This window comes from Nocardioides sp. (assembly GCF_030019515.1).
In the GTDB taxonomy this organism is placed as follows: Bacteria; Actinomycetota; Actinomycetes; order Propionibacteriales; family Nocardioidaceae; genus Nocardioides.
In genome coordinates this window covers 1-86,308 of sequence record NZ_JASEEQ010000018.1, presented here as the reverse complement: position 1 = coordinate 86,308, position 86,308 = coordinate 1, and the positions used below count along the sequence as shown (strand labels likewise).

Below are 86,308 nucleotides of genomic sequence, written 5' to 3'. Positions count from 1 at the left end.
GGTGGGCCCACCAGCACGTCAACGAGGTCGCGCCGTCGCGTGCGGCGACCTCCACCGTGGCTGCGTGGGAGGCGACCCGGGCCTCGAGCTCGGCGACCCGGGCGCACGCGCGGGTGGCCTCGACCAGCGTGGTCGTGGTCTCGGCGGGGTCCATCGACCACAGCGAGGTGTCGGTGATCTCGTCGAGCAGGGCGTGGACCTGGGCCAGGGCGCGGGAGACCACGTGTCGTGGCTGGGCCATGGCGGTCATGGGCGGCTCCCGAGAGCTGTTGCGTGCCAGCATAGTATCAAACATATGCTCGGAAAGTCAACAGGCGTGGCGAAAGAAGTTCGACGAAGTTCAGTCAGCGTCGAGGCGTCGGTCAGAGCGCCGGGAGGCAGGCGGCAACCACCCGCCCACCTGTCCCGTAGCTGCCGAGAACCGCAACCACCAGCCAGCCGGAAGCCGAAGCACAGCCCTCAGCGGCCAGGTGGTTTCGAGGCTCCTCAACCACCGCAGTGCACCTCAACCCACCGGACAGCGAGTCCGGGACCAAGGACCCTGGGGGTCGGAGGTGCCCGGCGTGACCATGGGCCCGTGGAGAACGCGCGGGTCCGCGTCTACTGGCTGCCGCTCGGCGCCGGCGGACGCGTGGTCGCGCGCAACGGCCGGCTCTTCGAGGCGTGGGTCGCGCGCCGCGAGCACCGCAGCCCGTGCGACCTGTACCACGCGGCACTGGAGGTCGAGGTCGGGTCGGCGGCGTACGTGATCGAGATGGCCCCGGCATGGAGCCGGGTCGCCGAGGATCGAGGCGTGGTCGCGACGGGCCCGGTGGGCCTGCGCTGGCTGGGCCGCTCGGCCCTGTTCCGCTACGAGGTACGCCGCTGGCGCGACGGCGTGATCCCCGACGCGGGCTCGGCCGTCGGTGGCCCGGTGCTGGTCCGCACGGACTCGATGCGCGCGGTGCACCTGCTCGCCCTGGTGCCGCTGGTCCCGGAGCTGACCTGGGGCCGCGACGAGCTCGGCCTCGGCGAGATGTGGAACTCCAACGCGTTCGTCGCGTGGCTGCTGGCCGGCAGCGGCCACGACGTCGGTGGGCTCGGACCACCGGTCGGCGGCCGGGCGCCCGGCTGGGACGCCGGCCTGCGCCTGGTGCGCACCTGGGACCAGACGGCCGCCTGACGGAGCCGGCTCGGCGGGCTCAGGCCGGGTGCAGGATCCGGGCCAGCTCCTCCACGCCGTCGACCAGGCGGGTCCCCGGCCGGGCCCAGGCGGCGTTGGCGTCGACGGCGTGCACCGGCACCCCCTCCGGCAGCACCCCGGAACCGACGAGCTCCTCGGCCAGCGCGGTCGCCCCGGCCAGGTCGTAGCCGCAGGGCGCGACCACGACCACGTCGGGCGCGCTCGCTGCGACCTGCTCCCAGAGCACCCGCTCGGACCGCGCGCCGGGCTTCCCGAGCAGGGCCACGCCGCCCGCCGCCTCGATCATCTCCGGCACCCAGTGGCCGGGGGCGTACGGCGGGTCGGTCCACTCGAGCAGCATCACCCGTGGCCGCGGCCGGCCGGCGACGCGCTCGGCCACCGCGGCGAGCCGGGCCCGCTGGGCGGCGACCAGCGCCGTGGCCTCGTCGGTGCGCCCGGTGACGCGGCCGAGCAGGAGGATCGAGTCGAGCACCGCGTCGAGGGTGTGCGGGTCGACCGTGAGCACCTCGGCGGTGCAGCCCAGGTGGGCCAGCGCGTCGTCGACCACGGACACGTCGACGGCGCAGACCGCGCACAGGTCCTGGGTGACGACCAGGTCGGCGTCGAGGCCCGCGAGCGCGTCCGCGGCCAGGTGGTACAGGTCCTCTCCGCGAGACATCGCGCCCACGACGTACGCATCGATCTCCGCCGGCGTCAGCCCGGGCGGCATCGCCGAGGTCGACACCACGGTGCGGGACCGGGCCTCGGGAGGGAAGTCGCACTCGAAGGTGACCCCGACGACGTCGGACCCCGCGCCGATCGCGAACAGGATCTCGGTCGTGGAGGGCAGCAACGAGACGATCCGCACGCCTCGACCCTAGGGCCGGGGCGTGCGGATCGGTCCGCCGGCTCCGGGAGCAGGCTCCCGGAGCGGGCTCCCGGACAAGGCTCCGGGAACAGACGTGGAGCCGCCCCGATACGCTCGCTGCCGCTCGCTACCCGACCGATGGAAGGCCGTTGGAAGGCCGATGGACGACCCGACGCTCACCGTGCTCGTGCTGCTGGGCCTCGCCGGCCTCGCGGCCGGCTTCGTCGACGCGGTCGTGGGCGGTGGGGGCCTGATCCAGCTGCCGGCGCTCCTGCTCGGGCTCCCGGGCGCCGCTCCGGTGCAGGTGCTGGCCACCAACAAGCTGGCCTCGATCTGCGGCACGACGATGAGCAGCGCGACGTACTACCGCCGGATCCGGCCCGACCCGCGCACCTTCGGCCCGTTGATGCTCTTCGCCTTCGCCGGGTCGGCGGCCGGGGCGGTGGTCGCGAGCCACATCCCCGGCGCGGCGTTCCAGCCGATCGTGCTGGTGGCGCTGGTCGTCGTGGGCGGCTACGTCCTGCTCCGCCCGACGCTCGGCGAGGAGACGCTGCTGCGCTTCGCCGGCCGTCGCCACACGGCGGCGGCGATGCTGACCGGCCTGGCGATCGGGTGCTACGACGGCGCGCTCGGCCCGGGCACGGGCAGCTTCTTCGTGATCACGCTGGTCGGCCTGCTCGGCTACAGCTTCCTGGAGGCATCCGCGAAGGCGCGGCTCGCGAACTGGGCCACCAACCTCGCGGCGCTGTGCGTGTTCGTGCCGCAGGGTGCCGTCGTGTGGCGCGTCGGCCTGGTGATGGGCGCCTGCAACCTGGTCGGCGGGTACCTCGGGGCCAGGACCGCGGTCGCGCGCGGCGCCGGGTTCGTGCGGGCCTTCTTCGTGATCGTCGTCGCGGCGTTCGTGGTGCGGATCGGCGGCGAGGTGGTGGGCCTGTGGTGACGACCGACAGCTACCTGACGATCGCGCGCGCCGCCGAGGCGGAGGTCGAGGTCAAGCGCTCCCGGTTCCGGTGCACCCTCGAGCGGGTCGAGGACGAGACCGCCGCCCGCGCGGTCGTCGAGCGGCTGCGCCGCGAGCACTGGGACGCCCGGCACCACTGCTCCGCCTTCCGGATCCGGCAGAGCGGGCTCGGCCCGGGGGGCGAGATCGAGCGCTCCTCCGACGACGGCGAGCCCGCAGGCACCGCGGGCGCCCCGATGCTCGAGGTGCTCCGCGGCCACGTCGAGTCGGGGGTCAGCGACGTGGTCGCCGTCGTCACCCGCTGGTTCGGTGGCACCCTGCTGGGCGCCGGTGGGCTGGTCCGGGCGTACGGCGACGCCGTCCGGGCCGGCCTGGCCGAGGCCGGGACCCTGCGGCGCAGCCTGGTGCGCGAGCACGTCCTCGACCTCGGCCACGCCGACGCCGGCCGGGTGGAGAGCGAGCTCCGCTCGCGGGGCGTCGCGGTGCTGGACTCGGCGTACGGCGCCCACGTCACGTTGCGGCTGGGGGTGCCGCCGGGCGAGGAGGAGCGGCTCGCTGCCCTCGTCGCCGAGCTCACCGCCGGTGCGGGCCGGACCCGCCCGGCCGGCGAGCGCTGGGTCGATAGCCTCACCTCATGAGCATCCCGGTGGACCTCGCCGACCTCCCGACGACGCTCGCGGGCTTCGACCGCGGCTACCTGCTGACCACCACGGAGGGGCGGGTGAAGGCGGTGTCGGTGCGGGCCGTGCCCGCCGACGGCCTGCTGCGGATCGCCGCCCCCGGACGCGGCTCGCTCGCCAACGTCGCCGCCAACCCGGTGGTCACGCTGCTGTTCCCGCCGCGGGAGGCGGCCGGCCACGCCCTGCTCGTCGACGGGACCGGCCGGGGGGAGGGCGACGACGTGGTCGTCACCCCGGCCGCCGCCGTCCTGCACCGGGCCGCCTCGTGAGCACCTCGCCGTTCTGGGTCAGCGCCTTCCTCGACTTCGTCCCCGCCGGCTTCGAGCGCGGCGTGGAGTTCTGGCAGGACGTCACCGGCTACACGCTCTCCGAGCGGCGCGGCGTCGACGGTGCCTTCGCCACGCTGGTGCCGCCGGACGGCGACGACTACCTGCGCGTGCAGCGCCTGGGCGGCGGCGACGGGCGGGTGCACCTCGACCTGCACGTCGAGAGCCCGACCATCGCCGCCGAGGCCGCGATCGAGCTCGGCGCGCACGTGCTGATGCGGCACGAGCAGGGCTACGTCGTGCTCCGCTCGCCCGGGGGCTTCGTGTTCTGCTTCGTGCGCCACCACGCGTCGCGGCGCCCGGCGCCGACGACCTGGGGCGGCGGCCGCTCGGTCGTCGACCAGGTGTGCCTGGACCTCCCGCCGGAGCACCACGACGCGGAGGTCGCGTTCTGGCAGGCGCTCACCGGGTGGGACCTGGAGGGCCCGGACGGCTCCGGGTCGCCGGAGCTCTCCCGGCTCCGGTCGCCCGACGAGCAGCCGCTGCGCTGGCTGCTCCAGCGCCTCGACGGTCCCGGTGGCGCGGTCGCCGCGCACCTCGACCTGGCCGCCGACGACCGGGAGGCCGAGGCGGCTCGGCACGTCGCGCTGGGTGCGACCGTCACCCGCGTCCACGAGCACTGGTCCGTGCTGACCGACCCCGTCGGGACGACGTACTGCATCACCGGCCGGAGGCCGTGAGCCCTGGCTACGTTCGCGGCGGAGGCTCGGCGAACCCGGGCAGCGACTCGGTGAGGATCTGCCGGAACGGCGCCTCGCACTCCAGCTGGCTCAGCACGCCGACCCCGGCCAGCCAGGTGCGGTGGATGAGCAGGTACGACGGCGGCAGGTTGATCTTCATGCCGACCGTGTACGCCGGGTCGCGCGGGTCGTTGATCCGGGCGAACTGGCCGCGCATCCAGGGCCGCGAGAACCGGAACCGCTCGACCTTGGTCGGCTCGACGAACGGCCCCAGGTAGTCGAGCAGCTGCCGCGGGTCGACCCGCATCCGGTCCTTGATGAAGCCCTCGCGGCGCAGCCCGGCCAACAGCTCCTCGGGGTCCTCGACGGCGGCGACCCGCAGCAGCCGGCCCATGGCCTCGGGGAGACCGCGCTCCGGGAGCCGGGCGACCGCGCCGAAGTCGAGCACGCCGAGCCGGCCGGGCTCGCCGTCGGGACCGGGCAGGATGCGGTAGTTGCCGGGGTGCGGGTCGGCGTGCAGCATGCCGGTCCGCGCCGGACCGGAGAAGAGGAACCGGACGAGCAGCTCGCCGTAGTGGTCGCGCTCCTCCTGGGTCCCGGTGGAGATGATCGACGCCAGCGACGCCGGGCTCTCGAGCCACTCGGTCACCAGGACCGTCGCGCCGACCGCCACCACGTCGGGGACCACGATGTCCGGGTCGCCGCGGAAAGCGGCCGCGAACGTGGCCTGCGCCTGCGCCTCGAGCTGGTAGTCGAGCTCGTCCTCGGCGCGCGCCTGGAGCTCGGCGACCAGCGGCTTGAGATCGAGTCCGGGCACCAGCGGCGCGGCGGTCCTGGCCACCCGGGAGAGCTGACGCAGGTCGGAGCGCAGCGCGTCGCCCGCGCCCGGGTACTGCACCTTGACGGCGACCTCGCGGCCGTCGTGCCAGCGCCCCCGGTGCACCTGGCCGATCGACGCGGCCGCGGTCGGGCCGCCGTCGAGCCAGACCAGCTGGTCGCGCCAGTCCGGCCCGAGGTCGCGGGCGAGGATGTCGCGCACCGTCTGGGTGGGCATCGGCGGCGCGTCGTCCTGGAGCCGGGTGAGGTGCTCGCGGTAGGGCCCGGCGAGCTGCTCGGGCAGCGCCGACTCCATGATCGAGAGCATCTGGCCGACCTTCATCGCGCCGCCCTTGAGCTCCCCGAGGGTGCGGAACAGCTGCTCGGCCGTGCGCTGCTGGATCTCGGTCATCACGGTCTCGGCCGGCGCCCCACCGAGCCGCTTGCCGAGGCCGACCGCGCTGCGGCCGGCGTACCCCAGGGGCAGCGCGGCCAGCCTCGCCGTCCGTGCGACGGCCTTGCGGGGCAGCTCGGTCACGTGCCCATTCTCCCAGGCGACGGAAGGGGCGCCGCGCGGGCGCGCTGCATGGGGCGGACGTCGCCGGGTACCGTCGTGCGGTGAGCCGGGAGTACGACGCCGTGGTCGTCGGCGCCGGCCCCAACGGGCTGGTCGCCGCCAACCACCTGGTCGACCGCGGGTGGTCGGTGCTCGTGCTCGAGGCCCAGCCGGACGTCGGGGGCGCGGTCGCCAGCGACCGCGAGCTGCACCCGGACTTCGTCCACGACACGTTCAGCGCGTTCTACCCGCTCGCCGCGGTCTCGCGCGCGATCCAGGGGTTCGGGCTGGAGGAGCACGGGCTGCGCTGGACCCACGCCCCCGCCGTCCTCGGGCACCACCTGCCCTCGGGTGCCTGGGCGCTGCTGCACCGCGACCGCGAGGTCACGGCGGGCCTCCTGGACGCCCAGTACCCCGGCGACGGCGCGGCCTGGCTCGGCCTGTGCGCGGACTGGGACCGGATCGGCGACGCGATCGTGGCGGCCCTGCTGACCCCGTTCCCGCCGGTGCGACCGGGGCTCTCGGCGCTGGCACGGCTGCGCTCGGTCGGCGGGCTGCGCTTCGTCCGGGAGCTGCTCACCCCGGCCGCGGACCTGGGCCGGCACCGGTTCGGGGGCGTCGCGCCGCGGATCCTGCTGGCCGGCAACGCCGGCCACGCCGACATCCCGCTGACCTCGCCCGGCTCGGGCCTGATGGCGCTGCTGATGACCATGCTCGGCCAGACCGTGGGCTTCCCGGCACCGGTCGGGGGCGCCGGGCAGCTCGCCCGGGCGCTCGCCGACCGGCTGCGGGCGAGGGGCGCCGATGTCCACTGCGGCAGCGAGGTCACGGCGATCGAGGTGGCCGGCGGGCGCGCGGCCGCGGTGCGGACGGCGAGCGGGGAGCGGTACGCCGCACGCCATGCCGTCGTCGCCGACGTGTCGGCGCCGAGCCTGTACGGACGGCTGCTCCCCGCCGGTGCGGTCCCCGCCCGCACCCGGGCCGCGATGCGGTCCTTCGAGATGGACCCGGGGACGGTGAAGGTGGACTGGGCACTGTCCGGACCGGTCCCGTGGCGGGTGCCCCCGGCGTACGACCCCGGAACGGTGCACGTCGCCGACTCCGTCGAGGAGGTCGCCCAAGCCCTGCACCAGGTGGCATCGCGGACCATCCCGGCGGCGCCGTTCCTGCTCGCCGGCCAGATGACCACGACGGACCCGACCCGCTCCCCGGCGGGCACCGAGTCGATGTGGGCCTACACCCACGTCCCGCAGCAGACCGTCCGCGACGCCGGCGACGGGACCGTCCGCGGGGTCTGGGACGAGGCGGACTGCGAGCGCTTCGCCGACCGGATGCAGGCGCGGATCGAGCGCCTCGCGCCGGGCTTCGGCGACCGAGTGCTCGCCCGGCGGGTGCTCGGGCCGCGCGAGCTCGAGGCCCGCAACGCCAACCTGGTCGGCGGCGCGATCAACGGCGGTACGGCGCAGCTGCACCAGCAGCTCGTGTTCCGGCCGGTGCCCGGTCTGGGCCGGGCCGAGACCCCGGTGCGCGGGCTCTACCTGGGCTCGGCGGCCGCGCACCCCGGCGGCGGGGTGCACGGCGCGCCCGGCACGAATGCCGCGCGCGCCGCGATCGCCCACCGCCGGGCGCGCTTCCTGGTCCGGCGCTGAGCGGACCGCTCGGCGCCGTACTGGCGGAAGGTGCTCAGCCCGCCTGGGGTGCCGCGGTCGTCGGCGCGTCGCTCGACGGGACGTCGGTGGGCGTCTCGGTGGGCGTCTCGGTGGGCGTCTCGGTCGGCGCGTCCGACGACGGAGCCTCGGTGGGCGACGGCCCGGCGAGGCACTTGTCGAGCCGCTGCTGGGCCTTGGTCAGGCGCATCTGCTGCGCCTTCTTGACCTTGGCGACCTTGGCCTCGGCCGTCTCGGCCTTGTGGAGCGCCTTCTTCGCGGCGGCCCGCTCCCGCGGCGTGGCGGCCTCGGTGAGATCGGCCTCGGCCTCGTCGACCGCGGCCTGCTTGCGCTCGAAGACCGCGGTCACCCGCGCGAGCGCGTTCTCCGCCTTCTCGACCTGGGTGGTCTGCCTGGCGCAGGGAGCGCTCGGGTCCGGCGCGGTCTCGTCCGCCTGGGCGGCGGTCACGACCCCGGCCGCGCCTGCGGCGAGCACGAGCGTGGCGGCCGAGGCCGCGAGCGCGCGCGTGATGTGTCCCATGCTTCTTCCTCTCACAAATTTGTCCCCTGACGAGCGCAATATCGGTCGGGGGACCGGCCTGCTTGAGGGCGGGGGGCTGCCCGATCGGGCAGCCCCCGGGGCCTTGCGCTCAGCCGGCCGGTGTGGGAGGGGTCGGGGCCGCCGGAGGGGCGGCCGGTGCGGCCTGCTGCAGGAACGCGACGTTCTCCTCGGCGGGCATCAGGATCCAGAGGATCGGGTAGACCAGGATCTGGCTGCCGGGCAGCACCATGAGCGCCAGCACGAACAGCAGCCGCGCCGGCCACGGGTCGAGGCCGAGACGCCGGCCGAGGCCGGCGCAGACGCCGCCGAGCACCCGCCGGTCGCGCGGCCGGATCAGGCCGTTCCGGGCGAAGGTCTGGTGGATGTCGTTCATGGGCGCGGCACTTCCTCTGCGGTGGTGGTCGGGGTGTCTCCCCGGTACCTCCACTGTGCTCCGGCCGGCGGCTGCGGCACATCGGGAGTCGCCCTGCCGCGACCCTGAGATCCGGGTCGGGGTCCGGTCACCGGCCGCCGGGGGCCGGCTTGAACCGGCGTACCTCCTGGGGCCAGCCGCAGGCCTCGGCGATCCGGCCGGCCCACTTCCGGGCGGTCGCCTCGTCGGGCACGTCCACCGCGGTGAGGCCGCCCAGCCACTCCTTGGTCTCGGAGAACGGCCCGTCGGTGAAGATCACCGTGCCGCTGGTCGCGTCCGCGCTGAACGCGGTCGCGGTGTCCTCCTCCAGGCCGCCGGCGAAGAGGAGCTCGCCGGCCGCCCTGATCTCGTCCAGGACGCCCATCGCGAGCGGCCCGCGCGAGCGGAACCACTCCTCGGAGTGGTCGCCCACCCACTGCTGGTTGAAGTAGATGAGGTACTCGGTCACGGCTGCTCCTCGTCTCGGGCGAGCCCGACGCCCGCCTCGCCTACGCTACGAACTGCGCACGCCGGATGCGACACGGTCGAGCGACGAACCTCGCACGCGCGTGCGCGGCACGAGACCGGAGGAGGTGCCATGACTGCTGACCCGAGCCGGCACTGGGACGCCGTCTACACCAACAAGGCCGACATCGAGACGAGCTGGTACCGACCCGGTGCCGGGACCTCGGTGCGGCTGCTGGCGCAGGCCGTCGCCGCGACCGGCGCCGGGCCCGGGGCGGTTGTCGACGTCGGCGCCGGCACCTCGACCCTGGTCGAGGAGCTCCTCGCCGACGGCTGGTCGCCCGTCACGGCGCTCGACGTGTCCGGGGCGGCGCTCGAGCGCACCCGCGCCAGGGTGGCGGACCATGCGGGCGGTGCGGACGTCCGCTTCGTGGTGTCCGACGTCTTGGAATGGCGCCCGGCCGGTGGCTTCGACGCCTGGCACGACCGGGCCGTCTTCCACTTCCTCACCGAGCCCGACCAGCAGGCCCGGTACGTCGCCACGGCCGCGCGGGCCGTGCGCACGGGTGGGGTGCTGGTCATCGGAACGTTCGGCCCGGACGGGCCGGAGCAGTGTTCGGGCCTGCCCGTCGCGCGCCACGACGTCGAGGCGATCCAGGCGCTCTTCGCGTCCGACTTCGAGCTGCTGTCCGGCGAGACCGAGGTGCACCGCACGCCGTGGGGTGCCGAGCAGCAGTTCACCTGGGCGAGCCTGCGTCGAGGCTGACTCGCCGCTCCTGGGTGGTCACCCGTCGCCGAAGAGGCGTGCGATGAAGGCCATCGAGTCCTCGATGGCGGCGTAGGGAACGTCGAGGTGCCCGGTGTCGGCGTAGAAGTGGTACTCGACGGTGTTGCCGGCGTCCCGCAGGGCCTCGGCCAGGCGCTGCCCGGTGCCGGGGACGCAGAACTCGTCGGCCCCACCCTCGGCGAGGAAGAGCGGGCGGTCGTAGCGTCCCCGGGGGACCTCGAGGGCGCGGAAGTCCACGGCGGCGGCGAACCGGGCGGCGGCCTCGGCGTCGCTGGTCTCGCCGAGACCCAGCGCGAGCAGGGGCTTGCCGATGAGCTCTGCGAAGACGGGGAGGACGGTGCCGGGTTCGTGGAGGTAGCTGGTGCGCCAGGCGTCCAGGAGGACCTGCCCGTCGGCGTTGAGCCAACCCTCGATCTCCACGTCGGGGTCGTGGTAGCTGGCGGCGTGGAGGACGAGCGGGGTGAGGATGCGTCCGAAGTCGCTCGTGGCCGCGGAGAGCGTGTCCCACTCGGTAGGCGGGGCGGTGGCCACGGCGCCGCGGTAGTCCAGCTCGGGCGCGACGCGGGTTGCTTCGGCGGCGGTGAACAGGGTGGCGAGGCCGCCCTCCGACTGGCCGGCGGCCACCCAGGTCGCGGAGCACTCCGGGGCCGTCTCCCGGGCTGCGCGGACCGCGTCGATCTGGCTGGCCGCGAGGCTGGGGCCGTGCAGGTAGGGGTGGGGTCCGGCTGCCCCGAGGCCTTCGTAGTCGGTGCACACCACGGCGTAGCCCGCGTCGAGGAACCGCGGGGTGCTGCCGCACACCGGGTGACCCAGCACCTCGGCCATCGGTCGCAGCGACGGCGCCGCCTCGGGGATGATCCCCACGGTGCCGTGAGCGTAGGAGACCACGGGCCACCCCGTCGCGGGAGCCTCACCGGCGGGCAGGTACAGCACGCCGCTGACCGCCACGGGCCGGCCGTGGTGCCCGAGCGTGGCGTAGAGCAGGCGGACCGCGCGATCCGCACCGGGGACCCCGAGGGCGCCCTCCAGCGGCTCGAACCTCAGGACCGACCCACGAGGCGTCTCGCCCAGGTCGTCGTCCCAGGCGTAGAAGTCGCTGGCGGGGGGCAGGCGCTGGTCCTTCATGGATCTCCCTGTCTCGGTCGCGCGGGCGTCGCGTTGTACGAGCGTACAACGACCGGCCTATGGTGGGGTCGCGTCCTGGCGGTGAGAGGAGGATCGGTGACCGGAGTGGACGAGGCGAGCGTTCGGAGCAAGCGTCGAGACGCGCTGCTGGACGCCGCCGTCGATCATGTCGTCGATCACGGACTCGCGGGGCTGTCCATCCGCAGCCTCGCCGACGCGCTCGGGGTCGCTCACAACACGGTGACCTACCACTTCGGCAGCCGCGCGGAGCTGCTCCAGGCACTGTTCAGTCGGCTCGCCCAGCGAATCCGGCGCACGAGCGCGGTGGGCGGCAGCGACCCTGCCTGCCTCGACGCGTTCGCCCGCTCCGAGATCACCGCAACCTGGCAGTGGCTCAGCGCCGACGAGCGCCGCGGCATGTGGACCACGTTCTTCGAGGTCTTCGCCCTCGCCATCCGTGAACCCGACACCTACCGCGGCTTCCTCGACCACGTCGCCGAGGACTGGGTGAACCCCCTGGCGGACCAGATGGGCGCCGCCGGCTTCTCCGACGACGCCGCACGTGCCCGCGCCACCCTCGTCGTCGCGGCCGTACGGGGTCTCGTCCTCGAGCTCCAGTCCACGACACCGGACCAACGCGACCGCGTCGACGGGGCGATCGACGCCCTCCTCGACGTGGTCAGTCGGTGGGTCCGCGAGCTCGGCCCCTCCGACAGCGGGTGACCGGGCCGGCGCACCCGTGCGCGGCTGCGCGTGGCCCGCGCCGGCGGCGGGGACCCTCGGTGCAGGTCAGGCGGTCTCGGGGAACTTGATCCCGGTGTTCGCGTGGCAGCGGTAGCCGTTGGGGTTCTTCGCGAGGTACTGCTGGTGGACGTCCTCGGCGTAGTAGTACGTCGGGGCCTCGCGGATCTCGGTGGTGATGTCCCCGAGCCGGCGGCGGCGCAGCTCCGCGCCGTACGCCTCGGTGAGCTCGCGGGCGACCCGCTCCTGCTCCGGGGTCGTGTAGTAGATCGCGGAGCGGTACTGGGTGCCGACGTCGTTGCCCTGGCGGAAGCCCTGGGTCGGGTCGTGCACCTCGAAGAACGTCTTGACGAGGTCGGCGAAGGCGACCCGCGCCGGGTCGAAGACGACCCGCACGGCCTCGGTGTGGTTGGTCGCGCCCGTGCAGACCTCCTCGTACGACGGGTTCGGGGTCGTGCCGCCGGCGTACCCCACCGAGGTCGACCAGACGCCCGGCGCCTGCCAGAAGATCTCCTCGGCGCCCCAGAAGCAGCCCAGGCCGAACAGTGCGACCTCGAAGCCCGCGGGGATCTCGTCGGTGAAGACCGGCGCGTCCAGCACGCGGTGCCGCTCGGGGAGCGGGAAGTTGCGCTCGCTGCGGCCGGGGAGGGCCTGCTCGGGGGCGACCAGCTGGGCCTTGCGGGTGAGGAACACGGGCACTCCTTCGGGTCGGACGGGTCCTGCACAGTCTCCAACACCTGCGGTGACGGTTCCGTTCCCGGCGTGGTCTGGCGTCGCACCTGACGCATCCGCTCCCTTCCCCGCCGGATCCGAACAGATACGTCAGGTGCGACGGACCCACGCGGGCTCGCTAGCCTCGGGGCCATGAGCACCCAGCAGCACCGGACCAAGGCGGGCTTCGAGACGCGTGCGATCCACGCGGGGTACGAGCCCGACGCCGCGACCGGAGCGGTCATCCCGCCGATCTACGCGACCAGCACCTACAAGCAGGACGGGGTGGGCGGCCTGCGCGGCGGGTACGAGTACAGCCGCTCCGCCAACCCCACGCGCACCGCGCTCGAGGGCAACATCGCGGCGCTGGAGGAGGGGGAGCGCGGCTTCGCGTTCGCGTCCGGCCTGGCCGCCGAGGACACCCTGGTACGGGCCCTGTGCCGGCCCGGCGACCACGTGGTGCTCCCCGACGACGCGTACGGCGGCACGTTCCGCCTCTTCGACAAGGTCGAGCGCGTCTGGGGGCTGGCGCACAGCGCGGCGCCGGTCTCCGACGCCGAGGCGGTCGCCGCGGCCATCCGGCCCGGGGAGACCCGGCTCGTGTGGGTCGAGACCCCGACCAACCCGCTGCTGAACATCGGCGACATCGAGGCGCTCGCCGCGGTCGCCCACGACGCGGGGGCACTCCTGGTCGTCGACAACACCTTCGCCTCGCCGTACCTCCAGCAGCCGCTGACCCTGGGCGCGGACGTCGTCGTGCACTCGACGACCAAGTACTGCGGCGGGCACTCCGATGTCGTCGGCGGCGCCCTCGTGGTGAAGGACCTCGACCTCGCCGAGCAGGTCGGCTTCCACCAGAACTCGATGGGCGCGGTCGCGGGGCCGTTCGACGCGTGGCTCACGCTGCGCGGCCTGAAGACCCTCGCGCTGCGCATGGAGCGGCACTGCGACAACGCCGAGCGCGTCGTCGACTTCCTCACCAGCCACCCGGCGGTCGGTGACGTGATCTACCCCGGGCTGGAGACCCACCCCGGTCACGAGGTCGCGCAGCGGCAGATGCGCCGCTTCGGCGGGATGGTGTCCTTCCGCGTCCGCGGCGGCGAGGCGCAGGCGCTCGCGGTCTGCGAGCGCGCCGAGATCTTCACGCTGGGCGAGTCGCTCGGCGGCGTGGAGTCGCTGATCGAGCACCCCGGCCGGATGACCCACGCGAGCGTCGCCGGCACCGAGCTCGAGGTCCCCGCCGACCTGGTCCGGCTCAGCGTCGGCATCGAGACCGCCGACGACCTGGTCGCCGACCTCGAGCGCGCCCTTGGCTGAGCGCGACGAGGCCGTGGTCTGCGTGGACTTCGGGTCCACGTTCACCAAGGGCGGCCTCGTCGACCTCCGGCGCGGGCGGATCGTGGCCCGGGCCGAGCACGCCACCACGCTCCCGGCCGCCGACGGGACCGGCGACATCCTCGACGGGTACGACGCCTGCCTGGCCGCGCTCGCCGAGCAGGACCCCCGGGCGGCGACCGCCGAGGTGCTGGCCTGCTCCAGCGCCGGCGGCGGCCTGCGGATCGCCGTGGTCGGCAACGAGGAGCTGGTCACCGCCGAGGCCGGCCGCCGGGTCGCGCTGTCCAGCGGCGGCAAGGTGGTGGCGGTCGTCGCCGCCGCGGGTCGTGCGGCCGACAGCGCGGCGTACCGCACCCTGAGCCACACGACCCGGCCCGACGTCGTGCTGCTGACCGGCGGCACCGACGGCGGCAACAGCGAGGTGCTGCTCGAGGCGGCCCGCGGCCTGGTCGCCGGCGGCTGGACCGGCCCCGTGGTGGTCGCCGGCAACGTCGAGGCACAGCACGAGGTGCGCGCGATCCTCGGTGCGGTGCCGCACGTGCTGGCCGAGAACGTGGTGCCGCGGATCGGGGTGCTCGCGCCGGAGTCGGCGCGGACCGCGGTCCGCGAGATGTTCCTGGCCCACGTGATCGGCGGGAAGCACCTGAGCGCGCGGGCCGACTTCGCCGGCATGGTCCGCGGGGCTACTCCCGACGTCGTGCTCACCGGGGTGGAGGTGCTCGCGCGGGGCCTGGGCGACGTCGTCGTCGTCGACGTCGGCGGCGCCACCACCGACGTGCACTCGGTCGTCGAGCTCGACCCGGACTCGGTGGGCCGGGAGGTCGTGGCGACCACCCGGGTCACCCGGACGGTCGAGGGCGACCTCGGGATGCGCTGGTCCGCCCTGAGCACGGTCGCCGACCTGCCCGAGCTCGCGGCCGCGGCCCAGCGGCGGCACGACGACCCGGCGTTCCTGCCCGACACCGACGCGGAGTTGGACACCGACGAGGCGATCGCCCGGGCCGCGGTCGGGCTCGCGCTGCGCCGCCACGCGGGCCGCTCGAAGGTGGTGCTCAGTCCGGAGGGGCGGGTGGTGGAGCGCACCGGCAAGGACCTGCGCCGGGCCGGGCTGCTGGTCGGCTCCGGAGGCGTGCTGCGCCACGGCCGGCTGGGCGTCGCCGAGCGGGTGCTCGCCGGGAGCACCGGCGACGTGGGCGGTGGCTGGCAGCTGCCGCGTCGCCCGCGGGTGGTCGTCGACACCGACTACGTCCTGGCTGCGGCCGGGCTGCTCGCGGTCGAGCACCCGGAGGCGGCGTACCGGCTCGTGATGACGCTCGCCGGGCCCGACGCTGGATAGCCTGTCGCCGTGAGCAACGACGCTGACGACCCGGGCAGCGCGGACGACCCCGTCGGCGCTGCCGGCGCTGGCGTCCCCGCCGAGCCCCCCGAGCGCCCGCAGGGCCGGCGTCGACGGCCGTCGATCAACCTGCGCCCACGCCAGTCCGAGGACAGCGAGGACGGCATCGCGGCCCGCATCGCCCACCAGTGGGCGACGCTGCGGGACGAGCGGCGGGCCCAGCCCGAGCCGGTCATCGCGGGGACCTCGAACTTCAGCCGGGCGCAGGTGCCGTGGGGCATCGACCTCGCCGCGGCCTGGGCGTGGCGGTTCCTGGTGATCGCCGCGGCCGCCTACCTGCTGCTGTGGCTGGTCGCGTTCTTCGCGGTGGTGACGATCCCGCTGGTGGTCGCGCTGCTGATCGCGGCGCTCGTGGTGCCGGTGGTCGACGGCCTGCACCGGATCGGGCTGCCGCGCGGGCTGTCCGCGCTGCTGGTCGTGCTCGCCGGCGTCGCGTTCGTCGTCGCGCTCCTCACCTTCGCCGGCCAGCAGGTCGCGAACGGCGCGCAGGACCTCGCCGACCAGTCGGCCCAGGGCCTGGGCGAGATCAAGGACTGGCTGCGCAACGGCCCGCTGCACGCCAGCGACTCACAGATCAACGACTACATCCAGCGCGCGCAGAACGGACTCGAGAACACCGGCGAGGGGATCGACCTCGGCAGCGTCACCGAGGTCGGCACCGCGGTCGGGCACATCTTCGCCGGCTTCTTCATCGTGCTGTTCTCGACCTACTTCTTCCTCGCCGACGGCAAGCGGATCTGGGCCTGGATGGTGCGGCTGGCACCCCGGGCGGCGCGGCAGCACGTCGACAGCTCGGGCCGGGTGGCGTGGATCTCGCTCACCCAGTTCGTGCGCGCCACGGTGATCGTCGCGGCCGTCGACGCGATGGGCATCATGGTGGTGGCCGGCATCCTGCAGGTCCCGTTCGTGCTGGCGCTGGGGGTGCTGGTCTTCCTCGGTGCGTTCGTGCCGATGGTCGGTGCCACGGTGGCGGGCACGGTCGCGGTGCTCGTCGCCCTGGTGGACCAGGGGCCGATCACCGCGCTGTTCATGCTCGGCGGGGTGATCCTGGTCCAGCAGCTCGAGGGGCACGTCCTGCAGCCGTTCCTGATGGGCCGCTGGGTCTCGCTGCACCCGCTGGGCGTGATCGTGGCGATCGGCTGCGGAGTGCTGGTCGCCGGGATCGCCGGCGCGCTGGTCGCCGTACCGCTGGCGGCCGCGCTGAACGCGGTCGTGCAACACCTGGCCGTGAGTACGGACCCCGGGGACGACCCCGCCGAGGAGCTCGACGAGGACTACGAGGAGATGGGTGCGTCCGTGGACGTGCCCGAGGGAGACGGGCGCGATGAGTGAGGTGCCGACGGTCGGCTTGGCCGACATCGAGGAGGCCCGGCGGGTCCTGGCCGGGGTCGCGATCCAGACCCCGATGGAGGAGTCGCGCTGGCTCTCGGCGATCGCGGGCGGGCCGGTCTCGCTCAAGTGCGAGAACCTCCAGCGCACCGGGTCGTTCAAGCCCCGCGGCGCCTACGTGCGGATCTCCCGGCTCTCCCCGGAGGAGCGGGCCCGCGGCGTCGTGGCGGCCTCGGCGGGCAACCACGCACAGGGCGTGGCCCTGGCCGCGCAGCTGCTCGGGATCAAGGCGACCGTGTTCATGCCCGAGGGCGCCCCGATCCCGAAGGAGAAGGCCACTCGCGGGTACGGCGCGGAGGTGCTCTTCCACGGCCGCTACCTCGAGGACGCCCTGATCGAGGCGACCGCGTTCGCCGAGCGCACCGGCGCGGTGCTGATCCACCCCTTCGACCACGTCGACATCGTCGCCGGGCAGGGCACGGCCGGCCTGGAGATCCTCGAGCAGGCGCCCGACCTGGAGACGGTGCTGGTCCCCACCGGTGGCGGCGGGCTGCTGGCGGGAGTCGCGATCGCGGTCAAGGCGCTGCGCCCGGACGTCCGGGTGGTCGGCGTGCAGGCGGCCGGCGCCGCGGCGTACCCCGGCTCGCTGGCCGAGGGACACCCGGTCGCGCTCAGCTCGATGAAGACGATGGCCGACGGCATCGCCGTCGGCCTGCCGGGTCAGGTGACGTTCGCGGCGGTGCGCGACCACGTCGACGAGATCGTCACGGTCTCCGAGAACTCGCTCTCCCGCTCGGTGCTCGCCGTCCTGGAGCGCGCGAAGATGCTGGTCGAGCCGGCCGGGGCGGCCGCCGTCGCCGCCGTGCTCGACCGCCCCGAGGCGTTCGCGACCCCCGCGGTGGTCGTGCTGTCCGGCGGCAACATCGACCCGCTGCTGCTCGGCAAGGTGATCCGGCACGGCATGGCGGCCGCGGGCCGCTACCTGAACCTGCGGGTCTGCATCCCCGACCTGCCGGGCGGGCTCGCCCAGCTGCTCACCGACATCTCGGCGGTCGGCGCGAACGTGCTGGAGGTCGCGCACGAGCGGATCTCACCCACGCTCAGCCTCGACGAGGTCGAGGTGCACGTCCAGCTCGAGACCCGGGGCGAGCCGCACACCGCACAGGTGATGGCGCGGCTGCGCGAGCGCGGCTACCGCGTCGACGAGTAGCCACTTCTGGCGTGTCGGCTTCGCCGCCACGCCAGCCGCGGGGTGATGTCCCCCGACGCTGGATGGGTCTCGACACGCGGGTCGCGAGCTCGCAGGCTCACTCGCGCCGCTCGCTCGACCACCATCGACGGCACCCCTCCTCGTTCCTCGGAGGGTGCCGTCAGCCCTCGTAGGGGACCGCGTCGACGATGACGACCTGGAGCTCCTTGCCGTTGGGGGCCAGGTAGGCGACCGTGTCGCCCTTCGCCTTGCCGTTGATGGCCGAGCCGAGCGGCGACTGCGGGGAGTAGACGGTCAGGCCCTCGGGCTCGATCTCCCGGGCGCCGAGCAGGAAGGTCTCGACCTCGTCCTCGTCGTCGCCCACGAACCGGTAGGTCACGACCATCCCGGGCTCGACGACGCCGTCGTTGGGCGGCGTCTCGCCGACCTCGGCGCGGCGCAGGACGTCCTCGAGCTGGCGGATCCGCCCCTCCACCTTGCCCTGCTCCTCGCGGGCGGCGTGGTACGCGCCGTTCTCCTTCAGGTCGCCCTCGTCGCGAGCGGAGCTGATGCGCGCGATGATCTCCTGGCGGACCGGGCCCTTGAGGTTCTCCAGCTCGGCGCGCAGCTTGTCGTGGGCGTCCTGGGTCAGCCAGACGGTGCCCGGCTGTGCTGCCTGTGTCATCGGGTACTCCTGCTTGCTTCGAGGTACGACGGATCTGCTCATCCGCCGGGTCAGGGGAATGTCCCCCCGGATGTCCGGGTGTGGGCGTGTGCAAGTACGCGCGGGGCCTCTCCCTGGACGGCCCTGCGGGACATCAGACCGTCGAGTCTAACAACTGACCCGCTGACGCGCAGGTCGACGGCCCGGCCCGGGGGCCGGGGGCGTCAGGGCCGGGGTCGGTGCGGGGGTCGGTGCCGGGGTCGGTGCGGGTCGGCGCGAGCGGTCAGCGCGGCCGGGCCTGGCCCGGCGCGGTGCAGCCGAGCAGCTCGACCGACGTCGCGCGCCGCTCGGTGCGTACGGTCTGCTCGGTACGTCCGCTCGCGGTCGGCGTGAAGGACAGGTCGCCGACGACCGTGTGGTCCTCCGCGAAGGCGCGCAGCAGGCAGGTCGCCTCGACGTCGTCGTCGGCCAGGTCGATCCGCACCGTGGCCGCGACCTCGTGCTCGCCGACGACGTCGTAGCCGACCATCGCCGACTCGACCTCGGGGGTCGACTGCGCCCAGACGGTCCACCCCAGCCAGCCGAGTGCCGCCGCCGCCAGCACCGCGCCGGCGCCGAGCAGGACGCGGCGCCGCCAGGGGGCGGGCGCGCCGTACCGGTCGGCGAGGTCGGTCGGGGCGCTCACCCCCGCATCGTCCCACCCTAGGATTGACGGGTGACGCAGCACCCCACCCACCACCAGGCCCAGCGCCCGGCCCGCCAGCCCGGCAGCCCGCGGGCGGGCCTCCGCCTGATGCACGTCCACGCCCACCCCGACGACGAGTCGTCGAAGGGCGCGGCGAGCACGGCGAGGTACGTCGCCGAGGGCGTCGACGTCCACGTCGTGACCTGCACCGGCGGCGAGCGCGGGTCGATCCTCAACCCGAAGATGGACCGGCCCGACATCTTGGAGAACATCACCGAGATCCGCCGCCAGGAGATGGAGCGGGCCCGGGACATCCTCGGCATCCGGCAGGACTGGCTGGGCTTCGTCGACTCCGGCTGGCCCGAGGGCGACCCGAAACCGCCGCTGCCGGAGGGCTGCTTCGCCCTGGTGCCGCTGGAGGAGGCGATCGTGCCGCTGGTGCGCCTGGTGCGGGAGTTCCGCCCGCACGTGATGACGACGTACGACGAGCGCGGGGGCTATCCGCACCCCGACCACGTGATGTGCCACCAGGTGAGCGTCGCGGCGTTCGAGGCCGCCGCGGACCCGGAGCGGTTCCCCGAGCTGGGCGAGCCCTGGCAGGTCCTCAAGCTCTACTACCACCACTCGTTCAACCGGCCGCGGATGACGGCGATCGACGAGGCGATGCGCGAGCACGGCCTGGAGTCGCCGTACGCCGAGCGCCTCAAGGACTGGAAGCCCGAGCCGGAGTGGGACGCGCGGATCACCACCCGGGTGCCGTGCTCGGACTACTTCGGGGTGCGCGACCAGGCGTTGCTCGCGCACGCCACCCAGATCGACCCGGACGGGTTCTGGTTCGCGATCCCGCGCGAGCTCCAGGAGCGGGTCTGGCCGACCGAGGACTACGAGCTGGTGGTGAGCCACGTGGCGGCCCCGACGCCCGAGGACGACCTGTTCGCCGGCATCACCGATCCGCACTGAGCGGGAGAGTGCGACAATCGGGGTCATGCAGCTGCTCACCCTCGCCCCGGACCTCCTGACCTTCGTGGTCTCGCTCGCCGACGAGGTGCCCCAGGACGACGACGTCAAGGCGGGCTCGATGGCGTTCGTGATCTTCGTCGGCCTGATCGTGGCCGTGGTGCTGCTCGGCTTCAGCCTGACCAAGCAGCTGCGCAAGGCGCAGGCCGCCAAGGCCGCCGGGGCCTTCGGCCCCGTCGAGGAGGACGCGCCCGCGGAGGACGCCTCCACCGACAGGCCGGCCGACCAGCAGTCCTGAGCGGCGCCCGTTACCGCGACCGGACCAGCCGCACCAGGCAGTCCCAGGCGGTGCGCACCGGCTCCTCGCCGTTGCGGTCGCCGACCGTGCGGGCGACCCGCTCCGCGCGGACGACGTCGTACGCCGTGCCCTCGAGGTCGGCGAGCACGTCCTCGGCGGTCATCAGCATCGCCGGGTCCTGGGGGCCGCCGGCGCCCTCGGCGAGGTTCGTGCTGTCGTGGGCGACCAGCAAGAACGTGCCGCCCGGCACCAGCGCGTCGTACGCCGCCCGCACGGCCGCGCGGCGCTGGGCCGCCGGCAGCTGGAGATAGGCGAGGACGACCAGGTCGTACGCCGCCGGCTCGCTCCAGGTGGTGGCGTCCGCGCAGACCCAGCGCACCGCGGTGTCACCGGCGAGCGTGCGCCCCTTGTCCAGTGCGACCTGGGAGAAGTCCGCGGCAGTGACCTCCCAGCCGCGCCGGGCCAGCCAGATCGCGTTGCGGCCCTCGCCGGCGGCGAGGTCGAGCGCCCGCCCGGGTGGCAGGTCCGCCAGCTCCGTGGCCACGAACTGGTTGGGCTCGGTCGACCAGACCAGCTCGTTGGCGGCGTACCGCTCGTCCCAGTCGCGCGCGTCCATGTCGTGATTCAAGCACGCCGCGGGTCGGCTCAGCGCCGACGGAGGGCGAGCCACAGGCCGATGCCGGACAGTCCGACGACGACCAGGCCGGCGACCAGGAGCACCGTGCCGAGGGTGTCGAGCACCGGCACCTCGGCGCCGATGGCGACGTCGGCGGCGACCGGGGTGGTGCCCTCGCCGTTCATCACGACCAGCGTCCACTCACCGTCCTCGGGCTCCCAGGTGATCTGCTGCGGGCCGCGGCCGCTGGCCGAGGCCGCCCAGAACGTCGCGTCGGTCGGGGCGACGCCCGGGGAGCCGCCGTCGACGAAGGTGAGCGTCGGCTCGCCGTTGTCGCCGGACGGCTCGACGACCGTCGACCGCGCGACGTCCGCGAGGTAGCGCTCGACGTCCGCGGTCCGCGCGACGCCCAGGAAGACACCGTTCGGGGTCGCCGGGTCGGCCGTGGCGGTCATCGTGCCGAGCAGCCGCTCGGGCAGGTCCAGCGTGGTGGAGTCGGTGTGGATCTCCGCGCTCTCGGAGCGTACGGCGTACCCCGGCGACTGCCAGGCGTGCGCGCTTCCCATCACGTAGCCGTCGTCGTTGCGCAGCGTCCCGTCCGCCAGGCGGAGGGTGCCGCCACCGGCCAGCATGCCCACGCCGAGGACCAGGAACAGCGCGGCCGCCACCGTCGCGAGCACCCGCCCGGCGCTCCACGGGCGTCGCGGAGCCACCTGCACCTCGGGGACGGACTGCGGACTGGACACGCTCATCGGGACACGCTCCTTCGTCACGACCTTCGCGCGGATCTGCCCTACGCCTCCAGCGTGCTGTCGTCCCGGCGCGCGGGGGCAGGGGAGAAGGTCACGCCGGCGCAGAGGACTTGGCCACGCCGGAACGCTCGACCGGGCGTCTGCCCGGGATGCCTGACCGGCGACAGGCCGGTCAGGCGGCACCGGCGCCCCGAGCCGCGCACGACGCCGACCAGGATCCGCTGGGACCCCGATCGGCGGCACGCGGCGCGGGGCGCCAGTACCACCCGGTCCGGTCCACACCCGTCGCTCCGGTCAGCGATGGGAGGAACCACCCCGGCACCATGCCTTGCAGGCCACCGGCCACAACCCCTGTCACGGTCCCGAGGACCAGGACCGACCAGACCGGCCAGGTCGTGCCCGGCGCTGTGGCGCCGAGGAAGCTCACGGTCATGGCCACCGGCCAGGCCGCGGTGCGTGCCGCGATCCGGCGCCACCCGTGCGCGGACGCCGCACGGGTCCGGGAGGCGAGCACGGCCTCATTCCATCCCGGAACCCGTGCGGCAGATCAGGGTCCTAGGTCATCGGACGTCGGACCGGGGTCCCGCCGCGCGGGCGGCGAGCACGGAGCGAGCGGCCTCCCAGCGGGCGACCGGCACCCGGAACGGCGAGCAGGACACGTAGTCCAGACCCACCTCGTCGAAGAAGTGGATCGACTCGGGGTCGCCCCCGTGCTCACCACACACGCCCAGGTGGATGTCGGGCTTGGCCTTGCGGCCCAGCTCGACCGCCGTACGCACGAGTCCGCCGACGCCCTCGGTGTCGAGGGTCTCGAACGGCGACGCGGTGAAGACACCGTGCTCGAGGTAGGTGGCGAAGAACTCCGACTCGACATCGTCGCGAGAGAAGCCCCACGTCATCTGGGTCAGGTCGTTGGTGCCGAAGGAGAAGAAGTCCGCCCAGTGGGCGATCTTGTCCGCCGTCACCGCCGCTCGGGGGATCTCGATCATGGTGCCGATCGGGATGTGCAGCTCGACCCCCTGCTCGTCGAGGACCGCAGCGACGACCTCCTCGAGCTGGGCGCGCACCAGGGCGAGCTCCCGCTCGGTCGACACCAGCGGCACCATGATCTCCGGGCGCGGGTCGCCGCCGGCGAGCACGCGGGCCGCGGCGGCCTCGGTGATTGCCCGGGCCTGCATGAGGAACAGGCCGGGGATCGTGATGCCGAGGCGGACGCCGCGCAGGCCGAGCATCGGGTTCTGCTCGTGCAGCCGCCTCACGGCCTGGAGGAGCTTGTGGTCGTGCTCGTCCTCCACGTGCCGCTCGTCGGCCAGAGCGACGCGCACCGCGAGCTCGGTCAGGTCGGGCAGGAACTCGTGCAGGGGCGGGTCGATCAGCCGGATCGTGACCGGCAGGCCGTCCATCGCCTCGAAGATCTCGGTGAAGTCCTGGCGCTGCAACGGCAGCAGCTTGTCCAGCGCCGCGGCCTGGCCATGCTCGTCCTCGGCGACGATCAGGTGCTCGACCAGCTCGCGCCGGTCACCGAGGAACATGTGCTCGGTGCGGCACAGGCCGATGCCGGACGCACCGAACCGGCGCGAGCGCTGGGCGTCCTCGGGGGTGTCGGCGTTGGCCCGCACCTGGAGGCGACGCACCTCGTCGGCGTGCATCAGCAGCCGCGCCACCGCGTGGGCGACCGGGTCGTCGACGTCCTCGCCCTCGAGCTTGCGCACCACGGCGGAGTCGCTGACCGGCACCTCGCCGAGGAACACCTCGCCGGTGCTGCCGTCGATCGAGATCACGTCGCCCTCGTTGACGACGGGACCGTTGCGCACGATGAACCGGCGGTTCTCCGGGTCGACGTCCAGGGCCTCGGCGCCACACACACAGGTGCGGCCCATGCCGCGCGCGACCACGGCGGCGTGGGAGGTCTTGCCGCCGCGGCTGGTCAGGATGCCCTGGGCGACGACCATGCCGTGCAGGTCGTCGGGGTTGGTCTCCTTGCGGACCAGGATCACCTTCTCGCCCCGGCCGGCCCACTCGACGGCCGTCGCGGAGTCGAGGACGACCCGGCCGACGGCCGCGCCCGGGGACGCGTTCATGCCGGTGGCGACGGCGCGGCGCTCGGGGTCGGGGGCGAACCGGGGGAACATCAGCGCGGCCAGCTGGTGACCGGTCACGCGCAGCATCGCCTCGTCGCGGTCGATGAGGAGCTCCTCCGCCATGTGCACGGCGATCCGCACTGCGGCCTCCGGCGTCCGCTTGCCGACGCGGGTCTGCAGCATCCAGAGCTTGCCGTCCTCGATGGTGAACTCGATGTCGCACATGTCGCGGTAGTGCTTCTCGAGCTTGGCCATGATGTCCATGAGCTGGTGGTACGACGGGGCGTCGATCTGCTCCAGGTCCGCGAGCGGGACCGTGTTGCGGATGCCGGCGACGACGTCCTCACCCTGCGCGTTGGTCAGGTAGTCGCCGTACACGCCGGGGGCGCCGCTGGCGGGGTCGCGCGTGAACGCGACGCCGGAGCCCGAGCTGGCGCCGCGGTTGCCGAAGACCATCGCCTGGATGTTGACCGCGGTGCCGAGGTCGTCGGCGATCCGCTCCTGGCGGCGGTAGAGCGCCGCGCGCGGGGTGTTCCAGGACTTGAAGACGGCGAGGATGCACAGCCGCAGCTGCTCGGCCGGCTCCTGCGGGAAGTCCGACCCGGTGTGCTCGCGGATGACGAGCTTGTACTCCTCGACCAGCTCGCGGAGGTCCTCGACGACGAGCTCGGTGTCCGCGATGACGCCGCGGCGCTTCTTCAGCGCGTCGAGCCGGTCGGCGAACGCGTCGTGCTCGATGCCGAGCACGGTGCCGCCGAACATCTGCAGCAGCCGGCGGTAGGAGTCGGCGGCGAACCGCTCGTCCCCGCTCTGGCGCGCCAGCCCGACCACGGACTCGTCGTTGAGCCCGACGTCGAGCACGGTCTCCATCATCCCGGGCATCGAGAACTTGGCGCCGGAGCGGACCGACACCAGCAGCGGGTCGGCCGGGTCGCCGAGGGTCCGACCCATCTTGTCCTCGAGTGCTCGCAGGTGCTCGGCGACCTCGGCCGCCAGACTGTCCGGCTCACGGCCCCCGACCAGGAAGGCTCGGCAGGCCTCCGTCGAGATCGTGAACCCGGGAGGAACGGGCAGACCGAGGTTGGTCATCTCGGCCAGGTTGGCGCCCTTGCCACCCAGCAGGTCCTTGAGTTCCTTGTTTCCCTCTGCGAAGTCGAAGACGAACGATGTCATGGACCGAGGGTGGACCCGACCGCGCGACCAAAGCGAGGGGCGAAGGTCCCGGCGGGACCGATGGTGACCGGTGGCCCGGGGCGGTGGGCCCTTGGTCCCTATGGTCGCGGGCCGAGGTCCCCGACCGTGAGAGGCGAGAGATCGGAGACCCGATGGACACCACTCCTGCTCCTGTCGTCGTCGCGGTCGGTCGGACGAGCTCGCTGGTGGCGGTCGACTTCGCCGCGGCCGAGGCGCTGCGGCGGCATCGCGGGCTGCACCTCGTGCACGGCATGGACCTGGGGGCGACCGGACCGGACGCGGACGGTGCCGAGCCGGCCCGGATCGAGGAGGAGGCGGGGGCCGCCCTGGGCGTCGCCGTCCGCCATGCGATGGCCGTGGTCGGCGGGCTGGTGCCGGTGACCTCGACGCTGTCCCGGGCGCCCGCCGTGTCCGCGGTCTACGCCGCCGCGCACGACGCACCCCTGGTCGTGGTGGGCCGGTGCCCCGAGTCGAGGCTCACCCACCCCTACGTGCGATCGGTGACCGGCGGCGTCGCGGCTCGGGTGCACGTGCCCGTCGTGTCGGTGCCCGACGACTGGGAGGACGACGCCGCGCCCCCGCACATCGTGGTCGGGATCGACCAGCCCGAGCACAGCGTTCCGGTCCTCCACGAGGCCTTCCGGGCGGCGCGCGACCGGCGCGCGCTGCTGACCGTGGTGACCAGCTGGTGGGACCCGGCGGCGTACGTGCTCGACCCGGTCGCATATGCCGCGGACCACGCCTGGCCGGAGCGGCTGCGGGCCGGGGTGGAGGCGGTGCTGCCCGAGCTCCAGGCGGAGTACGACGAGGTGCCCGTGGAGATCCACGTGCGCAAGTCGCGACCGGGCGAGGTGCTCATCGACGCCTCGCGGCACGCGGGCCTGGTGGTGCTCGGTCGCCACGACCCGGTGCTGCCCCGGGACTCCCACCTCGGCCCGATCGCGCGCTCGGTGCTCGCCGAGGCGGCCTGCCCGGTGCTGCTGACCACGCCGCGCCGCCCGTCGCGGGCGCGGAGGGCGATCCACCTCGATCCGCAACCGGCCTGACCGGAGCGGCCGCCGGCGGTGCGGCTCCCCGCGGGGCGGGGTGGGCGGTGTGTCGGCAACCGTTCGTGGGTGGGGGCGGGTTGCCTGGGCACCGCCGGCCCGCGCACCGCCTGCCGGCCCGCCGGCTCAGCTCCCGAGCGGGACGATCGCGACGGTGCAGGCGGACCGCTCGACGACGACGGGGGCGACCGAGCCGTAGACCAGCTCGTTGAGGAACGGCTTGCGGCGGTGGCCCAGGACGACGAGTGCAGCGTCGCGGGAGGCGCGGATCAGCCGCTCGTCGACCATCCCGCGGGTGAGCTGGAGCTGCACCTCGACGTCCGGGTGGGCGTCGGCGTGCGGGCGGACCGCGCGGTCCAGCACCAGCCACTCGTCGTCCAGGCCCGGCTCCCCGGGGGCCACGTCGCGCGCGCCCTCGGCAATCTTCACGGCGTCCCAGAAGCAGTGGAAGACCCGCAGCGGCAGCCTGCGCGACCCGGCGAGGTCGAAGGCCAGGTCGAGTACGGCGGCGTCACCGGGCTCGCCGGCCACGCCGGCCAGCACCCGGGCGGGACCGTCCGCGTGCTCCGGCTCGGGGCGCACCACGACCACCGGGCAGGTGGCGTGCTTGACGAGCGCGCTGCTCACCGAGCCGAGGAGCAGGTGCCGTACCGGGCCCAGGCCGCGGGTGCCGACCACCAGGAGCCGCGCCTCCGCGGAGGCCTCGAGCAGCATCTCGCGGGCGTCCCCGAGCCGCACCACGTAGTGGACCTCGAGCTCGGGGTGCGCGGCCCGGACGGGGGCGGCGGCCTGATCGAGGAGCGCCCGGGCGTCGTCCTTGAGCAGGGTGGCCATGCGATGGTGGTCGACTCCGGCCGCCTCCATCCAGCCGGTGCCGGCCGGCGCGGGCGTCGGCCCGGCGTGCACCAGCACGAGCGGCCGGTCCTCGGCGACGGCCTGCTGGGCCGCCCAGGTGACGGCGTGGCGCGCCGAGGGTGAGCCGTCGACGCCGACGACGACGGATCCGGCGGGTCCGGTGGAGGTGGTCATGTCTCCACCATCGCCCAGCCGCGTGGAAGCGGCCACGGCCGGAGGGCTCGCGGTCCGGGGACCATCGGCCCGGTCGGGCCGGAGTCGGCCGCGAGCAGCCTCGGTCCGGGGTCAGCCTCGGCGCGGGTCGGCCACCAGGACCTCGGCGAGCGGGCGCCGAGGCGTCCGCGGCAGCGGGCTCCGGGCGATCTCCTGCCAGCCGATCCGGACCAGCAGCTGCGGGTGCAGCAGGCCGCCGAGCAGCTCGTGGTGGAGCGCCGTCCGAGTCTCGTCGACCTCGATCACCTGGCTCAGCGGCACCACCGAGAGGCCGTCGTTCATGGCATGCAGCCACAGCTGGTCGAGCGCCTCGCCGGCGCGCAGCCACGCCTCGATGTCGTCGGCGTCGGTGGCGACCACCAGCAGCCCGTCGGAGTTCTCGATCGAGCCGCGGTCGTCCAGCTCCTCGACGGGCCCGTCGACGAAGCGGGATCCTCGCCCCGGCGTCCCGGCAGCCGGCAGCAGCTCGCGGGGGATGCCGTCGACCTCGCTGCGGTCCAGCCAGGAGCGCTGCTCGTTCGCGAACCGGCGGTCGGCCTTCTGGATCGTCGTCGCGCGGCTGACCAGCAGCTCCACGCGCACCCGGTCGTGCGCCGCGGTCACCGGGACGACCCGGGCCTGGTCCACGCCCACCGACGCGGCCAGCCGGGCCAGTCGCTCCGGCGGGATCGGCCAGGACGTGAAGCGCCGCCGGTCGGTACGGCGCTCCTGCAGCGCCTCGAGGTCCTGGAGGGCTCGGGGGAGCTGGTTGCCCCGTCGCAGGTGGAGCGTCGCGAGGTGGTCGGGGTCCCGGGGGTCGGGGAGGCGGGTGATCTCGGCCGGCCAGCCGTAGGCCTGCGCGGCGACCGTGGCCTCGTGGAGCGCCGCGCCGCAGCTGATCGCCAGGTTCCGGCCGACCGGGTCGGCCGCGGCCAGCTGGCGGTCGCGGTCGGCGTACAGGTCCACCCGGTCCCCGCCCACCCGCCACCGCCACGGCTGGCTGTTGTGGATGCTGGGCGCGCGGAGCGCGGCCTCCGCGATCCGCAGGCCCGGGATGGTCTCGGGGCGCGCAGCGCTCCCGGCCCCTGGCGTCACGGCCTCCTCCTTGGTCCTGGACATGGGTTTCACCCCCTCGGGTGCTCAACGATGGGCGGCCATCGGGACACAGGTCCAGAGACCTAGGTCCCGAGACCTGATGATCGGGAAGGTCTCAGTCGACCCAGACGTCGATCACGCCGGGCACGGTGTGCGCCACGACGTGCGCGAGCGACCGCTCGGGCGCCCCGCTGGGCCCGGAGACGCTGACGATGCCGTCGGTGACCTCCACCAGCCAGTCCGGGTGCCCCAGCGAGCGGAGCAGCTCGTCGACGTCCGCGGCGATCACGTCGTCGGCGCGGGCCAGCACCTGGACCACGTCGCTGCGGCTGACGACGCCGACCAGCCGGCCGTCGTCGTCGACCACCGGCAGGCTCTTGACCGCGGTCGAGGTCATCACCTCCACGGCCCGCGCCAGGTCGTCGTTGCGGCGCACCGATACCGGGTGCCGGGTGTAGACCTCCTCCACGGTGCGCGGCGGGAACACCGGCTCGATCGAGACCGGGCGGGCCGCGGCGCGCGGGTCGGGGGCGACGACGTCGCGGATCAGGTCAGCCTCGCTGACCACGCCCTGCAGGCGGCCGGCGCCGTCGACGACCGGCAGGCAGGTGATCCCGTGCTCGGCCAGGTGCGAGAGCGCCTCCTTGATCGTGGTCGAGGGACGCACCGTCATCGGCTCCGGTGTCATCAGTTCCTGCACCAGCATCGTGCTCTCCCTCCTGTGATTCAGCGTTCGCGCCGACGGGCTCGTCGGTCCTGGCTCCAGCCTCCGGTGCGCGGGGCTTCGGACCCAGGGACAAAGGTCCCGCGGACCGGGGGCCATCGACAGGCAACATCGGGCGCCGCGCGACCTAGGTTGAAAGGCATGGAGGACCAGGCGACGAGCGGGCAGATCACCGTCTACCTGCTCGATGACCACGAGCTGGTGCGCCGGGGGATCCGGGAGCTGCTGGAGAGCGAGGGCGACATCGTCGTCATCGGCGAGTCCGGCCTGGCGACCGAGGCCGCGCGCCGCATCCCGGCACTCCGCCCCGACGTCGCGATCCTCGACGGCCGGCTGCCCGACGGGTCCGGGATCGACGTGTGCCGCGACGTGCGCTCGGTCGACCCGGGCATCGCCGCGCTGATCCTGACGTCGTACGACGACGACGAGGCGCTCTTCTCCGCGATCATGGCCGGCGCGGCCGGCTACATCCTCAAGCAGGTCAAGGGCACCGACTTCGTCGAGACCGTCCGCCGGGTCGCCGCCGGCCAGTCGATGCTGGACCCGGCCGTCACCGCCCACGTCCTGGACCGGCTGCGCGCCGGGCCGCGGACGGACCCGTCGATCGAGCAGCTGACCGCTCAGGAGCAGCGGATCCTCGAGCTGATCGGCCAGGGCATGACCAACCGGCAGATCGCCGCGCACCTGTGCCTGGCCGAGAAGACCGTCAAGAACTACGTCTCCTCGATGCTCGCGAAGCTGGGTCTCGAGAGCCGCACCCAGGCGGCGATCTTCGCCACCAAGCACCTCGGGGTCTGACCCGGCCTGCGGACCCCGCGTCGACCCGGCCAGGCTCCGTGACCGGCCGGGTCGACCGGCAGGGTCGGCGCGTGGCGCCCGGGCTCCCCGCCGGCCGGTCTCGGCGCCCGTCGGCTCAGGTTCCGTTGGCGCCGTACAGACGCCGGCCGCTGACCTCGTGGACGTCGACGCGGACGAACAGCGCGCGGGTCCCGATCGGCCACACCTCCAGGCCGATCAGCATGTCCGGGACGTCCTGGGCGTCGACGAGCTCGGCGGTGCCGACGACGACGACGCTCCACCCGGCCCGGGTGATCGGGTCGATCTGGTCGACCTCGACCACGACCCGCTGCTCGTTGCACTCGCGCGCCAGCGTGGAGTCGGGGGTGGTGCGGAACCACACGGCGCCAGCGACGACGGCGTAGTTGACCGGTACGACGGCGACGCCCTCGGGACCGACCCAGGCGACGCGGGCGATGTCGGCCGACTCCAGCAGGTTCCAGCAGTCGTAGGACAGGAGGGTGGCCAGTCGGCCCTCGGACTCGGGTCGTGTCTTCATCTCGGTCCCTCCAGCGCTCGGGTGCGCCGCGGATGCCCGCGGTGGGTCCCCCCAACCTGCCGGGTGTGACGGATGCCTCCCAGTCCGTAGCGACCCGGTCTGGCAGGACCTTGGTCCCAGGCTGGGCGGGAGTTGATAGCGTCCTCCGGAGGCCCCGAGCTGACAGGGAGGGTGGCATGCAGCTGCCGCGGCACGCGGGGTCGCAGGGCGACCCCGTCCACCTCGGCTCGGAGCTGGCCGGGACGGGGTTCGACGAGCTCCTGCGCGAGGTCCTGCTGCGGGTGCACGGCGTGCTCGACGACCGGGCCCGGTGGCGACTCCTCCTCGACGCCGTGGTCACGATGGCGGCCGACCTCTCCCTCGACGACCTGCTCACCCGGATCGTGGAGATCGCCAGCGACCTGGCCGGTGCCCGCTACGCCGCGCTCGGGGTGCTCGGCGCGGGCGAGGACCGGCGCCTGCAGACGTTCGTGACGCACGGCGTGACCAGCACGCAGCACCACGAGATCGGCGACCTCCCGACCGGCCACGGGCTGCTCGGCCTGATCATCGACCAGCCCGAGCCGCTGCGCCTGCACGACATCGCCGAGCACCCCGCGTCGTACGGCTTCCCGCCCCACCACCCGCCGATGCGCTCCTTCCTGGGCGTGCCCGTGCGGATCCGGGAGAAGGTGTTCGGGAACCTCTACCTGACCGAGAAGGTCGGCGACGGCGACTTCACCGAGCAGGACGAGGAGATCGTGGTCGCGCTCGCGGCCGCGGCCGGCGTCGCGATCGAGAACGCCCGCCTGCACGAGGAGGCGGCGCGCCGGGAGCGCTGGCTCGCCGCCACTGCGGAGATCACCGCGCGGCTCGCCGGGCCGGGCGGGCACGAGGACGCGCTCCAGGTCATCGCCGACCATGCGCGCGAGCTCGCCGCGGCCGACGTCGCCTGGATCGTGGCCGGGCCGGGGGTCGAGGCCCTGCGGGTGCGGGTCGTGTCGGGGGAGAAGGCCGACCCGGGGGTGATGGACACCGTCGACCTCGGGTCCTCCCTCAGCAGCAGCGTCGTGCGGACGGCCACCCCGATCACCGTCGAGGACATCGGCGCGGACCCTCAGGCCGTGAATGTGCCGAAGGCGCTCGGCTGGCCGCGGATCGGCCCGGCGATCATCGTGCCGCTGCGCGGCACCGCCGCGGCGCAGGGCGTGCTCGCCCTGGGCTGGCGGCCGGAGAACGTGATGGCGTTCCACGCCGTCGACCCGACGCTGCCGGCCAGCTTCGCCGAGCAGGCCGCGTTGGCGCTCGAGGTGACCCAGGCCCGCGAGGACCGGCAGCGGCTGGTGCTCTTCGAGGACCGCGACCGGATCGGCCGGGACCTGCACGACCTGGTCATCCAGCGGCTGTTCGCGGTCGGGCTGAGCCTGCAGAGCACCGCCCGGGCAGCCGGGTCGGAGGACCTCACCGAGAAGCTCGACGCCGCCGTCGACGACCTGGACACGACCATCCGCGACATCCGGCGCACGATCTTCGCCCTCGGCTCGGCCGAGAACGCCTCCGACATCCAGGCCGAGGTCACCCGGATGGTGGACCGTGCGGCGGGGACCCTGAAGTTCCGTCCGGCGCTGCGCTTCGAGGGCCCGGTCCGCACCCGGGTCGGCACCGACGTCGCCCCCGACGTGCTCGCCGTGCTGACCGAGGCGCTCTCCAACGCCGCCCGGCACGCGCGCGCCACGTCGGTGTCGGTCGAGCTGGCCGCCGTCGACGGCGTCCGCCTCACGGTGGCCGACAACGGGCGCGGGATGCCCGAGGACGTGCCGCAGAGCGGCCTGTCGAACATGCGGCAGCGCGCCGAGCGGCGCGGCGGCCGGTGCACGATCACCTCGCTCCCCGGCCACGGCACCACCGTGGAGTGGTGGGTCCCCGCTTGAGCTGACGCGCGTGGTCACGCGCCGGATCGAGGTGTGCCGGCGCCGGCGACGCGGTCGGCGTGGTCGGTCGCTCAGATGAAGAGCAGCTGGGCGCCCTCGGTCATCTCGATGAACTCGGAGGCGCTGATGATCCCCTCGACCCCCTCGTAGAGGTCCTTCTCGGTGAGGTGCTGCATGTCCGCGGACATCCGGCACGCCCAGAGGTGGCCGCCGGAGCCGAGGATCTGCTCGAGGAACTCGGGGACGTCGGGTACGTCGAGGTCCGCGATCGACTTGCGCAGCTTGTGGGTCGCCAGCGCGGTCATGCCGGGCAGGCCGCCGAGGCCCTGTGGCATGTGTGTCGCCGGGTTGCCGACCGGGGTGAACTTCAACTCGGCCATGTGCTCGCGGTTGATCATGTCGAAGCCCCAGAACGTGAAGAACAGGTGCACCTCGATGCCCTCGCCGAGCGCCGCGTTGGCGAGGATCAGGCCCGGGTAGGCCATGTCCAGGCTGCCCTTGGAGCAGATGATGGCGAGCTTGCGGCCCGAGGGAGGGGCGTCGAAGGTCGGGACCAGGGGGCTCGTTTCGGGGGTCAGGTCGGTGGTCATGGCGGTCTCCTCACACGCAGCCGCGAGGCTTGGGCAGGCCGGCGACGTACGCCATCTTCTTGGCGGGCTTGACGGGGAACAGCTCGAACAGATGCTTGACCGGGATCTCCAGCCCGGTGCTCACCCGGCGCAGCGTCGGCGTCTCGCCGGTCTGTGCGTGCTCGGCGCGCAGGAAGCTCAGGACCGTCCAGTGCTCGCTCTCGAGCGTGACGCCGATCTGCTCCGCGAGAGCCGTTGCGACCTCCTCGCTCCACTCGCTGCGGTCGGTCAGGAAGCCCTCCTGGTCGACGGTCAGGGTGTGGCCGCCGATGGTGGTCGTGCTCATCCCTCCTCCTTCATCTACCTGTTGCTGCTGGTTCGGGGCGCCCCGTGATCACGCGGGGACGTGCTTGCCGGCCATGCTCATCGTGGCCGGCAGGGGGATCGGCCGGCCGGGGAGCAGGACGTTCCAGTAGATCCACGGGAAGGCCTGCTTGCCGAGGTGGTTGAGGCGGGACTCCTCGAGCAGGGCCATCGGCCCGACGTACGGCACCGGGAACCGTCCGGGCAGCGGCTCGACGTCGTAGTTGAAGTCGATGAGCAGTGCCTTGCCGTCGCCGCTCTCGACGAAGCAGTTGGCGTGGCCGTCGAACTCGTGTGTCATCGGCCGTCCGGCGATGTGGTCGAGGAAGTTCTCCACGAACACGTCGACCGCGAAGTGCGCGACCGACCCGGCCTTCGACGTCGGGATGTCGGAGGCGTCGCCGAGGGCGAAGATGTCGTCGTGCCCGCGGGCCAGGAAGGTCTGGGGGTCGACCGGCACGTAGTTGAGGTCGTCGCCGAGCCCCGACCGCCCGACGAAGTCCGCACCCATGTTCAAGGGCACGGTCACCAGCAGGTCGAACGGCAGGCTGCGGCCGTCGTAGGACTCCAGGGTCGCGGCCTGGTCGTCGACGCGCTCCACCACGAAGTCGGTCTCGACCGTAATGTGCCGCTCCTCGAGCAGGTGGCCCAGGCGCTCCGAGGCGATCGGGCGCGTGAACGCACCCGAGAGCGGAGTGACGTAGACGATCTCGACGTCGTTGCGCCGGCCCCGTTCGCGCAGCCAGGACTCGGCCAGGAACGTGAACTCCAACGGTGCGACCGGGCACTTGATCGGCATCTCGGTGATGTGCACGAGGAGCCGCCCGCGCTCGAACCGCTCGAGTGCGTCGCGCAGCAGGGTCGCGCCCTCGAGCGTGTAGAACTCGTGGACGCTGCGCCGCCACAGGGCGCCGGTCACGCCGGGCGTCTCATCGGGGCGCGGGCTGGTGCCGGTCGCGATCACCAGCTGGTCGTAGCCGAGCACGGTCCCGTCGCCGAGACGGACCTCGTTGCGGTCGGCGTCGACCACGTCGACCTCCGCAGTCACGAACCGCACCCCGTCGGCGATCTGGGCGTGCCGCGACCGGGTGAGCCGGGTGGGGTTCGCGGCACCGAACGGGACCTGGAGGTAGCCCGGTTGGTAGTGGTGGGCGTCGTCGCGGTCGACGACCGTGATGTTCCACAGCGTCGGTTCTAGCCGCTTGTGGAGCTTGTTCACGATCATGGTTCCGGCAGTTCCACCGCCGAGGACGAGCAGTTCGTGCATCCCGTTCACCTCTCTCAACTGGTCTCAGCTGGCCGCTACGTCGGAGTCGCCGGTGCGCCAGCGCCGGGCCGCCTGCGCGACCTCCCTCGCCCAGGCGATCGCGTGGTCGAGCTCACCGGCGACGAGCGGTCCCTTGACGTCGTGCACCAGGAACGGCGTGGGCCGGGACACCAGGTGGTAGCCACGTCGGGCGAGCAGGTGGCAGGCCCGTGTGGAGGCGGCCTTCGGGAGGCTGCGCACCTTGGTGACCCTGGTGTCGAACGCGGCGGCGGCCCGGCCGCGGGCCTCCTCGCGCGGCCCCATCGCGCCGATCCACTCGCGGATCCCGGTGCTGGCCAGCTCCGGGCTGGCGCCCTGGCGCACCGCGTCCTGGCGGGTCGAGGGCCGGCTCAGCGAGAACGCATGGGTCGGAGCACCGAGGACGAGGAGGTCGAAGGTGGCCTCCCTGGCGGGCGGGGCGTGGCGCACGTCCACGAGCTCGGTCTCCACACCCTCGGCACGCAGGCCGTCAGCGACCGCCGCGGCGACATCGTGGGTCGAGCCGAACATCGACTCGTACACGACGAGGGCCTTGAGCGGCGCGGCTGCACCCCGCTCGGGGACGTGGTCCTGGTGCGGCTGGGTGCTCATGGTGATGACTCCTACCGACGGGTCGGGTTCGTCAGCTTTCAATGTGGGCACGAACGCTCCGTTCCCGCACGGGCCGAGGGACCACCGGCCCCGGGCCCTAGGTCCCTGTTGCCGTCCGCCGGACTCGCGGAGATTGGCAGGAGCGGGACCGGAGCGGAGCGGGTTGCCGCCACCACGAGGAGGGCAAGGCCCGATCGCCGGCGCCTGGTGGGGGATCGAGAAGGAGACGACATGCTCGAGATCGAACCCAGGAAGGTCCTGCTGGGCGTAGGCGACGAGGACGTCGAGGGCGCGCTCGCGTACGCCGTCGCCGAGGCCCGTCGCCGGGGTGCCGGGGTGCACCTGCTGCACGCCGTACCCGGGATGGCCGTCGGCGGCGACCCCACCGCCATGGTGATCGAGGGCGATGCCCTGTATGCCAAGGGCGGGCGGATCCTGGCGGCCGTGGCCCAACGGCTCGAGCACGAGCTCGGCGAGCTGCCGGTCAGCACCGAGCTGCACACCGGACCCGTCGTGCCGGTGCTCACGGGCGCGAGCCGGCACGCGGGCGTCGTCGTCCTCCAGCGCCAGCGGATGGGGCGGCCCGGCCGGATCCCGACGCTGTCGGTCACCAACGCCGTGGCCGCGCACGCGGTGGTGCCGGTGGTGGCGGTGCCGGCCGGCTGGCAGCCCGACCCCGAGCGCGACCCGGTCGTCCTCGCCGGCCTGGGCGACGTCGAGCTCGCCCCCGACGTGGTGCGCACCGCGCTGGGGGAGGCGGCCCGCCGGGGTGGCCGGGCCCGGCTGCTGCACGCCTGGCACTACTCCGACGCCTACGACGAGCTGGTCTTCGCGGGGACCGCCGCGCACGACCACGAGGCCCGCCTGCGCCGGGACATCGAGGCCGGGCTGGCGCCGCTGCTCGCCGAGCACCCCGGCGTACCGGTGGAGCTGGTCCCCGTGCACGCCCGCCCGGCGGACGCCCTGGTGGCCGAGTCGCGCACGGCGGGCGTCGTGGTGCTCGGCCGGCATCGCTCCTCGATGCCCTGGGGACCGCACCTCGGGTCGGTGGTGCGCGCCGTGCTGCGCGAGTCGGGCTGCCCGGTCCTCGTCGTGGACCCCTCGCCGGCCCGCACCGAGTAGGTCGAGTCGGCGCGTCTTGCCCGCGTGAGAGGCGCGAGTCGGCGCGTCTTGCCCGCGTGCGAGGCGCGAGTCGGCGCGTCTTGCCCACGCGCCTGTGGAGAAGTTGAGCATGATGCGCCGACTCGGCGTCCGGATCGGCGCTGGGCCGGACGGGCCGAAGGGCCCGGGGGTGGCGGGCGCTCGGCCCTGCTGCCGGAGCGCCTGCCGAGCAGACGATGAGGGTGACGGAACCACCGTCAGGTTCTCCAGAGCCGGACACCAGGGAGGTCAGGTCATGACCACACAGCCACGTCCCGTGGTCATCGGAGTCGACGGGACCGACGCCAACGCCGGTGCGCTGCGCTTCGGGGTGGAGGAGGCCAGGCGGACCGGGGCGATCGTGAAGCTGATCCACGTGGTGCCCGACTACGTTCCGATCTCTCCGATGATGCCGCTCACGCCGTCCGAGCTGACCGAGACCGGCGCCGCCGTGCTCACCCGCGCCGAGGCGCAGGTGCGCGAGCTTGCCCCCGACCTGGTGGTCGAGGGCTGGCTGCACCACGGCACCCGGCCGGTGCAGCTCGCGAACGCCGCGGACGACGCCCAGGTGGTCGTGGTCGGCCGGGACAACCGGCCGCTGGTGGAGCGGCTGCTGCGCGGCGACACCGCCGCCGGCGTCGCCGCCCGTGCCTCGGTGCCGATGGTGCTGGTGCCCGCCGACTGGACCCCGGCTCCGTCTCGCGGCGTGGTCCTGGTCGGCGTGAAGTCGCCGTCGCACTCCACCGCGCTGCTCGGCGACGCCATGGCCCTCGCCGCGGAGCGCCGGGCGCGGCTCGTGGTCCTGCACGCCTGGAAGCTGCCCAGCGGCTACGACGACATCATCGAGTCCCGCGTCGCCGCCGACGACTGGCGGCGCCAGTCGCTCGACGAGATGGAGGCGCTGCTGGCCGAGTGGCGGGTCACCTACCCGGAGGTCGAGGTCGAGATCCGGGTGGTCCACGACCACCCGAGCTTCGCGCTCGTCGAGGGCTCCCTCGAGGCCGACGTCATCGTGCTGGTACGCCGTGCCCACGGCGTGCCCGCGGCGACCCACCTGGGCGGTACGGCGCGCGCCGTGCTGCGCTCGGCACACTGCCCGGTCCGGGTGGTCCCTCCCAACGCGGTCGGCCCGATGCCGGGCCTGGTGCTGGAGCAGGCCGGGGCGATCCGGAAGTGAACGGCCCGGCGGGCGCCGAGGGGTTGACCGCCGCCGAGGCCGCCGAGCGGCTGCGTGAGCAGGGGGCGAACCTCCCGCCACGCGGCCGCCAGCGGCGGCTGCTGGGCCGGGTCCTGGACCAGCTCCGAGACCCGATGATCCTGCTGCTGATGGGCGCGTTCGTCGTCATCGTCGCCCTCGGCGACGTGGCCGACGCCTCGATCATCGCTGCCGTCGTGGTGCTCAACACCACCATCGGAGTGGTGCAGGAGGTCCGCGCGGCCAATGCGCTGGCCGCGCTGGACCGGATGGCGGCGCCGTGGGCGACGGTGCTGCGCGACGGGGAGCTGACCCGGGTGCCCGCTCCGGACGTGGTGACCGGCGACCTGGTCCGCCTCGAGGCCGGGGACGTCGTCCCGGCCGACGGCGAGCTCGTCGAGGCCGCCGGGCTGCAGGTCGACGAGTCCGCGATGACCGGGGAGTCGGTGCCCGTCATCCGCGGTCCGGGGGAGGAGCTGCTGGCGGGCACGGTCCTGACCCGCGGCCGCGGCTTCGCGACCGTCACCCGGACCGGCGCCGAGAGCGGCCTCGGCCGGATCGCCGCGCAGATCGCGGCGGCCGGGGTGCGGCCGACGCCGCTGCAGCAGCGGCTGTCCCGGCTGTCCCGGCAGCTGGTCGTCCTGACCGTCGCGGTGGCGGCCCTGGTGCTGGTGCTCGGCCTGCTGCGCGGCGAGCCGCTCGACGACATGGTGATCCTCGCGGTGAGCCTCGCCGTGGCCGCGATCCCCGAGTCGCTGCCGGCGGTGGTCACCATCGCGCTCGCCCTGGGTGCCTACCGGATGGCCCGCCGCTCCGCCCTGGTCCGGCGGTTGCCCGCCGTCGAGACGCTCGGCTCGGTCACCGTGCTCGCCTCCGACAAGACCGGGACCCTCACCGAGGGACGGATGGTCGTCCAGGAGCTCTGGTCGCCGCACGGGGCGTGGCGGGTGACCGGGCAGGGGTACGCCGTCGACGGCACGCTGGTGGCCCAGGGCGCCGACGTCGTACCGGCCGAGCTCGACGCGCTCGCCCGCGACCTGGTGCTCTGCAACGACGCCCGGCTCGGCGGCCCCCGGGACGGCGACTGGGACGTGGTCGGCGACCCGATGGAGGCCGCCCTGCTCGTCGCGGTGGCCAAGCACGACCCGGCCGCGCTGGGGTCGGCCGCGACCTGGGAGCGGGTCGACGAGACGCCGTTCGACAGCGAGACCAAGCGGATGACGACCGTGCACCGGGCCGCTGGGGACGGCCCGGGTCCCGGGGACGGGGAGTGCTGGCTGGTCGTGTGCAAGGGGGCCCCCGAGGCGGTGATCGGGCTGCTCGCCGACCGTGCGGTCGCGGCCGCGGCGCAGGAGGCCGCGACCGGGCTCGCGGAGCGTGGCTTCCGGGTGCTGGCGGTGGCCGACCGGACGGCGCCCACGCGTCCGGAGGACCTCGACCACGGGTTGGTGCTGCGCGGTCTCGCCGCGCTGGCCGATCCGCCGCGGACCACCGCGGAGGAGGTCGTGCGCGCCTGCCGCGCCGCCGGGATCCGGACCGTGATGATCACCGGGGACCACCCGGCGACCGCCCGGGCGATCGCCGACCAGCTGACCCTGACCCGAGAGGGCCCCGAGCTCGCCGAGGGCGCGGAGGTCGGCCGCGGCGAGCACGCCGACCGGGTGGACCGGATCGGCGTCTACGCCCGGGTCCGGCCCGAGCACAAGGTCGACATCATCGACGCCTGGCAGCGCCGCGGCGACGTGGTCGCGATGACCGGCGACGGCGTGAACGACGCACCGGCGCTGCGCCGCGCCGACATCGGGATCGCGATGGGCGACCGCGGCACCGAGGTCGCGCGCCAGGCCGCGGACCTGGTGCTCGCCGACGACGACCTGCGCACCGTGGTCGTGGCCGTCGGCGAGGGCCGGCGCATCTACGGCAACATCCGGAGGTTCCTGCGCTACGGGCTCTCCGGCGGCCTCGCGGAGGTGCTGGTGCTGGTCGCGGGCCCGTTCGTCGGGATCCCGCTGCCGCTGGCGCCCGGCCAGATCCTCTGGATCAACATGATCACCCACGGCCTGCCCGGGGTCGCCTTCGGTGGCGAGCCACCGGATCCCCAGGACATGAGGCGACCCTCGCCGTCGCCGGAGCAGTCGGTGCTGGGCCAGGGCCTGCTGCGCCAGATCCTGGCCGCCGGCACCCTGATCGGGATCGTCGCCCTCGTTGCGGGCCTGCTCGCCCCGGACGGCCAGCACCAGACCTGGGTGTTCCTCACCCTCGGGCTGGCCCAGCTGGGGGTCGCGCTCTCGCTGCGCGCGCCGCGACGCGGCCTGCAGTGGCGCTCGCGGGGGCTCGAGGTCGCCGTCCTGATCGCGGCCGCGCTCCAGGTGCTCGCGGTCGCGTGGTTCCCGCTGCGCGACCTGCTGCGCACCGACACGGTGCCGGCGGTCGACGCGCTGCTGCTGCTGGCGCTGAGCGTCGCGCCCGGGCTGCTGCTGGCGCTGTGGCAGCGGCTCGGCCCAGGGCTCAGCGCTCGCCGGGGTTCAGCCAGCGACCGGTGACCTCGTCGACGTCGATGACGACGGTCGCCGACCGCGGCCCGCGTGGCCACGGCTCCGGGCCGGCCGCGTCCGCGGGCTCGCCGTACCGCACCTCGGCACGACCGCGCGCGAGCACGCTCCAACCCGAGTGGCTGGTCTCGTCGATGTGGTCGGCCTGGAACGCGACCCGCTCCACGTCGGCCTTCTGCACCATCGCGGAGTACGCCGCCGTGCGGATCCTGATGGTCCGCCCGTCGACCACGAAGTTGACCGGCACGACCACCGGGCCGCTCGTCGTGGACCAGGCGATCCGGCCCACCGGTGTCGTCGTGAGCAGCTGCCAGCACTCGTCGACCGGCAGGTCCACGAGCTGTCCACGGGCCGCCTTGTCCATGACTCCTCCTCGGTCGCGCCACGGGGCTCGGTGTCCCATCTCCGTGCGGGACCCCGGTATCGAGTAAACCCGACCGAGCCAGCGACCGCAGGCACCTTCGCAGGTACCACGGCCCTCGCTCCGAGGACCTACGTCTCTCCCGTGGCCCGGGACCGCGGAGCAAGGTGGACGGAGAGGGCGAAGGAGGTCGGTCATGGACGAGACCGAGATCGGTGTCCTGGTGGCGGTCGGTCCCGACGGGATCGGTGACGGCGCGCTGGAGGTGGCCGCCTCCGAGGCGATGCGGCTCGGCGTGGGCGTCGGGCTGCTGCATGTGGCGCACCGGCTGGTCGTGCCCGTGCCCTCGCAGCTCGAACCGGAGCAGGCACTCGAACGCGAGCTGACCCGGGTCGGCCGCGAGGTGCTCACCGAGGCAGCGGACCGGGTCCGCGTCCTCGTCGAGGGCCGGGTCCCGGTCACCGCCGAGATCGTCGACGGGTCCGCGGCCCGCACGATCGTGGAGCGCGGCCGCGAGATGCGGCTGGTCGTGCTCGAGGCGCGCGAGATCGGGGCGGTCGGCCGCCTGGTGACCCGCTCGGTCTCCACCCATGTGGCCGCGCACGCCCGGGTCCCGGTCCTGGTCGTCCCACCCAGCTGGCCCGTCGCGGTCGGCACCGACCTGCCCGTCACGGTGGGCGTCGACGAGCCGATGGACGCCAAGCACCAGGTCGTCGAGGCGCTCGAGCTGGCCCGCGACACCGGGCACCAGCTGGTCGTCCTCCACGCCATCTGGATCGCCGAGCCCTACCAGGGTGCGGCGTTCGCCAGCTACCCCCGCAAGCAGTGGGTCGACGACACCCGGCGCGAGCTCGAGACCGCGCTCGGTGACGTGACGACCGCCGAGGACTCCGTGACCTGCGACGTGCACTGGGCCCGGCCGGTCGAGGCGCTGGTCCGCGCCACCCAGCGCTCGTCGGTACTGGTCCTCAACCGCCGTCCGGCGGCGCGCCCGCTGGCGGCCCACCTCGGGCCGATCACCCGGGCGGTGCTCCACCACGCCGAGTGCCCCGTGCTGGTGGTCGACCGAGGGCGCTGAGCCCAGGACGGAGGCGAGGACCGGGGGGCCGATGAGCGTGCGGGGCCGGGCCCAACGGGGCAGCCCGGCCCCGCCGTCGGCGTCCTCGCCGGGCCGAGGACGTCGAGTGAGAGCCGAAGGAGGAGCCAGGTGAGCAGTCCGGTCCTGACGTTCCTGGGCGCCGCCGAGTCGGTGACCGGCAGCAAGTTCCTGGTGGACACCGACACCTCGCGGACGCTGGTGGACGCGGGGCTCTACCAGGGCCTGGCGGACCTGCGACGCCGCAACTGGTCCCCGTTCCCGGTACCGGCCTCCGGGCTCGGCTCGGCTGTGGTGTCGCACGCGCACCTCGACCACTGCGGGTTCCTGCCGCGGTTGGTCAAGGAGGGCTTCGACGGCCCGATCGTCTGCTCGCCCGACACCGCCGAGCTGGTGGAGATCGTGCTCCGCGACAGCGCCCATCTGCAGGAGGAGGACGCGCGTCAGGCCAACGCCGGCGGCTACTCCAAGCACCGTCCTGCGCTGCCGCTCTACGACCTCGAGGACGTCGAGCGCACCCTGCCGCTGCTGAAGCCGACTGAGTTCGGGACCGTGGTCGAGCTGGCCCCGGGCGTCCGGACCGTGCTGCACCCGGCGGGCCACATCCTCGGGTCGTCGACCGTGCTGCTCGAGGCGGGTGGCCGCCGAACCCTGTTCAGCGGCGACCTCGGCCGCGACCACCACCCGATCCTGCGCGCACCCGCCGACCCACCCGTGGCCGACGCGGTCGTCGTGGAGTCGACGTACGGCGACCGCAGCCACCCGCCCGCCGACCCCGAGGTCCTCGCGGCGGCGGTGCGCCGCACCATCGGCCGGGGCGGCACCGTGCTGGTGCCGGCGTTCGCGGTCGACCGGACCGAGCTGGTGCTGCTCGAGCTGCACCGGCTGATGCAGGCCGGCGAGGTGCCGCGGGTCCCGGTGTACCTCGACAGCCCGATGGCGCTGCGGGCCCTCGCCGTGTACCGCGAGGCTCTCGACACCGGATCGGCGCAGCTGCGCCCCGACCTCGATCAGGTCCGCGTCGCCCTGGGCGCGATGCACGTCAGCGCGGTCCCGGACGCCGCCGGGTCGATGCGGCTCAACCGGCCCGGCGAGCCGTGCATCGTGGTGTCGGCGTCCGGCATGGCCACCGGGGGTCGCGTCGTGCACCACCTCGCTCACCAGCTCCCTGACCCGCGCAACAGCGTGGTGCTCACCGGCTACCAGGCGGTCGGAACCCGCGGCCGCCAGCTCCTCGACGGCGCCCGCCAGGTGAAGATGCACGGGCGCTACGTGCCGGTCCGCGCCGAGATCGTCGACGTGCCGTACTTCTCGGTGCATGCGGACGCCGACGACATCATCGGGTGGCTGGGCCGCGCCCCCGAGCCGCCCGAGATCGTGTACGTCGTGCACGGCGAGCCGTCCGCGTCGGCGGCGCTGGCCCGCCGGATCGGCGCCGACCTCGGCTGGCCCGCTGTCGTGCCGCGGCTCGGGGAGCGGGTCCGGCTGGACTGACTGCTGGATCGATCGGCCGGCGGTGCGGCGCCGGTCGTGACCGTCGCCTGCGGCCGAGGGACCTTGGGCCCTGACCTCCGGACGGCCGGCGGGGGTTCCCTGGACCCACGAGCCATGCGGTGGGCGCACGACCGGGCCACCTCACCGGCAACGCGCCGGCCACACGACGGCAACAGGACGGCAACAGGACGGACGGAGGCGACACGATGACACAGCAGCAGCTCACCGATGACCAGCCGATGGTGGAGCTCACCGCCGACGAGTGCTGGGACCTGCTCTCGGCGGCCGAGGTGGGGCGCCTGGCGTACCGCCTGGTCGACGAGATCCACCTGATACCGATCAACTACGCGGTCGAGGGCCGGGCCATCCTGTTCCGGACCGCGGCGGGCAACAAGCTGCTCGCCGCCGAGCTGGAGTCCGAGGTCGCCTTCGAGATCGACTGGTTCGGCGAGGACGCCGCCTGGTCGGTCATGGTGCGCGGCCACCTGCGCCACCTCGACGAGGGCGAGCAGCACCGGCTCGCCGGCCTGCGGATCCACCCGTGGATCCCCTCGTTCAAGTACGACCACGTCGAGCTGATGCCCGCGATCGTCACCGGTCGCCGGTTCCTGCTCCACAAGGAGGACGACGAGGACGACTGACCGACCGGGCCCGGTGCGCCTCAGGTCGGCCACTCCGTCTCCGGGCGGTAGCTGCCGTACCGTGCCGCGCCGTCGAGCGCGGCCCGGGCGAGCATCCCCCGCCTGCGGGACCTTGTCCTCTGCGCCGGGGGCCCGGCGTCGCGGACCCTCGGAGTGACGGGCCGAGAGCGGCACGTCGAACCGGGTGCGACGACGGGAGGTCCGATGCCCATGCCCATGCCCATGCCGGCGCCGGCCGTCGAGCCGGCGCCCGCCGACGTGCTGCTGCGCGACGGGACCATCGCCGTGATCCGGCCGCTGGCCCCCGCCGACCTCCCCGGGCTCCTCGAGCTGCACGAGGGCGTGTCCGACGACAGCCTGCGGCTGCGGTTCTTCAGCCCGAGCCGCTACGCGGCGACGAAGTACGTCGAGCACCTGCGCGACGCGCCCGACACCCGCTCCCTGGTCCTCGAGCGGGACGGCCGAATCTGCGCGCTCGCCACCGCCGAGCCGGTCGAGCCCGGGGCGGCCGAGGTCGCCTTCCTCGTCGCCGACGACCTGCAGGGGCTGGGAGTCGGCAGCCTGCTGCTCGAGCACCTCGCGGCGGCGTGCCGGGAGTGCGGCGTGCGGCGCTTCGTCGCCGAGGTGCTCTGGGAGAACCGCGCGATGCTCGCCGTCTTCATCGACGCCGGGTTCGCGGTGGTCCGCCACAACGACGGCGCCACCGTCGCCGTCGAGATGGACACGGTGGCCTCCGCCGAGGCGGTCGCCGCGGCCGACCACCGCGAGTGCCAGGCGGAGGCCCGGTCGCTGCGACCGTTGCTCTACCCGCGGTCGGTGGCCGTGGTCGGCGCACGCGCGGACGGCAGCGGCCTGGGGGCCGCCATCGTGCGCTCGGTCGTGGCCGGCGGCTACACCGGCGGCCTGCACGTCGTGCACTCGCGGGCCCGGGAGATCGAGGGGATCCTCGCCGTACGCCGCCTGAGCGACCTGCCGGCGCCGGTCGACCTGGTGGTGATCGCGGTGCCGCCCGGCCGGGTGCTGGCCGTGCTCGAGGACGCCGCCGACGCGGCGATCCCGGCCGCGGTGATCGTGACGTCCGGCTTCAGCGAGATGGGGGAGGAGGGGGCCCGGCTGCAGCGCCGGATCCTCGCGCTGGCGCGCCGGCGCAGCATCCGGGTGGTCGGCCCCAACTGCCTCGGCCTGATGAGCCTGGACCCCGAGGTGCGCCTGAACGCCACGCTGGGTGGCTCCGTGCCGCCGCCGGGTGGACTGGCCGTGGCGTCGCAGTCCGGCGGGGTCGGCGTCGTGCTCGCCGACACCGCTCAGGAGCTCGGCGTCGGGGTGGCGTCGTTCGTCTCGCTCGGCGACAAGGTCGACGTGTCCAGCAACGACCTGCTCGCGGCCTGGCGCGACGACCCGCGGGTCACGGCCGCCGCGCTCTACCTCGACTCGTTCGGCAACGCCCCGAAGTTCGCCCGCTTCGCCCGCCGCTTCGCCGAGCGCAAGCCGCTGCTGGCGGTCGTGGGCGGCCGCTCGTCCGGCGGCCGGCGGGCCGGCGCGTCGCACACGGCGGCCCCGGCCTCCTCGGCGATCGCCGTCGACGCGCTGTTCGCGCAGGCCGGCGTGATCGGCTGCGAGGGCGCCGACGACATGGCCGAGACGGCGCTGCTGCTCGCCGAGCAGCCGCTGCCGCGCGGGCGCCGGATCGCCGTACTCACCAACGCCGGCGGCACCGGCGTCCTGGCCGCGGATGCTGCCGACGCCTGGGGCCTGGCCGTGCCGGAGCTCTCGGACCGGCTGCGCGCCCGGGTCGCGCGGCACCTCACCGGGACCGCCGGCGTCGGCAACCCCGTCGACACCGGGGCGACCGTCTCCGCGCGCGACCTCGCCGCGGTCGCCGGCCTGCTGCTCGCCTCCGACGAGGTCGACGCGGTCCTGGTGCTCCTGGTCGCCACCGGCGCCAACGACGCCGTTGCGGGCCTGCACGCCGTGGCCGCGGTGCGGGCGCGGCACCCCGACAAGCCGCTCGTGCTGGTACCGATGGGCGGGCTGCGACCGCCCGCCGGCGGACTGCCCGGCGTCACGACCTACCGCAACCACACCGCCGCGCTGCGGGCGCTGTCGCGGGCTGCCCGGTACGCCGAGTGGCGCGACCACCCGGCCACGGACGCGGTCGCCGTCGACCGGGACCGGGCCGAGGACGCGCGGGTGGCCGCCGCCGCCCTGATGGGCGCGGCGACCGACGAGCACGGCTGGCTCTCGGTCGCCGACGCGACCGGCCTGCTGGCGGCGTACGGACTGGACCCCCTCGGCGAGGTCGTCACCGGGGCCGAGGCGGCCGTCGAGGTGGCGGGCTGGTTCGGCTACCCGGTGGCGGTCAAGGTCGCCGGCCGCGCGGTCCCGCGCAAGAGCGAGCGCGGCCTGGTCAAGGTCGGCCTCTCCTCGCCCGAGGAGGTCGCTGCGGCGATCGCGGGGTTCGAGCGGGAGCTGGGGGAGACCGCCGTGCCCGTGCTGGTGCAGAGCGTCGCCTCAGGCGTCGAGATCGCGCTCGGCGTGGTCCGCGACACCCGCTTCGGGCCGCTTGTGATGGTCGCTGCCGGTGGTGTCGCCGTCGAGGTGTGGCAGGACCGCACCTTCCTGCTGCCGCCGGTCGCGCGTAGCGACGCGCTGCGCGCGGTCCGGTCGCTGCGGATCTGGCCGTTGCTGGAGGGCTACCGAGGATCGCCGCCCGCGGACGTCGACGGCCTGGTGGACCTGCTGGTCGAGCTCGGCGCGCTTGCCGAGGACGTCCCGCAGATCGCGGACGTCGACCTCAACCCGGTGCTCGTCGGGCCGGAGTCGTGCGCGGTCGTCGACGTCAAGGTGCGCCTGGACCGCTGCGCGATCCCGGACCCGGGGATCCCGCGGCGGCTGCGCCCCGGCAGCTGACTTCGGGCGGGCCGGCGGTGGTCGAGCAACCGTCCGCGGGCCGGGTTCGGTTGCGTGCACACCGCTGGCCCGGCCGGCGGTGTCGCCGCCGACCGCGCCATCCCCTGTCGTGGCACGGTCGGCGGACGCCTGAGGGGGCGGCGCCGGCGTGCCCAGAGGAACATGGCGACGTCTACTCCAGCGCCGGCCGGCTACCGCCCCGTGCGGCGAACCTATCGGCGCGAGCCGTGCCGCCACCCGGGCAGAAAGGGACGTTCCGGCGGGACCTTCGGCCCGTCTCACCCATTCGACCCACCTCGACCCACCTCGACCCACCTGGACCCGCCCGAGACCGCCCCTGGTCCCGCCCGGGGGCCGAGGTCCGGTCCGGTCGACCCTCAGCCCGCGGTGCTGAGGCCGAAGCGGCGCAGCAGCGAGCGGGCGTCGGCCGCGTGCCGCAGCGGCCGGACGCCGGCCACGTCGGCGTACGACCGCGACAGCGAGTAGTGCGTGAGCCGCGCGCGGACCACCGCGTGCCGCAGGTCGGGGTGCGCGACGACGGTGAGCACCCGGTTGCCGTGGGCGCCGTCGTCCTCGTCCGCGGTGATCACGACGGCCAGCCGGCCCGCGGACCAGTCCGGCCCGGCGAGCACCCGGCGGACCCGCTTGCGCAGCCACGAGTCCGCGCGATCCAGGCCGCAGTCGTGGGCGTCGTTGCACAGGTCGGGGATCACCATGCCGACCGCGGGCAGCCGCCCGGCGTCGACGTCGCGCCCGAACCGGCGCAGCGGTACGTCGTCGCGCCGGCACAGTCGCCGCTCGTGGGCGAAGTACGCCCACGGGTTGTGCTTGACCGCGTAGGTGCCGCTGCTCTCGAGCTGGCACCGCGACCCCATCGCCTCGGCGTACAGCCGCGCCGTGCTGCCGGCCCGCACCGCCCGCCCGAACACGCTGGGACCGGACAGCGGGTGCGCCGCCGGCGCCGCGTCGTCGCGGACCCCGAAGGTGTCGCCGCCGGCGATCGCGAGGTAGTTGGGCAGCGAGGGGTGGGTCACGGCGTGGTAGCGCGTCGCGTAGCCGTAGCGGCGAGCCAGCCGCGCGGTGTAGGGCATCTGCCTGCGCATCTGCTGTAGCGAGTGGTTCTCGACCACGAACACCAGCAGCTTGGTGACCTCGGTCGTCGCGGCCCCCCGGGCCGTGGTCTGCCGCGCCACCGCGGGGGCGGGCGGTGCCGGCGCGGCCGGGGCCTGTGCCACGGCAGCCACCAACGGGATCGCCACGACGGCTGCGAGGCCGAGGGCGAGCGGTACGGCGAGAGGACGGCGAACCATTCCTCGAGACTACGACGAGACGACGACGAGACGACGACCCCGCGGCCCTGGGCCGATGCTCGGCGCCGGCACGGCCGGGCGCACGGCGCGTGCGAGATCAGGCGGTGCGCGAGACGTTCGGGACGTCGTACGACGAGCTCGCGACCCACCTCGACCCGCCGCTGGGCCCGCCGCGGGGCTGATCTCCCGGCAGCATCCCGGCAGCATCCCGGCGGCCTCCCGGCGGCCTCCCGCCCGGGTGCGAGACTGGCCCCATGTCGGCCCACCACCTGCGCCACCTGACGTCCCCGGTCTTCGACGCCGCCCAGCGGGTCGGCGCCACGCCGCAGACCCCGGGGGGCGTCACGCTGGCCGGTGGCGAGCTGCGCCTGGTCGGGTCGGCGCGCGTGTACGTCTGCGGGATCACGCCGTACGACGTCACCCACCTCGGGCACGCCGCGACGTTCGTGTGGGCGGACCTGCTCGCCTCGGTCCTGGACGGCACCGGGGTCGCTGTCAGCACCTGCCGCAACGTGACCGACGTCGACGATGTGCTGCTCGAGGCCGCCCTGCTGCGGGGCAGCCACTTCGACGAGCTCGCGGTCACCCAGGAGGCCGACTTCGATCGGTCGATGCGCGAGCTCCGGGTCGCCGCGCCGGCGCACCAGCCGCGGGCCCGGCACTACGTCGACGCGGTCGTCCAGCTGGCCCAGGCGCTCCTCGACGCGGGTGCGGCGTACGAGCGCGACGGCACGGTCTGGTTCCGAGGCCGTGACGTCGTGGCCCGCACCGGCCTGGGCCGCGACCGGGCGCTCGCGCTCGCTGAGGCGTACGGCGACCGCCCGGACGATCCGGCCAAGGACGACCCGTTCGACGTGGCCGTGTGGCGGCCGTCCTCGGACCAGCAGCCGGCCTGGACGAGTCCGTGGGGCTGGGGCCGCCCGGGCTGGCACGCGGAGTGCGCGGCGATGGCGCTGGCCGTGCACGGGCCCAGCGTCGACGTCCTCGTGGGCGGCGACGACCTGGTCTTCCCGCACCACGCCTACCAGGTCGCGATGGCCGAGGCGGTCAGCGGCGTCGCGCCGTTCGCGCGCGCCCAGCTGCACGTCGGCGAGGTCCGCATCGGCGGCCGGAAGATGGCCAAGTCCTCCGGCAACCTGGTGCTGGTCGACGACCTGCTCGAGCACGTCCCGGCCGCCGCGCTGCGGCTGCACCTGCTGCACCGCCGCTACGCCGAGCCGTGGGACTTCGACGCCGCGCAGCTCACCGAGGCCCAGCAGCTGTTGGAGTCGCTCTACGCCGCGGCCGGCCGGACCGGCACCGGCGACCCCGCGGCACCCGTCGAGGCGCTGCGCGCCGACCTCGACGTCCCCTCGGCCGTCGCCGGCGCCCTCGAGCAGGGTGGCGAGTCCGCCCGCCGGCTGATCACCCGGCTCCGCCTCGGCTGACCACCGGAGGAGCAGGCCGGGGCGACCAGCGCCGACACCTGGTGCTCGCAGCCCGCCGAGGACCGGGCGCCCGATTGACCCGGCCGCCGAGTCGGGCCAGTGTGGTCGGACCTCGGCTCTCGGAGGCTGTCCCATGGCGTCACCGTCACCGCCACCGCTGGTCGCGCTGCGCACCTACGCCGCGATCCGGATGAGCATGGTCGCCGTCATCGTCGGCCTCGGCCTCTCGGTCGCGCTGGAGATCAGGCGGGTCGACGGGTGCGTGCAGCGCTCGCTGAGTGCGTACTACTACACCCCCGTGCGTCCGGTGTTCGTCGGCACGCTGATCGCTCTCGGGGTGGCGATGATCGCGCTGTGGGGGAAGACGCCTGCGGAGGACGCGTTCCTCAACCTGGCGGGGATCCTCGCCGCGGTCGTCGCGTTCGTGCCGACCCTGGACGCGAACTCCTGCGGGCTCCCGTCGGGGATGCGGGCGACCGCCCTCGCCCAGGTGCCCGGCAGGTCGCTCGACGACGCCCTGATCGACGCGAACGCGCCGGCCGTGCACAACAACTTCCTCGTCCTGGTCGCCGTGATCGTGATCGCCCTGGCCGGTACGGCGGTCGCTGCGGTCGCCCGGGTCGGGCGCGGCACCACCCCCTCGGGGCCCCGTCGGCTCGGGTACGCCGTGACCTGGCTCGGCGCGGCCGTGGCGGTGGTGGTCCTCCTGGTCGTCTATCGCGGCGCGGACGACAACGCCAGCTTCTTCAACCACGGACTGCACTCCTGGTCGGCGGTCGCCCTGTTCGCGTTCGTGGTGCTCGCCGTCGGGGCGGCCGCGGTGAAGAAGCGCGCCGACAGCGGTGCCCCGACCGGGTGTGAGGCCACGTACTGGCTGCTGGCCGCGACCATGGTCGGCTCGGCGCTGGTGATCGGCCTCACCGGCGCCGCCGCGGGCGCGGACGGCTGGTACGGCCGGCACAGCACCTTCTTGATCGAGGCCGTGCTGATCGTGCTCCTGGCGGTGTTCTGGATCGTGCAGACGATCGACCGGCGCCACGAGGGTGCACCGACGTACTGAGCCCGGCGCCAGTGTCTCGGCCCGGACCACCACGCGCCGGATCCGCGCCAGGGCAGGGCGCGCCCGGGTCGGGCCTGGTCAGGCCGGGTCAGAGCTGGTCAGGTCAGGTCAGGCGGCGTGCCCGTGCCGATGTCCGGCTCGGGCGGCCGGTCCGGCGGCCGGCCGCCGGGTCGCGGACGCCTTCGTCCCCCTGCGCCTCCCCGAGAAGATCAGGCCGGCGGCGGCGAACGTCCCGACGACCAGCACGGTCGCGACGGTGATCGCCGCGCCGAGGAAGCCGAGCACGTAGGTGGGCTCGAGCATGGCGGCACCCCTTACTCTGTTGTTGAAACCATTCTAGATCGTATCTATTGCGATCGGGGGCCGCCACCGGACTCCGGCCTGCTCGAGTCGTCCGATCCCGCCCGGAAGCCGCCGACTTCTCCTCCGTTGGTAGGACGCACCGACCGCGGCGGCTGAGTACGTTGAGCTCGTGAGCCGGTACCGGCGGTGGCTGGCGACGTACGGCCTCGACGCCCTCCTCGGCGTGGCCGCGGTGTGGAGCGCCGTCGGCACGCTCGGTCGCGACGACCGCTACCTCCCCGCCGGTGCCGCGGCCTGGTGGGAAGGGGCCGCGATCGCCGCGATCATCCTGGCCCTGGTGCTGCGCCGGTGGTTCCCCTTCGGCGCGCCCGCCGGCGTCTGGCTGGCCTGTGCGGCGCTCTCCTTCGCCGACGGCCGGATGATCCCCAGCCAGGCGGGCCTGTTCGTCGCTGGGCTGGGCGCCGCGCTGCTGCTCGGCAACCAGCGCAACGCCGTCCAGGCGCGGGTCGGTCTGGCGATCGTGGTCGGCAGCGGCGCGATCGTGATGTACAACGACCCCACGCACACGTCGGGCGCCCTGATCTCCACTCCGCTGCTGTTCGCCATGGCGTGGCTGGCCGGCTATGCCCTGCGCGAGCGCACCGAGCGGACCGAGGCGGCCGAGGAGCGCGCGGCCCGTGCCGAGCGCGACCGCGAGACGGCGGCGCGCGTGGCCGTCGCGGAGGAGCGCGGCCGGATCGCGCGGGAGCTCCACGACGTCGTGGCACACGCGGTCAGCGTGATGGTGCTCCAGGTCGGGGCCGTCCGGCACCGGATGCCCGACTCCGACGCGGAGAACCGCGAGGCGCTCGAGAACGTCGAGCGAGCCGGGCGGGCCGCGCTCGCCGAGATGCGCCGCCTGCTCGGGGCGATGCGGCGCGACGGTGAGCCGGCCGAGCTGGTGCCCCACCCGGGCATCGCCGACCTCGACGGCCTGCTGGCAGACGTCAGGACGACCGGGCTGGCCGTCCGGCTGCAGGTCCACGGTGAGCCGGTCGAGCTGCCGCCCGGACTCGATCTCTCGGCGTACCGCATCGTGCAGGAGGCGATCACCAACACCCTCAAGCACGCCCAGGCGCAGCGCGCGGACGTGGACGTGTACTACGAGCCCGACGACCTTCGGGTCGAGGTCCGCGACGACGGCCGCGGCGCAGCACCCGGCGACGGGTTCGGACACGGCCTGGTGGGCCTTCGTGAGCGGGTCAAGATCTACGGCGGGGAGATGACTGCGGGCCGAGGCCCCGCCGGAGGGTTCGCCGTGCGCGCGCGGCTTCCGCTGGACGGAGACGGGTCATGACGATCCGGGTGCTGGTCGTCGACGACCAGTCGATGGTGCGAGCCGGGCTGCGGATGCTGCTGGCCGACGAGCCGGACATCGAGGTGGTCGCGGAGGCCGGCAACGGTCGCGAGGCGATCGCCCGAGCCGAGCGCTTCCACCCGGACGTCGTGCTGATGGACATCCGGATGCCCGAGCTCGACGGGCTGGAGGCGACCCGGCGGATCCTGGCGACCGGCGGCACCGCGCGCGTGCTCGTCCTGACGACGTTCAACCTCGACGAGTACGTCTACGAGGCGCTGGGTGCCGGCGCCAGCGGCTTCGTCCTCAAGGACGACCCACCCGAACAGCTGATCGCCGCCGTCCGGACCATCGCCGACGGCGACGCGCTGCTCTCGCCCACCGTCACCCGACGGGTGATCCGCGAGTTCACCCGGCTGCGCCGGCAGCCTCCTCCGGAAGCCGTGGCGACGCTCACCAGTCGGGAGCTGGAGGTGTTCCGGCTGATCACCCAGGGGCTCTCCAACGCCGAGATCGGGCGGGCGCTGTTCATCAGCGACACCACCGTCAAGACCCACGTGACCCGGCTGTTCCAGAAGCTGGACCTGCGCGACCGGGCCCAGGCGATCGTGCTCGCCTACCAGACCGGGATCTTCGACTCGACCGACCGCTGACGGCGGCGCCGGGGTCCGACCAAGGTCGGACCCCGGGTCATGGCGTGGTCGTGGACCGAACGCGACCTGATGACGATGCGCTCACCCCGTCCCCGCTCCTAGCGTCGAGGCATCACCTCAATCAGGAGCCCTCGCCCATGATCACCATCGAATCCCTGTCGAAGAAGTACGGCGGTCGCCCCGTCGTCGACGACATCAGCTTCACGGCCCGACCGGGCCGCGTCACCGGGTTCCTCGGCCCGAACGGGGCCGGCAAGTCGACCTCGATGCGCATGATGGTCGGCCTGACCCGACCCACGTCCGGCGCCGCCACCATCTCGGGACGCCGGTTCACGGACCTGCCCAACCCCGGCCGCCAGGTCGGTGTGATGCTCGACGCCTCGGCGCAGCACGCCGGCCGCAGTGGCCGGGAGATCCTCGCCCTGGCCCAGCACTTGATGGGCCTGCGGGGCGATCAGGTCCGGCAGATGCTCGACCTGGTCGGCCTCACCGAGGCCGAGTCGGACCGACGGGTCGGCAGCTACTCGCTCGGCATGCGCCAGCGGCTCGGCATCGCGGTCGCCCTGAGCGGCTCCCCGTCCGTGCTGATCCTCGATGAGCCGGCGAACGGGCTCGACCCCGCCGGGATCCGCTGGATGCGCGACCTGCTCCGGTGGTACGCCGACCGCGGTGGAACCGTCCTCCTGTCCTCCCACCTGCTGCACGAGGTGGAGGTCATCGCCGACGACATCGTGATGATCGGACGCGGTCGCATCGTGGCCCAGGGCGCCAAGGCGGAGCTGCTCCAGGGGGCGGGGACGATCGTCCGCTCGCGGGACCTGGCCGTACTCGAGCGCACCCTGCGCGAGGCCGGTCTCACCACGGCACCTACGTCGGACCGAGCGCTCCGCGCCGACGCCGACCTCGCCGTCGTCGGGCTGCTCGCCCGCGACGCCGGCCTCGCCCTCACCGAGCTGCGCACCGCCGACGGCGGTCTCGAGGAGCTCTTCCTCCAGCTCACCGCAGACACACAACGAGATGGAAGTGCAGCATGACCACCACCGTCCTCGACGCCGCCCTCGAGCAGCACGCGCCCGTCCACCGGGTGCCGCTGTCGCGGGTGATCCGCGTCGAGCTCCGCAAGATGTTCGACACCCGCTCGGGCTACTGGCTGATGGCGAGCATCGTCATCGCTGCTCTCCTCTCGACCGTGGCGATCATCCTGTTCGCCCCCGACGAGGAGCTGACCTACTACACCTTCGCCGAGGCGATCGGCTTCCCGATGACGGTGATCCTGCCGATCATCGCCGTCCTGTCGATCACCGGGGAGTGGAGTCAGCGCACCGGTCTCACCACGTTCACGCTGGTGCCGCACCGCAACCGGATCGTCGTGGCCAAGGTCGCCGCGTCGGTCAGCGTGGGCGTCGCATCGATGCTGTTCGCGCTGGTCGTCGGGGTCGCCGGCAACATCGTCGGGACGGTGATCGCCGGCACCGACCAGGTCTGGGACGTGTCCCTCGCGCACGGCGTGGAGATCGTCGTCGGCAGCCTGCTGTGCCTGCTGACCGGGACCATGCTCGGCATCCTGTTCCGGAGCTCACCGGTGGCGCTGGTGATGTACTTCGTCTCCTCGCTCCTGGTCCCCACCCTGTCCGAGATGCTGGCCTCGACCCAGGGCTGGTACCAGGACGTGCGGCCCTGGGTGGACCTCAACCTCGCCGAGGGCACCCTCTTCGACGGGACCATCGCGGGCGACCAGTGGGCCCACCTCGCTGTCGCCGCGACCGCCTGGCTGGTCCTGCCGGGCCTCCTCGGCCTGCGTCTCGTGATGCGGGCCGAGGTCAAGTAGCGGTCGAGTGCCCGGGGAGGACTGCGGACCGGTGTCCCTGTCCTCCCCGGGTCTTGGCGTCCGGCCGAGGCACATCCTCGCCAGGGCGCCTCTCCTCGCCGTGCCTCGGCCGCACGGCTAGCGTGGCGAGGTGCCCAACCGTCTGGCCTCCGCGACCTCGCCCTACCTCCTCCAGCACGCCGACAACCCCGTCGACTGGTGGGAGTGGGGGCCCGAGGCGTTCGAGGAGGCGCGGCGCCGCCACGTGCCGGTGCTGCTGAGCGTCGGGTACGCCGCGTGCCACTGGTGCCACGTGATGGCCCACGAGTCCTTCGAGGACGAGGCGACGGCGGCGTACCTCAACGAGCACTTCGTCAGCGTGAAGGTGGACCGCGAGGAGCGGCCCGACGTGGACGCGGTCTACATGCAGGCGACCACGTCGATGACCGGGCACGGCGGCTGGCCGATGACGGTCGTGCTGGACCACGAGGGCAGCCCGTTCTTCGCCGGCACCTACTTCCCGGACCGGCCGCGGCACGGGCAGCCGGCGTTCCGCCAGGTGCTGGAGGCGCTGACCGACGCGTGGCACACCCGCTCCGACGAGGTGCGCCGGGTCGCGGCGAGCCTGCGCGAGCACCTGTCGTCGGCGAGCCTGGCCACGGGGGGCGCGCCGATCACGCGGGCGGTGCTCGACGGCGCGGTCCGCACGCTCGCGCTCGAGTACGACGCGGGCGCCGCCGGGTTCGGCAGCGCGCCGAAGTTCCCGCCGACGATGGTGCTCGAGTTCCTCCGGCGCCACGGCGAGCGCGAGATGCTCGGCGCGACCCTCGAGGCGATGGCCCGCGGCGGCATCCACGACCAGCTCGGCGGCGGCTTCGCGCGCTACAGCGTGGACGCGGACTGGGTGGTGCCGCACTTCGAGAAGATGCTCTACGACAACGCCCTGCTGCTGCGCGTCTACGCCGAGTGGGGCACCGACCTGGGCGAGCGGGTCGCCCAGGGGATCGCGCGCTTCATGCTCGCCGAGCTGCGGACCGACGAGGGCGGCTTCGCCTCGGCGCTCGACGCCGACTCCGAGGGCGCGGAGGGCACCTACTACGTCTGGACCCCCGCACAGCTGACCGAGGTGCTCGGTCCCGAGGACGGCCCGTGGACGGCCCGGCTGCTGGGCGTGACCGACGAGGGCACCTTCGAGCACGGCACCTCAACGCTCCAGCTGCGGGTCGACCCCGACGACCCGGACCGCTGGGCCCGCGTCCGGAGCCGGCTGTTCGAGGCGCGCGATCGACGCGCGCGACCGGCCCGTGACGACAAGGTCGTCGCGGCCTGGAACGGCCTGGCGATCAGCGGTCTCGCCCGGGCCGGGTACGTCGACGCCGCCCGCGAGGCCGCCGAGCTGCTCTGGCGGCTCCACGTGGTCGACGGCCGACTGCGCCGGGTCTCCCGCGACGGCGTGGTCGGCGCGCCCGCCGGCGTGCTGGGGGACCACGGCTGCGTCGCGGCCGGCTTCCTCGACCTGCTCCAGGCCACCGGCGACGCCGTCTGGCTGGAGCGCACGGGCGCCATCCTGGAGCTCGCGCTCACCCACTTCGGCGCCGAGGACGGCGGCTTCTTCGACACCGCCGACGACGCCGAGGCCCTGCTCGCCCGGCCGCGCGACCCCTCCGACAACGCCAGCCCCTCGGGTCTCTCGTCGATGGTGCACGCGCTGGCGACGTACGCCGCGCTCACGGGCTCGGGCCGCCACCGCGACGCGGCCGAGGCGGCGCTGGCCTCGGTCGCGACGCTCGCCGAGCGGGCGCCCCGCTTCGCCGGGTGGTCGCTCGCGGCGGCCGAGTCGATGCTCGACGGGCCCGTGGAGATCGCGGTCGTCGGCGACTGGTCGGAGGAGCGCGACGAGCTCGAGGTCCGGGCCCGGCGGCACCCCGGCGCCGTGGTCGTGGTCGCCGACGCGGCCGACGACGACATCCCGCTGCTGGCCGGGCGCACGCCGGTGGACGGCCGCGCGGCGGCGTACGTGTGCCGCCACCTCGTGTGCGAGCGGCCCGTGACCAGCGTCGACGAGCTGGACGCCGCGCTCCGCTGAGGCCGGTCGTGTGGCCGGTCGTGCGGTCAGCCGCACGACCCATTTCCTGGCGCCGCCTGGCCGGGTACCGTGACAGTGACACTGTGACAATCGCGTCGGTCACCCCCCAGGAGCACCCATGACCCAGGCCCCGGCCCGCCCGCAGTCCTCTCAACCCGGTCAGCCGGCCCCCTCCGGCTCGACGTTCGAGTCGCTGGACCCCGCGACCGGGGAGGTCGTCGGGACCTTCCCGGTGCACGGCGAGGCAGAGGTGCGCGCGGCCGTCGAGCGTGCCCGGTCCGCGGCCGAGTGGTGGTCGGCCCTGTCCTTCAAGGACCGCAAGGTCTACCTGACCACCTGGAAGGCGGCGATCACCCGCCGGATGCCTGAGCTCGCCGAGCTCATGCACCGTGAGACCGGCAAGCCCCGCTCCGACGCGATGCTCGAGGCGACGCTCGGGATCGACCACCTCGCCTGGGCCGCCGGCCACGCCGGCAAGGTGCTGGGGCGGCACCGGGTCTCGCCCGGGATGCTGATGGTCAACCAGGCCGCGACCGTGGAGTTCCGCCCGCTCGGCGTCGTCGGCGTGATCGGCCCGTGGAACTACCCGGTGTTCACCCCGCTCGGCTCGATCGCCTACGCGCTCGCCGCCGGCAACGCGGTGGTGTTCAAGCCCAGCGAGTACACCCCGGCGGTCGGCGAGTGGCTGGCCCGCACGTTCGGCGAGTGCGTCGGGCGACCGGTCCTCCAGGTCGTCACCGGCCGCGGCGAGACCGGTGCCGCGCTGTGCCGCTCCGGGGTCGACAAGGTGGCGTTCACCGGCTCGACCGGCACGGGGAAGAAGGTGATGGCCGCCTGCGCCGAGACGCTGACCCCGGTCGTCATCGAGGCGGGCGGCAAGGACCCGCTCATCGTCGACGCCGACGCCGACGTCCCGGCCGCCGCCGACGCCGCGCTGTGGGGCGCGTGCAGCAACGCCGGCCAGACCTGCGCCGGCGTAGAGCGGGTCTACGTGCACGAGCGCGTGTACGACGAGTTCCTCGCGGAGATCACCCGCAGGGCGCAGGGCCTGAGCGCCGAGGGCGGCGACGACGCGAAGATCGGCCCGATCACGATGCCGGGCCAGCTCGGCGTGATCCGGCGCCACATCGACGACGCGCTCGAGCGTGGCGGCCGCGCGGTCGTCGGCGGCGCGGACGCGGTGGGCGAGCGGTTCGTGCAGCCCACGATCCTCGTGGACGTGCCCGAAGACTCCGCGGCGGTCCAGGAGGAGACGTTCGGTCCGACCATGACGATCGCGAAGGTGCGCGACATGGACGAGGCGGTCGAGCTGGCCAACGGGACGCCGTACGGCCTGGGCGCGACGGTGTTCAGCAAGGACAACGGGATGGCGATCGCGGAGCGGATCCGGTCCGGCATGACCGCGATCAACGCGGTGATCTCGTTCGCGGCGATCCCGAGCCTGCCGTTCGGCGGCGTCGGCGACTCCGGCTTCGGGCGCATCCACGGGCCGGAGGGCCTCAAGGAGTTCACCTACGCGAAGGCGATCGCCCGGCAGCGGTTCAAGCCGGCCCTGGCGCTGACCACCTTCGAGCGCACCGAGCAGGCCGACCGGCGGCTCGCCGCGATCGTCAAGGTCTTGCACGGCCGAGGCTGACCGTGCCCCGGGGCGTCAGCGCAGGCTGTACGTCGCGAGCGACACGCCCACGTAGTGGCTCACGAACGCCAGGATCGTGAAGGTGTGGAACACCTCGTGGAAGCCGAACCAGCGCGGCCACGGGTTGGGCCGCTTGAAGCCGTAGACCACGCCGCCGACGGTGTAGAGCGCGCCGCCGACGACGATCATCACGAACGTCGCGACCCCGACACCGACGCCGAGGCGGGTGGCGCCGTCGAAGAACGCCGGCATGAAGAACACCGCGGCCCAGCCGAGCGCGATGTAGATCGGCACGTAGAGCCAGCGGGGGGCGTCGGTCCAGAACACCCGGAACAGCACGCCGAGCACCGCGCCGCTCCAGACGGTCGCGAGCAGCGCGACGCGCGTGGTGCCCTCCAGCAGGAGCACGCTGAACGGCGTGTAGGAGCCCGCGATCAGCAAGAAGATGTTGGCGTGGTCGAAGCGGCGCAGGAACGCCCAGGTCCGCGGCGACCAGGTGCCGGTGTGGTAGATCGCCGAGACCGTGAACAGCACCAGCGCCGAGCCGGTGAACAGCGCCGCCGCCACCCGGCTCGGGGTCGTGGGCGCCAGGGTGACCAGCACGATGCCCGCGGCGAGGGTCAGCGGGGCGATGCCGAGGTGCAGCCAGCCGCGCAGCCGGGGCTTGAGGTCGGCGACCGCCTCCTGCAGCTGGTCGAGGCCCGCGCGCATGGCGTCCTTGCCGGTCAGGGCCCGGCCCACCGCCCGCTCCATCGGCTGGTTCATGGGGGAACCGTACCCGCAGTACGGTCACCGCAATCCCAGATCGGGCCGTTCCGGGCGTGCGGGGCGGCGAACGTCACGTCGTCGCGAGCGTCACGAGAAGGCCGGGGCCGCCGGTACCATCGCACTCGTGGCGGACTGGAAGCGCGGGCTCCGGCGGGTGCTCTACCCGGCGTACGAGGCACGGATGCTGCGCCGGATGCCGTCGGAGAACCTGCCCAAGCACATCGGGGTGATGCTCGACGGCAACCGGCGTTGGGCCAAGGCCGTCGGTCGGGACACCGCGGACGGGCACCAGGCCGGCGCGGCGAACATCGAGCCGCTGCTGGGGTGGTGCGACGACGTCGGCACCGAGGTCGTCACCCTGTGGCTGCTCTCCACCGACAACCTGAACCGACCCGAGCGTGAGCTGGCGCCGTTGCTGGGCATCATCGCCGACGCGGTGGACTCGCTCGCCGACCAGCGGCGCTGGCGGGTGCACCCGGTCGGGGCCCTCGACCTGCTGCCCGCGTCGGTGGCCGAGCGGCTCAAGGCCGCCGCGGAGGCCACCCGCGACGTCGACGGGATGCTGGTCAACGTGGCGGTCGGGTACGGCGGCCGCCGCGAGATCGCGGACGCCGTACGCTCCATGCTCCAGGAGGCCGCCGCCAACGGCACCTCGCTCGAGGACCTCGCCTCGATGATCGACGTCGAGTCGATCGCCGACCACCTGTACACCAAGGGCCAGCCCGACCCCGACCTCGTGATCCGCACCTCCGGGGAGCAGCGGCTCGGCGGCTTCCTGCTCTGGCAGAGCGCGAAGTCGGAGTTCTACTTCTGCGAGGCGTACTGGCCCGACTTCCGGCGCGTGGACTTCCTGCGCGCCCTGCGCGCCTACACCCTGCGCGAGCGTCGGTACGGCGCCTGAGGGGTTCGTCGGCCGGCCGACGAGACGCGCCGGTCAAGGCCGGGCTGGCCACCCGACGTTCGCCCGCGCGTCCGGGCGTGTCGCCCGAAAACACCCGACGGGCGGCGTACTTTCGCCGTATCGGTGGGTGGGGAAGCTCGCCGTATCGGGAGGCCCGTTCGTGAGATCTCACGACTGCACAGCACGGCGGCGGGACTGCCGTGCGACCGGGAGCCGGCACTCCGGCGCTCGGGCTCGTTCCGGTCCGTCTGCTTGAAGTACGGCCGGGGCGAGGAGTGCACGCGCCGGCCTGCGAAGGGGTTACCGTGCCGCAGGCTACGAAGTCGCACCGCTCCGCTCCCACCTCCACCACCGCGCGGCCCCGCGCCCGGACCTCGACGAGCGTGCGCACCTACGTGCTCGACACGAGCGTGCTGCTGGCCGACCCCGGTGCGTTGCGCCGCTTCGCCGAGCACGAGGTCGTGCTCCCAGTCGTGGTGATCACCGAGCTGGAGGGCAAGCGGCACCACCCCGAGCTGGGCTTCTTCGCGCGCACCGCGCTGCGGATGCTCGACGAGCTCCGGATCATCCACGGCCGCCTCGACGAGCCGGTGCCGGTCGGCGACGAGGGCGGCACGATCCGCGTCGAGCTCAACCACACCGACGCCGACTCGCTGCCCTCGGGCTTCCGGCTCGGCGACAACGACACCCGGATCCTCGCGGTCGCGCGCAACCTCGCCAACGAGGGGTACGACGTCACCCTGGTCTCCAAGGACCTGCCGCTGCGGATCAAGGCCTCGGCCGTCGGGCTGGACGCCGAGGAGTACCGCGCCGAGGCGATCAGCGACTCGGACTCCGGCTACTCCGGCATGGCCGAGCTCGACGTCATCGCCGCCGAGCTCGACGAGCTGTACGACGACGGCGTGCTCGACCTCGAGGCCGCCCGCGACCTGCCCTGCCACCAGGGCCTGGTGCTGCTCTCCGACCGCGGGACCGCGCTGGGCCGGGTCGGCCCGGACAAGCGGGTGCACCTGGTGCGCGGCGACCGCGAGGCGTTCGGCATCCACGGCCGCTCGGCCGAGCAGCGGATCGCGCTGGAGATGCTGCTCGACCCCGAGGTCGGCATCGTCTCCCTCGGTGGCCGGGCCGGCACCGGCAAGTCCGCGATGGCGCTGTGCGCCGGCCTCGAGGCGGTGATGGAGCGCCGCCAGCACAAGAAGGTCGTGGTGTTCCGGCCGCTGTTCGCGGTCGGCGGCCAGGAGCTCGGCTACCTGCCCGGCTCGGAGTCCGAGAAGATGTCGCCCTGGGCGCAGGCCGTCTTCGACACCCTGGGCGCGATCACCTCGCGCGAGGTGATCGAGGAGGTCCTCGACCGCGGCATGCTCGAGGTGATGCCGCTGACCCACATCCGCGGCCGGTCCCTCCACGACGCGTTCGTCATCGTCGACGAGGCCCAGTCGCTCGAGCGCAACGTGCTGCTCACCGTGCTCTCCCGGATCGGGGCGAACTCCAAGGTGGTGCTCACCCACGACGTGGCCCAGCGCGACAACCTGCGCGTCGGCCGCCACGACGGCGTCGTGGCCGTGGTCGAGAAGCTCAAGGGCCACCCCCTGTTCGCCCACGTCACCCTGACCCGCTCCGAGCGCTCCCCGATAGCCGCCCTCGTCACCGAGATGCTGGAGAACGTCACGCTCTGACGGGTGCCCGGTGCAGGCTTTGACCGAGCGCTGGGGCGCGTGGTGCTCCTGTGACTGGTGGGAGTCTCCAGGAGGGGACCAAAGTCCCGAACCGGGGCTCGTTGCTCACAATCTCCGCCGTTCGGTTTGCACACGTCGGCCTCGTCCGGCATGGTGGCCCGTGATCTTTTCGTGACCTACCGACCTCGGGAGTCGGTGGTCCGGGGGGTACCACCGACGTCGTCTACCCGAGTAACGAGCCCTTGTCGAAACGCGCGAAGTACGAACCGAGGCACCGGCACGTCCCGGAGCCGACCCTCACCGCAGCGCCGCGCAGGATCCTGCGCAGCACCGTGGTGATGTCCTCGGTCGCCGTCGCGGCGACCGGAGTGGCGGTCTCCGGCGGCGTGCTCAGCTCGCCGTCCGGCATCAGCGCCGCGGCCCAGGACCTCGGCGACAACGTCACCGGGCCGCTGTCCGGCGGCCAGGTCGCCGACCGCGAGCCGGTGGTGTCCCGAGGCTCGGTCTCCCGTACGTCGGCGGACCGCCGCGACACCGCTGACCCGGCCAAGGAGGCCGCGCTGGCGGTCGACGGCGGCCGAGCGGTCACCCGCTCGGTGGACGTCGCCGACGGCGACCCGCGCGACATCGCCCGGGCCCTGATGCCGCAGTTCGGGTTCGGTGCCGACCAGTTCGGCTGCCTCGACGCGCTGTGGACCCGGGAGAGCAACTGGAGCCCGAGCGCCCACAACGCCTCGTCCGGCGCGCACGGCATCCCGCAGGCGCTGCCCGGCTCGAAGATGGCCTCCGCCGGCCCGGACTGGGCGAGCAACCCGGTCACCCAGATCACCTGGGGCCTCGGCTACATCCAGGACCGCTACGGCAGCCCGTGCGGCGCGTGGGGCCACTCCCAGTCGGTCGGCTGGTACTGATCGGAGCCCGACTTGTCGGCCAATGCCTGACCTTGTCGGCCGAAGTTTCGGCCGACAAGTGGCAACTTCCCCGGCCGGCCGGGGAAACCGCCACCGCGTCAGGGGTGCGTCATCGACTCCACGTCGAGCGCCTCGTCGAGCTGCGCCTCGGTGAGCTCGCCCCGCTCGACGTAGCCCATCGCGAGCACCGTCTCGCGGATCGTCGCGCCCTCGGCCAGCGCCTGCTTGGCGATCTTGGCCGCGGCCTCGTAGCCGATGTGCTTGTTCAGCGGCGTCACCACCGACGGCGAGGACTCGGCGTACTGCCGCATCCGGCCGGCGTCGGCGGTGATGCCGTCCACGCAGCGCTCGGCGAGGACGCGTGAGCTCGCGGCCAGCAGGCGCGCTGACTCCAGCACGTTGCGGGCGATGACCGGCATCGCGACGTTGAGCTCGAAGCTGCCGCTCGCGCCGGCGGCGGTGACGGCCGCGTCGTTGCCGATCACCTGGAAGCACACCATCAGCGTCGCCTCGGGCAGCACCGGGTTGACCTTGCCCGGCATGATGCTCGACCCGGGCTGCAGGTCCGGCAGGTGGATCTCGGCGAGACCCGTGGTCGGCCCGGAGGACATCCACCGCAGGTCGTTGCAGATCTTGATCAGCCCGACCGCGATCGTGCGCAGCACCCCGCTCAGCTCGACCAGCGAGTCGCGGGTGCCCTGGGCCTCGAAGTGGTCGCGCGCCTCGGTGAACGGCTCGCCGGTCGTCTCAGCGAGTACTGCGATCACCCGCTCGGCGAACCCGGGCGGCGTGTTGATGCCGGTGCCGACGGCCGTACCGCCCAGGGGCAGCTCGCGCACCCGGGCCAGCACCGACCCGAGGCGCTCCGCGGCGTACCGCACCGTGGCGGCGTAGCCGCCGAACTCCTGCCCGAGCATCACCGGCGTGGCGTCCATCAGGTGCGTGCGCCCCGACTTCACCAGGCCGGCGAACTCCTCGGCCTTGCGCTGCAGGCTCGCCTCGAGGATCCCGAGGCCCGGCAGCAGGTCGCCGGTCACCGCGAGCGCCGACGCGACGTGGATCGCGGTCGGGAACGTGTCGTTGCTCGACTGACTGGCGTTGACGTGGTCGTTGGGGTGCACCTCGGTGCCGGCCCGCTGGGCGAGGGTGGCGATCACCTCGTTGGCGTTCATGTTGGAACTGGTGCCCGAGCCGGTCTGGAAGACGTCGATCGGGAACTCCGCGTCGTGCTCGCCGGCTGCGACCGCGTCGGCCGCCGCGCCGATGGCGGCGGCCCGGGCCTCGTCCAGCACCCCGAGCTCGGCGTTCACCGCGGCCGCGGCCGCCTTCACGCGCCCGATGGCGTGGATCAGCGCGGGCTCGATCGGGGTGCCGCTGATCGGGAAGTTCTCGACCGCGCGCTGGGTCTGGGCCTGCCAGAGCGCGTCCGCGGGGACGCGGACCTCGCCCATGCTGTCGTGCTCGACGCGGAAGTCCTCGGTGTGGTCGGGGGAGGTCATGCTTCGGACGTTACCCGGGCCGCGTACAGCCAGTACTGCTGGTCGCGGTCCTGCAGCAGCACGTCGTACGGCGTGGCCTCGACGTTGCCGAACACCGAGTCCATGGTCCGGCTCAGGACCGGCGCCTCGGCCGCCGACCAGATCGCCAGCACGCCGCCGGGCCGCAGCGTCCGCGCGGCGGCCTCGAGGAACGGCTGCTCGTAGAGCGCCGCGTTGACGTCGTGCACCAGGTAGCCGGGGCCGTTGTCGACGTCGAGCAGGATCAGGTCGTACGCCGCGGGCCGCGCCTCGGCCATCGCCTTGGCGATGTCGGCGACCACCACGGTGACCCGCTCGTCCGCGAGCAGGCTGGGGCCGTGCGGGATGGTGCCGGCCCGCATCCAGTCCACCAGCGCCTGCTCGATCTCGACGACGGCGACCTTCTCGACCCGTTGGTCGGCGAGCACCGCGTGCATCGTGAACCCGAGGCCGAGCCCGGCCACGACCACCGCCCGCGGGTGCTCGACCTGCGCGAGCGCGGCCTGCGCGAGTGCCTGCTCGGACCCGACCTCGAGGGTGTCCATCACGAAGACGCCGTTGGCGCGCAGCTCCAGTGACGTCGGCGCGTGCGGGTCGCGGCGCTCGCGCAGCACCAGCTCGCCCCGCTCGGTCTCCGCGCGGGCGATCTCGACGTACTCCACGCGACCTCCGCGACGTCATCCGGACAGTGGAACCCCGGCTCCCACCGTAGGGCGTCGCGGCGGCGGGACGGGGACGGGCCTACTCGGCCGAGCGCACCCGGATGCCGGCGGCGCCGATCGAGCTGAGCGGGACGGTGACGGCGCCGGAGGGGTCGGTGAAGAAGTCGTTGCCCTGGTCGTCGACCACGATGAACGCCGGGAAGTCCTCGACCTCGATCCTCCAGACCGCCTCCATGCCGAGCTCGGGGTACTCCAGCACCTCCTGGCTCCTGATGCAGTCCTGCGCGAGCCGCGCGGCCGGCCCGCCGATCGAGCCGAGGTAGAACCCGCCGTGTGCGGCGCACGCCTCGGTGACGGCCTTCGAGCGGTTGCCCTTGGCCAGCATCACCATCGACCCGCCGGCGGCCTGGAACTGGTCGACGTAGGAGTCCATCCGCCCCGCGGTGGTCGGGCCGAACGAACCGGACGCCATGCCCTGGGGGGTCTTCGCGGGCCCGGCGTAGTAGACGGGGTGGTCGCGCAGGTACGCCGGCATCTCCTCGCCGGCGTCGAGCCGCTCCTTGATCTTCGCGTGCGCGATGTCGCGGGCGACGACCAGCGGGCCCGTCAGCGAGAGCCGCGTCTTGACCGGGTGCCTGCGCAGCTCGGCCAGGATCTCGCTCATCGGCTGGTTGAGGTCGATCTTCACGACCTCGCCGCCCGAGATGTCCTCGGCCACGCCCGCGTCCGGCATGTAGTGCGCCGGGTCCATCTCGAGCTGCTCGAGGAACACGCCCTCGGGCGTGATCCGGCCCAGCGCCTGCCGGTCGGCCGAGCACGACACCGCGATGGCGACCGGGCAGGACGCGCCGTGCCGCGGCAGCCGCACCACCCGCACGTCGTGGCAGAAGTACTTCCCGCCGAACTGCGCGCCGATCCCGAACGACTGCGTGAGCTCGAAGACCTGCTGCTCCAGCTCGAGGTCGCGGAACCCGTGCGCCGCCATCGAGCCGGACGTCGGCAGGTGGTCCAGGTAGTGCGCCGAGGCGTACTTCGCGGTCTTGAGCGCGTACTCCGCCGAGGTGCCGCCGATCACGATCGCGAGGTGGTACGGCGGGCAGGCCGCCGTACCGAGCGAGCGGATCTTCTCGTCGAGGAAGCTGAGCATCCGTTGCGGGTTGAGGACGGCCTTGGTCTCCTGGAACAGGAACGACTTGTTGGCCGAGCCCCCGCCCTTGGCCATGAAGAGGAACTTGTACTGAGGTGGTTCTGGGGTTCCGGTGGGCGACGTCGGGGTCGGGACCGAAAAGATCTCAATTTGCGCCGGCAGGTTGGTGCCGGTGTTCCTCTCCTCGTACGTCGTCAGCGGCGCCAGCTGGGAGTAGCGCAGGTTCAGCCTCGTGTAGGCGTCGTAGACCCCGCGCGAGATCGCCTCGCCGTCGTCGCTGCCGGTGAGCACGCCCTCGGACTTCTTGCCCATCACGATCGCGGTGCCGGTGTCCTGGCACATCGGCAGCACGCCGCCGGCGGAGATGTTGACGTTCTTGAGCAGGTCGAGCGCCACGAACCGGTCGTTGCCGGAGGCCTCGGGGTCGTCGATGATGCGTCGCAGCTGGGCGAGGTGCGCGGGCCGCAGGTAGTGCGCGATGTCGTGCATCGCCTCCGCGGTGAGCTGTCTGATCGCCTCCGGCGACACCTGCAGGAAGGTGCGCCCGTTCGCCTCGAAGGTCGAGACGCCCTCGGTGGTGATCAGGCGGTACGGCGTCTCGTCGGGGCCGGTCGGGAGGAGGTCGGAGTAGAGGAACTCGGGATCGTTGGCCACGAACCACGAGGGTATCCCTCCGACTACGCTGACCTGCATGGAGGGACAGCTGGAGCCCCGCCCAGGACCGTCGGACGGCCGGCCCGCCGACCCGTCGACGCTGCGCATCTCCGACGCCGAGCGCCACCAGGTGGCCGAGATCCTGCGGGAGGCGGCGGGCGAGGGACGCATCGACCTCGACGAGCTCGACCAGCGCCTGGAGGCGACGTACGCCGCGCGCACCTATGCCGACCTGGTGCCGATCACCTTCGACCTGCCGGCGCACCGTCCCGCCGCGCACCCGGAGCCCCCGCGGCGGGCCCGGCCCTCGCCGGTCGTCCCCGGGCCCGACCACGAGCACCACGTCGCGATCATGTCCGGCCTCAACCGCCGGGGCGCGTGGGTGGTGCCGCGCCGGATGAGCGTCTTCGCGATGATGGGTGGCGCCGACCTGGACCTGCGCGAGGCGTCGTTCGCGGCGCACGAGGTCGTGATCACGGTCAACGCGTTCATGGGCGGCGCGCAGATCACGGTCGGGCCGCACACCCACGTGGTGATGGAGGGCGTCGGCATCATGGGCGGCTACTCCGGGCCCGACGACCGTACGCCGGCGGAGCTGGACGAGACCTCGCCGACGGTCCGGGTCCGCGGCGTCGCGATCTGGGGCGGCGTCGCGGTGGAGCGCAAGCCGCTGAGTCGCAAGCAGCTGCGCCGGGGCTGAGCGCCGGACGTCGGTGCCGGGACCAACTACCTGGCGATCTACGGACTCAGGTACTCCCCGCGGCTACGCGGACCCCGGTAGGGTGACCGTGCTCACCTTTACTACGGATCGTCCGGCACGTACCTGCCGGTGAAGGAGTTGTTCAAGCATGGCCACAGTCAGGTTCGAAGAGGCGCAGCGGTGGTATCCCGGCACCGACAAGCCTGCGGTCCCGGGCATCTCGCTCGAGATCGGTGACGGGGAGTTCGTGGTCCTCGTCGGTCCCTCCGGGTGCGGGAAGTCCACGACCCTGCGGATGCTCGCGGGGCTCGAAGAGGTCAACAAGGGCCGGATCTTCATCGGCGACCGGGACATCACCAACACCCCGCCGAAGGACCGGGACATCGCGATGGTGTTCCAGAACTACGCGCTGTACCCGCACATGTCCGTCGCGGACAACATGGCGTTCGCGCTGAAGATGGCGAAGGTGCCCAGCGACGAGCGGAACAAGCGCGTCCAGGAGGCCGCGAAGATCCTCGGCCTGACCGACTACCTCGACCGCAAGCCGAAGGCGCTCTCCGGTGGTCAGCGCCAGCGCGTGGCGATGGGCCGGGCGATCGTGCGCCAGCCGCAGGTCTTCTGCATGGACGAGCCGCTCTCGAACCTCGACGCCAAGATGCGCGTGCAGACCCGCACCGACATCGCGAAGCTCCAGGCCGACCTCGGCGTCACCACCGTCTACGTCACCCACGACCAGGTCGAGGCCATGACGATGGGCGACCGGGTGGCGGTCATGAACGAGGGCATCCTCCAGCAGGTCGACACCCCGCTCGCGCTCTACGACCGCCCGGTCAACCTGTTCGTGGCCGGCTTCATCGGCTCCCCGCAGATGAACCTGATGAACGCGGTCGCCGAGAACCGGCAGGCCAAGATCGGCGACTACCTGGTCCCGGTCGACGACGCCGCCGCGTCGAGGATGAAGGGCAACATCACCGTCGGCGTCCGCCCCGAGGCGTGGCGCACCGTCGGTAGCAGCGACGGCGGGCTGCCGGTCAAGGTCACGGTGGTCGAGGACCACGGCGCCGACGCGTTCATCCACGGCACCTGCGGTGTCGAGGGCACGCCGAGCAACATCGTGATCCGGGTCGGCGGCCGCGACCACCCTCAGAAGGGCGAGACCATGTTCGTCACGACCGACCCGAAGAGCGTCCACGTCTTCGACACCGAGTCCGGCGAGCGCCTCTCCGACTGACCCCGATGCCGAGTCGGCGCCAGCTCTGCGGAGCCGGCGCCGACTCGGCGTCTCAGTCAGGCCCGGTCGGCCGTGCGGCGGATGGCGGCGACGAAGGTCTGGAACAGCCCGGGGGGCAGGTCGTGGCCCATGCCGTCGATGAGCAGCAGCTCCGCACCCGGTACGGCGGCCGCGGTGGCCCGGCCGCCCGAGACGTGCACCATCTTGTCCGCCATCCCGTGCACCACCAGGGTGGGCACCCGGACGGCGCGCAGCCGCTCACCGCGGCTGGTCTGCGTGACCACCGCCAGCATCTGGCGCATCACGCCGCGGGGGTCGACCCCCCGGTCGTAGGTCTCCCCGGCGCGTCTCTCGATCTCCTCGCGGTCCAGGGGGAAGGCCGGCGATCCGATCAGCGTCCAGACCATCGCACTGGTGCGGATGTAGGCCTCCCGGCCCGGCTTGCGCCTGGCGATCAGCGCGGGGAGCAGCGAGGGGTGCTGCCAGCCGACGGTGCGCTTGCCGGTCGTCGACATGATGCTCGTCATCGAGCGCACCCGGGCCGGCCGGGTGATCGCCATGGTCTGCACGATCATGCCGCCCATCGACACGCCGACCACGTGCGCCGACTCGAGGCCGAGGTGGTCCAGGAGGCCGAAGGCGTCCTCGGCCAGGTCGCGCATGTCGTAGGGGACCCGGACCCGGCCCCCGGCGAAGGCCCGCACCAGGGTGGCGCGGCGTACCGGGGCCTGGAGGATCGTCGAGCGTCCGGTGTCGCGGTTGTCGTAGCGGATGACGTAGAAGCCGGCCCGGGCCAGGGCCGCGCACAGCTCGGGGTCCCACCAGTTCATCGGCCCGCCGAGTCCCATCACCAGCAGCAGCGGCTCGTCGTCGGGGTCGCCGAAGGTCTGGTAGCACAGCTCGATGTCCGGGGCGACCGGGGCGAACAGCTCCTCCGAGACGGCGACCGGCGCCGGCCGGGTGCGGGCGGCGGGCGAGGGCGTTTCGCCGCCGGGGTCGGGGGTACGGGAGCTGTGCGGCACCGATCCAGTCAACCAGGTACGACGCCGGGTGCGGACGGGGCCGAGCGAAAGGGACGACACATGGCTGGCTCAGCACGCCGATTGCCCGGAAATCACCCGGTCGAGGCCGTACGGTGACCCGTGTGACCTCCAGCACACTGGCCGACTTCCTGCTGCCGACGGGCTTCGAGTGCCCGCGGCCGGCGGCCGTCCTGCGCGAGGGCAGCGCGGTGCTCGAGGCCGGCCGCTACGCCTGGCGCGCCGCGGGCGAGCGCCGGGCCCGCCGGGCTACGCCGTACGCCGCCCGCGAGGTCTCCCGCCACGGTGACCCGGTGATCCTGGTCCCGGGCTTCCTGGCCGGCGACGGCACCCTCGCCCTGATGGCCAGGGCCCTGCGCGCGCAGGGCTTCCGCACCTACCGCTCCCAGATCCACGCGAACGTCGGCTGCACGCTCAACGCCGCCGCGCAGCTCGAGACCCGGCTGGAGTCGATCGCGATGCGGCGCGGCTCCCGGGTCCAGGTCGTGGGCCACAGCCTCGGCGGGATGCTGGCGCGCGGGATCGCCGTACGCCGCCCCGACCTGGTCTCGAACATCGTGACGATGGGCAGCCCGATGCTGGCGCCCGGCGCCCACCACCGCTCGCTCGCGGCCAGCGTCGACCTGCTGGTGCGGCTCAGCCGGGCCGGCGTCCCCGGGCTGATGTCCGAGGAGTGCGTGGCCGGCTCGTGCGCGCGGCAGAGCTTCGGCGAGAGCCGCCAGCCGCTGGCGGCGGGCGTCGGCTTCACGGCCATCTACTCCCGCCGCGACGGGATCGTGGACTGGCGGGCCTGCGTGGACCCGACGGCCCACGCCGTCGAGGTGACCGCCTCCCACCTCGGCATGGCCTTCGACCCGCGGGTCATCGACGTGGTGAGTGACTCGCTGCTGCGCAGCAGCGACGTGTCAGCTCTCGAAGTTGACTGCGGAGAAAGCGCGTAGCTTCTGCGGCTGGTGCTCGGAGATGATCGAGCGGATCGTGCCGCTGCGCGCGCGCATCACGATCGAGTGCGTGGTCACGGTGTCGGACCGGTAGCGCACGCCGCGCAGCAGCTCGCCGTCGGTGATGCCGGTGGCCACGAAGAACGTGTCGTCGCCGGTGACCAGGTCCTCGGTCGAGAGCACGTGGTCGGGGTCGAGGTCGTGGCCGGCGTCGATCGCCTTCTGCCGCTCCTCGTCCCCCTGGGGCCACAGCCGGCCCTGGATGACGCCGCCGAGCGCCTTCATCGCGCACGCGGCGATGATCCCCTCGGGGGTGCCGCCGATCCCGAGCAGCAGGTCGATACCGGTCTCGGGGCGGGCCGCCATGATCGCGCCCGCGACGTCGCCGTCGGTGATGAACTTGATCATCGCGCCGGTGGCCCGGATCTCCTCGACCAGCTGCGCGTGCCGCGGGCGGTCGAGCAGCACCACCGTGACGTCGGAGGGCAGCTTGCCCTTGGCCTTGGCGATCTGGTGGATGTTCTCGGCGACGGGGAGCCGGATGTCCACGACGCCGGCCGCCTCGGGACCGGTGACGAGCTTCTCCATGTAGAACACCGCCGAGGGGTCGTACATCGACCCGCGCGGAGCGACCGCGAGCACGGAGACGGCGTTCGTCATCCCCTTCGCGGTGAGCGTGGTGCCGTCGATCGGGTCGACGGCGACGTCACACTCCGGCCCGGTGCCGTCGCCGACCCGCTCGCCGTTGTAGAGCATCGGGGCGTTGTCCTTCTCGCCCTCGCCGATCACCACGGTGCCGTCCATGCCGATCGTGGAGATCATCACCCGCATCGCGTTGACGGCGACGCCGTCCGCGCCGTTCTTGTCCCCTCGGCCGACCCAGCGGCCGGCGGCCATCGCGGCGGCCTCGGTGACCCGGACCAGCTCCAGGGCCAGGTTGCGGTCGGGCGACTGGTCGGACTCGAGCTCGAAACCGTGGGGCATGCCGGGGACTCTAGCGAAGGTCAGGTGCGGTAGACGGAGACCTCGTTCGCCTTGACGGCGAACACCACGCGTACGCCGGGGGCCAGGTCGAGCTCGGCCACCGACGGCACCGTCACGTCGGCGGCCAGGTGCCCGGCCCGGACCCGCACCTGGTCGCCGTGGGGCTCGAGGTCGGTGATCGTGACCGCCAGGCTGTTGCGGGGACTGCCGCCCGGGGCCTCCCGGAACACCGAGACCGCGCTCGGGCGGAACACCGCGACGGCTGCCTCCCCGGACGCCGGACCGTCCTCGGCGGCGAGCCCGCGGATCGCGACCCCGTCGGCGTCCAGCACCGCGTCGTCGTGCCAGGTGCCGGTGACCATGTTGAGCCCGGCGATCCGGGCGGCGAACCGGCTGCGCGGCCGGGCCAGGACCTCGGTGCTCGGACCGTCCTCGACGACCCGCCCGCCCTCGAGCACCACGACCCGGTCGGCGAGCAGCAGCGCGTCGAGCACGTCGTGGGTCACCAGTACGACGGTCCGGCCGGCGAGCACCCGGCGCAGGGTCTGGCGCAGCGCGGGGGAGACGGCCACGTCCAGCGCCGCCATCGGCTCGTCGAGGAGCAGCAGCTGCGGCTCGGCGGCCAGGGCCCGCGCCACGGCGACCCGCTGGGCCTGGCCGCCGGAGATCTCGCCCGGCCGCCGGTCCGCCAGGTCGCCGGCGTCGACCTCCTCGAGCCAGCGCCGCGCGGCCGCGCGGGAGTCCCGGCGGCCGCTGCCGCGGCTGCGCGGACCGAAGGCCACGTTGTCGAGCACGCTCAGGTGTGGGAACAGCAGCGGGTCCTGGGCCAGGAGCGCGACCTGCCGGGCGTGCGGCGGCACGAACCGACCCTGGCCGGTGAGCTCGCGACCACCGAGGCACACCCGGCCGCGGTCGGGCCGCAGCAGCCCGGCGGCGACGGCCAGCGCCGTGGACTTCCCGGCGCCGTTGGGCCCCAGGAGCGCCACCGTCTCGCCGGGCGCGACCTCGAAGGCCACGTCGACGCCGCGGGCGGCCACGGTGGCGGAGAGCTCGAGCATCACGGCATGCTCCGTCGTTCGCGCGGGCCCTGGCTGGCGAGCCCGATCACGCCGACCGCGACCACGACCAGCACCAACGACATGGCGACCGCGGCGTCCGGGTCGGTGACCCGGAGGTTGTAGATGTAGAGCGGCAGGGTCCGCGTGGTGCCCTCGAGGCTGCCGGCGAAGGTGATGGTCGCGCCGAACTCGCCCAGCGACCGGGCGAAGGCGAGCACCGCGCCGGACACCAGCCCGGGCAGCACCATCGGGATCGTCACGCGGCGGAGCACCGTCGTCGGCGCGGCGCCCAGCGAGGCCGCTACCACCTCGTAGCGTCGACCGGCGCTGCGCAGCGCACCCTCCAGGCTGACGACCAGGAACGGCAGCGACACGAACGTCTGGGCGAGCACGACCGCCGTGGTGCTGAACGCGACCTGGACACCGAGCAGGTCGAGCTCCGTCCCGAGCAGTCCGCGCCGGCCGAACGTGTAGAGCAGCGCGATGCCGCCGACGACCGGCGGTAGCACCAGCGGCAGCAGTACCAGCGAGCGAACCACCCCCTGGCCCGGGAACTCCGTGCGGGCCAGGACGAGGGCCATCGGCACCCCGAGCAGCACGCACAGCAGCGTGCTGGTCAGCGAGGTGCGCAGGCTCAGCGACAGCGCGGTGAGGGCGGAGTCGGAGGTGACCAGGCCGAGGAAGTCGCCCCAGGCCACCCGGGAGGCGAGCCCCGCGAGCGGCAGGATCACCAGGCCGGCGCCGAGCGCCGCGGGCAGATAGACCCAGCGCGGGATCACGGCGTACTCACGGCGGGCCGAAGCCGGCGTCGCCCAGCACGGCGCGCCCCGTCGCGCCCACGACGAGCTCGACGAAGTCCCGCGCCAGGCCGGGCTGGGCGGCTCCCTCGACGGCCACGATCGGGTAGGTGTTCACCACCGACGACGCCTCCGGGAGCTCGATCCCCTCGACGTCGTCCCCGGCCCCCAGCACGTCGGTGACGTACACCAGCCCCGCGTCGGCCTCGCCGGTGCTCACCTTGGCCAGGACGTCGGTCACCGACTGCTCCTCGCTGACCGGGCTGAGGTCGACCCCGGCGTCCTTCGCGACCGCGACGGCGGCGGCGCCGCACGGGACCTCGGGGGCGCACACGACCAGGTCGACCCCCGGCTTCGTCAGGTCGCGCAGGCCGGTGATGCCCGCCGGGTTGCCCGGCGGCACGGCGATCTCCAGGGTGTTGGTCGCGAAGGCCTGGGGGTCGCCGGCGGCGAGGCCGTCGGCGGTGAGCCGGTCCATGGTCGCGGTGTCGGCGGAGGCGAAGACGTCCGCGGGGGCGCCCTCCTGGATCTGGGTGACCAGGTCGGACGAGCCGCCGAAGCTGAGCCTGACGTCGACGCCGTCGTGCTCGGCCTCGAACCGCTTGCCGAGCCGCTCGAAGCTCGACGTCAGCGAGGACGCGGCGTACACGGTCAGCGTCGTGGTGTCGTCCGCGCCGCCCCCGCAGGCGGTGAGCGGCAGCGCGAGGGCGACGACGAGGGGGAGGACGAGCTTCCTCACGGGCGCTCCACGACGACGTTGGTGGACTTCACGGAGGCGATCGCCCGGACGCCGGGCTCGAGGCCGAGCTCGTCGGCCGCCTCGCTGCTCATCAGCGAGACGAGCCGGTAGGGGCCGCAGATCATCTCGACCTGCGCCATGACGGCGTCCTTCCTGACCTTCGTGACGATGCCGGCCAGCCGGTTGCGGGCGCTGACGGCGGCGGCGCGGGTGGCCTCGCGGTCCGGGCGGTCGGCCAGCGACTCGGCCAGGGCGGCCAGGTCCGCCCCCGGCACCACGCTCCGGCCGTCCTGCTGCCGGCTCGGCAGCCGCCCGGCCTCCACCCAGCGGCGGACGGTGTCATCACTCACCCCCAGCAGCTCGGCCGCCTCCGCAATCCGGTAGGTCGTCACACACCGATCATGCCGCAACTGCGGCCGCCCTGGCTATATTCGTCCGCAGATGCGATCTCATTCGTGCGTTGGGCAGCCCCCGTCGGTTTCCCCGGGTACCCGGGGAAGTTGGCGCTTATCGGCCGAAACTTCGGCCTATATGTACTGGTTTCCCCGGGTACCCGGGGAAACCGACGGCAGGTCAGCCCGGCGGGCTCGGACGACCGGCTGAGAGGATGGGCCGGTGACGCAGACGGACACCGGTCGCCCCGGTCGCTACCCGCGGACCACCGGCGGCCTGGTCGGCTCGATCATCGTGCTGGTGCTCGCGGTGGTCGCCATCGTGCTGGTGCGCGGGACGTTCCGGGAGACCCCGACCTACGAGCCCGAGCACGTCGACTACCTCGCGCTGGTCGCCAGCGTGCAGCAGGTCGGGCTGGCTCCTGCCTACCCGGCCGCGCTGCCGGAGGGCTGGTACGTCAAGGACGCGGCGTTCACGCCCGGTGACCGCCCGGTCCTCGACCTCGCGATGACCACGGACGACGGGCGGTTCGCCGGCCTGCACCAGGAGGACCGATCGGTCGACGAGCTGGTCGACACCTACGTCGGTGGTGACGCGACCGAGGGCGACCCGGTGCGCATCGCAGGCACGGTCGCCCCCGAGTGGCAGACGTTCTCCGACCCCGGCGGCGACCGCGCCTTCGCGGCCGAGCTCGGCGAGGAGACCGTCCTGGTCTACGGCTCGGCGCGCGAGGACGAGCTCCGCGGCCTGGTCGAGTCGCTCACCACGGACGAGCTGCGGCCGTAGATACGAAGTCCCTCGCCCCGCGTGGATCGCGGGACGAGGGACTCGAGCGACCCCCCGGGTCAGTTCAGGGTGACCGACGTGTTGGTGGTGGCGGTCGAGGTCTTCACCCTGACGGTGACGACGTCATTGTGAGCGAGGTTCTTGCCGGCGCTGGTCGTCGGCACGTAAACCCATCGAACGGATGGGGATGCCGCCAGCGACTTGGTCGCCTTGGCGACGACATTCCCGCCCTTGATCACCTTGACGGTGAACGAGCACGCCGCCGTGCAGGTGAAGCGCAGGCCCACCTTCTTGATAGCCCCGTCGGTGCCAGTGCGGTTGCCGTTCGGGCCGACGACCACGCCCGCTGCCGGTTGGACCGAGTCGCCCACGATCGCGATGTCGGCCGAGGACGAGCTGCTGGTCAGGTCGTCCGGCGAACTGACGGTCGCCGTGTTGGTGATGTGGTAGTACTGCGGCTCGTCCGCCGTGCGCACGCCCACGCAGGTGACCTGGATGTCGGCGTTCCACGCCTGCGACCAGTCCTGGTTGTAGAAGCGGAACATGTAGTTGTTGCCGCGCGGCTCCTTGCCCAGCGAGAGGACGCTCGCGTCCTGGCCGGCGTAGCCGCCGGTGATCGCGTTCGCGTTCGAGCCGCACTGCTCGATGCCCTCGTCCCGGCTCTCCGGACCCACCGAGATCGTGTCCAGCTGGGTGGTGAGGGGGAGCGTCGCGGTGTGGCCGTTGGTCGACGCCGTCTCGGGCGCCAGGCAGTCGACGTCGAACGTGGCAGCGGTGCCCTGTTCGTGGTCGACCATCCAGTTCCAGGTGTTGCCGGCGGCGTACGACGAGCGGATCACGGCGATCCCGCTGGCGACGGTGTGCTCCGGGGCGATCGGGGTGTACCCGGTCGGGCAGGAGACGGTCACCGGCTCGCCGTTGGTGTCGTTGGAGCCAGCCAGGATCGTGTCCGGGGCGTTGGAGTCGGTCACGTCGATCGTGTGCGTGTGGCCGTTGCTGGAGCCGATCGTCTCGTCCAGGCAGGTCACCTTGACCTTGCCCTGGCCGCGCTCCTCACCGAGGTTGCTCGCGGTCACTGTCCAGCCCTTGGTGCCGGACTGCGCGGCGGGCTTGCTCCTCGCGATCACGATGTCGGAGTAGTCACCACCCTGGTCCACCGCGTCGAGCAGCAGGCCGCCGTCGGTCGGCACGTAGCCGGTGGGGCAGAAGACGCTGTAGGTCTTGGTCGCGCCAGCCGGGAGATCGGCGAAGACCTCCTGCTTCTGCACGTCGACGATGTGTCCAATGGTCGGGGACAGGCCGGCGCTGGTCACCGTGTCGCTGATCGTGGCCTTGAGGTAGACGTTCGAGCTGACGCCCGGCGGCAGGACGCCGCCCATGCAGCTCAGGCTGCTCCCCGTCACCGTGCACCAGTCGGGGCGGCTCAGGGAGATGGGCACGTAGGTCAGGTCCGAGGGCAGCAGGTCGCTGACGGTGATGTTGCTGGCGCCCGCATCGCCGTTGTTGGCGATCGTGATCTTGTACTCCACGGTTTCACCCGGGGCGGCCTTGATCGACGACTTGTAGGTGCGCGTCAGGTCGTAGTGCGTCCCCGCGAAGTCGAGCGCGGTCACGTAGCCCTCACCTGGGACGCCGGATCCCAGGCCGAACCCGAACCCGACGACGGTCGCGTTCGGGAACGCCGCCCGCCAGTCGGAGAGCCTGCCGTCCTTCCCATTGCCGGTGGAACCACAGGTTCCGAGCGTGATGCACGATGGCGCATAGGTCTCGAAGTAGCCGAAGTCCCCGCCGACGTTGTAGGCGGGCTGGTTCAGCCACCAGACGTCGCCGTAGGCCGACTCGCCGATGAGCTCGCCGTCGCTGATCCCGTCGCCGGTGACGTCGACCTTGAGGACGAAGCCGGGCGGGATCGCACCCGACACGAGGGTGTAGGCGAGGCCCGGTTCCCCGATGCCGGCAAGAGGCTTGTTGGTGACCGCATATTCACCGACTTTGTCCACCGAGGTGACGTGCAGACCGTCGCGGGTCCATTCATCACCGGAGCCGGCGCCTCGAATGTCGCGCCACGTCGAGTCGAACGTGATCGGCAGGTTGGTGGTCGCCACTGTCTTGGTGATCGACAGGTCCGCCGTGCCGGCGGCCTGTGCGGAGTTCATGGCCACGAGGGGAAGCACGAGCGTGGTCGCACTGACCACCGCCGCTAGTCCCCCGATTCGCAGCTTGCTGCGCATACTTCGCACGCTGTTTTCCCTTCCCCAAGGGCAACGTTCCCGATCACGCACCACTCCCGTTGCTAACAGCCGAACGGTAGGACCCGATCGGCCCGGGGTCACGCCGAAAGGCGAAAGAAAATCAACAAGGGATCCACGCGGGGGTAACAGCGGACGATTCACGCTCAACAGGACGGTAACGTCTGGTCCACAGGATCAGACATTTGGTAAAGACCGGGCTGTGGCAGACCGATGACTACGGGCCCTCTTCGTCGGCCTCGATCGCGGCGTCCAGGCGCTCGCGGGCGCCGTCGAGCCAGTCCTGGCAGATGGTGGCCAGCCGCTCGCCGCGCTCCCACAGCGCGAGTGACTCCTCGAGCGTGGTGCCGCCGGCCTCGAGGCGCCGGACCACCTCGACCAGCTCCTCGCGGGCCGCTTCGTACGACGGGGTCTCGGCCGGCTCAGCCTTCTTGGACATCGAGCTCCTCGGTGCTGGTGGTGGTGGCATGGATCCTGCCGTCGGCGACGCGGACGCTGACCCGCTGGTCGGCCGCCACGCTGCCGACCGACGTCACGACGTGGCCGTCGGCGTCCTGGACCACGGCGTAGCCGCGCTGAAGGGTGGCGAGGGGGGACAGGGCCCGGGCCCGGGCCCGGTGGTGGCCGATGTCGTCGGCCGCCCGGTCCAGGGCGTGGCCGAGGGAGCGCCGAGCCCGGTCGCGCAGCTGGTCGACCTCGGTGCTCCGGGCTTCGAGGAGGCTGCGCGGGTCGGCGAGGGCGGGGCGTGAGCGGAGCGCGTCCAGGCCGGCCTGCTCGCGGGCCAGCCAGCCGGCGAGCGCGGCCCGGGATCGCTCCCGCGCGCGGCGCACGTTGCGCTGCTCCTCGGCGACGTCGGGCACCACGAGCTTGGCGGCGTCGGTGGGCGTCGAGGCGCGCACGTCGGCGACCAGGTCGAGCAGCGGCGAGTCGGGCTCGTGGCCGATGGCGGAGACGAGCGGCGTGCGGATCCGGTGGACCGCGCGGATCAGCGCCTCGTCGGAGAACGGCAGCAGGTCCTCGACCGAGCCGCCCCCGCGGGCGACCACGATCACCTCGACGGCCGGGTTGCGGTCGAGGCGCTCGACCGCCTCGATCACCTCGCTGGCCGACCGCGGGCCCTGCATCGCGGCGTACGCGACCTCGAAGGAGACCGCGGGCCAGCGACGGCGGGCGTTCTCGAGCACGTCGCGCTCGGCGGCGCTGTCGGGCGCGGTGACGAGGCCGACGGTGCCCGGCAGGAACGGCAGTGGACGCTTGAGCTCGGCGGCGAACAGCCCCTCCGCGGCCAGCAGCTGGCGCCGGCGCTCGAGCCGCGCGAGCAGCTCGCCGAGTCCGACCATCCGGATCTCGCGGGCGTAGAGGGAGAGCGTGCCGCGGTTGGCGTAGTAGGACGGCTTGGCGTGCAGGACCACGCTGGCGCCCTCGACCAGGGGCGGGTTCAGGCCGTCGAAGAGGGTGCGGGAGCAGGTCACCGGCACCGAGATGTCCGCGACCGTGTCGCGCAGCGTGAGGAACACCGTGTTCAGGCCGGGGCGCCGGCTCACCTGCGCGACCTGGCCCTCGACCCAGACCGCGCCGAGCCGGTCGACCCAGCCGGCGATCGCGTTCGCGACCTGCCGGACCGGGGCCGGCGACTCGAGTGAGGTCTCCATGGCCATGCGGGCGAGATTAGGGGATCGCACCGACGTCCCTAGACTGGCAGGCATGACGACCGACCGTTCGACCAGCCCGATCGGCGTGGGCATCCCGCGGGTCCTGTCGCCGGAGGAGGCCGGCAACGCCGTCCTGCTCGCCGCCCCGCGCGGCTACTGCGCGGGCGTTGACCGTGCGGTGATCACCGTCGAGAAGGCGCTGGACCTGTACGGCGCGCCCGTCTACGTGCGCAAGCAGATCGTGCACAACAAGCACGTGGTCGCCGACCTCGAGTCCCGCGGCGCGATCTTCGTCGAGGAGCTCGACGAGGTCCCCGAGGGCCAGACGGTGGTGTTCTCGGCGCACGGCGTGTCGCCCGAGGTGCACCGCCAGGCCGAGGAGCGGTCGCTGAAGACGATCGACGCGACCTGCCCGCTGGTGACCAAGGTCCACCACGAGGCGAAGCGGTTCGCGCTCGAGGACTACGACATCCTCCTGATCGGCCACGCCGGCCACGAGGAGGTCGAGGGCACCGCCGGCGAGGCGCCGGAGCACATCCAGCTCGTGCAGGGCCCCGCTGACGTCCCGAACATCAAGGTCCGCGACCCGAAGCGGGTCGCCTGGCTCTCCCAGACGACGCTGTCGGTCGACGAGACCCTCGAGACCGTCGACGCGATCCGCGAGCGGTTCCCCGACCTGCTCGACCCGCCGAGCGACGACATCTGCTACGCCACCCAGAACCGCCAGCTGGCGGTCAAGGAGATCGCCAAGGACTCCGACCTGGTGATCGTGGTCGGCTCGGGCAACTCCTCCAACTCGGTGCGGCTGGTGGAGGTCGCGCTCGAGGCCGGCGCCCGCACGGCGCACCGCGTGGACGACGCCTCCGAGATCGACGAGACCTGGCTCGAGGGGGTGCGCAGGGTGAGCGTCACCTCAGGTGCGAGCGTGCCCGAGGCGCTGGTCCAGGGCGTGCTGTCCTTCCTCGCCGAGCACGGCTACCCCGACGCTCGGGCCGTGCACAGCGCCGAGGAGTCGCTGATCTTCGCGCTGCCCAAGGAGCTGCGGCGCGACCTCAAGGCCGCCGGGCGGAGCTGAGCGGATGGCCCGCTACGTCGACGTACACCCCGAGAACCCGCAGCCGCGCCTGCTCGGCCAGATCGCCGACGCGCTGCGCGAGGACCAGCTGATCGCCTACCCGACCGACTCCGGCTACGCGCTCGGCTGCCGGCTCGGCAACCGCGACGGCCGGGACCGGATCCTCCGGATCCGCAGGCTCGACGAGAAGCACCACTTCACGCTGATGTGCAAGGACTTCGCCCAGCTCGGGCACTTCGTGAAGCTCGACAACTCCGCGTTCCGGGCGATCAAGGCCGCGACGCCGGGGCCGTACACGTTCATCCTGCCGGCGACCCAGGAGGTGCCTCGCCGGCTGATGCATCCCAAGAAGCGCACCGTGGGTGTCCGGATTCCGGCCCACGTCTTCGACCTGGCCCTTCTCGACACCCTCGGCGAGGCGCTGCTGACCAGCACCCTGATCCTGCCGGGCGAGACCGAGCCGCGGAGCCTGGGCTGGGAGATCAAGGAGGAGCTCGAGCACCAGGTCGACGTGGTCGTCGAGGCGGGCGAGACGCCGGCCGAGCCGACGACCGTCATCGACTGGTCGGAGGGCTACCCCGAGGTGGTGCGCGTCGGCGCGGGCGACCCGGCCCGCTTCGAGGCCGCCTGAGCGAGCACCCGCTGTCGTACGGCGAGGATCGCCAGGCAGAGTAAATAGCCGGTGACCAGGGCGCCCGCGTGGTGGGACAGCCCGGAGACGACGGCCTGGATCACGCCGTCGCCCGGGTCCGCGATCAGCTCGGGGCGGGTGGCTCCGAGCATCGCGAACACCACCACCATCAGCATCGGCGGCAGCACGCCGACCGTGAAGAAGTCGGCGGGCCGTACGGCGAGCGCGGTCGCGATGCACAGCAGCACGAAGCAGAGGTCGAAGAGCACGCCCACGTGCCCGACCAGCCACTGGTCGGCGACGACCGCGGTCAGGGCGAGCGCCAGCCCGAGCGCGACGACCTGACGGCCTGGTTCGCGCCCCTCCTCCCAGAGGGTCCGGCGCTGGCTCACGCGCCGGCTCGCCCGCTGACTCGCCGCTGGATCACAGGGCCACGGTATGGTCCGCGCCCGGATCGTCGTCGGCGGCGCGCCGTTCCACCGAGCGCAGGCCCGAGGGTGATATGGACCGGGTCGTGGACTCGACCTGGCGCGGTGACGGCAGCTCGTCGTCGGTGACCGAGAGGTCCGCGAACCGGCGCCCGCTGACCAGCACCCGCGACTCCAGGGAGCCGACCGTCTGGTTGTAGTGGCCGACCGCGGCGTTGAGGGAGCGGCCGAGCTGGTCGAGGTGACCGGTCATGCCGAGCAGTCGGCCGTGCAGCTCGCGCCCGAGTCGGTGGATCTCCCGCGCCTGGTCGGCGAGGGCCTCGTGGCTCCAGCCGTGGGCCACCGTGCGCAGCAGCGCGATCAGGGTCGTCGGGGTGGCGAGGACGACCTGGCGGGCTGCGGCGTACTCGATCAGGCTCGGGTCGGTCTCCAGCGCCGCGGCGAGGAAGGACTCGGCCGGCACGAACAGGACCACGAACTCCGGGCTCTCCTCGAGCGAGCGCCAGTAGTGCTTCGAGCCCAGGGCATCGATGTGGGTGCGCAGCTGGGCGACGTGGCGGCGCAGGTGGGCGCGGTGCTGCTCCTCGTCCTCGGTCGACGTCGCGTCGAGGTAGGCGTCCAGCGGCACCTTGGCATCGACGACCACGCACCGCCCGCCGACCAGGTGCACCACGAGGTCGGGCCGCCGGGCGCCGTCGTCGAGCCGCACCTGCTCGCTGAAGTCGCACCGGTCGACCAGGCCGGCCAGCTCGACGGCCCGGCGCAGGTGCAGCTCGCCCCACCGCCCCCGCACCTGCGGCTTGCGCAGCGCGGTCGAGAGCGAGCGGGTCTCCCGCTGGAGCTGGTCGACCTGGGTGTCGAAGCGGCCCTGCCAGGTGGCCCGGGCCCGATCGAGGTGCTGCATCTGGTCGCTGAGCCGGTCCAGCCCCTGCATCACCTCGGCCTGGTCGACCAGGCCGTCGACGTAGGGGCGCCGGGAACGCGACCACAGCACGCCGAGCAGGGCACCGAGCCCGAGCCCGACGAGCAGGGTGAGGAAGAGCGTCACTGCGGTCATGGGGCCAGCATGGCGGTGGCCACCGACATCGCTGCGCAGGCGCGGGCGCGCGTCGAGACAGCAGAGGTGCTCGTGATCCGCGCCGCGGTTCCGTCCCGACGCCGCCTCAGGACAGGTCGACGATCACCGGGGCATGGTCGGAGGCGCCGGTGCCGGCCCGCTCCTCGCGGTCGATGAACGCGCCAGTGACGCGGGCGGCGAGAGGGGCCGAGCCGAGCACGAAGTCGATGCGCATGCCGCGGTTGCGCTCGTAGCGCTGCCGGTAGTAGTCCCAGTACGTGTAGACCTCGGGACCCGGCGCGTGCGGGCGGACGACGTCGACGTACCCGTCGTCGAGGAAGGCCTGGAAGGCCGCGCGCTCGGGCGGGGTCACGTGGGTGGACCTCGCGAACTGCGCCATGTCGAAGACGTCCTCGTCGGTCGGCGCGATGTTCCAGTCGCCGACCAGCGCGACGTCGTGGTCGCGCCAGGCCTGCGCGGCCTCGCGCAGCCGGGCCAGCCAGTCGAGCTTGTAGACGTAGTGCGGATCGTCGACCTTGCGGCCGTTGGGCACGTAGAGCGACCAGATCCGTACGCCGCCGCAGGTCGCGCCGATCGCCCGCGACTCCGTCTCCACTCCTTCACCCCAGCCGGGCTGACCCGGGAACCCGACCTCGACGTCGCTCAGGCCGACCCGGCTGATGATCGCCACGCCGTTCCACTGGTTGACCCCGGCGACCGCGATCTCGTAGCCGCGCGCCTCGATCCCCATCAGTGGCAGCTGGTCCTCGCGCGCCTTGGTCTCCTGGAGCGCGAGCACGTCGACCTCGTGGCGGTCCAGGAACGCCTCGACGCGGTCGATCCGGGAGCGGAGGGAGTTGACGTTCCACGTGGCGATCCGCACGGCGCCACCCTAGCCACGCGGCAGGCGGGCTCGCCGCCCGCCGCCAGGGCCCGAGCCCGGGGCAGTTCGCCCCGGGCGTCCCGGTGCGCCGTGTGGCGCACCGGTCCATCGCGCGAGCTGCCCCGCCGACGGGCCGCCGCCGCTCCCGCGGTCGGGTCGTCGATGCGGGGAGCGCCTCGCCCGCGCCGTAGACTCGCCGCCCGTGGCTCTCACCATCGGCATCGTCGGACTCCCCAACGCGGGCAAGTCCACCCTCTTCAACGCCCTGACCAAGAACGACGTGCTCGCGGCGAACTACCCGTTCGCGACGATCGAGCCGAACGTCGGCGTCGTCGGCGTCCCGGACGAGAGGCTGCCGAAGCTCGCGGAGGTGTTCGGCTCGGCCCGGATCCTCCCGGCGACGGTGGAGTTCGTCGACATCGCGGGCATCGTCCGCGGCGCGTCGGAGGGCGAGGGCCTGGGCAACAAGTTCCTCTCCCACATCCGGGAGTCCGCCGCGATCTGCCAGGTGACCCGGGTCTTCCGCGACGAGGACGTCACCCACGTCGACGGCGAGGTGAATCCCGCCAGCGACATCTCCACGATCCAGACCGAGCTGATCCTCGCGGACCTGCAGACGGTCGAGAAGGCGGTCCCGCGGCTGGAGAAGGAGGCCAAGGGCAAGAAGGAGCTGGCGCCGGTCGCCGCGGCCGCCAAGGAGGCGCTCGCACACCTCGAGGCCGGTACGCCGATCATCGCGACCGACCTGGACCGCACGCTGATCCGCGAGCTGTCGCTGCTCACGGCCAAGCCGTTCATCTACGTCTTCAACTGCGATGCCGACGAGCTCTCCGACGAGGTGCTCAAGGACAAGATGCGCGCCCTGGTCGCGCCGTCCGAGGCGATCTTCCTCGACGCGAAGTTCGAGGCCGAGCTGGTCGAGCTCGGCGACGACGACGAGGCCCGCGAGATGCTGCACGAGATGGGCGTCGAGGAGCCGGGCCTGGAGGTGCTGGCCCGGGTCGGCTTCGACACCCTCGGCCTGCAGACCTACCTCACCGCCGGGCCGAAGGAGACCCGCGCCTGGACCATCCCCAAGGGCGCCACCGCCCCCGAGGCCGCCGGCGTGATCCACACCGACTTCCAGCGCGGCTTCATCAAGGCCGAGATCGTCTCCTTCGACGACCTGGTCGACGCCGGCTCGCTGCTCAAGGCCCGCGAGGCCGGCAGGGTCCGCATGGAGGGCAAGGACTACGTCATGCAGGACGGCGACGTGGTGGAGTTCCGCTTCAACGTGTGAGCTTTGGGGACCTCATGTGACGTTGCAGGTGAACTCCAGATGGGTGATTTCCCTCGAGTCTACTGCCGCGACGCCTGGCCCCTCGATACCGAGCCGGGCTCGTCAGAACTCGTAATCAACGGAAGCGGCCCGGCCGCGACTGGTCTGTCGCGCCGGGCCACCGCCTGCCCTCCTGCTTCTCGCTGGGTTGCGAGCGTGTCGCGGCGACGGATGTGATGACTCGGCAACCGCTGGAGGGCCTGCGTGAAGAACGCTACCAGGCATGTCAACTTGCTGCGGCGAGGCTCGCGCCACCAGCGTGTTCCGCCTCGAAGGTCGCGAGCGTAGACTCGCTGGGAATCAGAAGAGACGGCGAGAGACAAGGTCTAAAGCGGCGTAGGTAGACCTACGTTTGTAGCGGCGGTAATAATACGCTTGATGCGGCAATAGTAGATATCTGATTGAGGTCTAAGTGATGACAAAGGCTACCGAGCTCGCCGGGCGACGCGCAACGGCCGTGGGCGACCCGCGCGTGGTCGTCCCCAAGTCGGTCGAGGTAGCTGCGGTTTTGTCGGAACGTGTCCGGCATCGTGATGTCCAGCTTCGACGCGCCTTCGTCCGTCGAGGCAAGTCGACGAGGCCCACTCCCTTGATGCACATGCTTCGTGGTGGTCGTGGGGGAGTCGTCCGCGCGAAGCTGTACCTGAGTTTGCTCTGGATGGCCGTCGGCGAAGGTCACTCGGTGACCTACCCGGCTCGGACCTGGGCAACGCTGCTTGGTCTGGCGGACCCCGACACGCGTGGCTCCCGCCGAGTCACCGAGGCACTTGCCTGGCTTGCGGAGGAGAGCTTCGTTGAAATTCACGGCGGTAGCGGCGCTCCTCTGACAGTTGTCGTCAAGAGCGAGCGGGGCGATGGTTCCCGCTACTCAGTTCCAGGGGCGTCCATTAAGCGACTTCAAGAGGCGGGCCGGCCCATTGGTCGCGAGGTCTACGACAAGGTGCCCCGTTCCCTCTGGACCAATGGATGGCTGCCGCTGCTTTCTGGACCAGAGTTGGCTTGTTTCCTCGTGCTGCTGTCCGCTCGACAAGCGGCTAGCGACAGCGCGGATTCGGGCAGTTGGTTCGCGTCCTCCCTGCTCGCAGACCGCTACGACATGTCCGATGACACTAGGCAAAGGGGTATGCGGGGCCTGCGGGACCTGGGGATTGTCTCTGTGAAGCCCATCGTCGTGGGCAGAAGTTCCGTCGACTATCAGCGGTCGCGCAAGCAGTACAAGTTGCTGTTGGAACGGCTGGACGCGTCCCCTCCTTTGGAGACACTGAAGTAGCAAGCTGTAGCAGTTCGATACGCGCCATCGGGTTGAAGTGGGGACTGCGCGCCGCAGCATCGAGCTACCGGGGGCGACCCGCACTCACATCCGGCCCCAGGGTCGGAGCAAGGCATGCACTGTCCGCCGCTGGACGGACCGCGCATGGATGTTGCTGGCTCGGCCTTCGTGGTCTCTGGCATGTCATCCCGCGTCCGTCTAACGGGCGTGACTCCGTCGTTCTTTTCGCCAACTCTGTGTGGAGTTTCCTGTGCGCTTGATGTGAAAACTGCGCCTGGGCGCTTGATACGTGTTCGCCACCACGAAGACCGAAACTCGATAGTGCGCACGGACGGCGGCGCTAGGGTTCTCCTTCGGGACTACAGCGGAGGTCGAATGCGCGTCACCCTTCCGAACCGTGCCTACCTCAACGACATCGAGCGTTTCCTGCGATGCGTGTCTGATGACGGCAGTGACGACCTGACGTTCGTGCTCCCTGATGGACTGTTCTCGGTGCACCCGATGGTCGTCACGATGATTGCTGCGATGGGCGAGTCCGCTCGCGCGCGTGGAGGCAGCGTCAGGTTGGAGAACGAGAAGGTCAACGCAAGCACGCGCTACTTGGAGCGAGTGGGCCTCTTCGAGGTACTTGGCGTCGAGAGGAGCGTCAGCGTGCAGCACCCGCAGGAGGCGGCTGGGCGCTTTGTGCCTTTGAGGCAGATTCAGACCAACCAGGAACTGAACGACTTCGTCGTCGACGTAGGTCCCCTGCTCCACGCGTCACCGGAGCAGACGCGTGCGGTGAAGTACGTGCTGTTCGAGATGATTCGCAACGTCTTAGCCTCGATCCACCGATGAGGCGGGGCTGAGCGCGCGCCGTCTGTGACGAGTGGT

At 73.0% G+C, this 86,308-nt stretch carries 83 protein-coding genes and 1 pseudogene; 44 read left to right on the top strand and 40 right to left on the bottom strand.

The genetic code is table 11. From position 1 onward, the window contains the following. Positions 1-250: pseudogene (locus QMC84_RS20380) on the bottom strand (HNH endonuclease); the annotation flags it as partial. A gap of 327 nt (positions 251-577) precedes the next feature. Here QMC84_RS20380 and QMC84_RS20375 point away from each other — a divergent pair. Next, on the top strand, positions 578-1,162 hold the full coding sequence (locus tag QMC84_RS20375; protein WP_300378118.1) for a hypothetical protein: 585 nt from the start codon (positions 578-580) through the stop codon (positions 1,160-1,162). Between the two features lie 19 nt (positions 1,163-1,181). Here the strand turns inward: QMC84_RS20375 and QMC84_RS20370 are convergent, their stop codons facing one another. Beyond that, positions 1,182-2,030 (bottom strand): ABC transporter substrate-binding protein, encoded by an 849-nt coding sequence (locus QMC84_RS20370; RefSeq protein ID WP_300378116.1) that lies wholly within the window; start codon positions 2,028-2,030, stop codon positions 1,182-1,184. Positions 2,031-2,190: 160 nt separating this feature from the next. Between QMC84_RS20370 and QMC84_RS20365 the strand changes: the two genes are divergently transcribed. The 4 genes from QMC84_RS20365 to QMC84_RS20350 are packed head-to-tail and all read left to right on the top strand — an operon-like array spanning position 2,191 to position 4,677. Continuing rightward, positions 2,191-2,970: a TSUP family transporter gene (locus QMC84_RS20365; RefSeq protein ID WP_300378114.1), complete on the top strand. Its 780-nt coding sequence runs from the start codon at positions 2,191-2,193 to the stop codon at positions 2,968-2,970. After that, complete coding sequence (locus QMC84_RS20360; RefSeq protein ID WP_300378112.1) at positions 2,967-3,629, top strand: YigZ family protein; 663 nt, start codon at positions 2,967-2,969, stop codon at positions 3,627-3,629. Before QMC84_RS20365 ends, QMC84_RS20360 begins: the two co-directional genes overlap by 4 nt. Next, positions 3,626-3,940, top strand: coding sequence for a pyridoxamine 5'-phosphate oxidase (locus QMC84_RS20355; RefSeq protein ID WP_300378110.1), 315 nt, complete (start codon positions 3,626-3,628; stop codon positions 3,938-3,940). The genes QMC84_RS20360 and QMC84_RS20355 overlap by 4 nt, the downstream gene beginning before the upstream one ends. Continuing rightward, positions 3,937-4,677: a VOC family protein gene (locus QMC84_RS20350; RefSeq protein WP_300378108.1), complete on the top strand. Its 741-nt coding sequence runs from the start codon at positions 3,937-3,939 to the stop codon at positions 4,675-4,677. The genes QMC84_RS20355 and QMC84_RS20350 overlap by 4 nt, the downstream gene beginning before the upstream one ends. A 7-nt stretch (positions 4,678-4,684) precedes the next feature. Here QMC84_RS20350 and QMC84_RS20345 read toward each other — a convergent pair whose 3' ends face one another. Beyond that, a complete protein-coding gene (locus QMC84_RS20345; protein WP_300378106.1) occupies positions 4,685-6,031 on the bottom strand; it encodes an AarF/ABC1/UbiB kinase family protein in 1,347 nt (448 codons plus the stop codon). A gap of 80 nt (positions 6,032-6,111) precedes the next feature. On the opposite strand from QMC84_RS20345, the gene QMC84_RS20340 reads away from it, so the two are divergent. Further along, complete coding sequence (locus tag QMC84_RS20340) at positions 6,112-7,698, top strand: NAD(P)/FAD-dependent oxidoreductase (protein WP_300378103.1); 1,587 nt, start codon at positions 6,112-6,114, stop codon at positions 7,696-7,698. A 34-nt stretch (positions 7,699-7,732) separates the two neighbouring features. On the opposite strand, the gene QMC84_RS20335 is transcribed toward QMC84_RS20340, so the two are convergent. From QMC84_RS20335 to QMC84_RS20325, 3 genes are all read right to left on the bottom strand, one after another. Then, positions 7,733-8,236 (bottom strand): hypothetical protein, encoded by a 504-nt coding sequence (locus QMC84_RS20335; RefSeq protein WP_300378101.1) that lies wholly within the window; start codon positions 8,234-8,236, stop codon positions 7,733-7,735. A 109-nt stretch (positions 8,237-8,345) separates the two neighbouring features. Next, complete coding sequence (locus tag QMC84_RS20330; RefSeq protein ID WP_300378099.1) at positions 8,346-8,630, bottom strand: PspC domain-containing protein; 285 nt, start codon at positions 8,628-8,630, stop codon at positions 8,346-8,348. 127 nt (positions 8,631-8,757) lie between these two features. After that, entirely contained in the window at positions 8,758-9,117 is a 360-nt protein-coding gene (locus tag QMC84_RS20325; RefSeq protein ID WP_300378097.1) for a YciI family protein, read from the bottom strand. Positions 9,118-9,246: 129 nt separating this feature from the next. On the opposite strand from QMC84_RS20325, the gene QMC84_RS20320 reads away from it, so the two are divergent. After that, positions 9,247-9,879 (top strand): class I SAM-dependent methyltransferase, encoded by a 633-nt coding sequence (locus QMC84_RS20320; protein WP_300378095.1) that lies wholly within the window; start codon positions 9,247-9,249, stop codon positions 9,877-9,879. An 18-nt stretch (positions 9,880-9,897) separates the two neighbouring features. On the opposite strand, the gene QMC84_RS20315 is transcribed toward QMC84_RS20320, so the two are convergent. After that, positions 9,898-11,025: a lipase family protein gene (locus QMC84_RS20315; RefSeq protein ID WP_300378093.1), complete on the bottom strand. Its 1,128-nt coding sequence runs from the start codon at positions 11,023-11,025 to the stop codon at positions 9,898-9,900. A gap of 96 nt (positions 11,026-11,121) precedes the next feature. On the opposite strand from QMC84_RS20315, the gene QMC84_RS20310 reads away from it, so the two are divergent. Next, on the top strand, positions 11,122-11,748 hold the full coding sequence (locus QMC84_RS20310; protein WP_300378091.1) for a TetR/AcrR family transcriptional regulator: 627 nt from the start codon (positions 11,122-11,124) through the stop codon (positions 11,746-11,748). 66 nt (positions 11,749-11,814) lie between these two features. Here QMC84_RS20310 and msrA read toward each other — a convergent pair whose 3' ends face one another. Continuing rightward, positions 11,815-12,459: a peptide-methionine (S)-S-oxide reductase MsrA gene (gene msrA, locus QMC84_RS20305; protein ID WP_300378089.1), complete on the bottom strand. Its 645-nt coding sequence runs from the start codon at positions 12,457-12,459 to the stop codon at positions 11,815-11,817. 171 nt (positions 12,460-12,630) lie between these two features. Here msrA and QMC84_RS20300 point away from each other — a divergent pair, with 171 nt between their 5' ends. The 4 genes from QMC84_RS20300 to ilvA are packed head-to-tail and all read left to right on the top strand — an operon-like array spanning position 12,631 to position 17,747. Continuing rightward, positions 12,631-13,794: a cystathionine gamma-synthase gene (locus tag QMC84_RS20300; protein WP_300378087.1), complete on the top strand. Its 1,164-nt coding sequence runs from the start codon at positions 12,631-12,633 to the stop codon at positions 13,792-13,794. After that, positions 13,787-15,148 (top strand): glutamate mutase L, encoded by a 1,362-nt coding sequence (locus tag QMC84_RS20295; RefSeq protein ID WP_300378085.1) that lies wholly within the window; start codon positions 13,787-13,789, stop codon positions 15,146-15,148. The genes QMC84_RS20300 and QMC84_RS20295 overlap by 8 nt, the downstream gene beginning before the upstream one ends. 9 nt (positions 15,149-15,157) lie before the next feature. Next, a complete protein-coding gene (locus tag QMC84_RS20290) occupies positions 15,158-16,540 on the top strand; it encodes an AI-2E family transporter (RefSeq protein WP_300378082.1) in 1,383 nt (460 codons plus the stop codon). Continuing rightward, entirely contained in the window at positions 16,533-17,747 is a 1,215-nt protein-coding gene (ilvA, locus tag QMC84_RS20285; protein ID WP_300378079.1) for a threonine ammonia-lyase, read from the top strand. The genes QMC84_RS20290 and ilvA overlap by 8 nt, the downstream gene beginning before the upstream one ends. Before the next feature lie 160 nt (positions 17,748-17,907). On the opposite strand, the gene greA is transcribed toward ilvA, so the two are convergent. Then, positions 17,908-18,411 (bottom strand): transcription elongation factor GreA, encoded by a 504-nt coding sequence (gene greA / locus QMC84_RS20280; RefSeq protein ID WP_300378076.1) that lies wholly within the window; start codon positions 18,409-18,411, stop codon positions 17,908-17,910. Between the two features lie 262 nt (positions 18,412-18,673). Continuing rightward, complete coding sequence (locus QMC84_RS20275; RefSeq protein ID WP_300378073.1) at positions 18,674-19,075, bottom strand: DUF4307 domain-containing protein; 402 nt, start codon at positions 19,073-19,075, stop codon at positions 18,674-18,676. Positions 19,076-19,183: 108 nt separating this feature from the next. Here QMC84_RS20275 and mca point away from each other — a divergent pair, with 108 nt between their 5' ends. Next, the gene (mca, locus tag QMC84_RS20270; protein ID WP_300378122.1) at positions 19,184-20,035 is read left to right on the top strand and encodes a mycothiol conjugate amidase Mca; all 852 of its coding nucleotides are present in this window, start codon (positions 19,184-19,186) and stop codon (positions 20,033-20,035) included. Between the two features lie 25 nt (positions 20,036-20,060). Next, positions 20,061-20,330 carry a hypothetical protein gene (locus QMC84_RS20265; protein WP_300378071.1) on the top strand — a complete coding sequence of 90 codons (270 nt, stop codon included), beginning with the start codon at positions 20,061-20,063 and terminating at the stop codon, positions 20,328-20,330. A 10-nt stretch (positions 20,331-20,340) separates the two neighbouring features. On the opposite strand, the gene QMC84_RS20260 is transcribed toward QMC84_RS20265, so the two are convergent. The 3 genes from QMC84_RS20260 to ppdK all read right to left on the bottom strand — a co-directional run bounded on the left by QMC84_RS20260 (position 20,341) and on the right by ppdK (position 24,952). Continuing rightward, on the bottom strand, positions 20,341-20,946 hold the full coding sequence (locus tag QMC84_RS20260; RefSeq protein ID WP_300378069.1) for a class I SAM-dependent methyltransferase: 606 nt from the start codon (positions 20,944-20,946) through the stop codon (positions 20,341-20,343). A 29-nt stretch (positions 20,947-20,975) separates the two neighbouring features. Continuing rightward, positions 20,976-21,698, bottom strand: a complete 723-nt coding sequence (locus tag QMC84_RS20255) for a hypothetical protein (protein WP_300378067.1) — start codon at positions 21,696-21,698, stop codon at positions 20,976-20,978. Positions 21,699-22,258: 560 nt separating this feature from the next. Next, on the bottom strand, positions 22,259-24,952 hold the full coding sequence (gene ppdK / locus QMC84_RS20250) for a pyruvate, phosphate dikinase (RefSeq protein ID WP_300378065.1): 2,694 nt from the start codon (positions 24,950-24,952) through the stop codon (positions 22,259-22,261). Between the two features lie 152 nt (positions 24,953-25,104). Between ppdK and QMC84_RS20245 the strand changes: the two genes are divergently transcribed. Further along, the gene (locus tag QMC84_RS20245) at positions 25,105-26,019 is read left to right on the top strand and encodes a universal stress protein (RefSeq protein WP_300378063.1); all 915 of its coding nucleotides are present in this window, start codon (positions 25,105-25,107) and stop codon (positions 26,017-26,019) included. Between the two features lie 126 nt (positions 26,020-26,145). Here QMC84_RS20245 and QMC84_RS20240 read toward each other — a convergent pair whose 3' ends face one another. From QMC84_RS20240 to QMC84_RS20230, 3 genes are all read right to left on the bottom strand, one after another. Beyond that, a complete protein-coding gene (locus tag QMC84_RS20240) occupies positions 26,146-27,048 on the bottom strand; it encodes a universal stress protein (RefSeq protein WP_300378061.1) in 903 nt (300 codons plus the stop codon). 111 nt (positions 27,049-27,159) lie between these two features. After that, positions 27,160-28,185 carry a nitroreductase family protein gene (locus QMC84_RS20235; protein ID WP_300378059.1) on the bottom strand — a complete coding sequence of 342 codons (1,026 nt, stop codon included), beginning with the start codon at positions 28,183-28,185 and terminating at the stop codon, positions 27,160-27,162. A gap of 91 nt (positions 28,186-28,276) precedes the next feature. Then, positions 28,277-28,867: a CBS domain-containing protein gene (locus tag QMC84_RS20230; protein WP_300378057.1), complete on the bottom strand. Its 591-nt coding sequence runs from the start codon at positions 28,865-28,867 to the stop codon at positions 28,277-28,279. 159 nt (positions 28,868-29,026) lie between these two features. Here QMC84_RS20230 and QMC84_RS20225 point away from each other — a divergent pair, with 159 nt between their 5' ends. After that, entirely contained in the window at positions 29,027-29,683 is a 657-nt protein-coding gene (locus QMC84_RS20225; RefSeq protein WP_300378055.1) for a response regulator transcription factor, read from the top strand. A 115-nt stretch (positions 29,684-29,798) separates the two neighbouring features. On the opposite strand, the gene QMC84_RS20220 is transcribed toward QMC84_RS20225, so the two are convergent. Beyond that, a complete protein-coding gene (locus tag QMC84_RS20220) occupies positions 29,799-30,221 on the bottom strand; it encodes a pyridoxamine 5'-phosphate oxidase family protein (RefSeq protein WP_300378053.1) in 423 nt (140 codons plus the stop codon). Positions 30,222-30,397: 176 nt separating this feature from the next. Between QMC84_RS20220 and QMC84_RS20215 the strand changes: the two genes are divergently transcribed. After that, entirely contained in the window at positions 30,398-32,131 is a 1,734-nt protein-coding gene (locus tag QMC84_RS20215) for a GAF domain-containing protein (RefSeq protein ID WP_300378051.1), read from the top strand. Positions 32,132-32,202: 71 nt separating this feature from the next. On the opposite strand, the gene QMC84_RS20210 is transcribed toward QMC84_RS20215, so the two are convergent. The 4 genes from QMC84_RS20210 to QMC84_RS20195 are packed head-to-tail and all read right to left on the bottom strand — an operon-like array spanning position 32,203 to position 34,960. After that, positions 32,203-32,721 (bottom strand): DsrE/DsrF/DrsH-like family protein, encoded by a 519-nt coding sequence (locus QMC84_RS20210; RefSeq protein WP_300378049.1) that lies wholly within the window; start codon positions 32,719-32,721, stop codon positions 32,203-32,205. A 10-nt stretch (positions 32,722-32,731) separates the two neighbouring features. Further along, positions 32,732-33,046, bottom strand: a complete 315-nt coding sequence (locus QMC84_RS20205; protein WP_300378047.1) for a TusE/DsrC/DsvC family sulfur relay protein — start codon at positions 33,044-33,046, stop codon at positions 32,732-32,734. 48 nt (positions 33,047-33,094) lie between these two features. Further along, the gene (locus QMC84_RS20200; protein ID WP_300378045.1) at positions 33,095-34,330 is read right to left on the bottom strand and encodes an FAD/NAD(P)-binding oxidoreductase; all 1,236 of its coding nucleotides are present in this window, start codon (positions 34,328-34,330) and stop codon (positions 33,095-33,097) included. 24 nt (positions 34,331-34,354) lie between these two features. Next, on the bottom strand, positions 34,355-34,960 hold the full coding sequence (locus tag QMC84_RS20195; protein WP_300378043.1) for a flavodoxin domain-containing protein: 606 nt from the start codon (positions 34,958-34,960) through the stop codon (positions 34,355-34,357). Between the two features lie 231 nt (positions 34,961-35,191). Between QMC84_RS20195 and QMC84_RS20190 the strand changes: the two genes are divergently transcribed. From QMC84_RS20190 to QMC84_RS20180, 3 genes are all read left to right on the top strand, one after another. Beyond that, the gene (locus QMC84_RS20190) at positions 35,192-36,082 is read left to right on the top strand and encodes a universal stress protein (RefSeq protein WP_300378041.1); all 891 of its coding nucleotides are present in this window, start codon (positions 35,192-35,194) and stop codon (positions 36,080-36,082) included. 274 nt (positions 36,083-36,356) lie between these two features. Further along, positions 36,357-37,277, top strand: a complete 921-nt coding sequence (locus QMC84_RS20185; protein ID WP_300378038.1) for a universal stress protein — start codon at positions 36,357-36,359, stop codon at positions 37,275-37,277. Then, positions 37,274-39,838 carry a cation-transporting P-type ATPase gene (locus tag QMC84_RS20180; RefSeq protein ID WP_300378035.1) on the top strand — a complete coding sequence of 855 codons (2,565 nt, stop codon included), beginning with the start codon at positions 37,274-37,276 and terminating at the stop codon, positions 39,836-39,838. Before QMC84_RS20185 ends, QMC84_RS20180 begins: the two co-directional genes overlap by 4 nt. Here QMC84_RS20180 and QMC84_RS20175 read toward each other — a convergent pair. Then, a complete protein-coding gene (locus QMC84_RS20175) occupies positions 39,804-40,211 on the bottom strand; it encodes a pyridoxamine 5'-phosphate oxidase family protein (protein ID WP_300378032.1) in 408 nt (135 codons plus the stop codon). The two genes, QMC84_RS20180 and QMC84_RS20175, sit on opposite strands and share 35 nt — an antisense overlap. Positions 40,212-40,404: 193 nt before the next feature. On the opposite strand from QMC84_RS20175, the gene QMC84_RS20170 reads away from it, so the two are divergent. The 4 genes from QMC84_RS20170 to QMC84_RS20155 all read left to right on the top strand — a co-directional run bounded on the left by QMC84_RS20170 (position 40,405) and on the right by QMC84_RS20155 (position 46,349). Then, positions 40,405-41,286, top strand: coding sequence for a universal stress protein (locus QMC84_RS20170; protein WP_300378029.1), 882 nt, complete (start codon positions 40,405-40,407; stop codon positions 41,284-41,286). 129 nt (positions 41,287-41,415) lie between these two features. Next, positions 41,416-42,798, top strand: a complete 1,383-nt coding sequence (locus QMC84_RS20165) for an MBL fold metallo-hydrolase (protein ID WP_300378026.1) — start codon at positions 41,416-41,418, stop codon at positions 42,796-42,798. Positions 42,799-43,004: 206 nt separating this feature from the next. Then, positions 43,005-43,439 (top strand): pyridoxamine 5'-phosphate oxidase family protein, encoded by a 435-nt coding sequence (locus QMC84_RS20160; RefSeq protein WP_300378023.1) that lies wholly within the window; start codon positions 43,005-43,007, stop codon positions 43,437-43,439. A 210-nt stretch (positions 43,440-43,649) separates the two neighbouring features. After that, on the top strand, positions 43,650-46,349 hold the full coding sequence (locus tag QMC84_RS20155; protein WP_300378020.1) for a GNAT family N-acetyltransferase: 2,700 nt from the start codon (positions 43,650-43,652) through the stop codon (positions 46,347-46,349). Positions 46,350-46,726: 377 nt separating this feature from the next. On the opposite strand, the gene QMC84_RS20150 is transcribed toward QMC84_RS20155, so the two are convergent. Next, positions 46,727-47,659 carry an alkaline phosphatase family protein gene (locus QMC84_RS20150; protein WP_300378017.1) on the bottom strand — a complete coding sequence of 311 codons (933 nt, stop codon included), beginning with the start codon at positions 47,657-47,659 and terminating at the stop codon, positions 46,727-46,729. A gap of 254 nt (positions 47,660-47,913) precedes the next feature. Here QMC84_RS20150 and QMC84_RS20145 point away from each other — a divergent pair, with 254 nt between their 5' ends. Further along, positions 47,914-49,086 (top strand): cysteine--tRNA ligase, encoded by a 1,173-nt coding sequence (locus QMC84_RS20145; RefSeq protein WP_300378014.1) that lies wholly within the window; start codon positions 47,914-47,916, stop codon positions 49,084-49,086. Positions 49,087-49,219: 133 nt separating this feature from the next. Next, complete coding sequence (locus QMC84_RS20140) at positions 49,220-50,146, top strand: hypothetical protein (protein ID WP_300378011.1); 927 nt, start codon at positions 49,220-49,222, stop codon at positions 50,144-50,146. A gap of 108 nt (positions 50,147-50,254) precedes the next feature. On the opposite strand, the gene QMC84_RS20135 is transcribed toward QMC84_RS20140, so the two are convergent. Next, positions 50,255-50,449 carry a hypothetical protein gene (locus tag QMC84_RS20135; RefSeq protein WP_300378008.1) on the bottom strand — a complete coding sequence of 65 codons (195 nt, stop codon included), beginning with the start codon at positions 50,447-50,449 and terminating at the stop codon, positions 50,255-50,257. A 169-nt stretch (positions 50,450-50,618) separates the two neighbouring features. Here QMC84_RS20135 and QMC84_RS20130 point away from each other — a divergent pair, with 169 nt between their 5' ends. The 6 genes from QMC84_RS20130 to QMC84_RS20105 all read left to right on the top strand — a co-directional run bounded on the left by QMC84_RS20130 (position 50,619) and on the right by QMC84_RS20105 (position 57,967). Further along, positions 50,619-51,785 carry a sensor histidine kinase gene (locus QMC84_RS20130; protein WP_300378005.1) on the top strand — a complete coding sequence of 389 codons (1,167 nt, stop codon included), beginning with the start codon at positions 50,619-50,621 and terminating at the stop codon, positions 51,783-51,785. Then, complete coding sequence (locus QMC84_RS20125) at positions 51,782-52,438, top strand: response regulator transcription factor (RefSeq protein WP_300378002.1); 657 nt, start codon at positions 51,782-51,784, stop codon at positions 52,436-52,438. Before QMC84_RS20130 ends, QMC84_RS20125 begins: the two co-directional genes overlap by 4 nt. A 137-nt stretch (positions 52,439-52,575) precedes the next feature. After that, positions 52,576-53,472: an ATP-binding cassette domain-containing protein gene (locus QMC84_RS20120; protein WP_300377999.1), complete on the top strand. Its 897-nt coding sequence runs from the start codon at positions 52,576-52,578 to the stop codon at positions 53,470-53,472. Next, complete coding sequence (locus QMC84_RS20115; protein WP_300377996.1) at positions 53,469-54,266, top strand: ABC transporter permease; 798 nt, start codon at positions 53,469-53,471, stop codon at positions 54,264-54,266. The genes QMC84_RS20120 and QMC84_RS20115 overlap by 4 nt, the downstream gene beginning before the upstream one ends. A 130-nt stretch (positions 54,267-54,396) precedes the next feature. Continuing rightward, the gene (locus QMC84_RS20110; RefSeq protein ID WP_300377993.1) at positions 54,397-56,331 is read left to right on the top strand and encodes a thioredoxin domain-containing protein; all 1,935 of its coding nucleotides are present in this window, start codon (positions 54,397-54,399) and stop codon (positions 56,329-56,331) included. 118 nt (positions 56,332-56,449) lie between these two features. Next, positions 56,450-57,967, top strand: a complete 1,518-nt coding sequence (locus tag QMC84_RS20105; RefSeq protein WP_300377990.1) for an aldehyde dehydrogenase family protein — start codon at positions 56,450-56,452, stop codon at positions 57,965-57,967. A gap of 15 nt (positions 57,968-57,982) precedes the next feature. Here QMC84_RS20105 and QMC84_RS20100 read toward each other — a convergent pair whose 3' ends face one another. Further along, complete coding sequence (locus QMC84_RS20100) at positions 57,983-58,732, bottom strand: hemolysin III family protein (RefSeq protein ID WP_300377988.1); 750 nt, start codon at positions 58,730-58,732, stop codon at positions 57,983-57,985. A 127-nt stretch (positions 58,733-58,859) separates the two neighbouring features. Here QMC84_RS20100 and QMC84_RS20095 point away from each other — a divergent pair, with 127 nt between their 5' ends. From QMC84_RS20095 to QMC84_RS20085, 3 genes are all read left to right on the top strand, one after another. Further along, entirely contained in the window at positions 58,860-59,636 is a 777-nt protein-coding gene (locus QMC84_RS20095) for an isoprenyl transferase (RefSeq protein WP_300377986.1), read from the top strand. 383 nt (positions 59,637-60,019) lie between these two features. Beyond that, on the top strand, positions 60,020-61,312 hold the full coding sequence (locus tag QMC84_RS20090; RefSeq protein WP_300378120.1) for a PhoH family protein: 1,293 nt from the start codon (positions 60,020-60,022) through the stop codon (positions 61,310-61,312). Positions 61,313-61,554: 242 nt separating this feature from the next. Beyond that, positions 61,555-62,223, top strand: a complete 669-nt coding sequence (locus tag QMC84_RS20085) for a lytic transglycosylase domain-containing protein (RefSeq protein WP_300377983.1) — start codon at positions 61,555-61,557, stop codon at positions 62,221-62,223. A gap of 98 nt (positions 62,224-62,321) precedes the next feature. Here the strand turns inward: QMC84_RS20085 and QMC84_RS20080 are convergent, their stop codons facing one another. The 3 genes from QMC84_RS20080 to QMC84_RS20070 form a co-directional block, all read right to left on the bottom strand. After that, the gene (locus QMC84_RS20080; RefSeq protein ID WP_300377980.1) at positions 62,322-63,722 is read right to left on the bottom strand and encodes a class II fumarate hydratase; all 1,401 of its coding nucleotides are present in this window, start codon (positions 63,720-63,722) and stop codon (positions 62,322-62,324) included. Continuing rightward, a complete protein-coding gene (locus QMC84_RS20075; RefSeq protein ID WP_300377977.1) occupies positions 63,719-64,402 on the bottom strand; it encodes a methyltransferase in 684 nt (227 codons plus the stop codon). The genes QMC84_RS20080 and QMC84_RS20075 overlap by 4 nt, the downstream gene beginning before the upstream one ends. A 79-nt stretch (positions 64,403-64,481) precedes the next feature. Next, positions 64,482-66,242 carry a fumarate hydratase gene (locus QMC84_RS20070; RefSeq protein ID WP_300377974.1) on the bottom strand — a complete coding sequence of 587 codons (1,761 nt, stop codon included), beginning with the start codon at positions 66,240-66,242 and terminating at the stop codon, positions 64,482-64,484. Between QMC84_RS20070 and QMC84_RS20065 the strand changes: the two genes are divergently transcribed. Further along, complete coding sequence (locus tag QMC84_RS20065; protein WP_300377972.1) at positions 66,241-66,903, top strand: DUF1707 domain-containing protein; 663 nt, start codon at positions 66,241-66,243, stop codon at positions 66,901-66,903. The two genes, QMC84_RS20070 and QMC84_RS20065, sit on opposite strands and share 2 nt — an antisense overlap. A gap of 148 nt (positions 66,904-67,051) precedes the next feature. Next, entirely contained in the window at positions 67,052-68,134 is a 1,083-nt protein-coding gene (ugpC, locus tag QMC84_RS20060) for a sn-glycerol-3-phosphate ABC transporter ATP-binding protein UgpC (protein ID WP_300377969.1), read from the top strand. A 56-nt stretch (positions 68,135-68,190) separates the two neighbouring features. Here ugpC and QMC84_RS20055 read toward each other — a convergent pair whose 3' ends face one another. Continuing rightward, positions 68,191-69,156: an alpha/beta fold hydrolase gene (locus tag QMC84_RS20055; RefSeq protein ID WP_300377966.1), complete on the bottom strand. Its 966-nt coding sequence runs from the start codon at positions 69,154-69,156 to the stop codon at positions 68,191-68,193. Positions 69,157-69,278: 122 nt separating this feature from the next. Here QMC84_RS20055 and QMC84_RS20050 point away from each other — a divergent pair, with 122 nt between their 5' ends. Further along, positions 69,279-70,115: an alpha/beta fold hydrolase gene (locus tag QMC84_RS20050; protein WP_300377964.1), complete on the top strand. Its 837-nt coding sequence runs from the start codon at positions 69,279-69,281 to the stop codon at positions 70,113-70,115. Here the strand turns inward: QMC84_RS20050 and glpX are convergent. From glpX to QMC84_RS20025, 5 genes are read right to left on the bottom strand one after another with little or no spacing between them, the layout of a single operon-like run. Further along, the gene (gene glpX, locus QMC84_RS20045) at positions 70,080-71,099 is read right to left on the bottom strand and encodes a class II fructose-bisphosphatase (RefSeq protein WP_300377962.1); all 1,020 of its coding nucleotides are present in this window, start codon (positions 71,097-71,099) and stop codon (positions 70,080-70,082) included. The two genes, QMC84_RS20050 and glpX, sit on opposite strands and share 36 nt — an antisense overlap. Positions 71,100-71,119: 20 nt before the next feature. Beyond that, positions 71,120-72,157 carry an ABC transporter ATP-binding protein gene (locus tag QMC84_RS20040; protein ID WP_300377960.1) on the bottom strand — a complete coding sequence of 346 codons (1,038 nt, stop codon included), beginning with the start codon at positions 72,155-72,157 and terminating at the stop codon, positions 71,120-71,122. Beyond that, entirely contained in the window at positions 72,157-72,936 is a 780-nt protein-coding gene (locus QMC84_RS20035) for an ABC transporter permease (protein WP_300377958.1), read from the bottom strand. Before QMC84_RS20035 ends, QMC84_RS20040 begins: the two co-directional genes overlap by 1 nt. Positions 72,937-72,943: 7 nt before the next feature. After that, positions 72,944-73,693, bottom strand: a complete 750-nt coding sequence (gene modA / locus QMC84_RS20030) for a molybdate ABC transporter substrate-binding protein (protein WP_300377956.1) — start codon at positions 73,691-73,693, stop codon at positions 72,944-72,946. Next, a complete protein-coding gene (locus QMC84_RS20025; RefSeq protein ID WP_300377954.1) occupies positions 73,690-74,085 on the bottom strand; it encodes a helix-turn-helix transcriptional regulator in 396 nt (131 codons plus the stop codon). Before QMC84_RS20025 ends, modA begins: the two co-directional genes overlap by 4 nt. 223 nt (positions 74,086-74,308) lie before the next feature. Between QMC84_RS20025 and QMC84_RS20020 the strand changes: the two genes are divergently transcribed. Beyond that, positions 74,309-74,872 (top strand): DUF4245 family protein, encoded by a 564-nt coding sequence (locus QMC84_RS20020; protein ID WP_300377952.1) that lies wholly within the window; start codon positions 74,309-74,311, stop codon positions 74,870-74,872. Between the two features lie 59 nt (positions 74,873-74,931). Here QMC84_RS20020 and QMC84_RS20015 read toward each other — a convergent pair whose 3' ends face one another. From QMC84_RS20015 to xseA, 3 genes are all read right to left on the bottom strand, one after another. After that, positions 74,932-77,028: a hypothetical protein gene (locus tag QMC84_RS20015; protein WP_300377950.1), complete on the bottom strand. Its 2,097-nt coding sequence runs from the start codon at positions 77,026-77,028 to the stop codon at positions 74,932-74,934. A 310-nt stretch (positions 77,029-77,338) separates the two neighbouring features. Next, positions 77,339-77,560: an exodeoxyribonuclease VII small subunit gene (locus QMC84_RS20010; RefSeq protein WP_300377948.1), complete on the bottom strand. Its 222-nt coding sequence runs from the start codon at positions 77,558-77,560 to the stop codon at positions 77,339-77,341. Continuing rightward, the gene (gene xseA / locus QMC84_RS20005; RefSeq protein ID WP_300377945.1) at positions 77,544-78,779 is read right to left on the bottom strand and encodes an exodeoxyribonuclease VII large subunit; all 1,236 of its coding nucleotides are present in this window, start codon (positions 78,777-78,779) and stop codon (positions 77,544-77,546) included. The genes QMC84_RS20010 and xseA overlap by 17 nt, the downstream gene beginning before the upstream one ends. Before the next feature lie 46 nt (positions 78,780-78,825). On the opposite strand from xseA, the gene QMC84_RS20000 reads away from it, so the two are divergent. Both QMC84_RS20000 and QMC84_RS19995 read left to right on the top strand, forming a co-directional pair. Further along, the gene (locus QMC84_RS20000) at positions 78,826-79,848 is read left to right on the top strand and encodes a 4-hydroxy-3-methylbut-2-enyl diphosphate reductase (protein ID WP_300377943.1); all 1,023 of its coding nucleotides are present in this window, start codon (positions 78,826-78,828) and stop codon (positions 79,846-79,848) included. Positions 79,849-79,852: 4 nt separating this feature from the next. Then, complete coding sequence (locus QMC84_RS19995) at positions 79,853-80,479, top strand: L-threonylcarbamoyladenylate synthase (RefSeq protein ID WP_300377940.1); 627 nt, start codon at positions 79,853-79,855, stop codon at positions 80,477-80,479. Here QMC84_RS19995 and QMC84_RS19990 read toward each other — a convergent pair. The 3 genes from QMC84_RS19990 to QMC84_RS19980 all read right to left on the bottom strand — a co-directional run bounded on the left by QMC84_RS19990 (position 80,422) and on the right by QMC84_RS19980 (position 82,847). Continuing rightward, positions 80,422-80,871 carry a DUF6542 domain-containing protein gene (locus QMC84_RS19990; protein ID WP_300377938.1) on the bottom strand — a complete coding sequence of 150 codons (450 nt, stop codon included), beginning with the start codon at positions 80,869-80,871 and terminating at the stop codon, positions 80,422-80,424. The genes QMC84_RS19995 and QMC84_RS19990 overlap by 58 nt on opposite strands. A gap of 31 nt (positions 80,872-80,902) precedes the next feature. Continuing rightward, the gene (locus QMC84_RS19985) at positions 80,903-81,964 is read right to left on the bottom strand and encodes a DNA recombination protein RmuC (RefSeq protein ID WP_300377936.1); all 1,062 of its coding nucleotides are present in this window, start codon (positions 81,962-81,964) and stop codon (positions 80,903-80,905) included. A gap of 106 nt (positions 81,965-82,070) precedes the next feature. Beyond that, on the bottom strand, positions 82,071-82,847 hold the full coding sequence (locus QMC84_RS19980; protein ID WP_300377934.1) for an exodeoxyribonuclease III: 777 nt from the start codon (positions 82,845-82,847) through the stop codon (positions 82,071-82,073). Positions 82,848-83,049: 202 nt separating this feature from the next. Between QMC84_RS19980 and ychF the strand changes: the two genes are divergently transcribed. The 3 genes from ychF (at position 83,050) to QMC84_RS19965 (ending at position 86,272) form a co-directional block, all read left to right on the top strand. After that, positions 83,050-84,126: a redox-regulated ATPase YchF gene (gene ychF / locus QMC84_RS19975; protein ID WP_300377932.1), complete on the top strand. Its 1,077-nt coding sequence runs from the start codon at positions 83,050-83,052 to the stop codon at positions 84,124-84,126. A gap of 454 nt (positions 84,127-84,580) precedes the next feature. Continuing rightward, positions 84,581-85,435, top strand: a complete 855-nt coding sequence (locus QMC84_RS19970) for a hypothetical protein (protein WP_300377930.1) — start codon at positions 84,581-84,583, stop codon at positions 85,433-85,435. 375 nt (positions 85,436-85,810) lie between these two features. After that, positions 85,811-86,272: a hypothetical protein gene (locus tag QMC84_RS19965; RefSeq protein WP_300377928.1), complete on the top strand. Its 462-nt coding sequence runs from the start codon at positions 85,811-85,813 to the stop codon at positions 86,270-86,272. The last annotated feature ends 36 nt before the right edge of the window (positions 86,273-86,308 follow it).

Excerpts from the sequence above, each read along its gene's own strand:
- ugpC (WP_300377969.1), top strand. The coding sequence starts at position 67,052 with ATGGCCACAGTCAGGTTCGAAGAGGCGCAGCGGTGGTATCCCGGCACC.
- QMC84_RS20255 (WP_300378067.1), bottom strand. The coding sequence starts at position 21,698 with ATGAGCGTGTCCAGTCCGCAGTCCGTCCCCGAGGTGCAGGTGGCTCCG.
- QMC84_RS19995 (WP_300377940.1), top strand. The coding sequence starts at position 79,853 with ATGGCCCGCTACGTCGACGTACACCCCGAGAACCCGCAGCCGCGCCTG.
- QMC84_RS20100 (WP_300377988.1), bottom strand. The coding sequence starts at position 58,732 with ATGAACCAGCCGATGGAGCGGGCGGTGGGCCGGGCCCTGACCGGCAAG.
- QMC84_RS20225 (WP_300378055.1), top strand. The coding sequence starts at position 29,027 with ATGGAGGACCAGGCGACGAGCGGGCAGATCACCGTCTACCTGCTCGAT.
- QMC84_RS20070 (WP_300377974.1), bottom strand. The coding sequence starts at position 66,242 with ATGCAGGTCAGCGTAGTCGGAGGGATACCCTCGTGGTTCGTGGCCAAC.
- QMC84_RS20105 (WP_300377990.1), top strand. The coding sequence starts at position 56,450 with ATGACCCAGGCCCCGGCCCGCCCGCAGTCCTCTCAACCCGGTCAGCCG.
- QMC84_RS20230 (WP_300378057.1), bottom strand. The coding sequence starts at position 28,867 with ATGCTGGTGCAGGAACTGATGACACCGGAGCCGATGACGGTGCGTCCC.
- QMC84_RS20355 (WP_300378110.1), top strand. The coding sequence starts at position 3,626 with ATGAGCATCCCGGTGGACCTCGCCGACCTCCCGACGACGCTCGCGGGC.
- QMC84_RS20365 (WP_300378114.1), top strand. The coding sequence starts at position 2,191 with ATGGACGACCCGACGCTCACCGTGCTCGTGCTGCTGGGCCTCGCCGGC.
- glpX (WP_300377962.1), bottom strand. The coding sequence starts at position 71,099 with ATGCCCCACGGTTTCGAGCTCGAGTCCGACCAGTCGCCCGACCGCAAC.
- QMC84_RS20160 (WP_300378023.1), top strand. The coding sequence starts at position 43,005 with ATGACACAGCAGCAGCTCACCGATGACCAGCCGATGGTGGAGCTCACC.
- QMC84_RS19970 (WP_300377930.1), top strand. The coding sequence starts at position 84,581 with ATGACAAAGGCTACCGAGCTCGCCGGGCGACGCGCAACGGCCGTGGGC.
- QMC84_RS20210 (WP_300378049.1), bottom strand. The coding sequence starts at position 32,721 with ATGACCACCGACCTGACCCCCGAAACGAGCCCCCTGGTCCCGACCTTC.
- QMC84_RS20155 (WP_300378020.1), top strand. The coding sequence starts at position 43,650 with ATGCCCATGCCCATGCCGGCGCCGGCCGTCGAGCCGGCGCCCGCCGAC.
- QMC84_RS20320 (WP_300378095.1), top strand. The coding sequence starts at position 9,247 with ATGACTGCTGACCCGAGCCGGCACTGGGACGCCGTCTACACCAACAAG.
- QMC84_RS20175 (WP_300378032.1), bottom strand. The coding sequence starts at position 40,211 with ATGGACAAGGCGGCCCGTGGACAGCTCGTGGACCTGCCGGTCGACGAG.
- QMC84_RS20080 (WP_300377980.1), bottom strand. The coding sequence starts at position 63,722 with ATGACCTCCCCCGACCACACCGAGGACTTCCGCGTCGAGCACGACAGC.
- QMC84_RS20195 (WP_300378043.1), bottom strand. The coding sequence starts at position 34,960 with ATGAGCACCCAGCCGCACCAGGACCACGTCCCCGAGCGGGGTGCAGCC.
- QMC84_RS20015 (WP_300377950.1), bottom strand. The coding sequence starts at position 77,028 with ATGAACTCCGCACAGGCCGCCGGCACGGCGGACCTGTCGATCACCAAG.
- mca (WP_300378122.1), top strand. The coding sequence starts at position 19,184 with ATGCACGTCCACGCCCACCCCGACGACGAGTCGTCGAAGGGCGCGGCG.
- QMC84_RS20260 (WP_300378069.1), bottom strand. The coding sequence starts at position 20,946 with ATGGACGCGCGCGACTGGGACGAGCGGTACGCCGCCAACGAGCTGGTC.
- QMC84_RS20200 (WP_300378045.1), bottom strand. The coding sequence starts at position 34,330 with ATGCACGAACTGCTCGTCCTCGGCGGTGGAACTGCCGGAACCATGATC.
- QMC84_RS20215 (WP_300378051.1), top strand. The coding sequence starts at position 30,398 with ATGCAGCTGCCGCGGCACGCGGGGTCGCAGGGCGACCCCGTCCACCTC.
- QMC84_RS20335 (WP_300378101.1), bottom strand. The coding sequence starts at position 8,236 with ATGGGACACATCACGCGCGCGCTCGCGGCCTCGGCCGCCACGCTCGTG.
- ilvA (WP_300378079.1), top strand. The coding sequence starts at position 16,533 with ATGAGTGAGGTGCCGACGGTCGGCTTGGCCGACATCGAGGAGGCCCGG.
- QMC84_RS20140 (WP_300378011.1), top strand. The coding sequence starts at position 49,220 with ATGGCGTCACCGTCACCGCCACCGCTGGTCGCGCTGCGCACCTACGCC.
- QMC84_RS20300 (WP_300378087.1), top strand. The coding sequence starts at position 12,631 with ATGAGCACCCAGCAGCACCGGACCAAGGCGGGCTTCGAGACGCGTGCG.
- QMC84_RS19965 (WP_300377928.1), top strand. The coding sequence starts at position 85,811 with ATGCGCGTCACCCTTCCGAACCGTGCCTACCTCAACGACATCGAGCGT.
- QMC84_RS20115 (WP_300377996.1), top strand. The coding sequence starts at position 53,469 with ATGACCACCACCGTCCTCGACGCCGCCCTCGAGCAGCACGCGCCCGTC.
- QMC84_RS19985 (WP_300377936.1), bottom strand. The coding sequence starts at position 81,964 with ATGACCGCAGTGACGCTCTTCCTCACCCTGCTCGTCGGGCTCGGGCTC.
- QMC84_RS20135 (WP_300378008.1), bottom strand. The coding sequence starts at position 50,449 with ATGCTCGAGCCCACCTACGTGCTCGGCTTCCTCGGCGCGGCGATCACC.
- QMC84_RS20240 (WP_300378061.1), bottom strand. The coding sequence starts at position 27,048 with ATGACCACCTCCACCGGACCCGCCGGATCCGTCGTCGTCGGCGTCGAC.
- QMC84_RS20145 (WP_300378014.1), top strand. The coding sequence starts at position 47,914 with ATGTCGGCCCACCACCTGCGCCACCTGACGTCCCCGGTCTTCGACGCC.
- QMC84_RS20010 (WP_300377948.1), bottom strand. The coding sequence starts at position 77,560 with ATGTCCAAGAAGGCTGAGCCGGCCGAGACCCCGTCGTACGAAGCGGCC.
- QMC84_RS20245 (WP_300378063.1), top strand. The coding sequence starts at position 25,105 with ATGGACACCACTCCTGCTCCTGTCGTCGTCGCGGTCGGTCGGACGAGC.
- QMC84_RS20205 (WP_300378047.1), bottom strand. The coding sequence starts at position 33,046 with ATGAGCACGACCACCATCGGCGGCCACACCCTGACCGTCGACCAGGAG.
- QMC84_RS20170 (WP_300378029.1), top strand. The coding sequence starts at position 40,405 with ATGGACGAGACCGAGATCGGTGTCCTGGTGGCGGTCGGTCCCGACGGG.
- xseA (WP_300377945.1), bottom strand. The coding sequence starts at position 78,779 with ATGGCCATGGAGACCTCACTCGAGTCGCCGGCCCCGGTCCGGCAGGTC.
- greA (WP_300378076.1), bottom strand. The coding sequence starts at position 18,411 with ATGACACAGGCAGCACAGCCGGGCACCGTCTGGCTGACCCAGGACGCC.
- QMC84_RS20040 (WP_300377960.1), bottom strand. The coding sequence starts at position 72,157 with ATGCTCGAGCTCTCCGCCACCGTGGCCGCCCGCGGCGTCGACGTGGCC.
- QMC84_RS20120 (WP_300377999.1), top strand. The coding sequence starts at position 52,576 with ATGATCACCATCGAATCCCTGTCGAAGAAGTACGGCGGTCGCCCCGTC.
- ppdK (WP_300378065.1), bottom strand. The coding sequence starts at position 24,952 with ATGACATCGTTCGTCTTCGACTTCGCAGAGGGAAACAAGGAACTCAAG.
- QMC84_RS20185 (WP_300378038.1), top strand. The coding sequence starts at position 36,357 with ATGACCACACAGCCACGTCCCGTGGTCATCGGAGTCGACGGGACCGAC.
- QMC84_RS20265 (WP_300378071.1), top strand. The coding sequence starts at position 20,061 with ATGCAGCTGCTCACCCTCGCCCCGGACCTCCTGACCTTCGTGGTCTCG.
- QMC84_RS20125 (WP_300378002.1), top strand. The coding sequence starts at position 51,782 with ATGACGATCCGGGTGCTGGTCGTCGACGACCAGTCGATGGTGCGAGCC.
- QMC84_RS20220 (WP_300378053.1), bottom strand. The coding sequence starts at position 30,221 with ATGAAGACACGACCCGAGTCCGAGGGCCGACTGGCCACCCTCCTGTCC.
- QMC84_RS20000 (WP_300377943.1), top strand. The coding sequence starts at position 78,826 with ATGACGACCGACCGTTCGACCAGCCCGATCGGCGTGGGCATCCCGCGG.
- QMC84_RS20190 (WP_300378041.1), top strand. The coding sequence starts at position 35,192 with ATGCTCGAGATCGAACCCAGGAAGGTCCTGCTGGGCGTAGGCGACGAG.
- QMC84_RS20150 (WP_300378017.1), bottom strand. The coding sequence starts at position 47,659 with ATGGTTCGCCGTCCTCTCGCCGTACCGCTCGCCCTCGGCCTCGCAGCC.
- QMC84_RS20330 (WP_300378099.1), bottom strand. The coding sequence starts at position 8,630 with ATGAACGACATCCACCAGACCTTCGCCCGGAACGGCCTGATCCGGCCG.
- QMC84_RS20315 (WP_300378093.1), bottom strand. The coding sequence starts at position 11,025 with ATGAAGGACCAGCGCCTGCCCCCCGCCAGCGACTTCTACGCCTGGGAC.
- QMC84_RS20235 (WP_300378059.1), bottom strand. The coding sequence starts at position 28,185 with ATGTCCAGGACCAAGGAGGAGGCCGTGACGCCAGGGGCCGGGAGCGCT.
- QMC84_RS20065 (WP_300377972.1), top strand. The coding sequence starts at position 66,241 with ATGGAGGGACAGCTGGAGCCCCGCCCAGGACCGTCGGACGGCCGGCCC.